The sequence below is a fragment of the Nonomuraea sp. NPDC049646 genome (genome assembly GCF_044465525.1).
In the GTDB taxonomy this organism is placed as follows: Bacteria; Actinomycetota; Actinomycetes; order Streptosporangiales; family Streptosporangiaceae; genus Nonomuraea.
The window spans coordinates 1-107806 of sequence record NZ_JBITLU010000003.1; the positions used below are offsets into that span (position 1 = coordinate 1).

Here is a 107806-nt window from a genome sequence, read left to right on the forward strand (position 1 = left end):
TCCGGCGGATACGACTTCATCGCCACGTGGAACTCCTTGTCTCCGGATCTCCATCATCCGGTACTCAAGGTGTCCACACCTCGGGGGCAGGGCCCTCCATCACGAGGAGCTCGACGAACCGTACGACCACGCCGGCGCAGCCTTACCGGGACTGGAAGCCACAAACCAGAACCCCTTGAACGATCCGATCTTCGCTCGCCGGCGCATCGCCCAGCTGGTCGCCGAACTCGCCACGAAAGACCGCGAACTCCAGACAGAGCGGACACTCACCCGCTGCCTGACATCCATGGTGCGCAACTACGAGAAGGAGCTGGGGCGTCCGCTCGCCCCGCCGCCCCAAGTGCTGCACTCCATGACGGTCCGGTGCGGACGCATGCACGCCGTCGCCATCACCGCAGGCGCCCACGAGCTTGTCGTCGTCGCCCCGCCTGACGGATTCGACGACCCCGACGAGGCGTATCGCAACATCACCGCCCACTACCGGGGGGACGACAACTGATGGGCCGACACGAACTCAACGAGTACGAGGTGCGGGAGGTCAGCCCCGCCTATGCGCTCGCCGTCGCTCGCCGCGACCCGCCAGACGATCCCAACGGCAAGGTGATCGTCGATGTGGACGCGACGCTGCGTGGACAAGAGCGCGAAGACGCCATCGAGGTGGCCCTGGAGCCTTTCCGGCGCGGCTGGCGCGAACTGATCCCGCTGCTGCTGATCAGCATCGCGCACACGCCACGCCGCACAGTGGCCACCGCCGCCAGCATGAGCGCCGTGGCCGTACTCGGCATGGCCACCCTCACCGTCAGCAGCCCCATCCACGACCAGGTCCCGCCGTCGCACGCAATCGCCATCCCCCAGGCCGCGCCCGCCCTGACCGACCCTGCCGCCTCCCACCCGCCCACACCCACCCAGCCGAAGCCGGTAACCGGCTCCCCGGTGCCCGGCCCGTCGCCGGTCCTTGAACCGGCGGCTGAGGGGCCCACGCCGGCGTCAGACTCCGAACGGCAAGCTGCCGACGACTCCGGGGACGTCCCCGCCGTCGAGCATGGCACAGCGGCGCCGCACACCCCCACATCGGAGGGGCGCCCGCCCGCGGCGGACACATCGCCAACCGGCCCACCACGGCCTACCGCCTCCCCTACAGTGGAGGCGCCCCAACCAGCCCCCAAGTCGACGACCCCGCCCGCCGCGGCGAATCCCGACCCGACGCCTGCATCCGCGCCTGAGCCCAAGCCGACGAAGTCGAGTCCGGACGTCGGTGTGAAGGTCAAGGCGGGCGACAAGAACGTCGCCGACGTGGAAGTGGACGTGGACGACCTTGAAGCCAACGTTGGCGTCGGCGACCTGAATATCGACGTGGACCTCGACGACCTGAAGGTTGGCGTCGGCGACCTCAAAGTTGACCTGCTCGGCCGCGACTAAGGAGCACCCCCCATGGCACACCTCCGCCACATGGAAAACGGACGCTGGCAGGCCACCGTCCGCCTCCCCGACGGCCGCCGCCGCTCCGCCACCCACACCACGCGGCACGCGGCCAGCGAATGGGGCGACCACATGGAGATCGCCGCCAGCCACCTCGCCGACGCGGCCCCCGGCGCGACGTTCACATGGACGACCGAGGGGCTCGATATCCACATCCCCGACTCGATGATCACAATGGACATGGCAACGAAGTTGGAGCAGACCCTTCACCGCGTCCTCGGCCAGGACATCTGATGGCGTCCTACCGGCAGCTTCCGTCCGGCAAGTGGCAGGCCACCGTCTACAAGCCGGACGGCAAGCGCGTCACCAACACGAACCGGCTCAAGTCGGTGGTCAAGGCGTGGGCCACCGACCTCGAAGCCAAGTACGCGCGCGGCGAGCAGCGCGACCCGCGCGCCGGCGAAATCACCATCCGCGACTGGTACACCAAATGCCTGGAGATGAGCGGCGGCGAGCTGCCCACCTTGGACAAGCAGGGGTCGCTGTGGCGGACGCACTGCGAGCCGGCGTGGGGTGATTGGCCGCTCAACGCCGTCACCCGCGAGCAGGCGGTCGCCTGGGCCAAGAGCCTGCGGTCGAAACGGCGGGCCAACGTCAGCAGGAAGAGTGCCGGCCCGGCGCCGCTGCTGGCGCCGCGGACGATCCACGACATCGCGTTCGTGATGACCGCCCTGTACAAGATGGCGATGGAGGCGCGGCCACCGCTGATTGATCACAGCCCGTTCGAGAAGCTGCCGCTCCCGAAGATCGAACCGGGCGAGATCAAGTTTTATGAGCGTCGCCAGGCGTACGCGCTGTACGACGCGGTGGAGGCGCACTCTGGGTCGCTGGCCCGGCTGCTGGTCGAGCTCGGTATGGATGTCGGGTTGCGGCAGGGGGAGATTTTCGGGTTGCACGCCGACCAGGTGGATGTGATCCGCCAGCAGATCGCGGTCGTGCATGTGATGACCCGGCATGGGCTGCGGCCGTACCCGAAGTCGCGCATGTCGAATCGGGTGGTGCCGGTGCCGCCGACGGTGATGGAGCATCTGGCGCCGCTGGTGTCGGAGACGGCGTGGGCGGCCGAGTGCACCTGCCGGACCATCCTCCAGGACGGGACGGTCAAGGAGAGCTGTGGCCCGTGCCCGGGGTTGATGTTCCCTGCGCCGGAGGGCGGCCCGATCGACGATGGCAACTTCCGGGAGCGGGTTTGGTATGCGGGGGTGGCTCGGGCGCGGACGTGCGGGCACAGGGCTTCTCAGGACTCTCCGTGGCATGAGGAGCCGGGCTGCCGCCCGCGGTCGTGTGACGTGAAGGCGCACATGATCCCGAGGTGGTCGCCTCATGTGATGCGGCACACTGCTGCGTCATGGTTGGTGCAGGCGGGCGTGTCCCTTTACGAAGTACAGATGCTGCTTGGTCACGAAGACCCGCGCACTACGCAGCGTTACGCCCATCTGATGCCAGGGGCTCATGACGCGGTGCGCCGTGCGTGGGCCGCTCGTAACGATCACGCACGCACAACGCACGCCCTCCCCCAGAACGCAGAAATCCCCGGAAGATGATCTCTTCCGGGGGCTATCCTGTCTGGTGGGCGATACTGGGATCGAACCAGTGACCTCTTCGGTGTGAACGAAGCGCTCTCCCGCTGAGCTAATCGCCCGCCCTGTCGGCGCCTTGCGGTGCTGACGGGGAAAACCATACCGCACTCTCGGGGTGGTGGCGAAACGGAGCGGTCGCGGGGCGATCTTCGGGAGCTCCGGGCGCGAGGGATTCGAGCGAAAGGCGGCGGTTGCCCGTCGGCGTGGTGGGTCGGTGTCATACCATCGTCGTGTCCCGGAAGACACCGATCGCGATCTTTTCGGTAGAAACGTTCTTGGTCGAGCCCGTCGGGGCAGGCTCTACAACAGCAAAACCCTCGCAAATACGACCCGATTGATGCCGTTTAGCCAGGTAGATGCCTAAATGTCCAGCTGTGATGTGCGTTACAGAAGGCCCTTGAGGCGGAATCTTTCCTACAGGTTTCTTCGTTCCGCGTCATAGCTCAGGACGAAGTCCGTCAGAGCAGTGAAAGCCCCGAAGAGGGGACCTACGACGAAAAGGTTTGGCTGACGATGAACAGCACCACCGTCTCCGCCGAGCTTGGCCTTCGGCTAGTGGTCCCCGACCGTACTACCGTCCCCCTGCTCGCCGGACTGAGCTACACAGCCGACGATCCGTATGCCATCCGCATGGCCTTCCACGTAGGGAACGACGAGCCGGTCGAGTGGATCTTTGCTCGTGAACTGCTGACCGTAGGCATCGTGCGGCGGGTCGGCGACGGCGACGTGCAGGTGTGGCCCGCACGCGCCGATGGCGAGCGCACCCTGCACATCAGCCTCACCTCGCCGTTCGGGCAGGCGCTCTTCGAAGTGCCGCTGGCCCCCCTCACGGAGTTCCTCCACCGGACGTACGAGAAGGTGCCGGCGGGGCGCGAGACCGACTTCATGGACCTGGACGCCGAGCTCACCAACATGCTCTGGCCGTCCTGAACCAGCGCACCCGAGGCCCCGGCGTCCACCCCGACGCCGGGGCCTAGGCATGTGCGGCGTCAGGACGGGAGGGACGGGAGCGTGGTCGCGGCCTGGCGCATGCGTTCGATCTCGATGCTCTGGCCGGAGTAGACGTCCCTGGCCAGCAGGCGCATGCGGTAGTCGCGGCCGCCGGCCAGCTCCTCCCCCGCCATCTTCACCGCCCCCTGGTGGTGCCTGGTCATCAGGGTCAGGAAGAGCCGGTCGAACGCGGCCCCCTTGGCCCCGCGCAGGGCGTTCAGCTGCTGTTCGGTGGCCATGCCGTAGCCGGCCGCCGCGCCGTGGTCGTGGCCGTCGGGGGCCTGGCGGCCGAGTTCGGCGAGCCAGACGGTCATGGACCTGATCTCGGGGGTCTGGGCGGCGGTGATCGAGCGGGCGAGCGCACGGATGACCGGGGTGGTCGTACGGGCCTCGACCAGGGAGGTCATCTCCAGCGCCTGCCGGTGGTGCGGGATCATCGCCTCGGCGAAGCGCACGTCGGCGGCGAGGGTGGGGGCCGGGCTCGGGCCGACGCGTTCCCCGGGGGTCGCCGTCCGGGCGGGAGCTCCGGGGCTGGCGGGCACCAGGACGGGGGCGTCCGTCCCGACGGCCGGGATGTCCGGGACGGGCGGCTGAGAACAGGCCGAAAGCGCAAATGTCATCACAACTGTGATGGAGATCGTACGCGGCCACCAACGTGCTGGCATAACTTCCATAGTGAGCCACGAGAGTTAAAGGGGACGCGTGTTGATCTTCGCCAAGTTGCGCGGAGCGGTGCTGTGCGCGGCGTTGTTGCTGGCCTCGGCGTGCGCGGCGGAGCCGCCGTCGGCCGGTGATCCGGGGCCGGCCTCCGCGCAGGAGAGCGGCACGGCGTCGGGCACGGCGTCCGGCACGGCGTCAGGCACGGGCAAGGTGCTGACCAGCGCCAACGTCAAGCACGTGGCGAACGTCCCGCGCTCCGGCCCGTTCGCCGGGGACGACGACTTCAACACCGACCTGGCCTTCCAGGGCGATTACGCGTTCGTCGGGAACTTCGCCGGTTTCACGATCTACGACATCAGCGACCCGGCCAAGCCGAAGACGGTGAGCCAGGTGTCCTGCCCGGCGCAGCAGAACGACGTCAGCGTGCACGGCGACCTGCTGATCCTGTCGATCGACGAGCCGCGCGACGGCGAGGGCTGCGACTCCGGCGAGACCTCCCGCGCCTGGGAGGGCCTGCGCCTGTTCGACGTCAGCGACAAGAAGAGCCCCCGCTACGTCGGCGCGGTGCGCACGGACTGCGGCTCCCACACGCACACCATGGTGCCCGCGGACGACAAGCTCTACGTCTACGTCTCCTCCCCCGGCCCCGAGCCGGACTCGCAGACGTGCCCGGCGCCGCACCAGAACATCCAGATCGTGGAGATCCCGCTCGACGACCCCAGGTCCGCCAAGGTCGTGGCGCAGCCGAACATCTTCCCCCAGCAGCAGAACACCGAGATGTTCGCGGGCTGCCACGACATCACCGCCTACCCGGAGAAGAAGCTCGCCGCGGCGGCCTGCTTCGGCGACGGCGTGCTGCTCGACATCTCCGACCCGGTCAAGCCGCGGGTGATCCAGCAGATCCGCGACACCGAGAACTTCCAGATCTGGCACTCGGCGACGTTCAACAACGACGCGACGAAGGTCGTCTTCGGCGACGAGCTGGGCGGCGGCAGCCAGGCCACCTGCGACCCCGGCACGCCGCGCACCAAGGGCGCCGACGCGGTGTACGACCTGGTGAACGGCAAGCTGGAGCGCCGCGGCTACTTCAAGATCCCGCGGAACCAGGAGAAGGACGAGAACTGCGTGGCCCACAACGGCTCGCTGGTCCCGGTGAAGGGCCGGGACGTCATGGTGCAGTCGTGGTACCAGGGCGGGGTGTCGATCTGGGACTTCACCGACTCGGCCGCGCCGAAGGAGATCGGCTTCTTCGAGCGGCGCCGGTACCCGGAGGGCGGCATCGCCGGCTCGTGGTCGGCCTACTACTACAACGGCTACATCTACTCCAGCGACATGCGCGAGGGCCTGGACGTGCTGCGCATCGACGACCCGATCACGGATCCGGCCAAGCAGGTGAAGATGGCCGACTTCAACGTACAGACGCAGAAGTCGTACTGACGGATGAAGGGACAGGGCCCCGGAGGCGGGGCCCTGTCGAGGGCGGGTCAGGGGTTGAGGTCGGCGGCGGCGCGCTCGGCGAAGATCCGCATGGCCTTGGCGGTGATCGGGCCGGGCGCGGCGGGCAGCTCGGTCCGGTCGACCAGCCTGATCGGCTGGATGTCGCGGGTGGTGGAGGTGAGGAACGCCTCCTCGGCCTCGTACAGGGCCTGCAGCGGGACGTCGGTCTCCTCGCCGCCGCACCATTCGAGCACCAGCGCGCGGGTGACGCCGGCCAGGCAGCCGGAGGCGAGCGTGGGGGTGATCAGGCGGCCGTCGCGCACGATGAAGATGTTGGAGCCGGTGCCCTCGCACAGGTCGCCCGCGAGGTTGCCGAAGATCGCCTCCCCGGCGCCCTGGTTCTTGGCGTGCAGCAGGGCCTTGGCGTTGTCGCCGTAGGAGGTGCTCTTGACGCCGGACAGCGCGCCGCGCTCGTTGCGCGGCCAGGGGACGACGGCCACGTTGGCGGTCTCGGGGAACGGCTTCTGCTCGTCGATGATGACGATCGAGGTGGTGCCCTGGTTGCCCCGGTCGGAGCCGAGCGGGCCCGGACCGCTGGTGTAGGTGATGCGGATGCGGCCGAGCGACCAGGCGGGGGCGGCCGCCAGCAGCTTGCCGACGCCTTCGGCGATGGCCTCGACGTCGGGCTCGGGCAGGTCCATGCGCTGGGCCGAGAGGGTGAGCCGGTCGAGGTGCCGGGTGAGCGCGAACGACTCACCGTCGACGATCTTGATCGTCTCGAAGACGCCGTCGCCGACCATGAGCCCGTGGTCGAACACGGAGACGGTGGCCTGCGCGGGGTCGATCAGTTCCCCGTTGACCCAGACAGGGATGTTCATGCGTTTCCTCCTGAGGATGCCAGTGAGATGAGCCTGGACGCCTTCAGCTCGGTCTCGGACCATTCACGCGCGGGGTCGCTGCCCCACGTGATGCCCGCGCCGGTGCCGAAGCGGATCTCGCCTGCTGAGATCCAGAATGTTCTGATGCCCACGGCCAGCGCCGCCCTGCCCCGGTCGGCGTCGACCCAGCCCACGGCACCACAGTAGGGCCCCCGGGGGACCGGTTCGAGCTCATTGATGATGCGCAGAGCGGACGACTTGGGCGCGCCCGTGACAGACCCGGGCGGGAAAGTGGCGGCGAACAGCTCCGGCCAGCCCGCTCCGGGCGCGAGCCTGGCCCGCACGGTGGAGACGAGGTGGACGAGACCCGGATGCTCCTCGACCGCGCACAGGGAGGGCACCTCGACCGAGCCGACCGCCGCGACCCGGCCCAGGTCGTTGCGGACCAGGTCGACGATCATGACGTTCTCGGCGTAGTCCTTCTCCAGCAGGTCGGCGGCGGTGACGCCGGTGCCCTTGATGGGGCCGGACTCCACGACGTCGCCCTCGCGCGACAGGTAGAGCTCCGGCGAGGCCGACACCACGCTCAGGCCGGGCACGTCGACGACGGCGGCGTACGGGGCCGGGTTGCCCTCGGCCAGCCGCGCGGCCAGCGCCAGCGGGTCGGCGCCGGGCGGGACGGGAGCGGACAGGACGCGGCAGAGGTTGGCCTGGTAGACCTCGCCCCGCTCGATGCGGTCGCGGATCGCGCGCACGCCGCGCTCGTAGGCGGCCCGGTCGAGCGAGGTATGCCACTGGCCCGGATGTGGACCGTGCCAAGGGCTCCTGGGCGAGGGCAGCGCGGACGGGCGCACGCGGTCGAAGCGGGCGCAGGTCGCCTTGCCCTCGTAGTCGACGACGACGGCCCACCAGCCCTCGCCGTCGAGGGCGGCGAGGTCGGTCGTCACGTCGCGGAGTCCGGTGGCGAGCTGACCGTTTAAGTGGGCGAAACCGTCGTACACATCTCCCATTGTCCCAGCATTTCGACCAGTTCCAGCGCCGAGGGCAGGGGAACCTCGGGAAGGGCCGCGTACACCGTGCGGACGGGGGTGGTCTCGCGCAGCGGCTTGAGCACCAGGTTCGGCGGCACCGCCCGCGCGGCCAGCTCCGGCACCAGCGTCACGCCGAACCCGGCGGCGACGAACCCGAACTTGCCCGACCATTCGGCCACCCGCAGCCCGCCGCGCGGCGTGAACCCGGCGGCGGCGCACGCGGCCACCAGCGGCGTCGGCTGCCCGCGCGGCGCGGCCTCGATCCAGCTCTCCTCGGCCAGATCGCGCAGGTCCACGTCGGGCTCGGCGGCCAGCGGGTGTCCGGCGGGCAGCGCGACGAGCAGCCGGTCCTGGCAGAGCCGGACGAGCCGGGCGTCCTCGGCGGGCAGCCCGGCCGGGTAGTCGCTGATCACCGCCACGTCGAGCGCCCCGGCGTGCAGGCGTTCCATGAGCCGCGAGGTCAGCGCCTCGGTCATCCGCAGCTCGACGCCGGGATGGGCGGCCAGGAAGCGCTTCAGCGTGGACGGCATGAGGTCGACGTTGGCGGTGGCGAACGCGCCCACGCGCAGCGTGCCGCCGCGCCCGGCGTGGATGGCGGCCAGTTCCTCGCCGGCGCGGGCCAGCCGGTCGAGCACGGCGACGGCGTGCCGGTGCAGGGCCGTGCCGGCGGGGGTCAGGCGCACGCCGCGCGGCAGGCGTTCGAACAGGGGGCCGCCGCCGGACCGTTCCAGCGCGGCGATGCGCCGGGAGACCGCGGACTGGGTGTAGCCGAGCAGCTCGGCGGCGGCGGTGAAGGAACCGCTCCTGGCCACCTCGTCGAAGAGGCGGAGGGCTTGGAGGTCGAAGGCATTCGTCTCATGCATGGCTGCCATGCAATCTAGTCGGTGGTGGAATACCTCGCATCCCTGTTGACTGTTCCCGTGATTGCATTTCTCGGACAGGGACGCATGGGCGTCCCCATGGCTCGGCGACTCGTGGAGGCCGGGCACAAGGTGACGACGTGGCGGCGTGGGGCCGGTGTGACGGTCGCTGAGGCGGTGGACGGCGCCGAGCTGGTGATCAGCATGCTCAGCGATCCGGCGGCGGTGCGCGAGGTGCTGACGGCCGCGCTGCCCGGTCTGCGGCCCGGCGCGACGGTGGTGGAGATGTCCACGATCGGCCCGGAGGCGGTGCTCGAGCTGCGCGCGCTGCTGCCCGCGTCGGTGGCGCTGGTGGACGCGCCGGTGCTGGGCAGCGTGGGCCCGGCGGCCGACGGCTCGCTGGTGGTGCTGGCCGGTGGTGACGTGTCGGGCTGCCGCGAGGTGTTGTCGGTCTTCGGCGGCGTGCGCGAGACCGGGCCGCTGGGGTCCGGCGCGGCGATGAAGGTCGCCGTCATGAGCGCGATCGTGCCCGCGCAGGTGCTGGTCGCCGAGACGCTGGCGTACGGGGCGGCGCACGGCGTGGACCGGGACGCGCTGCTCGACGTGCTGGCCGGCACGCCGCTCGGCCAGGTCGCCGAACGGCTGCGCACGCCCGCCGCCGAGACCCGCTACTCGCTCGGCCTGGCCGCCAAGGACCTGGAGCTGGCGGCGTGGGAGGGCGCGTCGATGGCCACGGCCGCCCGGCGGCGCCTGCAGGAGGCGCGGGCGGCCGGGCTGGGCGAGCGCGATCTGACGGCGGTGGCCGGGCACGTCGGCGGCGGCCCCTACACCGGCACCGGCACCGGCACCGGCATCGACACCGCGCCCGCTGCCCCCGCCGCGCGGGCGGTGCCGCTGAACCTGTCGACGATCCCGGCCACGAACGGCGCGTACTCGCACGCCGTGCGGGTCGGCGACATGCTCTACGTCTCCGGCCAGGCCGCCTTCGACGAGCAGGGGCGGGTGGTCGCCCCCGGCTCGCTGAAGGACCAGGCCGAGCACATCTTCGCGGTCACCACGCGCATCCTGGCCGACCAGGGCGCGACCTGGCGGGACGTCGCCTTCATCCGCACGTACCTGACGGACATGGACGACATCGTCCAGCTCAGGGACGTGCGCAACCGGTACGTCACCGGCACTCCCCCGGCCAGCACGACCGTCGAGGTGTCGAAGCTGTTCCGGCCGGGGCTGGTGATGGAGATGGACCTGATCGTCGCCCTCCCCCGCTGAGCGGGACGGGCTAGTCGAGCGGCCCGGTGACCGACTCCGCCGCGGCCACGACGCCGCCCTCGGTCACCAGCCGCACGGCGGACTCGATCTCCGGCGCGAGGAAGCGGTCGGGACCCGGCGCGGGCACGTTCTCGCGCAGCGCCCTGACCACGGCCGCGGTCGCCGGCGCGGGCTCCAGGGGGGCGCGCAGGTCGAGCGCGCGGGCCGCGGTGAGCACCTCGACGGCCAGCACCCGCGTCAGCCCGTCGATCGACCTGCGCAGCTTGCGCGCCGCCGACCAGCCCATGGAGACGTGGTCCTCCTGCATGGCCGAGCTGGGGATGGAGTCGACGCTGGCGGGCACGGCCAGCCGCTTCAGCTCCGAGACGATCGCGGCCTGCGTGTACTGGGCGATCATGTGGCCGGAGTCGACGCCGGGGTCGTCGGCCAGGAAGGCGGGCAGGCCGTGGTTGCGGGCCACGTCGAGGAAGCGGTCGGTGCGGCGTTCGGACATCGAGGCCAGGTCGGCGGCCACGACGGCGAGGAAGTCGAGCACGTAGCCCACGGGCGCGCCGTGGAAGTTGCCGTTGGACTCCACCCGGCCGTCGTCGAGCACGGCCGGGTTGTCCACGGCGCTGGCCAGCTCCCAGCCGGCCACGGTGGCGGCGTGCGCGATCGTGTCACGGGCGGCGCCGGCGACCTGCGGGGCGCAGCGCAGCGAGTACGCGTCCTGGACGCGGGTGCACGCCTGCGGGTCGCGGTGGCTGGCCATGACGCCGGAGCCGGCCAGGACCTTGGTCATGTTGGCGGCGGACCTGGCCAGGCCGGGGTGCGGGCGCAGGGCCTGGAGCTCGGGCATGAAGACGCGGTCGGTGCCGAGCAGCGCCTCGACGCTCATCGCCGCGCTGATGTCGGCGGTCCTGACCAACTTGGTGAGGTCGGCGATGGCCAGGATGAGCATGCCGAGCATGCCGTCGGTGCCGTTGATCAGGGCCAGGCCCTCCTTGGCGGCCAGCTCGACCGGCTCGATGCCGGCCTGCTTGAGCGCCTCCCCGGCCGGCTGGAGCTCCCCGGCCGCGTCGCGCACGACGCCCTCGCCCATCAGCGTCAGCGCCACGTGGGCCAGCGGCGCGAGGTCGCCGGAGCAGCCGAGGCTGCCGTACTCGTGCACGACCGGCGTGATGCCGGCGGTGAGCAGCGCGGCCAGGGTCTTGGCGGTGCCCGGCCTGATGCCGGTGTGGCCGGTGGCCAGGGTGTGCAGGCGCAGCAGCATGAGCGCGCGCACCACTTCGGTCTCCACCTCGGGGCCGCTGCCCGCCGCGTGCGAGCGCACCAGCGAGCGCTGGAGCTGGGCGCGCAGCGCGGGGTCGATGTGCCGGGTGGCCAGGGCGCCGAACCCGGTGGAGACGCCGTAGGCGGGCACGGGGCTCTCGGCAAGTTCGTCCACCCGCTGGCGGGCGGCCGCCATGGCGGCCACCGCGTCGTCGGTGAGCTGCACGGCGGCGCCGTGGCGGGCCACCTTGATGACGTCGTCGAAGCTCAAAGGCTCGGGGCCGACGTTCACGACTCCGTTGTCGCGCATGATCGTCTCTCTCGCTTAGGTAACCGGCGTACCCGATGTTAGCTCCTTACTCGGGAAGATCGCCGCCAGCCCCTCCCTGCCCTCGTCGGTGAGGACCACCGCGCGCGGCACCGAGCCGCGCCGGTACCAGCCGCGTTCCAGCAGGACGTCGGTGATCGCGGCGCCCAGAGCTCCGCCGAGGTGCGACCGGCGTTCGGTCCAGTCGAGGCATTCCGGGGCGAAGCGCCGCCTGGTCCTGCGGGCGCCCTCGACGTCCACGCCCATGCTCGTCAGCAGCCGTTCGCCGTCGCGGGTGAGGTCCTGGCCGTCGTAGAAGCCGCCGTCCCTGAGCCGGTCGAGCAGGGCGACGCCGGCGCGTCCGGCCAGATGGTCGTAGCAGGTGCGGGCCTCCTCCAGCAGGCGCGCCTGCCGGGACTGCCGCAGGGAGCGCACCGGCGGGCGGGCGCTCACCCGGGCCAGGGTCTCCAGCACCTCGGCGATCTCGTGCCCGGCCAGCCGGTAGTAGCGGTGGCGGCCCTGCCGGACGACGTCGACCAGGCTTCCGTCGAGCAGCCGGGCCAGATGGGCGCTGGCGGTCGCGGCGCTCACCCCGGCGACCCTGGCCAGCTCGCCGGCGGCCAGGGCCCGGCCGCCGAGCAGCGCCGTCAGCATGGCGGCCCTGGTGGGGTCGGCGATGAGCGCGGCGACGGGCGCGATGTCGGCGTCGCGGGCGATGTGCTCCATGCCCACGACGCTAACGCACGGACATTTCGCCCGGGGACGAAGTGTCAGCCGCTCCCCAGGGCCTTCCTGATGATCTCGCGGGCCCGGTCCATCAGCGCGAGGGGCGTGCCGATCAGCACGTTCTTCGTCGCCGACTCCACCCCGGGACGCGGCCGCAGCGGCCCGACCGCCTCGGCCGCCCGCACCGCCGCCGCCATGGCCCGGCGTTCCACGACGGAGGTGCTGTGGCGGAGCTGGGCGAACTCGTAGCGCTCCTCGCTGCGGGCGTGCATGGTGACCGCCGTGCGCAGCTCGGCCAGCTTCTCCCAGAACGCCGGGTCGTCCACGCCCGCCCGGTCGATCTCGACGAGCAGCCGCTTGGCCCGGTTCTCCTCGGCCAGCCGGTCGGCCACCACGCCGGGGCCGCCGTCCACCTTCCTGCGCGCGTAGGGGTGGACGATCTCCTCCTCGGCGGTCTCGTGCACGGCCAGCAGGCGGATCAGCCGCTCGAACGCCTCCTCCACCCGCTCCGGCGGCGCCTGCTCCACCTCGTCGAACAGGTCCCTGATCTGGCCGTGCTGGGCCATCAGCACGTCGATGACATCGTGTTCAGCCACGTCCAGCGGCCTACCCGGGCACCGGACGGGCACGCGCCTCCTTACCGAACGCGGATCGTTCGGCGACGCAACGCGGAGGTTGCCCCACCAGGCCGCGGGTAGGCGCAGCGACATGGCCTTCGACCCACTTCAGGAGCGGGGCATCCCGCTGGACGAGCAGCTGCGCGACTGGCGGGAGCTCAACACATCGCCCATCGATCCCGACCACGCCGACCCGTACACCCGTTGCCGGATCATCACGATGAACGGCATCGAGACCGAGGCGGTCCTGTTCAGCCACCAGCTCGCCCGCCACTGCACCGACCTGGAGCTGAAGCGGCAGCTCGCCCGGGTGCGCCACATCGAGGCGCAGCAGCAGAAGGCGGTCAACTGGCTGCTGCCCGGCGTCGCGTCCGTGCTGGAGACCACCATCGCCTACGAGCAGGTCGCGGTGGACCTGACGGCGTGGGTGGCGCGCATGGAGCCGGACCCGTACCTGACGCAGGCGTACCAGTTCGGGGTGCTGGAGGACTTCGACCACCTCTACCGGTACGCCAACCTCTACGAGATGATCGAGCACCGCAAGGCCGAGAAGATCGTGGACGGGGTCACCGAGGTCATGCCGGGGCGGCCGACGTACCTGCACCACCGCGACCCGGTCGACAACGTGCGCGAGCCGTACGACCGGCACCGCACCGAGCCGCTGTCGAAACTGCACGCCCTGACCGTCATGGCGGCCGAGCAGCAGACCATGAACTTCTACATGAACGTCGGGCCGCTGGCCATGGAGCCGATCGCCCGGCAGCTCTACCAGGAGATCGCCATGGTGGAGGAGGAGCACGTCACCCACTACGAGTCGCTGGTCGACCCGGGCGAGAGCTGGTGGGAGATGCTGCTCAACCACGAGTACAACGAGTGCTACCTCTACCACTCGTTCATGGAGACCGAGTCCGACCCCAGGGTGAAGGCCGTCTGGGAGCTGCACCTGAACATGGAGATCGAGCACCTGCGGCTGGCCTGCGAGCTGTTCAAGCGGTTCGACGGGCGCGATCCCGACCAGGTGCTGGCTCCCGAGCTGCCGCCGCCGGTGACGTTCGAGCCGAACAAGGCGTACCTGCGGGAGCTGCTGGCCACCCAGATCGACTGCACCACGCTGGGCACCGGGTACGTCCAGGAGGCCCACGAGCGCTTCACGCGCATGCAGGAGGCGGTCATGGGCGGGGAGAAGCCGCCGTCGGAGCGGGTCATCGACGACAACCGGGCGGTGTCGGGCCGGGAGTACCGGCTGGAGACGGAGGGGCCGCATCCGGCGGGCATGCAACTGGGCCGCTGACCGCGGCACCCGCCGCGGTCCCGCCCCTGGCCCGGGGTTCCGCTCCGGGTTCCGCCCCGGATTCCGCTCCGGGTTCCGCTCCGGGTTCCGCTGCGGGTTCCGCTGCGGGGCGGTGGACGCGGCCGGGCCGCACCCGGGACGACCTGCGCGGAAGCGGTCCGGTTTGGGGACTCGGCGAGGATTCGCTAGAGTTCTCTCGTCGCCCGGCACGAGCGGGGCGCACGCGGAAGTGGCTCAGTGGTAGAGCATCACCTTGCCAAGGTGAGGGTCGCGGGTTCGAATCCCGTCTTCCGCTCGGAGCTTCCGGCTCGGTGGCGTGGCCGAGAGGCGAGGCAGCGGCCTGCAAAGCCGTCCACACGGGTTCAAATCCCGTCGCCACCTCTACGAAGGACGATTAGCTCAGCGGGAGAGCGCTTCCCTGACACGGAAGAGGTCACTGGTTCAATCCCAGTATCGTCCACCATCTCTCATCAGCCAGGTCGGCGGGGTCGCCGACCTGGCTGATGCTTTTTCGCGGCCCTTCCGGGCCTGGCGTCTGTAGCAAGCGTTTGGTTCGATCAGGGGCATGGACGTTCAGGAGATCGCCGACCGGCTGGAGATCACCGACCTGCTGGCCCGATACTCGCGGGCCGTCGACTCCGGCGAGTGGGACCTGCTCGACGAGGTGTTCAGCCCGGAGGCGGTCATCGACTACCGGTCCGCGGGCGGGATCAGGGGCGGGCCGGCGGAGGTCAAGAGCTGGCTGGCCGAGGTGCTGACGCACTGGCCCGGACGCCTGCACCTGATCGGGGCCGCGCGGATCGTCCTCACCGGGGACGAGGCGCGGGTCAGCGCCCCGTTCACCGACACCCTCGCCCCCACCCGCGACATGGCCGCGGCCGACACCAAGGGGTTCCTGCACGGCGGCGGCTGGTACCACCACCGCATGCTGCGCACTTCCGACGGCTGGCGCAGCCAGGAACTGGTGGAGGAGCAGTGCTGGCGCACAGCCCAGTAACCCCCCAGCCACCCGGGCCAGGCAGGCTACCCCGGCCGCTCCGACCGACCCGCATCCCGACCGGGCGGCTCCCCGACCGGGCCACCTCCCGACCGGCGGCCTCCTATCCGGGCGGCTCCTTGAACGGGCCGCATCCTGAACGGGCCGCATCCTGGCCGGGCCGCATCCTGGCCGGGCCGCTTCCCGGCCGGGCCGCTTCCCGGCCGGGCCGCTTCCCGGCCGGGCCGCTTCCCGGCCGGGCCGCTTCCCGGCCGGGCCGCTTCCCCGCTCAACGGCCCCCCGTCCGGGTGGCTTCACGCGTCCGGTTGGGTCAGTGGGGCTGGTCGGGGTGGGTTGTGGTGAAGGGGAGGAGGGTGCGGGCGGTCTGGTGGGGGTCCTCCAGGATGGGGGTGTGGCCGAGGCCGGGCAGGAGCGCGATCTCGGCCCCCGGCACGACGCGGTAACCGGACGCGGACGACGACCGCCACCGCCGGTCGTCCGCGCCGAAGATCACCAGCAGCGGCTTGCCCAGGGGCGCCAGCCGGTCAGGGAGCGGCCGCTCGCTCAGGTAGTCCCGGGTGCCCTGCATGGTCGCGGCGAGCGTGTGGAGGGTCATGCACCGGACCTCGTCCAGCAGCTCGTCCGGGGGCCGGTAGCCGGGACGGCTGAAGCCCGGGCTCGCGAACAGGCGGATCTGCTCGTCGGTCGGCGGCCACTGCGTGGGGGCGAAGGCGGCTGACGCCGGGGCGATGAAGGCGTCCAGGTCGGGGCCGGTGTTGATGAGGACGAGCGCCGTCACCAGGCCGGGACGCTGTTCGGCCAGGGCGGTGGCGACCGCGCCGCCGCTGGAGTGGCCCGCGACCACGGCCTGCCGCACGCCGAGCAGGTCCAGCGCCTCGCCCACCCGACGCGCCTGGTCGGGGGTGGTGTAGCCGCGGTCGTCCGGTTTGGCGGAGCGGCCGTGGCCGAGCAGGTCGATCCGGATGACGCGATGGGAGCCCGTGAGCAGGGGGACCATCTCGTCCCAGGAGCGGGCCGAGGACGCCGAGCCGTGGATGAGGAGGAGGGCGGGGGCGTCGCGGGGGCCGTCCTGGCAGACGTGGAGGTCGCCGTCGTCCAGGGTGAGGATCGTGCTCTCGGTGGTGTCGCCGTGGGAACTGGTCATGGGGCCACTGTGGCGGCCGTCCGGCGCCGGAGGATTGGACGAATGTTCCCGCGGGCCGCTAGACGTTCGCCGACATCGAGAACCACAGGTAGCCGACGGCGCCCAGGAGCAGGCACACCGATCCGATCGCCGCGCCCGCCGCGCCCGCGAAGATCCGTACGTCCCTGGGCCGCCGTGCCGTGAACGCGTACCCGAGGGCGAGCCCGGCGCCGGGGAGCACCGCGGCCGCGACGCCGCCTTGGGCCAGGAGCTCGGTGGACAGCCAGTCCAACTGCCAGATGCTCCAGGCCACCAGTCCGTAGCCCGTGAGGGCCGCCGCGCACAGCACGGTCAGGCCGAGGGCGCCATATTTGCGAGTGCCGGGATCGAGTCGGGACGTCACGAGGTGATGATCGCACAGGCTCCGCCGCCCTCCCCCTTCGCGGGAGAGAACGAACGAAGGGCGCTCCCGCGGGCCCACACGCTAGGGGGCGGGCAGGGGGCAGTGGGTGGCGTCCGTGGCGTAGGACAGGAGGAGGTCGCGGGCCGTGTCCGTGTCGAACGGCCGCACCGCGTCCACCAGGTGCAGCCCCAGCCCGTCCTCCAGCGCCACCAGGTTCCTGGCGATCGTCATGGCGTCCCGGGTCAGCGTGAAGACGCCGGTCGCCGAGCCCGCCTCCAGGATCGCGGCATACAGCGCCACCTGCCGCTCGTACAGCCTGATGTGCTGGGCCGCGTACGCCGGGTCGCGCCGGGCGTGCGCCCCCAGCTCGTACAGCAGCACGCACAGCTCGTCGCCCGGACCGGCGGGCAGGCCGCTGCCGATGGTGATGGCCAGGCGCCGGCGCAGGTCGGGCTCGCGGGCGGCGGCGGCCTCGCGGGCCGCGCAGAACCGGTCGACCGCCTCGCGCTGCACCTCCTGCAGCAGCCCGGCCATGCTCGGGAAGTAGTACAGCACCGACCCCGCCGACATGCCGGCGACCTCGGCGACGTCGCGCAGCCGCAGGTCGAGGATGCCGCGTTCGAGCACCGCCCGGCGGGCGGCGGAGACGAGTTCGGCCCGCTTCTCCCGGGCCCGGCTGGGTCGCGCCATGGCCGCGATTCTTCATAGGCGCTTCAAAAAACGCAAGCCATCCTTGACGAGCGCCCCAGATAGTTCTTTGATACTCGCTCAAGGAACCCCCCAAGGAGGCGTCGTGGCAACAACGGCCGCCCATCCACACCTGCACCGGGGACTCAAGCTCCTCGGCACCCTCCTCCTCACCCTGTCCGCCATCACCCCCGCGTCCTCGGTCTTCATCATCGCCCCCGGCGTGATCTCCCAGGCCGGCAGCGGCGCGATCCTCAGCTACCTGGCCGGCGCCGTCGTGGGCGTGTTCATGGCCTTCGTCTACGCCGAGCTGGGCTCGGCGTTCCCGCTCACCGGCGGCGAGTACGCCATCACCGCCCGGACGCTCGGCCGGCTGCCCGGCTTCGTGGTGCTCGGGCTGATCCTCATCACGCAGCTGCTCATCATCGCCGTCATCGCGCTGGGCGTGGGCGCGTACCTGTCGGTGGTGTTCCCGGGGCTGGACGGGCCGCTGGTGGCGGCCGTGACGTGCCTGCTCACCACCGTCGTGGCGGTCTTCGACATCAAGCTGAACGCCTGGGTGACCGGTGTGTTCCTGGCCATCGAGATGATCGCGCTGGTGGTCGTGGCGGCGCTCGGCCTGTTCGATCCGCAGCGCTCGCCGGTCGAGCTGATCACCCATCCGGTGGTCGCCGGGGACGGCGGCGCGCTGGTGCCCGCCTCGTTGGGGCTGATCGGCGCGGCGACCGCGGTGGCGATCTTCTCCTACAACGGGTACGGCTCGGCGGTCTACTTCGGCGAGGAGGTGCACGACGCGCCCAGGAGCATCGCGCGGACCGTGCTGTGGGCGCTGGGCGTCACCGTGGCGGCCGAGCTGGTGCCGGTGACGGCGGTGCTGGTGGGCGCGCCGTCGCTGGAGGGCCTGTTCGGCGCGGAGAACATGATGCAGTACTTCGTCACCGCCCGCGCCGGGTCCGTGGCCAACACGGTGATCTCCCTGGCCGTCGCGCTGGCCATCCTCAACGCCGTGCTGGCCATCATCCTCATCACCTCGCGCATGTTGTTCAGCACCGGACGGGACCGCGCCTGGCCCGCGCCGGTGAGCCGCCTGCTGTCGTCGATCCACGCCCGGTACGGCTCGCCGTGGGTGGCCACGGTGCTGACCGGCGTGGTCAGCGCGGCCTGCTGCTTCATCGACGAGCGCTTCCTGCTGGTGGTGACCGGCACCTCGATCGTGGCCGTGTACGCGGCGCTGTGCCTGGGCGCGATCGCCGGGCGGCGCAACGGCACGACCGGCCACGCGGCGTACCGGATGCCGTGGTTCCCGCTCGCGCCGGTGCTGGCGCTGGCCGCGCTGGCGTACGTGATCTACCTCAACGCGCTGGACCCGGCGATCGGCCGGCCGAGCCTGTACGTCACCGCCGGGATCGCGGTGGTGTCGGCGGCGTACTATCTGGGGGTGCTGCGGCGGCGCGGCGGGTGGGATCTGGCTGAACCATGAGAGTGATCATCTTCGGGGCGACCGGCATGGTCGGGCGCGGCGTGCTCAGGGAGTGCCTGCTCGACGAGCGCGTGACCGCCGTGCTCACGGTCGGCCGGTCGCCCACGGGGACGGTCCATCCCAAGCTGCGCGAGCTGATCCACGCCGACCTGTCGGACCTGTCGGCCGTCGAGGGCGAGCTGTCCGGCTACGACGCGTGCTTCTTCTGCCTCGGCGTGTCCTCGGCGGGCATGAGCGAGCGGGAGTACCGGCACGTCACCTACGACTGCACGCTGGCGGCCGGCACCACGCTGGCCCGGCTCAGCCCGTCCTCGACCTTCGTCTACGTCTCCGGCGCCGGCACCGACGAGCACGGCCGCGCGATGTGGGCCAGGGTGAAGGGCGCGACGGAGAACGCGCTGCTCGCGCTGCCGTTCCACGCCTACATGTTCCGCCCCGGCTACATCCAGCCGATGCACGGCGTAACCTCGCGCACCCGCTGGTACCGGCTGGCCTACGTGGTGGCCGCGCCGCTCTACCCGCTGCTGCGGCGGCTGTTCCCGGCGCAGGTGACGACGACCGAGCGCATCGGCCAGGCGATGATCACCGTGGCCGAGCGCGGCGCGCCCGAGCGGATCCTCGGCCCGGCGGCGATCAACGCCCTGTGACGGCGGCCCGCGGCACCGGCCGCCCGGCCCCCGGCATCAGCGGCACGGCCAGCAGCGAGGCGAGCGCGGCCAGCCCCCACACCGCCTCCCACGAGGCGAGGCCGAGCACCACCGGGACGAGCAGCGGGGTCAGGAAGCCCGAGGCGAAGCAGGCGGTGCCCTCCAGGCCGAGCGCTGTACCCGCCCTGGCCGCGCCCGCCATGGCGGCGATCTCGGTGTAGGCGATGCCGTGCCAGGAGTTGGCCAGCAGGCCGCCGATCGCCAGGGCGGCGACGGTGAGCGGGGTGGGCGCCGAGGTGAACACCGCGGCGGCGGCCATCACGACCCCGGACAGCGTCCCGATGGCGCGGATCCAGGTGCGCCGCCCGCCGCGGCGGTCGGTGCGCCGGCCGGTCCAGATGCGCGCCGCGCCGCCGCCGAGCTGGGCGAGGAGCACGGTGAGGGCGGCCAGGCCGGCGCCGGCCCCCTTGACGTCGTGCAGGAAGATCGCGGTGAAGGACAGCACGGCGAACTGCGGCACGGTGAGCAGCCCGCTGGCCAGCGCCACCCGCCACACGTCCCAGCGGCGCAGCGGGGAGGGGCCGGGCTCCGGGGCGGCGGCCGGAGCGGCGGCCGGAGCGGGCTCGTGCAGCCAGCGCCAGGTGGCCGCCGCCGCCAGCAGGCAGAACACCGCCGGTACGGCGTAGACGGCGCGGAACCCGCACCGCTCGGCGAGCCAGGGCAGCAGGGCGACCCCGACCGCGCCGCCGACGGGGATGGCCGTCTGGCGGACGCTCATGGCCAGCCCGCGCTCGCCGTCGGCGAACCAGGTCATGACGGCCCGCCCGGAGGCGCCGTTCACGCTGCCGCCCAGCGCTCCGGCGGCCAGCAGGCACGCCGCCAGCAGGGCCGCCCCGGCGTGCTCGGCCGGCGTGACGGCGGCGGCCATCACCGCCAGCAGCGCGCCCGTGGCGGTCAGCCCGGCGAGCAGCACGCGGCGGTCGCCCCACCGGTCGGTGAGCATGCCCCACGCGATGTCGGAGGCGGCCACGCCCAGCCCCAGGCAGGACAGGACCAGGCCGAGCGAGCCCAGCGACAGGTGGTAGCCCGAGCGCATGGAGACCGCGGTCAGCGGGATGCCGGAGAACATGGCCGAGAAGCTGGCCTGGGCGCCGACGCCCACGGACAGCACGACCCACCGGTGCCGCGCGCCGAACCGGCGCGTCCCGCCGCGGACGGTGACAAGTGTCGCCATTGATGCCCCCAAGTAACCGGATTCAGTGGTTAGCAACCCTGGCAGCGCCGGAAGTAACTTGTCAACGCGGTTACTATGGGAGCCGTGGACTTCACCTTCGTCAGCGGCAACCTCGGCCTCGACCTCGCCGGCACCATCGGCCACCGCCGGGGCGCGCGCATCGACCTGCTGACCTCCCCCGCCGACCTGGCCCGCTGGACGGTCGCCGCCGGGCTCCTCGACGAGCCGCCCGAGACCGGCGACGACGACCTGGCACGGGCGACGGCGCTTCGCGAGGCGATCTACCGGCTGGCCACGTCCGCCCGCGAGGGCGCCCCGTACGACCGGGCCGACCGCGACCTGCTCAACGAGACCGCCCGGCGCCCGCCCGCCGGCGTCGCGCTCGAAGAGCGCGGCCTGCGGCGCGGCGGCGGCCTGCCCGGCGCGCTGTCCACGACGGCGCGCGCGGCGATCGAGCTGCTCGGCGGCCCGCAGGCGGAGCTGGTCCGCGAGTGCGAGGCCGACCCCTGCACCCGCCTGTACGTCGATCTCTCCCACCGCCGCACCCGCCGCTGGTGCGACATGCGCGGCTGCGGCAACCGCGCCAAGGCGGCGGCCTTCCGCGCCCGCGCGGGCGCCTGACCGGGATGATGGAATAACGGCGGAGACCGGGACGCTACGGTACCTGTCAAAGATTCAACAGTCATGGATGGTGACTAAAGTGCAGTTCGGAATCTTCAGCGTGGGCGACGTGACCACCGACCCCACCACCGGCAGGACCCCGACCGAGCACGAGCGGATCAAGGCGATGGTGGCGATCGCGCTCAAGGCCGAGGAGGTCGGCCTCGACGTGTTCGCGACGGGCGAGCACCACAACCCGCCGTTCGTGCCGTCCTCGCCGACCACCATGCTCGGCTACATCGCGGCCAGGACCGAGCGGCTGATCCTGTCCACCGCCACGACGTTGATCACGACCAACGACCCGGTCAAGATCGCCGAGGACTTCGCCATGCTCCAGCATCTGGCCGACGGCCGGGTGGACCTCATGCTGGGCCGTGGCAACACCGGGCCGGTCTACCCGTGGTTCGGGCAGGACATCCGCCAGGGCATCCCGCTGGCCGTGGAGAACTACGCGCTGCTGCACCAGCTCTGGCGCGAGGACGTCGTCGACTGGGAGGGCCGCTTCCGCACCCCGTTGCAGGGGTTCACCAGCACGCCGCGCCCGCTCGACGGGGTGCCGCCGTTCGTGTGGCACGGCTCGATCCGCAGCCCGGAGATCGCCGAGCAGGCCGCCTACTACGGTGACGGCTTCTTCGCCAACAACATCTTCTGGCCCAAGGAGCACTTCATCCGCCTGATCAACCTCTACCGCCGCCGCTACGCCCACTACGGGCACGGCACGCCCGAGCAGGCGATCGTCGGCCTGGGTGGCCAGGTGTTCATGCGCAAGAACTCCCAGGACGCGGTCCGCGAGTTCCGCCCCTACTTCGACAACGCCCCCGTGTACGGCCACGGGCCGTCGCTGGAGGAGTTCACCGCCGAGACCCCGCTCACCGTGGGCAGCCCGCAGCAGGTCATCGACCGGACGCTGGAGTTCCGCGAGTTCTTCGGCGACTACCAGCGCCAGCTGTTCCTCATGGACCACGCCGGCCTGCCGCTGAAGACCGTGCTGGAGCAGCTCGACCTCCTGGGCGAGGAGGTCGTGCCGGTGCTGCGCAAGGAGATGGCCAAGGACCGCCCGGCCGGCGTCCCGGACGCGCCGTCGCACGCCGCGCTGCTCCAGGCCCGTACGTCCCAGGCCGTCGAGGTCTGACCCCTCCAGGGAAGGAGATCCCCCCATGAAGCTCGTCGTCGTCACGGCCGGCCTGACCCAGCCGTCCTCCACCCGCCTGCTCGCCGACCGGCTGGCCGAGGCCACCCGGCGGCGGCTGGACGGCGCGGCCGAGGTGCGCGTGGTCGAGCTGCGCGACCTGGCCGTGGACATCGCCAACAACCTGGTGACCGGCTTCCCCGGCACCCGGCTGCGCGAGGTGGTCGAGGCCGTGACGGAGGCCGACGGGCTCATCGCGGTCACGCCGACCTTCAGCGGCTCCTACAGCGGGCTGTTCAAGTCGTTCTTCGACGTCCTGGACAACACGGCCCTGGCGGGCACGCCCGTGCTGATCGCCGCCACGGGCGGCACCGCCCGCCACTCGCTCGTGCTGGAGCACGCGCTGCGCCCGCTGTTCGCCTACCTGCGGGCCGTCGTCGTGCCGACCGCCGTCTACGCCGCCTCGGAGGACTGGGGCGGCGGCGGCGACTCCTTCACCGACGGGCTCGGCGAGCGCATCGACCGGGCCGCCGGCGAGCTGGCCGGCCTGCTGGCGGGCCGCGCTCCCCGCCCCGCCGCGGCCGGGAAAGAAGGCGGGGCCGAGGCGGACGAGGAAGTCGTCCCGTTCGCGGAGCAGCTCGCGGCTTTGCGCCCACTGCGCTAGTTTGCAGCGGTGCTGACCGCTATGTGCCTCTCACTGTCCCTTGCCGTGACCTGCGTTTCCCCCGCGGACCTCAACAATCCACACAAGAAGGACATCGCCATGCAGTTGGTGTCCAGCGCGGAGAACTCCTCGCTGGACTGGAAGGCCCAGTACGGCTACATCGAGGACATCAAGGACGAGCGCGGCTACACCGCGGGCATCATCGGCTTCTGCTCCGGCACCGGCGACATGCTGGAGCTGGTCGAGCTCTACACCAGGCGCAAGCCCGCGAACGTGCTGGCCAAGTACCTGCCCGCGCTGCGCAAGGTCAACGGCACCGACAGCCACAAGGGCCTCGGCAGGCCGTTCGTCAAGGACTGGAAGAAGGCCGCGGCCGACCCCGTCTTCCGGCGGGCCCAGGACCACGAGCGCGACCGCGTCTACTTCGACCCGGCCGTCCGCCGGGCCAAGAAGGACGGCCTGCGCGCGCTGGGCCAGTTCGCCTACTACGACGCCATGGTCATGCACGGCCCCGGCTCCGACAAGCTGAGCTTCGGCGGCATCAGGAAGGCCGCGCTGGCCAAGGCCGCCTCCCCCGCCCGCGGCGGCGACGAGGTGGCCTACCTCAACGCGTTCCTCGACGCCAGGAAGGCGGCGATGAAGGCCGAGGACGCCCACGACGACACCACCCGGGTCGACACCATGCAGCGCGTCTTCCTCAGGAAGGGCAACCTCGACCTGAAGCCGCCGCTGACCTGGAAGGTGTACGGCGACAAGTACACGATCAAGCACTGATCCGGCGATCAGGGTAGGTTGGCGCACAAGCCGAACAAACGGGGTTAATCATGTCCAACGGTGCCCGTCATGGTCTGGGAGTGGTCGCGGGGCTGCTCCTTCCTCCGCTGATCGCCGCCTGCCTCATGTACGGCATCGGCGAGCTCGGCCTGACCATGGCCACGCGGTTCACGATCTCCTGGATCGGGCTGGCCGTGATCGCGGCGGCCGGGGCCGGCCTGGCGTTCCTGGCCGGCTCGCGCCTGTCGCCGATCGCCTCGCTGCTCGGCGGCCTGGCCTACACCGCGCTCGGCCTGGTGCCCGCGGTGGAGCTGGGCGCCGGCTTCCGCGTCATCCCCGCTGGGCTGGTCACCGGCAGCCTGGGGGCGGGCCTGCAGACCACCGTCTACACGGGGGTCATGCTGTTCCTCGGCGTCGCGCTGCTGGTCGTGTCGGCCTTCCCGTCGCGGTGGCGGTCCCCGGCGCGGCCGTCGGCCTACACCTCCGACTACGGCGCGTCGGGCTCGCCATACCTGCCGCAGGGCATGCCGCACGACGTCACCAGGCCGATGCACCGCGAGTGAGCCCGGCCGAGCCTGGCAGAATGCGGCCATGCGCGACTCGAAGATCGTCGACTTCCTGGCCGAGCTGGCCGACAAGGTGCCCGCCCCAGGCGGCGGGGCCACCGCCGCCCTGCACGCCGCCCAGTCCGCGGCGCTGCTCGGCATGGTGGCCCGCTACACCACCGGCGAGCGGTACGCCGCACACGCCGGGACCGTCACCGCGGTGATCGAGGAGACCGACGCCCTCCGCACGCGGGCGCTGCGGCTGGCCGAGGAGGACGCGACGGCCTTCACCGCGGTCTCCGACGCCTACCGCCTGCCCAAGGGCGAGGAGCGCAGCGTCTCCATCGCCCGCGCCCTGGCCGGCGCGGCCGAGCCCCCTGCCCTGGTGGTGGCGGCCGCCACGCGCCTGGTCGAGCTGTGCGAGCTGCTGCTGCCGATCGGCAACCGCAACGTCGTCACCGACGTCGCCGCCGCGGCCGAGGCCGCCCGCGCCGCGCTCACCACCGCCCGGGTGAACGTCGAGGTCAACCTGCGGGGCATCAAGGACGAGCAGGCCCGCGAGGAGCTGACGGCCCGCCTGGCGGGCGTCGAGGCGGCCGTCGCCACGGCCGACCGGATCACCGCCGAAGTACGCGAGGAGATCGCCCGATGAGGACGCTGACCGGCCGCGACCTGGCCACCGCGATCAAGGCCCAGACGCAGGCCGAGGCCGCCGCCGGGCCGCAGCCCAGGCTGGCCGTCGTGGTGGCCACGGCCGACGAGGCCAGCCTGTGGTACGTCCGCTCGATCGCCAAGGCCGCCGCGGGCGTCGGCGTCGCCTGCGACATCGTCGACCTCGGCCCCGGCGCCGACCCCGGCCGGATCCACGAGACGCTGGCCGGGCTCAGCGCCGACGACGCCGTCCACGGGGTCATGCTCCAGACGCCGCTGCCCGCCGGGGCCTCGGCGCAGGAGCTGGCCGCCGCCATCGACCCGCGCAAGGACGTCGACGGCGCGAACCCGCTCTCGCTCGGCCGCCTGGCCGCCGGGCTGCCCGCGTTCCCGCCGGCCACCGCGGCGGCCGTCATGGCCCTGCTCGACCACTACGAGGTGCCACTCGAAGGGCGGCGGGCGGTGGTCGTCGGCCGCTCGACCGTGGTCGGCAAGCCGCTGGCCCATCTGCTGCTCGACCGGCACGCCACGGTCACCGTCTGCCATTCGCGCACCCGCGACCTGGCCGCCGTCACCGCCGGGGCCGAGGTGCTCGTGGCCGCCGTCGGCCGGGCCGGGCTGATCGGCGCCGCGCACGTCGCGCCGGGCGCGGTGGTGATCGACGTGGGCACCAACCCGACCGACGACGGCGGGCTCACCGGCGACGTCGACTTCGCGGCGGTCTCGGCGGTGGCCGGCGCGCTGACCCCGGTGCCCGGCGGCGTCGGCCCGGTGACGACCGCGCTGCTGCTGCGCCACACCGCCCGCGCGGCGAACCTGCCCTGAGCCCCGACATCCGAGAGTGGAGACCATCGATGGGTGACGTCCTGATCGTGCAGAACAGCAGGAGCGGCGGCCCGAGCCGGCTCGGCGACTGGCTGGAGGAGGCCGGCCTGCGGCTCGACGTGGTGCTCGCGCACGAGGGCGCCCCGCTGCCCGACCGGCTGGACCGGCACGACGCCATGATCATGCTCGGCGGCGGCTACCTGCCCTCCGAGGACGACCGGGCCCCGTGGCTGGCCGGCGCCCGCCGGCTGGTGGGCCAGGCGCTGGCGGACGGCGTGCCGCTGTTCGGCATCTGCCTGGGCGGCCAGATGCTGGCCGAGGTCGCCGGCGGCGAGGTGACCGGCGACACCGGCGAGCCGGAGAACGGCAGCCTGCCGGTCACGATCCGGCCCGAGGCGGCCGAGGACCCGCTGTTCCAGGGCCTGCCGCCGGTGGTGCCCGCGATCGAGCACCACAAGGACGCCGTCACCCGGCTGCCGGCCGGCGCGGTGTGGCTGGCCGAGACGCGCGCCTGCCCCTACCAGGCGTTCCGGGTGGGCGAGCGGGCGTGGGGGGTGCAGTTCCATCCCGAGGTGCTGCCCGCGCGCGTGCGCGAGTGGACGCCCGACGGCTTCGACCCCGAGGAGGTCTACGCGGGCGCGGTGGCCGACGAGCCGGTCTCCACGCCGATCTGGCGCGAGGTGGCGACCCGCTTCGCCAAAATCGTCAACGCCTGACCGCCCGGCGGCCGGGTGAACCGCGGACAGGCCGATCTCCAGGCCGGGGGCGTACGAGACCAGCGGGCCGGGCGGTGGGCGGCGCGTGGGACGAATGGCTCTAACGTGGATGGAATGCGGGTAGACAGACTTCACCCCTGGCCGGCCGACGCGGCCGAGGCCGAGGCCGTCCAGGACCGGCTGCGCGGCCGCGTCGAGCTGGCCGGGCCCACGGCCTTCCCCCTGGTGGCCGGGCTCGACGTGCACTACCACGGCGACGACGAGGTGACGGCGGCGGTGGTCGTCCTGGACGCGGCGACGCTGGAACCGGTCGAGCGGGCGGTGGCCCACGGCAGGGCGGCCTTCCCCTACGTGCCCGGCCTGTTCGCCTTCCGCGAGCTGCCCACCCTGGTGGACGCGCTCGAACGCCTCGCCGTCACCCCCGACCTGCTGGTCTGCGACGGCCACGGGCTGGCCCACCCGCGCGGATTCGGCCTGGCCTGCCATCTCGGCGTGCTGACCGGCCTGCCCGCGCTCGGCGTGGCCAAGACGCCGTTCGTGGGCGAGCACGAGCCGCCCGGCCGGGAGCGCGGGGACTGGACGCCGATCGTCCACGAGGGCGTCACGGTGGGCAGGGCGCTGCGCACGCGGCGGGACACCAAACCGGTCTACGTCTCCCAGGGCCACCGCATCGGCCTGGACACCGCCACGTCCCAGACCCTGCTGCTCACGCCGCGCTACCGCCTCCCCGAGCCGGTGCGCCAGGCCGACCACCTGGCCCGGCACCCCAGCGGGACCTGACCGCCCCCTGGGCCGATCCCGCCGGGAAGGTCGGCGCGGGTCGGCGCGGGTCGGCGCGGGTCAGCGCCGCCAGGCCCAGACGACGAGCCACACGCTGAGCCCGAAGATCGTCATGCCCAGCGGCACGTGCGCGGCCACCGCCCCCGACCCGCCGAGCATCGACTGCAGGAACCCGAGCAGCAGCACCCCCAGGCTGACCAGCGCGGGCCAGCCCGCGCCGCCCCCCGGCCGCCACAGCAGCACGGCCGCGACGAGCTGGAGCAGCCCGAGCAGGTGGACGGCGCCCGCCCCGGCCCCGTGCAGGCCCGCGCCTGCCCCGCTCATGAGCTGCCCCGCCGTGACGGCCTGCAGCAGCACCGACAGCATGCTGAGCGTGGCGAGGGCCTTGAACGCGGTCAGATACCCGCTCCCCTTGACGACCTGGGTGACCACTGGACTCTCCTTCGACCTCGGGTGGACGCCCCCCAGGATCGCGCCGCCGCCGGAGCCGGGCATCCGCCGCCCGTCGTCATCCTCGCTACGCCCAGCGTCGTACGCCCGCCGCATGCCCGCCGGACGCCCGCGCGGGCTCACGCCGGTTCGTGCGCCCCCGAGGAGGCCAGCGGGGGCAGGATCGCCTGGGCGTCCGCGCCGCCGAACCAGAGCCCGATCACGAACGCGGCCGTCGCCTCAAGCTGGACCGCCCGGTCGAGGCCGCCGCCGTCCAGCGGGACGCAGCCCAGGTCGCGGACCAGGCCCCGGACCAGGTCGAGCGCGCGGGCGTCGTCGCCGCACAGGGGCACCGCCAGCGGCCGTCCGTCGAACACGGGCGGCGTCATCCGCCACACGTCCACGTGGCACAGGTTGAACGCCTTCACCACGTGCCCGCCCGTGAGGTCGGCGATCCGGCGGGCGATCGGACGCGTGACGTCGTACCTGTCGGGGGCGGCGGCGTTCGTCACGTCGATGATCGGCTTGCCGCGCAGGGCCGGGCCGGCGGCGGCCAGCACGTCGCCCAGCCCCGCCTCCCGGACGCCTGCCATCACGACCTCGCCGGACGCGGCCGCCTCCGCCCAGCTCCCCCACCGCGCTCCCGGGCGGCCGGCCTGGGCGTTCATGCTCTCCGCGCGGGCACGGGCGCGCTCGGGGTCGCGTCCGCTGACCGTCACCTCGTGCCCGGCCCTGATCCACTGCGTGCCGAGGGCGTCGGCCATGCCGCCGGCGCCCAGGATCCCGATCTTCATGTCGTCCTCCGTGTCGCGAAAGGGCTTTACTAGGACAAGGACTCTAGAAATCCCGTCACGCACCGATCGGTGCCTATCGGAGGCGTTACGTGTTCCTCGCCGACTGCCAGGCCAGACTGGCCTTCGACCTGATCGCCAACACCTGGAACGCGGTCGTCGTCTGGTCGCTGCGCCACGGCCCGTGCCGTCCCGGGGAGCTGCGCGCGCAGATCGGCGGGATCAGCCCCAAGGTGCTCACGGAGACGCTGCGCCGCCTGGAGTTCAACGGGCTGGTCACCCGCCGGGCCTACGCCGAGGCCCCGCCCCGCGTCGAGTACGAGCTGACCGACCTGGGCCGCTCCCTGCTCGGCCCGATCGAGGCGTTCGGCGTGTGGGCCCACGACCACGCCGAGGACGTCATGGACGCCCAGGACCGGTGGACGGGCTCGCACTCCCCCGCTTCATGAGGATTCTTTAACGCAGCGTTACTGAGTAATTACTCTGGGTAGCAAGTCGGTGGTTGTTTCCACCATCCCCAGGAGGTACTCATGCCTGACGTCCAACGCCGCGCCGCCGTCATCGGGGGCGTGCTGACCGCGACCCTGGCCGCCGCTCTCCTCGCGGCGCCCGCGTACGCCGTCGTCGATCCCGCCACCGCCGTTCCGTGCGCGGCCGAGGCCGCCGCGGGCCTGGCCGCCCTGGTGGACCCGGCGGCCCCCCAGGCGCCGACCGAGATCCCCGCGGCGGGCTGCCTGCATCCCTGACCGGCCGGCCGCCGCGCGGGCGGTGCGGCGAGCCACGCCGCACCCCCGCCGCCGGCCCTCCCCCCTCCGGCAGCTCCGACAGCGCAATCCCCGTGCCCGACCAGCAGCAGTCGAGGAGTCCCCATTGAAGTTCCGAATCCTGACCAGCGCAGCGGTCCTCGCTCTGGCGGCGGCGGCCGCCGTTCCCCCAATCGCCCTCGGGTCAGGGGGCCGAAACGATCCGGGGAACATCAATGTCCAGGCCATCGTCGACCGGGTCAACATCTTCACGTCGTAGTGAGGCCACCACAGTTGACCGTGGCCGAGTCCGACTCCGCTCCCCGGCCGCGGAGCTCGCTGGAGCACATCGGCTACGTCATGTTCCTCAGCCGGTGGATACAGGCGCCGCTCTACCTCGGGCTGATCGTGGCCCAGGTCGTCTACGTGTGGCGGTTCATGGTCGAACTCGCCCACCTGGTCGAACTCGGGTTCGGCGGCAACCCCCCGGAGACCACGATCATGCTGATCGTCCTCGGGCTCGTCGACGTCGTGATGGTCTCGAACCTGCTGATCATGGTCATCATCGGCGGTTACGAGACCTTCGTCTCACGGCTGCGCATCGACGGCCATCCCGATCAGCCGGAGTGGTTGTCCCATGTCAATGCAAACGTCCTCAAAGTCAAGCTGGCCATGGCGATCATCGGGATCTCGGGGGTGCACCTCCTGCAGATCTTCATCAACGCCGCCCGGCCGGCCATCACCGACAGGGAACTCGTATGGAAAACACTGATCCATCTCACCTTCGTGGTCTCGGCGCTGGCGCTGGCCGTGATGGATCGGATCATGGCGGGCGGGCGGCACGTCCAGCAGGCGCACCGGGATCAGCAGCCCGGCGGCGTCGCGCAGGAGCGGGTCGCCGCCGCCTAGCGATCGCACTGGCGGCCGGCGCGGGGCTGCTGGCCGGCATGGGCTGGGCGGCGTCGGCGATTCCGGCGTACGCCTCGGCCCCGGCGCCTTCCCAGGGGCCGCGGCCGCTCATCGGCGACGTGGTCGTCTTCAACGACGAGATCGTCGAGCCGGTGTCGCTCCCGGTGAGCACCTGCGGCGGCCTGCTGCCGGTGCTGAGCGGCGCGCCCACCGGCTGCGAGGGCACGTCCCGGGTGTCGGACGACGACGCCTGAGACCCCCGGCGCCCGCCCGCGGGGGCGGACGGGCGCCGGACCCCGGCCGGGTCAGCCGTAGAGACGTTCGAGCACCCCGGACGGTCAGCCGTAGAGGCGTTCGAGGACCTCGGCCACGCCGTCCTCGTCGTTGGAGGACGTGCGGTGCCCGGCCGTGGCCAGCACCAGCGGGTGCGCGTTGGCCATCGCGTAACCGGCCCCGGCGAAGGCCAGCACGGCCAGGTCGTTGGGCATGTCGCCGAACGCGACCACCTCGGCGGGCGCGACCCCGCGTCGCCGGCACAGCTCGGCCAGCATGGCCGCCTTGGTCACGCCCAGGGCGCTGACCTCCAGGAGCCCCGGCACCCCGGAGTGGGTCACCTCGGCCAGGTCCCCCACGGCCGCCGCCGCCGCGGCCGACATCTCGTCGAGGGTGTGCGCGGGCGAGAGCACCAGCAGCTTGACGATCGGCTCGCCCGCCTCGCACGCCGAGGCCACCTCCCGGTAGTGCGCCACGTCGTGCTCGACCCGCCTGGTGTAGCCGGACTCGGTGAGCACGCCGGTGCCGGTCTCGACGGCGAAGGCCGCCCCGGGCAGGGCCGCGGCCAGGCTGTCGGCGACCTTCCTGGCGGCCTGCGGCTCGATCGTGCGGCTAGTGACGATCCGCGCGGCGGCCAGGTCGTACAGGAGGGCGCCGTTGCTGCAGATCGCCAGGCCGGTCAGGCCCGCCTGCCCGGCGATGGCGTGGATGGAGCGCGGCGGCCGGGCGGTCACGAAGACGATCTCCGCTCCGGCGGAGCGGGCCAGGCCCAGGGCCCGCCGGGTACGCGGGGAGACGAGGCCGGCGGAGGTCAGGAGGGTGCCGTCGAGATCGGTGGCCACGATGCGGGGCGGGGTGGCGGAGGTCACGTCCCCTACCGTAGGTGCCGGCCGGGAGGGGACCGGGAGTAGGGTGCCCTCGTGTCTTCCGTTTCGGGGCGTTTCGCCCGGTCCGGGCCGCGGCCGGACGACCGGGTCGCCTCCGTCTTCCGGTTCGCGTCGGAGCTGGTCGCCTGGGTCGCGGCGCCGTGGGCGCTGCTTCCCGGGTCGGTGTGGCAGGCCGTGGCGTCGGTCGTGGTGCTGATCGGGCTGCCGACGGTGTTCGCCACGCCCGGTGACAAGCGGAGCGTGCCGGTCGCCGTGCCAGGGTTCGTGACCGTCGGGCTGGTCGCCCTCCAGCTCGTGGTGGCGGTGGCGGCGGCGTGGGTGGCCTGGCACGCGGTCGTGGCGGCGGTGGTCACGGTGCTGGCGGTGGTCACCGCGGTGCTGGAACAGCCGCGCTGGCGCTGGCTGCTGACGGGCTGAGCGGCCGAGACGCGTCCCTTCAAAGGCGCATCTCGGCGGGCAGGCGGGTGGCGGCGTTGAGGAGCTCCAGGCCGAGCAGGTCGCCCGAGGCGCCGTAGTCGAGGACGACGTCCTCCGAGACGGTCTGCCGTACCGCCTCACCTGGCACTATTTCGTGCTTCATCGCGATATAGGCGATGTCCTGTTCCTTGTCCCAGCTGACGTACACGGTCCTGGTGAGCTGCCGGTCCGGCGGGGCGTCGTCCGGCCGGAGCAGGCCCTCCTTGGCCTCGTGCGAGCCGGCCAGCGCCGCCCGTACCATGGCCAGCGCCACCTCGACCGCCTCCAGCGAGTCGCGCCCGGTCGCCCGGCGCTCGTGCTCCCACCCGGCCAGCCCGTCGATCCGGTACGGGCACGACCACTCCCCCGCCTCCTCGTACGGCATGCCGACGGTGACGGTCGCCTCGCGCGGCGGGACGGTCTCCAGCACCAGCACCCGCTGGGCGATCTCGTACATGCCGCATCATCTACCCAGACGCCCGCTTCCGGAAGACCCGCGGCCCGAGCCATATCATCCGGGGCCGATGCGTACCGGCTTCCGGCGGCGGCGGGTTAGTGTGCGTTAGGGTCGCAAGGGGGCCTAGATGAACGAGTCGTTCGGCACACGCCTGCGTGCCAGGCTGGACAAATTCGGCCCGCTCTGTGTGGGCATCGATCCGAGCCCGGCGTTGCTCGACGCCTGGGGCCTCGACGACTCACCGGGCGGCCTTGAGCGCTTCAGCCGCACGGTGGCCGACACGATCAGCGACGTGGCCGCCGTGGTCAAGCCGCAGTCGGCCTTCTACGAGCGCTGGGGCAGCCGCGGCGTCGCCGTCCTGGAACGCACCATCGCCGATCTGCGCGAGGCCGGCACGCTGGTGCTGCTCGACGTCAAGCGCGGCGACGTCGACACCACGATGGCCGCCTACGCCGAGGCCTACCTCGACCGGGGCAGCCCGCTGGCCGCCGACGCGGTGACGCTCAGCCCCTACCTGGGGTTCGGCTCGCTGGAGGTGGCGATCACCTCGGCGGTGGCCAACGACGCCGGCGTCTTCGTGCTGGCCCGCACCTCCAACCCGGCGGCGGCCGGGCTGCAGCAGCGGGTGGCCGACCTGGTGATCGCCGGGGCCGCCGCGGCCAACGCGGGCCACGAGCCGTTCGGGCCGGTGGGAGTGGTCATGGGGGCCATGCTGCCCGCGCTCGACCACTCCCTGGCCGACCTCAACGGCCCGATCCTGGCTCCGGGGCTCGGCGCGCAGGGCGCCTCACCCGCCGACGTGGCCCGGCTGTTCGCCCCGGTACGCGACTCCGTCGTGCCGTCGGTCTCCCGGGCCGTGCTGGCCGACCCGAGACACCTGCGGTCGAGGACCCTCCAGTACCGGGACGAATGCGTCACGTACCTGACGTGCTGAGCCGGTTGACGGCGGCCAGCACCGCCCGTACCGACGCGGTGAGCACGGAGGTGTCCTGACCGGCGCCCCAGCCGATCACGCCGCCCACCCGGGCCTCCACGTACGCGACGGCGCTGCTGCCCGTCCCCGGGTCCACGGCGTGCTCGGCGTAGTGCAGGACGTCGACCTCGACGCCGTCCCCGGCCAGCGCGGCGGTCAGCGCGGACAGCGGCCCGTTGCCGGTGCCGCGCAGCACCCGCCCCGAGTCGAGCACGCCCTCGAACTCGTGCGTCCCCGGCGCGGTCTCGGCCGTGCGCCAGGAGGAGAACCCGGAGCGCTCGCCGGGCGCGATGTAGGTGGCGTGGAACAGCGCCCACAGCTCGTCGGCGGTGATCTCCTCGCCGCTGTCGTCCGTGGCCCGCTGCACCGTCGCGGAGAAGTCGATCTGCAGGCGGCGTGGCAGGTCGAGGCCGTGGCGGGCGCCCAGCAGGTAGGCGATGCCGCCCTTGCCCGACTGGCTGTTGACCCGGATGACCGCCTGGTAGCCGCGTCCCACGTCGGCCGGGTCGATGGGCAGGTACGGCACCTCCCACGGCGCCAGCTCCGGCGGCACGCCCAGCTCGGCGGCCCGCGCAGCGTGGTGGGCCAGGCCCTTGCCGATGGCGTCCTGGTGGGTGCCGGAGAAGGCGGTGTAGACCAGGTCGCCGGCGTAGGGGTGGCGGTCGGGCACGGGCAGGCGGTTGCAGTGCTCGACGACCCGCCGGACCTCGTCGATGGCGGAGAAGTCGATCATCGGGTCGACGCCCTGGGAGTGCAGGTTGAGCGCGAGGGTCACCAGGTCGACGTTGCCGGTGCGCTCGCCGTTGCCGAACAGGCAGCCCTCCACCCGCTGCGCCCCGGCGAGCACGGCCAGCTCGGCGCAGGCCACGCCGGTGCCGCGGTCGTTGTGCGGGTGCACCGACAGGATCACCGAGTCGCGGCGGTCGAGGTGGCGGTGCATGTACTCGATCTGGTCGGCGTACACGTTGGGGGTGGAGATCTCGACGGTCGCGGGCAGGTTGTGGATCACCGGGCGGTCCGGGCAGGCGTCCCAGAGGGCGGTCAGGTCGTTGCAGATCTCCAGCACGTAGTCGGGCTCGGTGAGGTTGAACACCTCGGGCGAGAACTCGAAGCGCACCGGGAGCCCGTCGGCCAGGCGGGCGACCTGGCCGGCCGCGTCCAGGATGAGCTTGCGCAGGGCATCGCGGTCGTGGCCGAGCACCACGTTCCGCCAGGTGGGCGCTGTCGCGGTGTAGAGGTGCACGACCACGTCGGGCAGGCCGCGGATCGACTCGAAGGTGCGCTCGATCAGGTCCTGCCGGGCGGCGGTGAAGGCCACCACGGTCACGTCGCCGGGCACCGCGCCGGGCTCGGCCAGCTCCCGGAGGAAGTCGAAGTCGAGCCTGCTGGCCGACGGGTAGCCGACCTCGATCTCCTTGAAGCCCATGCGCACCTGGAGGTCGAACAGGCGGCGCTTGCGCGCCGGGTCCATCGGCTCGGCCAGCGCCTGGTTGCCGTCGCGCAGGTCGACCGGCACCCACAGGGGGGCGGCGGTGATGCGGCGCGAGGGCCAGGCGCGCTCGCCGGTCAGGGGCACCTCGACCCGCTCGTGGGCGGGCCGGTAGCGGTGACTGGGCATCGCGCTGGGGCGCTGCCGGTTCCATTCGTACACTTTTCGGGTCCTTCTTCGGCGGTCGGACGACCGGCAGCACCTCGCACGCCGCGGCGGGGTGCCGGTCCGGTCAGGCCCCGCCGCGGCGGCCGAGAAGAAGGAGACCGTACGACGACATGGCGGCTACACTAACCACAACACAGGTCCTCAGACAACCTGAGAGGTACGCATGCCGCTCGGCGCCCTCCGCCGCAGCCCTCTGGTCGACCAGGCCGTCCAGCACCTGCGCGAGCAGATCACCGAAGGCCACTGGCCGGTCGGCACCCGTCTGCCCGGCGAGAACGCGCTGGCCCAGACGCTCGGGGTGGGCCGGTCCACGGTCCGCGAGGCGCTGCGGGCGCTGGCCGGGGCGGGGCTGGTGCGGGCGCGTCAGGGCTCGGGGGTGTTCGTCATCGCCTCGGAACCGGCCGAGGACTGGCCGGCGCGGCTGCGCCGGGCCGCGATCACCGACGTGTACGAGGTCCGCATGATGGTCGAGACCCAGGCGGCCAGGCTGGCGGCGGCCCGGCGTACCGACGAGGACGTCGCGGCGATGGAGGCCGCGCTCCAGGCCCGCGAGCGGGCGGCGGGCGAGGACGACGCCGCGTTCGTCGACGCCGACATCGCGCTGCACGCGGCGGTCGTGGCGGCGGCGGGCAACCCGGTGCTCACGGACCTGTTCGCCGAGTTCGCGCCGGCGTTGCGGGAGGGGCTGATCGACATGGTGGAGCTGCTGGAGCTGCGCGGGCACGACCGCAACCCGGGGCACGACGCGCACGCCGCGCTGGTGGCGGCGGTCCGCGACGGCGACGCGGCGGCGGCCAGCGACCTGCTGCAGGCCGAGCTGGAGCAGACCCTCGCCCGCCTGCACACGAAACGTGGCGCCTGATGCCCCACAGGGGACAACCGGTCGCGGCGGGCAGCCCGAGCGGGCGCGGGCCGGACGGAACGACCGGTCACGGCGGGTGGGGCAGGCGGTGGGGCCCGGGCGGAACGGCCAGTCATGGCGGGCGAGTCAGGCGGTGGGCCCGGACGGAACGGCCGGGCACGGCGGGTGGGTCAGGCGGTGGGGCCGGCGTCGGGGCGGATGACGTCCTCGCCCTCGTCGTCCTCCTCGGGCGGCTCCTCCGGGGCGGGCTCCTCCTGCTCGTCCGGCGGGTCCGCGGACAGGGGGCGGCGGGTCCTGGGCGATCCGGAGGCGGACCGCTCGGCGACCACGTCGCTCTCCCCGTCCACGCCTCCCACCGTCTCGGGCAGGTCGTCGGGCTTTCGGCTCATGGCCCCCACCTGCCCGTGACGGCGTCCCTTGACGCCCGGCCGGACGTCAAGGGACGGGCTAGGACAGCTCCCGCAACGCGTCCTCGATCTCGGCCCTGACCGGCATCGACGTGCTGGCCCCCGCCCGCTGCACCGAGATCGCCGCCGCCACCGAGGCGAAGCGCAGCGCCTCGGCCGGCGCCAGCCCTTCGGCCCGCGCGACCGCCAGCGCGCCGACGAACGTGTCACCGGCGGCCGTGGTGTCCACCGCCTTCACCTCGATCGCCGGCACCCGCAGCCGCTCGCCCGAGCGCGCGCCGTAGAGCGCGCCCCGCGAGCCCAGCGTGATGACGGCCTCCTCGACGCGTTCGAGGAGCGCGTCGAGGGCGGCGTCGGGGTCGGCCTGGCCGGTGATGTCGGCGGCCTCGTGCTCGTTCGGGACGATCATGGTGACCGCGTCGAGCAGCTCGTCGGGCAGCGGCTGCGCGGGCGCCGGGGTCAGGACGGCGGGCACCCCGGAGACCCGGGCCGCCTCCGCGGCGGCCACGACGGCCGCCATGGGCAGTTCGAGCTGGAGCAGCAGGGCCCGCGACCCGGCGATCGTGGCCAGGTCGCCGCCGGACGGCCCGGTCACGGTGCCGTTCGCGCCGGGCACGACGATGATCGAGTTGCCGCCGGCGTCGTCGACCACGATGTGCGCGATGCCGCTGGGGCCGGGCACCTGGCGCAGGCCGCGGACGTCCACGCCGGCCTCGGCCAGGGTGGAGCGCATCTCGGCCCCGAAGGCGTCGTCGCCGACCGCGCCGAGGAAGGCCACCTGCGCGCCGGCCCGGGCCGCGGCGATGGCCTGGTTGGCGCCCTTGCCGCCGGGCACGGTCCGGAACCGGTGACCGGTGACCGTCTCGCCCCGTTTGGGGGCCTGGGATACGTACGCGACGAGGTCCATGTTGGCGCTGCCGAAAACCGAGATCATGCGGCCATCATCTCCTGAGTACGTCGCGCCAGCTCGCCGAGCCCCACCCCGTCGAAGCCGGTCAGGCTGCTGGCCAGGCTGTCGCGCATGAGCCAGCGGTCGGGGACGCCGCCGTTCAGCGCGCCCGCCACGGACCCCGCCGTGGCCCCTGCCGAGTCGGTGTCCCAGCCGCCGGCGACCGCGCCCGCGATCGTGGCGGTGAAGTCGCCCGCGCCGTGGATCAGCGTGGCGGCCACCAGCGCGGCGTTGTTGATCGTGTGCACCCAGTGCAGCGTGCCATGCCGCTGGTGCAGCAGGTCGATGACACGCTCGAAGTCCGGCTCGCGGGCGGCGTCGGCGACGGCCAGGCTGACCGCCTCGTGCAGGCGGGACTCGCGCGGCACGACCGACAGGCCCGCCTCGACGGCCTCCCGCGCCGAGCCGGCGACCAGCGAGGCGGCGCACATGGCCGCGACGAACATCGCGCCGTAGATCCCGTTGGCGGTGTGGGTCAGCCGGGCGTCGCGCCAGGCCAGCTCGGCGGCCGTGGCGGGGTCGCCGGGGTTGGCCCAGCCGTAGACGTCCGTCCTGATGAAGGCGCCGATCCACTCGCGGAACGGGTTGCGGCGGGTGGCCGTCTCCGGCGGCTCGAAGCCGTCGAGCAGGTTGCGGTAGGCGACCCGCTCGGCGGTGAACGTGCGGCCGGCCGGCAGCTCGTCCAGCCACAGCTTGGCGACGTCCTCGGTGGTGAAGCCGCGGCCGTGGCGCTCCAGGACGGACAGCGCCAGCAGCGGGTAGTTGAGGTCGTCGTCCTCGGGGATGCCGTCGATGTTCTCGGCCAGCGAGTTGACCGCGCTGCGCCGGTTCCACGGCCACCTGCTCGCGATCTCGGCCGGCAGGCCCTCGGCGGTGAACCAGCCGGTGATCGGCCAGTTGCCGGTGGCCTCGGCGATCTGCCTGATGCCCGCGCGCGGGATCTTCTCCACCGGCTTGCCCAGCACGCAGCCGGCCGCCCGTCCCTCCCAGGCGCCCAGCAGCCGCGCCGGGTCCGCCTTCGCCGCGCTCCCGGCCGCGCTCCCGGCCGCGGTCCCGGCCGCGCTCCCGGCCGCGGGCCAGTCGGGGCAGGCGGCGACGATGGCGTCCAGGTCGGAGGGCTCGGCCAGCGGCGAGGGGATCGCGGCCAGCTCGTCCAGCAGGCTCTCGGCCAGCGGGCGCAGGCGGGCCGCGGCGGCCTCGGAGGCGCCGGCGCGCGGCGGCGCGTCGTGGCCGCCCGCCGCGTGCCACCGTCCGGCCAGCTCGCGCACCTGCGGCAGGTCGCCCCTGCCGTCCTCGCCGGCCTGGCGCAGCTCGTGGCCGACCAGGTCCTCCGGCTGGACCCAGGTGAGCCTGATCATCGGGCGTCCAGCTCGGCGAAGGCGGCCTCGCTGGCGCGCCGCCGCGCCACGTCGCCGGCGTGCACCCGGCGCGCCACCTCGGCGATGGCCAGGCCGGGCGCCACCAGGTCGGTACGGCTGGCCGCCCCCACCTGCTCCACCCACTGCGCGGGCACCGCGGACAGCCCCCCGAGGGCGCCCGCGATCGCGCCGCCCATGGAGGCGATCGAGTCGGCGTCGCGGCCGTAGTTCACGCCGCCCAGCACGGTGTCGCGGACGTCGCCCTTGGCCGCGACCAGGAAGCCCAGCGCCAGCGGCAGCTCCTCGATGCTGTGCACCCGGCTCGGCCGGCGCGCGCCGAGCCCCTGGTCGCGGTAGGTGTCGGCGACCGTGTCGAAGGGCCGTACGGCCGCGCGCAGCACCTCGAAGGAGCCGTCCCAGTGGCCGACGCCGGCCGCGGCCTCGCAGACCGCCTCGATGGCGGCGCGGGTGCCGTCCTTGGCCAGGCGCAGGCAGGCGGCGACCACGGAGTCGACCGTGGCGCCCGGCCGCATGGCCTCGGCGACGGCGGCGGCCATCACGCCGGCGGCCTCGCGTCCGTAGCTGGACTGGTGGGCCCCGGTCAGGTCGACGGCCTCGGCGTAGGCGGCGTCGGGGTCGGCGGCGTTGACGATGCCGACGGGCGCGACGTACATGGCCGCGCCGCAGTTGACGATGTTGCCGACGCCGGCCTCGCGCGGGTCGACGTGCCCGTAGTGCAGGCGGGCCACGATCCACTTCTCGGCCAGGAAGATCCGCTGCAGCGGCAGCGCCTCGGCCTCCAGCTCGGGGATCCACCGCCGCTCGCCCATCAGCTCCGGCACCAGGTGGTCGGCCATCGCGTACGCGTCCAGGTGGCCGCCGACCTTCTCGTACACGCGGATCAGGGCGTGCGTCATCAGGGTGTCGTCGGTGATGTGCCCGTCGCCCTTGTGGTACGGCGCGATCGGCCGGGCGTTGCGCCAGTCCTCGTTGTACGGCGGCACGATGCCCTCGACGCGGCCCCCGTACCGCTCCACGATCTGTTCGGGAGTCCAGCCCTCGGTGGCGCCGCCCAGCGCGTCACCGACCGCCGCCCCCGCCACGCAGCCAGTGGCCCTGTCCTCAAGCGGCGTCATGCGATTCCCTTCGTCAGTTCGATCAGATCCTTGCCCGCCAGCTCCGGCAGGCAGCAGCCCGCCAGCGTGCGGGCCGGCGCGAGCCACCCCTCCGGGATCGCGCCGTATCCGCCGGCGGCCCCCGCCAGCGCGCCGGTCAGCGCGGGCGCCGAGTCGGCGAGCGCCGGCAGGCAGGCGGCGGCCGGGACGGCGCGGGCCAGGTCGCCCCCCGCTGCCTCGGCCAGCGCCAAGGCGACGGGCACCGTCTGGGCGGCGCCCACGCCGTAGCTGTAGACGTGGTCGAGCAGCGCGGCGTCCAGCGCGGGCACCGCGCCGAACGGGTCGCCCGCCTTCCGCGCCGCGGCCAGCGCCACCCGGGCGTTGTGCCCGATGGCGGTGTCGCCGGGCAGGACGGCGAGCGCCGCCTCCACGGCCTGTCCCACCGAGCCCGACGCGACCGCCGCGGCCACGGCGGCGGCCATGGCCTGGGCCCCGAGCAGGCCGTCGCCGGCGTTGGTCACCTGGGCGTCCTCGGTCGGGTCCCGGTTCAGGGCGCCGAACGCGACCGCCCGCACGGCGGCGGCGTCGTCGAAGTGGTGGGGGTTGTCGTGCCCGGAGGCCGGCGGCTCGACGCCCCTGGCCAGGTTGTCCAGCGCGGTGGCCACCGAGATGCGCGCCCGGACGCCGGTCAGCTCCCGGAACGCCGCGGCCCGCGGCCGGTCGATCGTCAGCAGCGTCCATGCCAGCCATTCGGCGTCGTCGGACGGCCCGACGGCCAGCGGCGCGATCGGCTGGTTGAGCGCGAACGGCACCGGCAGCGTGGTGACCCGGTGCTCCTCGGCGAAGGCGTCCAGCTCGCGGTGCAGGCGCCGGCTCCAGGGCGCGTGCAGGGCGGCGCGGTGCCTGGCCGCGGGCCAGCCGGCGGCGTCGCCCACGGCGAGCCCGATGAAGGCCCCCCTGATTCTGTCCCCCGACATGATGATCTACAGTCCTTCCGCCAGTTCGTCGGCGACGTCCAGCACGTGTCTTCCGGCCACGACGGGCAGGCATTTTCCGCTCACCGGGCCGATCCGGGCGGCCCATCGTCCGGGCACGCCCTGCTCTCCCTGGATGGCGCCGGCGATCGCGCCGGCGATGGCGCCGATCGTGTCGGCGTCCCGGCCCAGGCTGACCCCGAACGTCACCGTGGCCTCCACCTCGCCGCCGCCCGCCAGGACGGCGCCCAGTGCCAGCGCGACGGCCTCGGGCGCGAGGTCGGTCCAGGGGTAGTGCCGGACCACGACGGCCTCGTGCAGCGCCTCGATCAGGGCCAGTTCGTCGTCCGCGCCCGTGGCGAGCACGTCGCGGGCCCTGACGATCGCGCGGGCCGTCCAGGAGTCGGCGGGGACCACCGACAGCGCGGCCGCCACGGTCTCGGCGGGCGTGCCGCCCGCCATGGCGGCGGCCACGGCCCCGGCGACCGCGCGGCCGCCGAGTATGCCCTCGCCCGACCCGCTGACCAGCCCGTCCTGCTCGATCAGGCGGGCGGCCTCGGCCGGGTCGCCGGGGCAGAAGATCCCGTACGGCGCCGCCCGCATGGCCAGCCCGTCGGACCAGCCGTGCTGGTGGACGCGTCCGGTCAGCGGCGGCTCCAGCCCCCGGCGGAGCGCTTCGATGGTGCCCAGCTCGGAGAAGCCGGCGCCGCGCATCGGCCCGGTCACCGACGGGATGATCTCCTGCCGGTACGCCCGCGCGACGTCGGCCGCGGTCAGGGCGTGCCCGTGCCGGACGAGCAGCGAGGCGGCGAAGATGGCGTACTCGGTGTCGTCGGTGCCGCCGCCCTCGATCTCGGTGAGCCGGCCCCACCGCCGCCGGATCTCCGACGGCGACAGGTTCTCGGCGGGGGCGCCGAGGGCGTCGCCGGCCGCCAGGCCGAGCAGACACCCCCGGGCCCTCAGGCGATGAGTCACTGCTGGTACCGCTCCAAGACCTGGTTGCCGTCCTCGACGAGCCGCTTGGCCGCGTCGTCGATGGTGATCTTATTGGCGAAGTACTCCTGCAGGACGGGCGTGGCGACCTTGCTCTTCCACTCGTCGAAGCCGTTCACCTTCAGGAACGGGGCCACGACCAGGTTCTTGGCGGAGGCGGTGGCGACGTCCCAGCCGTTGTCCCGGGTGGTCATCGCCGGGTCGGCGGCGGCCGTCTGCGAGGTCGGCAGCAGCCAGTCGCCCTTGGCGAGCTTGGCCTGGTTGGCGCCGTTGAGGAAGAACGAGATGAACTTCATGGCCTCGTCCGGGTGCTTGCTGTCCTGGGCGATCGACAGCGTCTGCGAGACCGCGCCCTGCTGGGCGCTGGTGCCCTTCGGCGCGGGCAGCGTCACCCAGTCGAAGTCGTCCGGGGCCTGCTCGGCGACCTGCTGGCGCAGGTAGACGCCGGCCGGCAGCAGCGCGAACTTGCCCTTGTAGAAGGCGGGCAGCGGGTCGGCGGTGCCCTGGCCGAGCGCGGCCGGGTCGGCGGACTTGTCCTTGTAGAGCTGGTCGTGGATGCGCTGGAGCACCTCGCGCTCCTCCGGCCCGACCTTGACCGTGGTCTTGCCGTCGGCGGTCTGGAAGAACGTGCCGCCGAAGTTGAGCGCCAGGTTGAGCGTCTTGTTGACCGGCGACTTCATCGGCCAGGCCACGCCGAACGTGCCGCCCTTGGTCATCTTCTTGGCGGCCTCGGAGAACTCGTCCCAGGTCCACGGGTTGTCCGCGGTGGGGACGCGCACCTTGGAGGCGTCCAGGAGCTTCTTGTTGGCGATGATGACCTGCGACTCCTGCAGGAACGGCACGCCGTAGATGCCCTGCTCGCCCTTGCCGCCGTTGAAGGTGACGGTGTCCCAGGCGGACTGCGGGATGTCGCCCTTGAGGTCGGCGGGCAGCTTGCTCGTCAGGTCGAGCAGGTAGCCGTCGGAGGCGAACCCGGCCAGCGCCGGCGAGTCGTTGTGGATCACGTCGGGCGCGGTGCCGCCGGCGAACTGGGTGACGAGCTGGTCGTTGACGTTGTCCCAGCTGCCCTGCACGTAGGTGACCTGGGTCTTGGGGTTGGCCTTGTTCCACTCGTCGACGATCTGCTTGTTGGCCGCGACGGACTCCTTCTGCCAGGCCAGGCTGAGGAAGTTGAGCTTCACCGGCTCGCCGGACGAGGCGGCCTCTCCACCGCCCCCTCCTCCGCTGCCGCCACACGCGGCGGCGAACGTGAGGACGGCCGCCGCCGCCAGTGCGGACTTGATTCGCATATGAGCCTCCTACTAGCCCTTCACGGCGCCGGCCATCAGGCCGGACTTCAGTCGCCGCTGAATGATTGCGAAGAAGATCAGGCTCGGGATCGTCGCCATGAGCGACGCCGCGGCCAGCGGGCCGAGCCTGGCCACCCCCTCGGGGCCGGTGAACCGCACCAGCGTGAGCGGGAGTGTCATCACGTCGGGGTCCTGGAGGATCACGAGCGCGAACAGGAACTCGTTCCACGACGAGATGAAAGAGAACAGCAGCGTGGCCACCACGCCGGGCGCGAGCAGCGGCGCCACCACGCTGGCGATCGAGCGCAGCCGCGTCGCGCCGTCGACGGCCGCGGCCTCCTCCAGCTCGCGCGGCACGGCCCGCACGTAGCCCTGGAGCATCCACAGCGCGAACGGCAGCGTGAACGTCACGTGCACGACGACGAGCCCCGGCAGGGTGTTCACCAGCTCCAGATCCCGCAGGATCATGAAGAGCGGGATGATGATCAGGATGAACGGGAAGACCTGGCTGACCAGCACCCACCCGATCGCGACCTTGTTGAGCAGGCTGCGGTAGCGGGCCATGGCGTACGAGGCCGGCAGCGAGATCAGCACGGTGATCACGCTGCTGAACAGCGCCACGACCAGGCTGCGGCCGGCCGCGCCGATCAGGTCCTGCTCGCCGAAGGCGTCGGAGAAGTTGGACAGGGTCGGCTCGCGCGGGATCCACGTCGGGTCGGCCAGGGCCATCTCCTGGGGCGTCTTCAGCGCCGTCGACAGCAGCCAGAACAGCGGGAAGGCCAGGAAGACGATGTAGGCGACCAGCGCGAGGTACTGCGGGGCGCGTCTCATCGGGTCTCCCTCATCTGGCGCCACAGGTACAGGCCGAGCACCGCGAGCACGACGATCGCCATGGCCAGGCCGAGCATCGAGGCGTAACCGGCCATCCGGTAGCGGAACGCCTCCTCGTAGGCGAACAGCATCGGCAGCCGGGTCTGGCCGCCGGGCCCGCCCTGGGTGAGCACGTAGACCAGGCCGAACTGGTTGATGTTCCACACGAAGTCGAGCGAGGTGATCGACACGATCACCGGCCGCAGCTGCGGGAGCGTGATGCTCCAGAACCGCCGCCAGCGGCCCGCGCCGTCGACCTCGCCGGCCTCGTACAGCTCCCTCGGGATGCCCTGGAGCCCGGCGAGCAGGACCACGGTGGTCTGCGGCATGCCGGTCCAGACGCCCACCACGATGATCGCGGGCAGCGCGAGCGAGAAGTCGGCCAGCCAGTTGACGTGCGTGCCGAGCAGGCTGTTCAGGATGCCCGCGTCGGGGTGGTAGACGAGCTTCCACATCAGGCCGATGACCACCGGCGGCATCGCCCACGGCACCACCGCGAGCACCCGGGCCAGGGTCCTGAAGCGCAGGTTCTGGTTGAGCAGCACGGCCAGGCCGAGCGCGGCCAGGAACTGCAGCACGGTCACCGAGACCGACCAGATCGCGCCGATCCGGAAGGAGGCCCAGAAGTCGTCGTCGGTGAGCAGCCGGCCGAAGTTCTCCAGGCCGACGAAGCTGGTCTCGTGGACGCGCGTGTTGCGGGCGTCGGTGAAGGCCAGGCCGATGCCGTACAGGAGCGGGCCGACGCTGAACAGCGCGACGGGCACCAGCGCGGGCAGCATGAGCAGCCACATCTCGCGGTTCCCGCGCGACTTGGGACGCCGCCGGGAAGGCGGGCGCCGGGGCGGTGCCGCCGTGGTCACGGTCGCGGTCACGTCCTGCCTCCCTCATGTCCGTAGGTCTCGCCCGCCGTCGAGGCCCGCACCACCAGGCGCGGCGGAACGGTGATCACGCGCGGCGCGGCGTCGTCGCCGTTCAGCCGGTCGAGCAGCAGCTCGGCGGCGGCCTTGCCGCGTTCGGCCGAGCCGAGCGAGACGCTCGACAGCGACGGCCAGGACGCGGCGGCCAGGTCGGTGTCGTCCATGCCGACCACGGCCACGTCCTCGGGCACCCGGCGGCCGGCGGCGCGCAGCACGTCGAGGGCGCCGAGCGCGATCAGGTCGTTGGCGCACATCAGCGCGTCGACGTCGGGCGCCCGGTCCAGCAGCTCGGCCACCGCGCGGCCCCCTTGCGCGCGGTAGAAGTCGCCGATCTGGACCAGGTCCTCGTCGTAGGGCAGGCCGAGCTGCTCCAGCGCCTCGCGGTAGGCCGCGCCGCGCGAGGCGCCGGGCCAGGTGTCGGGCGGGCCGTTGACCAGCGCGATGCGCCGGCGGCCGAGCGCGTGCAGGTGGTCGACGGCGAGCTTGACGCCGGTGCGCGAGTCGGCCCGTACGTTGTCCACCGGCGTGCCCTCCGGCACCGTGCCGATGATCACGACGGGCGCCCTGGCCGAGGCCAGCATCTCCAGGTGGGCGTCGGTGACCCGGAGTGGGCTCATGATCAGCCCGTCCACGTACCGCTCGCCCAGGCTGTGCAGCACGTCGATCTCGTCGGCCACGACGGCGTCGGTCGAGTGCAGGACGAGCCGGTAGCCGGCCGCCTTGAGCACGGGCTGGATCTGGCGCAGCATCGCCAGGTAGGCGGGGTTGCCGACGTCGGCCATGGCGAAGGCGACCTGGTGGGTGCGCCGGGACTTGAGCGACCTGGCCACGGCGTTGCGCACGTAGCCCAGCTCGTCGGCGGCGGCCATCACCTTGCGCACGGTCTCCTGCCTGGTCGGCAGGCCGTTGAGGACCCGCGAGACGGAGGCGATCGAGACACCGGCGCGCTCGGCGATCGTGGTGATCGTGGGTCCGTCGGCCAAGGCTGTCCTTCCAAGAACGTAAACGTTTACGGGAAAGTGTCTGTAAACGTTTACCGTGTTTCGCACATGAAACCGGGCCCTCACTTCAGGGTCAAGTCACGATCCCATAACGCCAGGTCAGCGGGCATACGCGGGAAAAGGGAGCGCCCGCTCCCCCGGACTCGGGGAAGCGGGCGCGTCAGGACACCTCAGGCCGCGGACGGCTCCCGGGGGTCCGCGGGCCGCCTGCGCGCCCCGGCCGCACGGAACGCCCGGCGGCTACGCGGGACGTTCGGCGGGCACGGGGGCGGGCGGCGACTGCCGGGTGAGCAGGCGGATCCCCGGAGCGCCGCTGAGCGCGACGACGGCGGCCAGGACGGCCGGGATGATCAGGGCGACCGGCAGCGACTCCGTGGCCTCGGCCACGTACCCGAGGACCGCCGGGCCGAGCAGCAGCCCGCTGTAGCCGAAGGCCGTCACCATGGCCAGGGCGCGCCCCACCGGGCCGCCCGCCGCGCCGACCGCGCTGAACAGCACCGGCACGACCGTGGCCAGCCCCACGCCCGCCAGCGCCCAGCCGGTCCACGCGCACACCACGCGCAGCGGCCCGCCGAGCGCCGGGGCGGCGAGCACCAGGACGTACCCGAGGGTGGCGAAGCCGCCGGCGAGCTGGATCGTGCGCACCGACCCCAGCCTGGCCCTGATCGGGTCGCCGAGCAGGCGGACGGTCGTCATCGCGACCGAGAAGATCGTGTAGGCCAGCGGCGCGTCGGCCGGGTCGGTGTGCAGCACCCAGCGGGCGTGCAGGGCGGCCCAGTCGATGGCCGCGCCCTCGCTCAGGTGCCCGGCGAAGGCCGCCACCCCGAGCAGCGCGATCAGCGCCCACTTCAGCGTGCCGCCGCCCTCGCCGCCGGCCTCCTCGCCGGCCTGCCGGGCGGCGTCGGGCAGCAGCAGGCGGCAGGCCAGCAGGTACAGGAACGGGACGACGACCGCCCCCGCCACCAGCAAGGCCTGCGGGTCGACCGACGCCCGCAGCGCCAGGGACGTCAGCACGCCACCGGCCGCCCCGCCCAGGCTCCACGTGCCGTGGAAGGCCGAGATGACGGGCCGCCCGTAGACCCGCTCGACCTCGACGGAGTGGGCGTTGATGGCGACCTCGACCACCCCCAGCCCCATCCCGAACGCCAGCGCGAGCGCCATCAGCGGCCCGTAGGAGGGGGCCAGCGCGGGCCCGAGGAGCAGCACGGCCGACAGCGGCCCGCCGATCCAGGACACCCGCCGGCTCGACCACCTGTCCACCAGCCGCCCGGCCACCAGCATCGACACCAGCGCGCCGCCGGAGATCAGCAACAGGACGGTGCCCAGCCTGGCGGCGCCGAGTCCGAGGCGGTCGTTCAACGAGGGCAGGCCGGCCGCCCACAGGCCCATCACGAATCCGCTGAGAGAGAAGAGGCCGAAGACTCCGACACGTGCCCGTCTGGCATCAATGAGGCTTTTGTTCACGCCTAGAGCATAAGCTGTGGGTTGTGAAAAGTGCTACGACGAGCGGCGAACTGCGCGCGCACAACCGGGTCCGCCTGCTGCGCGCGGTGCACGACTGCGCGGCGACCCGTACCAGGTCGCAGCTCACCCGCGATCTCAACCTGGCCAGGGGCACGGCGTCGGTGCTGGTCGCCGGCCTGGCCGAGGACGCCCTGCTGCACGAGGAGCCCGCGGCCGGGCATACCAGGGGACGGCCCACCCAGGTGCCCGGCCCCCACCCGCTCGGCCCGCTGGCCCTGGCCGCCGACGTGCGCGAGGACGTCTGGGAACTGGCGGCGTGCGAGCTGGGCGGACGGGTGAGCGTGCTGGAGGTCCAGCCGCACGACGGCACCCCGGAGGGCGCCCTGGCCTCGCTCGGCCAGGCGGTGGCCGACCACCTGTCGCGCCGGGTGGTCGGCCTCGGCGTGGCCCTGGCCGGCCCGGTCCGGCACGACGGGCTGGTGGACATCGCCCACCTGGGCTGGCGCTCGGTGGACGTGCCCCGGCTGCTGGGCCTGGCGTGGCGGCCGGCCGGCCCCGGCCCGGTCCTGGTGGGCAACGACACGGGCCTGGCCGCCCTGGCCGAGGCCCGGCGCGGACGGCTGCGCGGCGTCCGGGTGGGCCTGCACCTGCACGTGGACTTCGACCTCGGCGGCGTCCTCGTCGTGGACGGGCGGCCGCTGGACGGCGCGAGCGGCCCCGGCGCCGAGTTCGGCCACATGCCACTGGGCGGCGGCGACCGGCCGTGCGCGTGCGGCGCGACCGGCTGCTGGGGCCAGGAGGTGGGCGCGAACGCGCTGCTGCGCCACGCGGGCCTGGCCCACGGCGGCGGACGGGGCCGCGCGCAGGCGGAGGAGGTGCTGGCCGGCAGCCCGGAGGCGGTCGAGGCCGGGGCCCGCGCGCTCGGCCGGGGCATCGCCGCCCTGGTCAACGCGCACGACCCCGAGGTCGTCACGCTCTCCGGGCACGGCGTCGCGCTGCTGGAGCGCGCGGGCGAGGCCCTGACGGACTCCTGCCGGCCCGCGCTGATGGCCATCAGGCGGGAACGCCCGCCCCGGATCGAGGCCGCCGCGCTGGGCTGGCGGGCCGCCCTGCTGGGGGCCATGGAGTCGGTGTTCGACGCCTTCCTGACCCCCGAAGGGCTGGAGAGATGGCGCGAAAGGGGCCCCGACCAGGGCGCCGACACGCCCGGATCACGAAATGTGACGCATTCCACCCTGAAGAGGAAAATCTTGCAATAACTTCCGGCGGCACGAGCCCGACCAGGCGATCTTGCGCCCCCCTCCCCCGGCGCTGTACGGATGGAAGGGCCCGGCGCGCTCAAGATCATCGACGGGGGTGGGAACGCGTGGATCTCGAACTCGCGCTCCGCATGACCGAGGCCGCTCTGAAGCAGGCCGTCCGGGAGGGCGCGCTGGTCTCGGTGGCGGTCGTGGACGCGGGCGGACATCTGGTGTCTTTCCAGCGTATGGCGGGTGCGGAGATCGCCGGGCCGGTGCTCGCGCCGGGCAAGGCGTACACCGCGGTGGCCCTTCGCACGGCCACCGCGGACCTCGCTCGGCTGGTGGCGCCGGGCGGGGAGCTCTTCGGTCTGACGGGTGAGCGATTCGTCTGTCTCGGGGGTGGCATCCCCCTCTGGGCGGACAACGGCGAAGGGGAACGGGTGGCCGGCGGCGTGGGGGTCAGCGGCGGCACGATCAGCCAGGACGTGGCGTGCGCCGAAGCGGCCGCCCTGGTGTGGCGGACTCGTTGAGCGGGCGCTTTCCGCAACACGAACCGCTGGTATCCGCCATGATTAGCCACTGCACCACGGGAAACAGTTTCCCGAACCCAACTCCCCGAGGAGAGAACGAGATGGCACTTCCCACTCTCACCCCCGAGCAGCGTCAGGCGGCTCTGGCGAAGGCGGCCGAGGCCCGCGCGGCCCGCACGGCTCTGCTCGCCAAGGTCAAGGCGGGCGAGCTGACCTTCGCCCAGCTCCTGGAGCGCGACGACGACATCGCCAAGAAGATCAAGGTGTCCCAGGCCCTGCGCGCCGTCAAGGGCGTCGGCCCGGCCAAGGCCACCGCGCTGATGGAGGAGGCCGGCGTCGACGAGAAGCGCCGTCTCGGCGGCCTGGGCGCCCAGCAGCGCAAGAAGCTGGTCGACGCGCTCGGCTAGGACCGGGCGGCCGGGGGCGCGCGCCCCCGCGCGCCGGCCCGCCCGCCCCCCCCCCGGGGGGCCCGGGGGGGCGGGGAGGGGGGCCCGCGCCCCCGGCGGCCCGCCCAACCCCCCGGCGGTGAGGGGGGTGGCGGGCCTCGCCGAGAACCCCCGTCGGGGCGGCGCGGGGCCCCCCCCCCGCCGCGGGGGGGGCCCCCCCCGCGCCCCCCCCCGGCCGGCGACCCCTCGTAGGGCCAGGAGGGGCCGGAGAGCGGCGCACGCTCCACGGCGGGCCCGGCCGAGGGGTCAACCTCAGGCGGTCGATCTCAGGGATGTCGGCCTCAGGGGAGGTCAGGACCGCAGGTAGGCCAGCACGGCGAGCACGCGGCGATGCTGGTCGCTGTCGTCGGCGTAGAGGCCCAGCTTGTTGAAGATGCTCCTGATGTGCTTCTCCACGGCGCCGTCGCTGATGACGAGCTGCCGCCCGATGGCCGGGTTGGACTTGCCCTCGGCCATCAGCCCGAGCACCTCGCGCTCGCGCGGCGTGAGCTGCGCCAGCGGGTCGTCCTTGCGTCTGCGGACCATCAACTGGGACACCACCTGCGGATCGAAGACGGTGCCTCCCGCCGCCACCCGCCGCAGGCCCTCCAGGAACTCGTCGACGTCGACGACCCGGTCCTTCAGCAGGTAGCCCACCGCGCCACGGGCGTCGGCGAGCAGGTCGTCGGCGTAGGAGACCTCGACGTACTGCGACAGGATGAGCACCGGGGCGCCGGACACCCGGCGCCGGGCCTCGACCGCCGCCCGCAGCCCCTCGTCGGTGAACGACGGCGGCATGCGCACGTCGACCACCGACACGTCGGGCCTGTGCTCGACGATCGCCTCCACGAGGGCGTCGCCGTCCCCCACGGTGGCGACCACCTCGCAGCCGAACTCCTCCAGCAGCCTGACCAGGCCCTCCCTGATCAGGACCGCGTCATCGGCCACGACTACGCGCACGGCACCTCCGCCACGATCACCGTCGGCCCGCCGTCCGGCGACCTGACGGTGAGCTCCCCGTCGACGGCCCGGAGCCGGTCGGCCAGACCGGCCAGGCCGTGTCCCTTGGCGACGTGTGCGCCGCCGACACCATCATCCCCGATCGTGAGCATGAGGACGTCACCGATGCGGAGGAGCTGGACCGTGCAGATGGTCGCGCGGCTGTGTTTGGCCACGTTGGTCAGGGTCTCCGCGCAGACGAAGTAGATCGCGTTCTCGGTCGCCGCCTGGAAGCGGCCCACGATCTGCACGTCGAGGTCGACCGGCACGGTGCAGCGGCCGGCGAGGGCGGCCAGCGCGGGCGCGAGGCCGCGGTCGGACAGGATGGGCGGCGCGATGCCGCGCGACAGGGCCCGCAGCTCGTCGAGCGTCTCGCGGGTGGCGCTGATCGCCGAGCTGATGGTGGCCGAGGCGGCCTCGGGGTCCTTGGCGAGCTGCCGCTGCGCCCTGGACAGCTCCATGGCCAGGGAGACCAGGCGCTGCTGCGGGCCGTCGTGGATGTCGCGCTCCAGCTTGCGCAGCGCGTTGGCCTCGGCCGACACGGCCGCCGCCCGGCCCTCGGCCAGGTCGTCGATGCGCTCCTGCAACTCGGCGACGCCGGTCAGCAGCGCCCGGCCGAGCCCGGCCCTGACCAGCGCGGCCCCGCGCACCATGAACGGCATGACGAAGGTGAAGACCAGGCCGAGCGAGACGTAGAAGATCGTGTTCACCAGGTAGCCGGAGCCCAGCCCGAGCAGCTCGGGCAGCTCCGCGTTGCCGGGGATGCGCGAGGTGATCAGGCCGTAGAGCGGGTAGGTCAGCCCGAGGATCGGGATCGCCCAGAACACCACGGTCAGCACGAACGCCAGGACGGCGAACGGGAAGTTCAGGATGCCGTGCAGCAGGTCGAGCCACGACTGGCCGTTGGTCAGCGGGTTGACGACGCGGCGGAAGCGGCCCGCCCCCTCGGGCGCCGGACGGTAGCGCGGCCGCACCGGCGGGCGCTTGAGCACGTCGGAGAGCCAGCCGCGCTCGGCGTCGGCGAAGCCCCTCGCGACCAGGAGCGTGCCGGCCAGCAGCGGCACGCCGATCCACACGACCGCGGTGCCCACGCCCGCGGCGAAACCGGCGACCATGGTGACGAAGCCGATGACGGCCGTCGGGAAACCGACCAGCGTGTAGCGGGTGTCGAGAAGGACACGCCTCATCAGGGAGCGCATGCCATGAAGGCTAAGTCCCCCGGCGCAGCGGTACGAGCCGGTGAGCAGGCGTCCGGGGGTAGGGCTGGCCCTACCCCCCTTGGTGGTGTGATCTTGACCTGAAGACGGAGGTCCGCGGCAATGTGCCCGCGCGTCCGGGACGGAAGCCTTGAGTCATCCGCTCTCCCGCTCGAAACGAGGCTCCCCCATGACCGTCCTGCTCGATCGTCCCGCGCCGGTACGGGCGCCGCGCGCGACGGCCAGGGACCCGTTCATCGACCTGCTGCGCGTGCTCGGCATGGCGCTCATCGTGCTCCAGCACTGGACGATCCCCGTCCTGTCCTACGAGGGCGGCCGGCTGACCACGGGCAACGCGCTGTCCACGCCGGGGGTGTGGGTGGTGACGTGGCTCAGCCAGGTCATGCCGCTGGTGTTCTTCGCCGGCGGGGCGGCCAACGCGATCAGCCGCGGCCGGTCGGCCAAGAGCGACCAGGAGTGGCTGGCCGCGCGCTTGCGCAGGCTGGCCTGGCCGTTGCTGCCGCTGGCGGCGGTGTGGATCCCGCTGCCCCACGTGCTGCTCACGCTGGGGGTGCCGGAGCAGCCGCTGGCGGTGGGCGCCAAGCTGACCGGGCAGTTGCTGTGGTTCCTGGCCGTGTACCTGGTCGCGGTCACGGTCACGCCGTACGCGCTGCGCCTGCACCGCAGGTTCGGCGTGCTGGTCCCCGTCGCGCTGGCGGCCGGGGCGGTCATGACGGACGTCGTGCGCTTCTCGACCGGCCTGGAGGCGGCCGGTTACGTGAACATCGTCTTCGTGTGGCTGGCCGTCCACCAGATCGGCTTCTTCTACGCCGAGGGCCGGGTGCGGCTGCCCGCGTTGCTGGCGGCCGGCGGGTTCGGCGTGGCGGCGCTGCTGGTCGGGTTCGGCCCCTACCCCGGCAGCATGATCGGCCTGCCCGGCGCCGAGGTGTCCAACATGGCCCCGCCCACGCTGGCCATCATGGCCGTCGGCGTCGGCCAGATCGGCCTGGCCGTGCTGCTGCGCCCCTGGCTGGTCCGGCTGCCCCTGCGCGGCGTCCTGGACTGGGCCGGCCCGCGGATCATGACGGTCTACCTGTGGCACATGCCCGCGCTGTTCGCCGTGACCGGCGTGGTCGTGGTCCTGCTGGGCGTGGAGACGCCGGAGCCGGGCAGCCTGTTCTGGTTCGCCGGGTGGCCGGTGTGGTTCGGGATGCTGTGCCTGGTCATGTGGGGGCTGGTGCGGGCGTTCGCGAGGTTCGAGACGCCGCCGTCGCTGCCGTACGGGACCGCCGGCCGCGGGGTCATGCTGGTGGCCGCGGGGCTGGTCGGGGCCGGGATCCTGACGCTGACCGTGGGCGGCTTCGTGCCGGGCGGCGGGCCGTTCCTGGCGGTGCTCGCGGTGCTCGGCGGCCTGCTGCTGACCGCGCCGAAGGCCCGCGCGTAACATCGGCGAAACGCGTCCCGGCCACAATCGGGCGGCATGACGACGATCCGCGAACTGACCGAGGCCGACGTGCCCGCCGTGACCGCCATCTACGCCCACTACGTGACCGGCGGCGTGGCCACGTTCGACGAGACGCCGCCGGGGGCCGGCGAGTGGCGGGCCAAGGCGGCGGCGCTCGCGGCGGCGGGGCTGCCGTTCCTGGTGGCCGAGGACGACGGCGCGGTCACCGGCCACGCCTACCTCAGCCAGTACCGGCCCAAGCCCGCCTACCGGCACAGCCTGGAGGACTCGATCTACCTGGCGCCCGGCGCCACCGGCCGCGGGTTCGGCCGGCTGCTGCTGGGCGAGCTGATCCGGCGGGCGTCGGCGACCGACGCCCGTTCGCTGATCGCGGTGATCGCCGACGGCGGCGACCCCGCCTCGCTGCGGCTGCACGCCGCCTTCGGGTTCCAGGAGGCGGGACGGCTGAGCAACGTGGGGTTCAAGCACGGCCGCTGGATCGACACCGTGCTGCTGCAACTCGACCTCCGGTAGGGGCGGCGGGTTCGACCACCCGGCAAACTTCGGCAGGATAGATACGTGAGCCTTCTCGTTGACCGCCTGCCGGAAGACATCGACGCCGACCCCGACGTCATATTCGACGCGTTCGTCGCCTGGAACGCCGAACGGGGGCTCACGCTCTATCCCGCCCAGGAGGAGGCCCTCATCGAGGTCGTCTCCGGCAGCAACCTGATCCTCGCCACGCCGACGGGCTCGGGCAAGTCGCTGGTCGCCGCCGGGGCCCACTTCGCCGCGCTGACCAGAGACGTCCGCACGTTCTACACCGCGCCGATCAAGGCGCTGGTGTCGGAGAAGTTCTTCGACCTGTGCGCCGTCTTCGGCACCGCCAACGTCGGCATGATGACCGGCGACGCCAGCGTCAACCCGGGCGCGCCCATCATCTGCTGCACGGCCGAGATCCTGGCCAACGTGGCGCTGCGCGACGGCGCGGCGGCCGACATCGGCCAGGTCGTGATGGACGAGTTCCACTTCTACGCCGAGCCCGACCGCGGGTGGGCCTGGCAGGTGCCGCTGCTGGAGCTGCCCAACGTGCAGTTCGTGCTGATGTCGGCCACGCTCGGCGACGTGTCGATGTTCGAGCGCGACCTGACCAGGCGCACCGGGCGGCCCACGGCGGTGGTCAAGCACGCCGAGCGGCCGGTGCCGCTGGTGTACTCCTACCGGATGACGCCGCTGCACGAGACGCTGGAGGAGATGCTCACCACCGGGCAGGCCCCCGTCTACGTCGTGCACTTCACGCAGGCCGCGGCCATGGAGCGGGCCCAGGCGCTGATGTCGATCAACATGGCGACCAAGGCCGAGAAGGAGGCCATCGCCGCGATGATCGGCGGCTTCCGGTTCACCACCCGGTTCGGCCGGGCGCTGTCGCGGCTGGTCAAGCACGGCATCGGCGTCCACCACGCCGGCATGCTGCCCAAATACCGGCGGCTGGTGGAGCGGCTGGCCCAGGCCGGGCTGCTGAAGGTCATCTGCGGCACCGACACGCTCGGCGTCGGCGTCAACGTGCCCATCCGCACGGTCCTGTTCACCGCCCTGTCCAAGTACGACGGCAACAAGGTCCGCCGGTTGCGCGCCCGCGAGTTCCACCAGATCGCCGGGCGGGCCGGCCGCGCCGGGTTCGACACCATCGGCTACGTCGCCTGCCAGGCCCCCGAGCACGACATCGAGAACGCCAAGGCGCTGGCCAAGATCGGCGACGATCCCAAGCGGCGGCGCGGCTACGCGCGCAAGAAGCCGCCGGAGGGGTTCGTCGGCTGGAGCGAGGAGACGTTCGAGAAGTTGCAGCAGGCCGAGCCCGAGCCGCTCAACTCCCGCTTCAAGGTGAGCAACGCGATGCTGCTGGCCGTGATCAACCGGCCGGGCGACTGCTTCCAGGCGATGCGACACCTGCTCACCGACAACCACGAAGACCGCAAATGGCAGCGGCGGCACATCAGCCAGGCCATCGCCATCTACCGGTCGCTGCTGGCCGGCGGCATCGTCGAGCAGTTCGCCGAGCCCGACGAGCAGGGCCGGCGAGCCCGGCTGACGATCGAGCTGCAGGAGGACTTCGCGCTCAACCAGGCGCTGTCCACGTTCGCGCTGGCCGCCTTCGACCTGCTCGACCGCGAGTCGCCCTCGTACGCCCTCGACATGGTCTCGATCGTCGAGTCCATCCTCGACGACCCCCGCCAGATCCTGTCGGCGCAGCTGAAGAAGGCGCGCGGCGAGGCGGTCGCCCAGATGAAGGCCGACGGCATGGAGTACGAGGAGCGCATGGAGGCGCTCGCCGAGGTCATGTACCCGATGCCGCTCGACGACCTGCTGCTCGGGGCGTACGAGACCTACCGGCGCGGCCACCCGTGGGTCGGCGACTACACGGTCAGCCCGAAGTCGGTGGTGCGCGACATGTTCGAGCGCGCGATGACGTTCGGCGAGTACATCCAGTTCTACGAGCTGGCCCGCTCCGAGGGCACGGTGCTGCGCTACCTGGCCGACGCCTACCGCACGCTGTCGCGCACGGTCCCCGAGCACCTGAAGACCGAGGACCTGGTCGATCTCATCGAGTGGCTGGGCGAGCTGGTCCGGCAGGTCGACTCCTCGCTGATCGACGAGTGGGAGAAGCTGACCAACCCCGAGGAGGCGCTGGAGCGCCAGCAGCAGCTGGAGACCAAGGTGCGGCCGGTCACGGCCAACCCGCGGGCCTTCCGGGTGCTGGTGCGCAACGCCATGTTCCGGCTGGTCGAGCTGTGCGCCATCGAGAAGGAGGACGAGCTGGAGGAGCTGGCCCCCGACGTCGACTGGGGCGCGGCGCTCGACGCGTACTACGCCGACCACGAGGAGATCTTCACCGACGCCGACGCGCGCGGGCCCGCGCTGCTGCGGATCGAGGAGGAGAGCGGCCTGTGGCGGGTGCGCCAGACGATCAAGGACCCGGCCGGCGACGGCGACTGGGGCATCGACGCCCAGGTCGACCTGACCGCCTCCGACGAGGAGGGCCGGGCCGTGCTGCACGTCCTCGGCCTCAACCGGCTCTGAGCGGCTGCGGAAAGAGAACAAGCCGTGTGCCGGAACGGACTGGCAAGGGCGTTCCGGCACCGGCTTGTCGCTTCATTGTCGGACGGCGAAGTTCGGCGTCCGGTCATGGCGACGTCTCAAGATCGAGACATTCAGCACTCCGCCAGCGTGCAGATCTTGGCGAGCATCGCGCCCGCGTCCTTGCGCTGCCGGCTGAAGTCGGCCTTGGCGGGCTTGCCCCACTCGCCGCCGGCCGTGTAGACGATCAGGGCGTTGGCGCGGCGGGTCACGACGGCCCGCTCGCCGCCGACGGCCGGCTTGCCGTGGTCGTAGGCCTGGCCGGTGACCAGCAGGCCCTCGTCGCCGAGCGCGATCTTGGCCGCGGCGTACCGGTACGCCTTGGTGCCGCAGGCCCGTACGGCCGCCCTGAGGTCGCCGACCGCCTTGCCGGCCGCCTCCGGCGAGGAGTAGAGGATCACCTGCTCGGACTTGGAGTAGTCGGGCACCGAGGTGTAGACGATCGTCCTGGCCGCCGTGCGGCCGGCCTGGCCCAGCCCGGCCTTCTGGCAGGGGTTCACGACGAGCTGGGCGTTCTTCTTGCCCGACACCGTCCAGCTGTGCTCGGGGTTGGGGTCCTTCTTGGCGGCGGCCTTCTCGTACAGCAGGAAGTTGCCCGGGATGGCCAGGCCGACGGCGACGAACAGTGCTGCGATCATGGGACAAAATGGTAGGGGTGAGCGACGAAGACCTCAGACGCGTGCTCGGGCTGCTCTGCCAGGACGACACCCTGCGCGCACTCGCGTCCCTGGTGCTCGGTGACACCGGCGATCTGCCCCCCAAGGCGCTCGACCGCCTGGCCAGCGGCGGTCTGGCCGAACGCGACGACGACGGCAAGTGGCGGGCGCGGCCGGAGCGCTTCCGCGAGCTGCTGCGGGAGCGGGCCGAGCCCCCCGCCGAGCTGAGCGCCGAGGAGCGGGTGCTGCGCACGTTCCTGGTCGACGGCCGGCTGACCACCATGGGCATGCGCCGCGACAAGCGGCTGGTCGTGCTGCGGTACATCTCCCGGGTGTTCGAGCCGGGCGTGCGCTACCCCGAGACCGACGTCAACGTGGCGCTGCGGGCCTTCCACGACGACTTCGCGGCGCTGCGCCGCTACCTGGTGGACGAGGGGCTGCTGTCCAGGGAGGGCAACGTCTACTGGCGCAGCGGCGGCCCGGTCGAGGTGTGAGCCGGGCCGGGGGGCCGGCGGGGGTCAGGGGCGGCGCAGGCGGGCGCGGTAGTCGCGGGGCGGGAGGCCGTACTCGCGCCTGAAGGCGCGGCTGAAGTGGAACGGGCTGACGAACCCCGAGGCGGCGGCCACCTGGCCGACGTCCAGGTCGGTCACCTCCAGCAGGCTCGCGGCGTGCCGCACCCGCGCCCTGCGCACGGCGCCCATCGGGGTCTGGCCGGTCTCGGCCGCGAACAGGTGCGCGAACCTGGACGGCGACAGCGCCACCGCGCGGGCCAGCGAGGCGACCGAGTGCTGGGCCCCGGGCTCGCCGGCGATGAGGTCGAGCACCCGCCGCACCCGCTCGTCCCCGCGCTCGGCCCCGGAGGCGACGGAGGCGGCGGCCCCCGCCGAGGCCGTGGCCAGCACCAGCACCTCCTCCACCGCCCCGAGCACCAGCTCCCTGGCGGCGCTCGACAGGACGACCGCCGGCGCGGGCGGCGCGGCGGGGGCGGTGTGGCCGGGGATCCAGCGGGCGTCCTGGAGGGCGCGGTCGAAGGCCCGGCCGACGCGGTCGCGCACCCCGGCGGGCACGCCCTCCACCAGGTGGCAGCCGGTGGCCAGGGCGTACGGCGCGAGCCAGGCCGTCCAGGACGGGCGCGGCTGGAAGTGCACCCACCAGAACCGCCATCTCCCCGCCCCCGGCGCGACCCGGTAACGCTGCGCCGAGCCGGGCCCGAGCACCGCCAGGTCCCCCTCCCGCACGGTGAACGCCGCCCCCGCCTGCTCGATGCGCCCCTCCCCCGCCTGGGTCCACAGCAGCAGCCAGCTCGGCGAGCCGTGGGGGCGGCGGGTGCCGTACCCGGCCGGCTTGTCGTAGTGGCCGACGATCATCAGCTCGGCAGCAGGAACAGACAGGTTCTCAGCGGTCACGGTCATACCGTCCCACGGGCCGGGTCCCTACGGTGAAGGGCATGAGGCTGAACGACTTCCACGACCGGGGGTACGTGCTCGTCCCCGCGCTGCTGGCTCCCGAGGAGGTGGCCGAGCTGCGCGAGGAGTTCATGGCCCTGCACGCCGCCGGCCCGATACCCGGGCATTTCTCGCCCGTCCCGCAGGAGCCGGGCGCGCCCTACGACGTCCTGCGCGACTTTCCCCGGATCATGCATCCCCACCAGGTGAACGAGGTCGCGCTGCGCTACCTGCTCGACGCCCGCTTCGCCGCGATCCTGCGCGAGCTGCTGGGCGAGGAGCCGATAGCAGCCCAGAGCATGTTCTACTTCAAGCCGCCGGGCGCCCGCGGGCAGGCGCTGCACCAGGACAACTTCTACCTGCGCGTCGAGCCGGGCACGTGCGTGGCCGCCTGGGTGGCGCTCGACCGCGTCGACCGGGCCAACGGCGGCCTGGAGGTCGTCCCCGGCACCCATCTGATGGACCTGTTCTGCCCGGAGGAGGCCGACCAGGACCTGTCCTTCACCCGCGAGTACGTCCCGCCGCCCCCGGGCCTGGCGCGGGTGCCCGTGGACATGCAGCCCGGCGACGTGCTCTTCTTCAACGGCAGCCTGGTGCACGGGTCGGAGCCGAACAGCACGGCCGACCGGTTCAGGCGCAGCTTCATCTGCCACTACACCGGCCGCTCGGCCGAGCGCATCTCGTCCTGGTACGAGACGCTGACGATGGACGGCGAGCGCGTGCTGCTGGAGCCGTCGGCCGGCGGCGGCCCCTGCGGCACCGAGGCCACCGGCCCCCACTGATCGCGGCCGGTCAGCCGCCGGAGACGTCCGACTCCGCCTCGTCCGGGACCACGCAGTCCCACGGGTCGTCGAGCCAGCCGTCAGGCAGTTGCACCTTCTGACGCTCGCCCGACTTGCCCCGGGGCGTGTCGGTGTTCGGCGGCCACGGCTGGTCGTGGTCGAGCTTGGCCAGCCCCTCCCGGAGCCCGTCGAGCGACTCGGCCGTGGCCAGCTCCCGCCGCAGGGCGCTGCCGACCTCGAACCCCTTGAGGTACCACCCGACGTGCTTGCGGAAGTCCGCGATCGCGTACCGCTCGGTGTCGAAGCACTCGGTGAGGCCGGCCGCGTGGCGCTCCATCGTCCCGGCCACCTCGCCGAGCGTCGGCCTGACCCGCTCGGGGCTGCCGTTGAACGCGTTCTCCAGGTCCTTGAACAGCCACGGACGCCCGAGGCAGCCGCGCCCGACCACGACGCCGTCGCAGCCGGTGGCCGCCACCATGCGCAACGCGTCGTCGGCCGACCAGATGTCGCCGTTGCCCAGCACCGGGATCTCCGGCACGGCCTCCTTCAGGCGCGCGATCGCCGCCCAGTCGGCCACGCCGCCGTAGTGCTGCTTCGCCGTGCGCGCGTGCAGGGCGATCGCCGCGACGCCCTCCTCGGCCGCGATGCGGCCGGCGTCGAGGTAGGTCAGGTGGTCGTCGTCGATGCCCTTGCGCATCTTCATCGTCACCGGCAGCGCCCCCGCGTTCGCCACCGCCGCCCGCAGGATCCGCCGCAGCAAGTTCCTCTTGTACGGCAGCGCCGACCCGCCCCCGCGCCTGGTCACCTTGGGCACCGGGCAGCCGAAGTTGAGATCGACGTGATCGGCGAGGTCCTCCTCGGCGATCATCCTGACCGCCCGCCCGACGATGTCGGGGTCGACGCCGTAGAGCTGCAGGCTCCTGGGCCGCTCCGACTCGGCGAACCTGATCATCCGGAGCGTCTTGGGATTGCGCTCGACCAGCGCCCGCGTGGTGATCATCTCGCACACGAACAGCCCGGCGCCCTGCTCCCGGCACAGCACCCGGAACGGCGCGTTCGTGATGCCCGCCATGGGCGCCAGCACCACGGGCGGCCATGCCCCAATCGGCCCAATCTTCACTCCGTCAGTTGTAGCGCAGCTCAGGCCGGAAGCGGTATTCGCCTATAGGCTGTGGACGGCATCACCAGGGAGGGATCGATGCTTCTTCGCGTGCGCGTGGCGCTGCCCGACCGTCCGGGGTCTCTGGCCCAGGTCACCAAGGCCCTGGGCACGGCGGGGGCCGACATCACCCAGGTCACCGTCCTCGACCGGGGGGCCGGCTCGGCGGTCGACGACATCACCGTCTTCTGCCCCGAGAGCACCCCGCGGGAGGTGCTGGTCAAGAGCCTGGAGAGCGTCGACGACGTCCGGGTGGAGGGCATCTGGACCACCCGCGAGACCGCCGGCACCTACCCCGAGCTGGAGATACTCAAGTACATCACCACGGCCGGCGACCGCGCGCTGACCACGCTCGTCGACTCGCTGCCGGTGCTGTTCAGCGCCGACTGGGCCGCCACCGCCGCCGACCACGGCGTGGTCTACGCGAGCTGGCGCGCCCCGCAGGGCCTGACCGTCCCCAGCCCGGCCCCGCCGCGCCCGGCGGCCCTCACGCTCGACGGCGGCGTGCACGCCATCCACGCCCCGCTCCCGCCGCTCGCCCTGACCCTGCTGCTGGCCCGCTCCGAGGGCCCGGCCTTCCACCGCATCGAGGTCCACCGGCTCACCCGGATCCTGGAGATCTTCCTGAGCCTGCCGGCCACCGAACGCGGCGTCGCCCGCCGGCTCCGCAAGTAGCGGGAAGCATCTGGTCGGAAAAGGCGCTAGAGTTAGGCACGCAACAGCGCGGAAGTGGCTCAGTGGTAGAGCATCACCTTGCCAAGGTGAGGGTCGCGGGTTCGAATCCCGTCTTCCGCTCGGAGTGGTTCGACTCGGTGGAGTGGCCGAGAGGCGAGGCAGCGGCCTGCAAAGCCGTCCACACGGGTTCAAATCCCGTCTCCACCTCCAAGGACGATTAGCTCAGCGGGAGAGCGCTTCCCTGACACGGAAGAGGTCACTGGTTCAATCCCAGTATCGTCCACCACACTCCAAGGCCAGCCCGGAACGACAGGGCTGGCCTTTCTGCTGTCCAGGCCCCGAACACCGGTCCGGCACGCGGACAGGCCCGCCCCCCGAGCGTGCGGTGCCGGCCCACTCAAGATCCAGCCTGCCGCCCTCACGGTGTCGGGCTCCGTCCGGACGGCCGACGCCGGGCCGTCGGCGACGCCACGGGCCGGGTGGCTGACGTGCGCGGAGTGGCGGGCCCGCCTCCCACAGCGGCGGGGGTGTGCGCCGGGCCGGAGGGATGGTCGCCATGGGCGGGAGAAGAATCGTGGTCATGGACATCGAACGTGCGCGTACCGCCCTCGACGCCGCCTATCGGGAGTTCACGGCTGCGGTGCAGGAGACCGATCTGCTGAACCCCACCCGGTGTGCCGGTTGGGCGGGGGTGGATCTGCTGTTTCACGTGCTGTGCGACGCCCAGCGAGCCCTCGTCGCGTTCGCCACCCCCGCCGACGGGCCGCCCGACGTCGACCACGTCACCTACTGGAGCTCCTTCCAGCCCGTCCCGGACGCCTCCGAGGGCGCCGGGGGCGGCGCGGACGCCCACGCCTGGTGGGTGCGCAGGTCCGCCTCCGCCTTCACCCGGCCCTCCGGGGTGCTGCGGGTGTGGGAGGACACCGCCCCGGCCGCCGTGCGGGCGGCGCTCGCGGCCGACCCGGCGGGGCACGTCGCCACGCAGGGCCACGTGATCGCCGTGCCCGACTTCCTGGCCACGCTGGCGACCGAGGCCGCCGTCCACCACCTCGACCTGCGGGCCGCGCGGCCGCCCGCCCGGGAGGCGCTGGAACTGGCGGGCGAGACGCTCGACGGGCTGCTCGGCGTGGACCGCCCGTCCCAGCTGGATCTGACCACGTACGTGCTGGAGGCCACCGGACGGGTCCCGTCGGCCGACGACCGCTTCCCGCTGCTGGGCTGACCGCCGAGGGGCCCAGGAGGTCCGTGCTCTCGTCGTGATCATCCTGCGGCAGGATCTCGGCTCGTGAAGAAGACGATGATCACCGCCCTGGCGGCCTGCGCCTGCGTGCTGACCGCGACCGCGCCCGCCCAGGCGGCCCCCAAGGACCCCGTACGCGCCCTCAAGGCCAAGCTCGCCGCCGGGCACGGCGTGCGGTTCACCGAGACGACCATGCTCTCGGGCCCGAACAAGGGCAAGATCCAGAGCCGCAAGGGCACCTTCCAGTTCAACGCCAAGGGAGTGGCCGCCTCCGACATCACCGCCACCCCCGTGGGCCGGCCCCGCGAGCGCACGATCAGCATCGGCAACGTCAGCTACACCTCCGGCGGCATGTGGGCCGACCGCATGCCGGAGGGCAAGTCGTGGCTCAAGAGCAAGGCCCTGCTCGGCGGCGGCAGCGGCTTCCACGGGCAGGTGATCAACCCCGCCGAGCCGACCACGCTGGCGGCGCTGGTCAGGAAGGGCCGGCTGCGCGGGAGCACGCTCACCGGGAAGATCACCTTCAAGGAGCTGGAGAAGGCGTCGCGCTGGTTCGGGGCCTCGATCCCGCTGCGCATGCACGACGACACGAAGGTCTCGTACACGCTCACGCTGAACTCCGCCGGGCTGGTGAGCCGGGTGCGGTCGTCGTACGCGGCCACGGGGATCTTCGACACCAACCAGTTCGAGGGCGGCACGATCACCATCGACAGCCGCTTCACCGGGTGGGGCGCCAAGGTGTCCATCAAGGCGCCCGACTCCGACGCGGTGACCACCGACACCGGCGAGTGAGCGCCCCTCCCGGGGCGCCCGGCCGCGCCTGAGGGGTCAGGCGTCGTCCGGGTGCATGCGGAAGTCGTAGCGTCCGGGCAGCGGGTCGGCGGTCAGGCGCGACCACGTCTCGTGCAGGACGGCCTCACCCTCCCGCAGGTCCTCGACGTCGAAGCCGGCGTCGAACAGCGCGCGGGCGCCGTCCCGGTCCCCGGCGGCGAGCAGGGCGCGGGCGCGGAGCAGGACGGCCCTGCCGGTCTCGGGCAGCGTGTCCAGGACGGCCAGGCACTCGGCGGCCCGGCCGGCCTCCAGCAGCGCGACGGCGGCCTCCGCCGCCAGGGGCTTCCGGAGCGGGTGTGCCGCCTGGCCGAGGGCTGCGAGATACAGGTCGGCCCGCTCGTCCGGGTCTGTGGTGGTGTGGGCCAGGCAGCGGGTTGCCCAGGGGTTCGGGCGCAGCTCGGCGGAGCGCCGCCACGCGCGTACGGCCCCCTCGCGGTCCCCCGCGTGCCAGGCGGCCACGCCCAGGTGGTAGGCCGTCACCCAGGTCTCCGGCGCCCCCTCCAGCAGCCGCCGCCACGGCCCGGACACCAGGCTGTGCCCGGGATCCGCGCCGGAAGAGGGCTCAGGAGGGGGGAAGGCGCCGGTGGCGAGGAGGGTCAGCCAGGGCGACTGGTCGGGGCCGAGGGTGGAGCCGGGGAACGGGGTGCCGGGCGTGGCGACGCCGGCGCGCGACACCTCAAGGGCCCCCCAGCCGGACCCCTCCGCCAGGATCCGGACGGGCTCCTGGTCGGCGTGCGGCCGCCACTTGCGCCAGGCGGCCGAAACCTCCTCGGCCGGCAGCCGGGCCGCCAGCTCCTCCTCGGCCGCCCGCACCGCCGCCGTCCAGTCCGCGCCGTGCACGGCCGCGGGGCCGGCGCGCAGCGGCCCGTACGCCTCCAGCCAGGAGAACTCGCCCCCGCCGGGCAGCGGCACGTGTTCGAGCTGGGTACGGGCCAGCCCCGCCTGGATCTCCAGGTAGCCGCCGGTGCCGGGCTCGGTGAGCCAGTCCTGCCAGCGGCGCCCGCCCGGCCCGCGTCCCCACAGGAAGAGCTTGCGCCCGCGCAGCGACCGGGTGGAGGTGTGCACGAGGCCCGCGCCGGAGCCGTCGAGCGCGGCGATCCACGGACGGCGGTCGCCGAGCTCGAAGAAGTAGTCGGCGGCGTGGCCGGCGCGGGCCGGGTAGCTGCGGTCCAGGCCGTCCCAGACCGGGATCGGGACCTGTTCGAGCCGCCCGGCGTAGCCGAAGTGCCAGGCCGTGCCGGCCGGGGCGAGCACGCGCGTCCGCCCGGTCTCGGGGACGGCGATGTTCGACCACCAGTACGCCGGCACCTCGTGCGCGTGCGGGTTGCGCATGCGCACGCCCACGTACAGGAAGTCCGACCCGCGCGGCAGCCAGAAGTCGACCTGGTACGGCAGGTCCCGGGTGCGTTCCCACTCCCACACCCGCAGCATCGGCGTGCCGTCGGGCCCCTCGGCCTCCCCGGCGAACACCGGGCGGCAGGTCAGCGTGGTGTGCCCGGTCGAGCCGGAGTTCCATTCCACGCCGCCGGAGAACCAGGCGCCGGTCAGCCCGAAGTTCGCCGGTTGCAGCACCGGGTTCCGGTAGAGCAGCTCGCCGTGGTCGCGGTGGACCAGCGAGTACAGCCGTCCGCCCCAGCCGGGCAGCACGGTCGCGGTCAGCCGGTCGTTGGCGAGCTGGATCGCCTCGACCCGGCGGGGCCGGCGCGCCCGGTCGTAGCCGTCCTGGACGCGGCAGGGCAGCACGGAGGCGAGCCTGCCGTAGGAGAGCTGGAAGGCCATGTCGGGCGGCGCGCCGGCGACCGTGGCCGCGGGCCCGGCGGCCGCGGCGAGGGGCGGCAGCGGGTTGTCCGGGCCGGGCAGGGCGACCGGCAGAGTGATCGTGGTGCGGCGGACGGTCGTCGTCATTTCCCCATCCCCAAGGTGATGCCTTCGGTGACGCGGCGTCCCACCCAGGCGAACAGGACCACCATGGGCAGCACGACCACGCAGACGCCGGCGAACATACCGCCCCAGTTGGTGCCGGTGTACTGCTGCTGCTGGGCGAAGCCGATCAGCGCCACCGGCAGCGTCTCCTTCTCGTCGTCCTGCATCAGCACCAGGGCGAGCATGGTCTCGTTCCAGGAGACGATGAGCTGCAGCACGAACACGGTGACCAGCCCCGGCCGGGCGACCGGCACCACGATGCGCAGGAACGTCCGCCACACCCCGGCGCCGTCCAGCGCGGCGGCCTCCTCCAGCTCGCCGGGCAGCGACCGGAAGAAGCCGGTCAGCAGGAAGACGGTGAACGGCATGGCCGTGCCGACGTAGGCCAGGGTGAGGCCGGTCAGGGTGGAGGTGAGCTCCAGGCTGCTCAGCATGAGGAAGATCGGCAGCAGGACGACCTGCGTGGGCACGCCGGTCCCGAGCGCGAACAGCAGCGTCAGCGGCCGTCCCGCGCGGTTCGCGGTCCGGGTCAGCGCGTACGCGGCCGGCGCGGCGACCGCCACGGCCAGCACCGACGACAGCACGCCCACGACCGCGCTGTTGACCGCTGCCCGGCCGAAGTTCCCGACCTCCAGCGCGGTCAGGTAGTTGTCCAGCGTCGGCGGGATCGGCAGCCGCCAGGGATGGTCGAACACGTCGCGGGTGCTCTTCAGCGACGTGCTCAGCACCCACGCCAGCAGCGCCACGTCGGCGGCGACGACCGCCCAGACGGCTGCCTTCAAGGGCGCCCTCACGGGCGCGAGCCTCGTCGGTCTCATGGTCGGCCCCCTTTCAGAACCGGACGGCTTCACGGTCGAGCGCCCGCCGCAGCAGGAGCACCACGGCCGCCGCGATCAGCAGGCTGAACAGCGCGCTGGCGGCGGTCATCCCCAGCTCGGGCGGCGAGCCGGAGCCGCCGTACGTGGCCGCGTAGCTGTAGAGGGCGACGGTCCAGGTGCTGCTCGGCGGCGTGCCCGCGGTGCCGCCGCCGAACACCAGCACCAGCTCGAACACCTTGATCGAGCTGATGGTCCACAGCAGCGCGCAGACGCTGAGCACGTCCCAGGTCAGCGGGATCGTGACGTGCCGCAGCCGCTGCCAGGACGTGGCCCCGAGCAGCGCGCAGTCCTCGTAGAAGGAGGCGGGGATGCGGTCGACGGCGGCCATGATGATCGTGGTGTAGTACCCGACGGCCGCCCAGATCGCCACGATCATGATGAGCGTGAACGTGTTGTCCACGGCCAGCCACTTGGGCGGGTCGCTCACCCCGAACACGCTCCTCAGCACGGTGTTGACCAGCCCGTCGGGGTTGAACAGGAAACCCGCCACGATGGCCGGCACCAGCGCGCTGACGATGTTGGGGAAGAACAGGACGTTGCGCGCGACCAGCCGCCCGCGCATCTCCCTGAGCACCATCGTGAGCGCGAACCCGGCGGCGAACGTCACGCCGCCGCCGACGACCAGCAGCTTCAGGGTGTTGAGCAGCGCGGTGCGGAAGACCGGGTCGCCCAGCAGGCGGGCGTAGTTGCGCAGGCCGACGAAGCGCGAGTCGCCGTACCCGGCGGTCTGCTGGAGGCTGATCCACACCGCGTAGCAGGCCGGGCCGAGGACGAAGACGGCCAGCAGCGCCAGGGCCGGCCCGACCATGGGGACGAAGGCCCGCTGCCGGGCCCGTACGGCAGGTCCGGGCCGCATCCCGGGTTCGGCCGCCATCAGCTGCCCTGGTTCTTCCAGAAACCGGCCTGGACCGCGCTGATCTTGTCCACGAACCCCTGCGCGGTGAGCCTGCCGTTGAACAGCTCGCCCACCGCCGGGTAGTAGACCTTGTCGGTCCAGCCCGGCACGCTGAGCCCGGCCGCGAACGGGAAGGTCTCGGGCACGCTGTCGAGCTGCCGCTTCACCCCGGCCAGCGCCTCGGGCACGAACGCGTCGGCCCGCGGCGAGAGCACGGAGGCCGTCCTGGCCAGGTCGTCGGCGAACTCCTTGGTCGTCAGGTAGGCGATGAACCGCTCGCCGGCCTCGACGTTCCTGGCCTTGGCGGGCATCGCGAAGCCGAACTGCACGACCTCCTCGCCCTTGGCCGGGCCGCCGACCTCGGGGAAGGGCATGGAGGCGGGCCTGAACCCGGCCCTGGCGTACGAGCCGACCTCGCCGGGCAGCCAGGAACCCATGATCATGAACGCGGCCCGGCCCTGGGCCCAGTTCTTCTGCTGCTCGGGGTATTTGCTGGCGTCGTACCCCTTGAGCAGGTAGCCCTCCTTGGCGAACCGCTCGATCTGCCGGGCGGCGGCCAGCACCTCGGGCTTCTTCCACGACTGCCCGGTGCGGTCCTCGGCGATGGCCTTGAGGCCGTCCGCGCCGATCGTCCGGTAGAGGTAGTAGTTCATCCAGTACGAGTCGGACCAGTACTGTTCGCCGTCGGCGGTGAGCGGGGCCGTCCGGCCGCCGTCCTTGAGCCTGCCGAGCAGCGCCAGGAACGCGGTCCAGTCCTTCGGCGGCGCCTCGGTGAGGGTGGCGGCGTCGTAGAACAGGCCGATGCCGGCCACGCTGTAGGGCACCATGTACGGCTGGCCGTCCGGCAGCCGCAACGCCGGGCTCTGCGAGTATTTGGCCGGGATGACGTCCTTGACCTTCTTGCCCGTCTCGCCGGGCACGTCGGCCTCGTACACCCTGGCCAGTCCCCGGGCCACGCCCGGGGTCACCATGAACGGCCGGATCGTGTCGTCGGACTGGTCGACCACGTCCGGCACCTTCGACGTGGTGAGCGCGGCGGGCAGCTTCTGCTTGACCACGTCGCGGCCGGCCCACTCGACCTTGACCTTGACGCCGGTGGCCCGGGTGAAGCGGGTGATCGCGGCCGCCAGGGCCACCTGCTGGGGTTCGCCCTGCTTCCACATCGACCAGTAGACGAGCTCCTGGCCGGCCGCGTCCTGGGCGCCGCCGCCGCAGGCGGTGACCAGGCCGAGGGCCAGCGCGCCGGCGGCCAGCCCGGCGAACGTCCGGCGGAGGGGGAGGGATCGGGATGAGCTCATCGAGCGGCACCGCCTGTCCTGTGAGATTCGGGGGGTGGCCCGGCGGGGCCCGGACGGGGCCCCGCCGGAGGATGGTCAGCCGACGGTCCAGCGCTGCAGCGCCGAGCCGGTGTCGGCCTGCTGGGTGACGAGCGCGCCGTCGGCGGTGGAGGCCGTGGTGAGCAGCAGCCCGCTCTTCTGCGAGGCGATCCGGTAGCCGCCCGCGGGGGCGGGGGTGACCTGCCAGCGCTGGTTCGCGGCGCCGGTGCACGTCCACTGGATCACCTTGGCGCCGGCGGCGGTCGAGCCGCCGCTGACGTCCGCGCAGAGCTTGGACAGGCCGTTGGCGAGCTGGTAGGAGCCGTCCGGCTGGCGGGTGAGGACCCAGCGCTGGTTGGCGCCGGAGTTGGGGGTCCAGGTGATCAGCGGGGTGCCCGGGGTGGTGGAGTGGTCGGGGTCGTCCAGGGCCTTGCCGGCGGCGGTCAGGGTGTGGGTGCCGCTCAGGTCGCCGCCCGAGGCGCCGGTGTCGGTCAGCGTCAGGGTCTGCTCGGCGGCCGTGCGGCGACCGCCGACCGTCCCGCCGGAGGTGTCGCTCCAGTGGCGTACGGGGGTGGTCTCGGCCGGTCGGGACGCCTCCGCCGTCAGGGCGAGCGCGAGGCCGCTGTAGCGGTTGACCAGCCGGTGGCCGCTCCCCGCCGGCACTGCGAACCACTGCTGGCCCGCGGTGGGCCCGCCCGCGCCGGGCGCGGTGACGACCGGCTTGGCCCCCCAGGCGCGGCCGGCCGTCGTGGCCGCGTCCACGCCGAGCAGCCCGCCGGTCGAGGCGTTGGCGATGCGGTAGGAGCCGTCGCCGTTGGAGGTGAACGTCCAGCTCTCCAGGGGCGAGCCGGTCGGGGCGGCGGCGGAGGTGGTCGCCGGGCCGCCGGAGACCTGGGCCAGGACGCGGCCCGCCCCGGTGCCGATCCGGTAGGTCCTGGCCGGGTCCGCAGGGGCGGGGGCGGGCGCGGTGGAGGTGACGGTGAGGTTGGCGTACTCGCCGCTGGAGGTCGCGCACTCGATCGAGCAGTACGAGCGGAACGTCCTGCCGACGACGGCCGAGCCGGTCCTGCTGACGTCGTCGAGGAACCAGCGGTACCAGGAGCCGGAGACGTAGCTCCCGGTGTCGCCGATCAGGCGCCACCGCTGGGTCGCCAGGTCGTCGGTGACGTAGAGACGCTGCGGCCGGCGGCCGGAGACGACCTCCGGCTCGCCGAGGTAGAGGCCGAGGTGGGCGTCGTAGGCGATGTTCATGATGAACAGGTCGGACTTCGGCGGCAGCTCCCCGGCGGCGATCTGCTGGTCGACCGTGCCGGTGTTGGCGGGGTCGTAGTCGCCGCCCACGGGCGTGTAGCCCCGGGGGTTGGCGGCGGTGACCGGCACCATGTTGCTCTCCTTGCCGCCCACGCCGGGCTGCGACCAGGAGCCGTCGTACCACTTGGTCCACGAGCCGGTCGCCATCTTGGCCGACATCGGCGCCCGCGCCACGTGCGCCAGGCCGCCGTTGCCGCCGCCCACGCCGCCCTTCGGGATGATCCGCGAGCCGTAGTAGACGTAGAAGTAGCCCGAGACCGGGTCGGCGAACAGGCGCGGGTCGCCGTCGCCGTAGTCGTAGGTCTGGTTGGGGAAGGCCGCGGCGTCGTTGCGCTTCGTGCTGTACGGCGAGGTGATCGCGTGGCCGAGGATGGTCCACACCCGGCCCTGGTTGCGGGAGACGGCGTAGTCGAGCGAGTCGTAGTGCAGGCCGTCGCCGAAGGGCTGGGGGGTGAACTCGTTGTGCACCAGGCCGTACCAGTCGCCGGTGTCGGGGTCCACCCAGACGCCGACCAGGTCGCAGTAGTTCTTGTGGGCGTACCCCGAGCCCGCGCCGGCGGGGGTCGCCTCGACGCCGGTCGGGCTGTTGTCGCAGCGCCAGGTCGTGTCGTTGTTGCGGTCGGCGGAGTTGGCCGGGTTGACGGCGTCGCTGATCGCGGCCGAGCGGGTGGCGGTCTCGAAGTTCGCGCCGGTGAAGAAGTCCCAGTAGCGGGGGTCGTTGGCGCCGTAGAGGGCGGCCGACTGCTGGAAGTAGAAGGTGCCGTCCTTGTCGATGTAGGTGGCCGCCGGGGTGTCGGTGGGGTGGGCGTAGCGGCCGGTGGAGCCGACGGTGATCGTGTAGGTGGCGTCGGGCGGTGCGGCCGAGGCGGCCGGGGCGGTCAGGGAGCCGCCCAGGACCAGCGTCAGGGCCGCGGCGGCGGCGGCGAGCACGTTGCGATGGGGGGACACGGGTGCTCCTTTCTGTCGGGCCCGCCACATCTGGCGGGCCCTGGGGGGAACCAGAGCCGGAACCGCGTGGCCGGACCATATGCCAGATTTGACCGCTCAAACAAGCCCGATTTTCCGTTCTTGCTCTCTTGTCCGGTCAAACGGCACGTAATGCGCACGATGGTTGACGAGATCCTCGCCCGGCGGCTACGTTTCGGGGCGACGTCATTGGACCGGTCAAACCCCCCTTGGAGGCCGCGTGGTCACGATGCAGGACGTGGCCGAGCGGGCCGGGGTCACCAAGCAGACGGTCTCCAACGTGGTCACCGGCCGCGTACGCGTCCGCCCCGAGACCGAGGCCAGGGTGCGCGCGGCCATCGCCGAGCTCGGCTACACCCCCAACCTGGTCGCCCGCTCCCTGGCCACCGGCACCACCATGACCGTCGGCCTGTTCGTGCCGACGGTGGCCAGCTCGTTCTACTCGGCCGTGGTCGAGGAGGCGGAGAACGTCCTGGAGGAGCACGGCTACCACCTGCTGCTGTGCACCACCCGCCTCGACGGCGAGCGGGCCCGCCGGCACATCACCGGCCTGACCAGCCGCTCGGTCGACGCCCTGCTGATCGCCGGCGACAACGGCCTCACCGAGCACCTGCCGCTCCTGGCCGACGCGCGCTTCCCCGTGGCGCTGTGCGCGTGGGAGAGCGAGGTGCCCGACACCCTGCCCGTCGTCACGATCGACTACGAGCAGGCCGGATACCTGGCCGGGCGGCATCTGCGCGAGCTGGGCCACGAGCGGGTCGCGGTGCTGAGCAGCGCGCCGCACGCGCTGCGCGTGCGGGGGTTCCGGCGCGCGTTCGCCCGCGACGGCCTCGACGTGCCCGCCGCGGCCGTCTTCACCGCGCCGGAGCCGACGGCGATGGGCGGCTTCACCGCCGCCACCGCGGCCCTGACCGCCGACCCCGGCGTGACCGCGGTGTTCTGCACCCACGACATCCTCGCGCTGGGCGCGCTGGAGGCGGCCCGGCTGGGCGGGCGCTCGGTGCCCGGCGACCTGTCGGTGGTCGGCCACGACGACATCGACGAGGTACGGGTGACGCACCCCGCCCTCACCACGGTCGCCGTCCCGAGCAGGGAGATGACCAGGCAGGCCATCGAGCTGCTGCTGCGCTCCCTGGACGAGGGCCGCCCGCCGGTCAACTCCCTGCAGTTGCTGCGCTCGACGCTGATCGTCCGGGCCAGCAGCGGCCCCGCCTGACCTCCCGCGGCGCGGCGTACGCGGCCAGGGCGCGGCGCAGCCAGCGTCCGCAGCCCGGGGCGCTCCAGCCCGCCGCCGCCCCGACGGCGATCCCGGCCAGCACGTCGCCCGGGTAGTGGGCGCCCACGTACACGCGGGAGGCGGCCACCGCGGCCGCGAGCAGCGTGACCGAGGTGGCCACCGGCAGCGGCGCGTCCCTGGCGACCGCCACCGCGAAGGCGACCGCGGACGCGCTGTGCCCCGACGGCAGCGACGAGGACGCCGGCACCCGGCGGCGCCGGATCACCGGGATGAGGTCCGTGATCGGGCGCGGCCTGCGGATCGCCTGCTTGACGACCATGCTGGTCAGCGGGCTGGCCAGCGAGATCGCCAGCAGCCCGCGCACGCCCGCCCGCTGCAGTCGTGGCCGCCCGGTCATCATCAGCAGCCCCGCCACCAGCCCCCACAGGACCGAGTTGTCGGCCGCCGACGACAGATGCGGCAGCAGGGCGTCGAGCACGGGCAGGTCGGAGCGCGCGACCCGGTCGAAGGCCCGTTTGTCCCAGGCGTCGAAACGTTCGAGCAGCATCATCCAGCCGATCACCTCCGCGACGGCCCTACACCTGCCCGCCGATCACGCCGATCATGCCCGGGACGGCCTGGCTCCCGTGCTCTCCCTGACCACCAGCTCGGGCTCGACCAGCCGCCGCGGCTCGGGCTCGTGCCCGGCCATGAAGTCGAGCAGCAGGTGGAAGGCGTGCCTGCCGACCTCGCCGAAATCCTGGCGCACGGTGGTCAGCGGCGGCCAGAAGTAGGCCGACTCGGGGATGTCGTCGAACCCGGCCACGCTGACGTCCTCGGGCACCCGGCGACCGGCCTCGCGCAGCGCGCGCAGCACGCCGAGCGCCATCTGGTCGTTGGCCACGAACACGGCGGTGACGTCGGGGTTCTCGCAGAGGCGGCGGCCGAGCTGGTAGCCCGAGCGGGCGCTCCAGTCGCCGCGCAGCACCTCGGGCACCTCCCGGCCGGCCGCCTCCAGCACGCCGCGCCAGCCCTCGATGCGGCCGTTGGCGTCGAGCCAGTCGGCCGGGCCGGCGACGTGCCAGACCGTCTCGTGGCCCAGGCTGAGCAGGTGGCGGGTGACCCGCCGGGCGCCCGCCTGCTGGTCGACCTTGGCCACCGGCACCGGGATGTCGTCGCCGGCGTCGACGGCCACCACCGGCATCTCCGGCGGCAGGTGGCGCAGGCCGTCGGCGGCCGATTCGTGCGGCGCCACGATGATCACGCCGTCGACCGCCTGGGCGCGCAGCCGCTGCACGCCCTCCTCCATCGACCTGCGGCTGAGCGAGGGCAGGCTGGCGATGCTGACGTTGTAGCCGGCCCGCCTGGCCGCCTGCTCGATGCAGTAGAGCGTGGAGGCCGGGCCGTAGAGGGTGGTGTCGATGCTGACCACGCCGAGCACCCCGGACCTGCCGGTGACGAGCTGGCGGGCGGCCTGGTTGGGCCGGTAGTCGAGCTCGCGCACCGCGGCCATGACGCGGGCCCTGGTCTCCGCGCGGACCCGGTCGGGCGCGTTGAGCACGCGCGAGACGGTCATGGCCGAGACGCCGGCGAGCACGGCCACGTCCATGAGCACCGCCGGCCTGTCGCCCTTCGCTTTCACCGCCGCTCACCTCCTGTCAGCGGTAACGCTAACAGGCCCGGGGCCGTCCCGCGCGACCGTGCGGCGGCCGCCAACGGCCCCCGCGAACCCGCGGCATGCCTGGTCGACGGCCTGACGCTGCCAGGTAACTGCCAGGAACGGTAGGTAGTCTGCCTCGCCATGAACTGGCAGCGGCACGTCAACAAGGCGCTGGTCAGGTTCACCGGATTCCAGATCGAGCGAGTCGGGAACGCGCCCTCTCCCCCGCCCGCTCCCGAGATCAGACCGCCCGCGGATCCGCTAACCGACCGGCTGCTCGAATCCCCCGTCTTCCTCCTGTCCCCCGTACGGTCCGGCTCCACGCTCCTGCGCGCGATCCTCAACGCCCACCCGGACCTGCACGCCCCCCACGAGCTGCACGTACGCCGGCTGCGGGTGCAGTTCGGCACTCCGCTGGCGGCCAAGGCGATGGCCGCGCTCGGGCACAACCAGGCCGACCTGGAACATCTGCTGTGGGACCGGGTGCTGCACCGCGAGCTGGTCCGCAGCGGCAAGCGGTACGTCGTGGACAAGACCCCCGCCAACGCCTTCGCCCACCAGCGCATCGCCGCCTGCTGGCCGGACGCCCGCTTCGTCTTCCTGCTGCGCCACCCCGCCTCCATCGCCACGTCCTGGCACGAGGCCAGCCCGGACCGGCGCACCCCCGAGGAGGCCGCCCTCGACGCCCTGCGGTACATGAAGGCCGTGCAGAAGGCCAGGGCCGCGCTGCCGGGGCTGACCGTCAGGTACGAGGAGCTGAGCGCCGAGCCCGAGCGCGTCACCCGCGAGATCTGCGCGTTCCTGGGCCTGGAGTGGGAGCCGCGGATGCTCTCCTACGGCCGGCAGCAGGTGCTGGAGAAGGGGCTCGGCGACTGGCGGGACAAGATCAGGACGGGGACCGTCCAGCCCGCCCGCGAGCTGCCCGCCCCCGACCAGATCCCCGAACCCCTCAAGCCCATCGCCCGGACCTGGGGGTACCTCGCGTGAAGATCCGCTACCTGATGCTGCACGCCTACGGCATGGGCGGCACGATCCGCACGGTGGTCAACCAGGCGAACGCGATGACCGCGGCCGGGCACGACGTCGAGCTGGTCAGCCTGGTGCGGCGGCGCGATACCCCGCAGTTCGCGATCGACCCCCGCGTCACCGTCACCACGCTGGTGGACCAGCGCGGGGGCAGGCAGCCCGACTCCGTCGGCCGCAAGGCGTGGCGGCGGATCCGCGGCAAGATCGTGCCGCGCGGCGAGTTCGCCGCCGACTACTTCACCGAGCGGGTGGAACGCGCCGCGATGGACTACGTCTCCGGCCTGTCCGGCGGCGTCCTGGTGACGACCAGGCCCGCGCTGAACCTGATCTCCGCCCGCCGCACGCCCGCCGACGTCGTCAGGATCGCGCAGGAGCACATGAACCTGTCGGCCTACCCCGACACGATCCGCAGGGAGATCGCCCGCCACTACGGCAGGTTCGCCGCGGTCACCGTGCTGACCCGGACCAACAAGCTCGAATACCAGCGCCTGCTGCCGGACACGCCGGTGGTGGTGATCCCGAACGCCGTCCACCGGGTGGAGCAGGAACGCTCCCGGCAGGTGAATCCGGTGGTGGTGGCGGCCGGGCGGCTGGTGCCACAGAAGGGGTTCGACCTGCTCATCGAGGCGTTCGCGCAGGTCGTGCGGGTGCATCCGGAGTGGCGGCTGCGCGTCTTCGGCACCGGGCCGCGCCGCAGCCAGCTCGCCGGGCTGATCGCCCGGCACGGGCTGGCCGAGCACGTGACGCTGCCCGGCCGTACCGAGCGGCTGGAGAAGGAGCTGGCCGAGGCGTCGGTGTACGCGCTCAGCTCCCGCTTCGAGGGCCTGCCCATGGTGATGATCGAGGCCATGACGCACGCGCTGCCCGTGGTCGCCTTCGACTGCCCGACCGGGCCGCGGGACGTGCTGACCGACGGCGTGGACGGCGTCCTGGTGCCGCCCAGGGACGTGGACGCGCTGGCCGCGGCGCTGATCCGGGTGATCGGCGACCGGGAGCTGCGGGTGCGGATGGGCGAGGCGGCGGCGGCGACGTCGCGGGCGTACGGGCCGGAGGTCGTGATGCCGATGTGGGAGGAGCTGTTCTCCGGGCTGACGCGGGGGCAACGGGTGGCGGACAACCTCTGGACGGGCCGCTGAGGGGCGCGGCACGGAAAGATCTACCTGGTGGATCCTCCGGCCCCGGCGGGGTTTCTAACGATTCGGTCACAGATTTTGCCTCAAATCGTCAAACGCACGCCAAACCGGGCGGCAGCCTGGGATGCATGCGTAACCGGAAAGCTCGACTCACCGCGTTCGCAGGCGCCTTCGCCCTGGTCACGGGGCTGGGCGTGCCCGCGTACGCGCAGACCGCGCCCCCGTCCGCCGCTACCCCGTCCGCCGCGGCCCCCTCCCTCCTCGCCGCCTCCGCCGCCGACGCCGGGGCCCCCGCCGTGTACGGCCGGGCCGCCTACCTGATGGACGCCCGGTCCGGCGCCGCCCTGTTCGGCAAGGCCGCCGACACCCGCATGCCGATCGCCAGCCTCACCAAGACCATGACGGCGTACGTCGTCCTGCAGTCGGCCAAGCCCACGGACATGGTGGAGATCGCCCCCCAGGACGCGCGGTACGCCGAGGACGGCGGCGGCACCACCGCCGACCTGCGGCCCGGCGACCGGCTGCCGGTGGGTGAGCTGCTCTACGCGCTCATGCTGCCCTCGGGCGCCGACGCCGCTCACGCGCTGGCCCGTACGTACGGGCCCGGCGTTCCGGGGTTCGTCGACAAGATGAACGCCACCGCCCGCTCGCTCGGCATGAACGACACCCGGTACGTCAACGCCGACGGGCTGCCCACGCCGGCGGGCGACGGCTGGTCCACCGCCCGCGACCAGGCGGTGCTGGCCGCCAAGGCCCTCCAGGTGCCGCTGATCGAAGGCGTGGCCGGGACCCGGTACCACGAGGTCGCCGCGACCGGGGAGCACGGCGCGTACGGCTGGCGCAACACCAACCGCCTGCTCGCCGAGCCCGGGGTGATCGGGTTGAAGACGGGGTTCACCCGCGCGGCGGGATACAGCCTGGCCTTCGCCGGTGAGCGGGACGGGCAGCGGCTGGTGGGCGTGATTCTGGGCGAGTCGGTCTCCAGCCGCCGCTTCGACACCGCCCAGGCCCTCCTCTCCTGGGCCCCCGCCCGCACCGCCGCCTGACGCCGTCCCACCGCACCACCGCGCGGCCCCTCCCCCACCCGCACTGCCTTCAGATCCCTCCCCGTCCCCCCGCCACATGACAGGCGGCGTCTCCTGGGTCGCCTGGCATGTCCGCATGATGGACGCTCGTGATCTCTTGGGTTAGTTTGCCCGGCATGAACGTTCGCATCGCGATGAGCGTGCTGTCCGCGGCGCTCGTGCTCGCCGCCCCGCTCCCCGCCCACGCCGCCACCCCCGGCGGCCCCGGCGGCCCCGGCGCGGGCCTCGGCTGGGAGCTGAAGGAGACCGGCGTGACCGCCCGCTTCCGCGGCCTCGCGCCCGTGAGCAGGGACGTCGTGTGGGCCGCCGGCACCGGCGGAACCGTCCTGCGCACCGTGGACGGCGGCCGCACCTGGCAGAACGTCTCCCCGCCCGGCGCCGAGTCCCTCCAGTTCCGCGACGTGGAGGCGTTCGACGCCCGCCACGCCCTCGTCCTGTCGATCGGCACGGGCACGGACGGCCGCGTCTACCGCACCGAGGACGGCGGCCGCACCTGGACCGAGTCCTTCAGGAACGACGAGCCGACCGCCTTCTACGACTGCATGGCCTTCTTCGACCGCCGCCACGGCCTGGCCATGAGCGACCCGGTGGGCGGCAGGTTCCGCCTCCTGGCCACCGAGGACGGCGGCCGTAGCTGGCAGGTGCTCCCGTCCACCGGCATGCCGGACGCGCTGCCCGGCGAGGCCGGTTTCGCGGCGAGCGGCCAGTGCCTGGTGACCGCGGGCGGACGCGACGCCTGGATCGCCACCGGCGGCGGCGAGCGGTCACGCGTGTTCCGTTCGGCCGACCGCGGGCGTACGTGGACCGTCTCCGACACCCCGATCCCGGCCGCCGACCCGGCGAAGGGCGTCTTCGCGCTGGCCTTCCGCGACCGGCACCGCGGGATCGCGGTCGGCGGCGACTACCAGCCCGGCCTCCCCTCCCCGAACGCCGCCGCGGTCACCAGGGACGGCGGCGCCACCTGGCGCACCGCCACGACCCCGCCGCCCGCGTACCGGTCGGGGGTGACGTGGCTGCCGCACCTGCCGTTCGCGGCCATCGCCGTCGGGCCCACGGGCAGCGACGTGACGTACTCCGGCGGGGCCCGCTGGGAGACCTTCGACGGCGGCTCGTTCGACACGGTCTCGTGCACCCCGGACCTGTCCTGCTGGGCCTCCGGCGAGCAGGGCCGCATAGCCCGTCTCCGCCTCCGCTAGCTCGCGCCGCACAGGGGACGCAAGGGGCACGGCGGGCCTGCGGGGCCTGCCGTGCATGGCGGGCATGGCGGGAACGCGGGCGCGGCGGGCGCGGCGGGTCAGCGGACGCCGCGCGGCCTGAACTGGATGCTGATGCGCGGCCCCGCGGGCCGGGCGGTCTTGGGGATGGCGTGCTCCCACGTCCGCTGGCAGCTTCCGCCCATGACGATGAGGTCGCCGTGCCCGAGGTCGCGGCGGATCGAGGGGCCGCCGCCGCGCGGGCGCAGCAGGAGCGGACGCGGGCTGCCCACCGAGACGATCGCGACCATGGTGTCCTCGCTGCTGCCCCGCCCGACGGTGTCGCCGTGCCAGGCCACGCTGTCGCGGCCGTCGCGGTAGAAGCACAGGCCCGCGGTGCGGAAGGGCTCGCCCAGCTCGTCGCCGTAGTGGGCGTCGAGCGCCGCTCTGGCCTGGTCGAGGACGGGGTCGGGCAGCGTCTCGCCCTCGTCGTAGAACTTGAGCAGGCGCGGGACGTCGAGGACCCGGTCGTACATCCGGCGGCGCTCGGCACGCCACGGCACCGTCTCGGCCAGCCGCGCGAACAGCGTGTCGGCCCCCGTCAGCCAGCCGGGCCGCAGGTCGATCCAGGCTCCGTGATCGAGGTACGTCCGGCGGACCGTGGCGCCCAGCCGCCCGACGCCGAGCTCCTCGTCGAGACCCAGCAGAGATGCTTGGAACGCGGCTTTCATGAGATCGAGTCTACGCCATTGTTCAAACACACATTCGACTCGGGCGGCTGACCGACTTGGGATGCGGGCTGGCGCGGCTCGGGGTGCGGGTTGGCGCGGCTCGGGGTGCGGGTTGGCGCGGCTCGGGGTGCGGGAAGGTGCCCGGCTCCGGACGCCGGCTGGCCAGCTTGGCGGGCGGGAAAGTGCCCGGCCTGTGCGGTACGCAGTCCGTACAGGCCGGGCGGGTCGCCGTCGGCGGGCGCGGGACCCGCGCGGGACGATCACCCGACCCCTTCCCCGCCCTGGCCGGCTCTTAACACGGATCCTGTAACGTCTTGCTGATGTTGAGGCGTTACATGATCGGTGTGGTCGCGGCCCGGACCGGCGACGAGATGTCCGGACCCGCCCTCCTGGTAGCCGGGCTCGCTGCCACCGGCTCTCCACTGCTCGGGGCATCGCTGCTGGCCGGGCTGACCGTCTCGGCGGCCGTCGGCGGGCCGCTGCTCGGCGTCCTGCTGGACCGCGCCCGCCGTCCGGGCCGGTTGCTGGCGTGCTGCCTGCTCGGGTACGCGTCCGGCCTGCTGCTGGTTGCGGCAGGCGTCGGACGGGTGCCCGGACCGGCGCTGGTGGCACTGGCCGTGGTGACCGGCCTAGCGGGGCCCGCCCTGACCGGCGGCTGGACGGGGCAACTCCCCCTGGTCTCCGGCCCCGATCAGGGACGGTTGGCACGGGCCACCGCGCTCGACGCCATGACGTACAACATCGCGGGGCTGGCCGGTCCGGCAGCGGTCGGCGTGATCGCGGCAGCGGCAGGCGGGACGGCGGCGGTCCTCATCTCCGTAGCCCTCCTCCTCATCGCCCTCCCTACAGCCTGGACCCTCCCCACCCGCCACCCCCACAACAAACCCACCCACAACCAGCCCCACCCCCTGCCCACCCCGACCCACCCCACGAGCGACCGGCCCGCACGCAACCGGCCGATCGGCCACGACCTGCCCACAGGAGACGAGCAGATCGGCGAGCCGGGGCGCTTCGGCCGCTTCGCCTCGCCGGTACGGGCTGCGGGAGCGGTTGCGCGGGAGATGGCGGCCGGGGTTCGGGCGGTGCTCGGGAACCGGGTGCTGGGACGGGCCACCGTCGGGTCGATGGTCTCGTGCGCCGGGGCGGGCATGTTCGTGGTGTCGGCGCCGGTGCTGGGGCTGGAGCTCACGGGCGACAGCAGCCGCGGCACGCTGCTGCTGGCCGTCACGGCGGCGGCCGGCCTGGCCGCGAACGGACTCCTGGCCTGGCGCGGCGGCCCCCGTCGCCGGAACCGGACGCCTGCGTGGGACACAACCCTGGCCTGGTCCACCGCGCTGGTCGGCGCGGGCATGGCGTTGGCCGCCATGGCAGCAACAGCCACGACCGGAACGGCCGTAGCAGGGACGGCCCTTGCAGAGACGGCCGTGACGGCAAATGCCCCGGCGGAAACACCCCCTGCGGAAACAGCCCCCGCGGGGACAGCTCTGGCACGGGACCCGGCGGGAACGACGCCGACGCAAACAACGTCGGCAGGGACGGGTCTGGCGGGAACGGCCCTGGTGGGGACGGCGGCGGCGTACTGGATCGCGGTGGTCGCGGCGGGGCTGGTGGGCGTGGGCGAGGGGCCGCAGCTGACGGCGCTGTTCGCGGTGCGGCAACGCGAGGCCCCCGCCAAGCTGCGCAGTCAGGTGTTCACGACCGGCGCCAGCCTCAAGATCACCTCGTTCGCCGTCGGATCGGCGCTGGCGGGCCCACTGAGCGCCCACTCGGCCGCCGCCGCCCTGCTGACCGGCGCGGCCTTACAGGCCGTGGCCGTCTGCATCCTCCGCCGCCGCCGCAGTCAGCAGGCGTGAGCAGGAGGCGCAGGCCCCAGCACGCGATGGCGGCCCCACCCGGGCAGCCATGAGGCGAGCGCGCGGAGCCCGTGCAGGGTCGGCCCGATGGGCGTGCGCGATGGCCGTACCAAGTGGGCGTAACCAGCGGGCGTGCGCGATGGCCGTACCAAGTGGGCGTACCCGGCGGGCGTGCGCGAGGGTCAGGGGGTTGTGTGGGGGCGGGCGCGGTGGGCGGCGACGCGGGCGCGGGTGGCGCAGCGGGTGCCGCAGTAGCGGCGGGGGCTGCCGCCGCCCAGGTCGAGGTACGGCCGTCCGCACCCCGCGGCCGCGCACAACCCGCCCGGAACGCGCTGATGGTCGGCGACCAGCACGGCCAGGGCCATCGCCGACGAGGCCAGGAACCACTCGGCCCACGGCGCGTCGTCGCCGCTGTCGACGTGCAGGTGCCAGGACGTCGTGCCCCGGTGGCTGGTCAGCCGGGGTGGCCGGGCGGTGTCGGCGAGCAGGCGGTTGAGCAGGCCGGCCGCCTCCCCGGCGTCGCGCGCGCCCAGCACGTCGCGCAGCCGGGCCGCCGCCGCGCGCATCGCGGTCACGTCGGAGTCGTCGAGGCTCAGGTCGCCATGTTCGCCGTGGCGGCGCAGGACGTCCGTCACCGAGGCGGGCGTCGGCTCTTCGTGCAGCAGCGCCACGCAGAGCTCGACGGCTCTGGCAGCCATCGCCCTGGTCGAGTGAACCTCCACGCGGCAAGCGTATCCACGGCGAGGCCCCCCTGCCCCGCCGCGGACCATCCCGCACCGCGGACCGCGCCCCCGCCGCAGAGCGCGCCCCGCCGTGCCGGGGCTCAGCCGCCGCAGGCGGCGAAGATGAAGCTGTCCTTGAGGACGGTGTACCGGTCCCTGACCCGTACGGCGCCCGTCCCGGTGTCCACCTGGACGATGGTCATCCTGGACGAGCCGGACACCAGGTGCAGCGTGACCTGCGTGTCGCCGGTCCAGTCGATCATGCTGAGCTCGCCGTCCGGCAGTTTGATCTTCCTGCGGCCGGTGACCTCGTCGGTGGCGAGGTCGTAGGTGAGCAGTTCGGTCTTCCGGCCGCGGATCACGACCGCCGCCGTGTGCCCGTCGCCGGCCAGCGCCTGCGGGCCGTTGGCGGCCACGACCTGCGGCGGCGTGACGCGTACGAGGTGCTCGCCCGTCTGGTCGCGCACGACCAGGTCGGTGACGGAGTCGTCGGACTCGATCGAGGACAGCACCTCGTCGCCGTCGCCGCTGAACCCGAGGAGGGTCTCGTCGGCGGGCACGGTGCCGAGCAGCGCGCCGGTCGCGGTGTCGAAGATCTTCGTGGCGGCGGGCCGCTCGCTCTGGACGACGACGGCCAGCCGCGCGCCGTCGCCGGAGAGCTGCAGCGTCACCTCGTTCTGGGCGACCCGCGGCAGCGCGTCCTCGGGCAGCAGCGTGACACGGCCGCCGAGCGCGCGCACGGCCAGCCTCCCGGCCTTGGTGAGGTAGGCCACGCGCTGCCCGTCGCCGCTGACCGCGATGGGCGCCGGCGAGGTGACGGTGGACCGGCGCCTGGCGTCGAGCGCGACGACCTGGGCGTCGGGCAGCGTCCTGCGCCCGCCGTCGTGCATGACCAGCCGCCACTGCCCGCAGGGCCTGGACGTGCCGTCCTTGCCCGGGCAGCCCTTGACGGAGGCGTACCGGATGCTGTCGCGACTGTGGTGATGGCTGTGGTCGCGGTGCGGCGCGGCCTGGGCGGCGGCCGGCACGGCGGTGAGGGTGAGCAGGGCTGCGGTCAGCAAAGGGACGATTCTCACGATGGTCACTCCCCCGGGAACACGATGGTGTGCGGGTCGGGGCCCACCTTGTAGGTGTCGCTACGGCGGGCCTGGCCGGAAGCGGGGTCGACGGTGAGCACCCGTACCACCGTCGACTTCGTGGTGCTGCTGTCGTAGGAGTAGGCGGCGAGCCTTCCGTCAGGGGTCCAGCGGGCGTGGTCGGGCGGGGTGTCGCCGGTGAGGGGCAGGTTCACGCCGTCGGAGAGCCGGGCGGTCTCCAGGTCGTACGTGCGCATCCTGGGCGGGCCGCCCCGGCCGGAGCCGCCGGAGCTGAACGCGGCGACGGTGTGCCCGTCGGGGGACAGCGCGAGGGTGACGGCGTTGGCGACGAACTGGGGGGCCGGGCTCCGCAGCGCGCGGCCGTCGAGCCCGTAGGAGTAGAGCCATTCGGTGCCGTCGCTCAGGTCGCGGGTGGTGAGCACCTCGTCCCCGTCGCCGCTGAAGCCGGCCGGTTCGCCCTTGACGGTCAGGCCGGTGATCCTGCCGGTGGCCAGGGTGAGCACCTCGACGCGGCCCGGACGGCCGACGAGGACCCGGTCGCCGGCCGGTGACAGGTGGAGGGCGTCGTCCGGGCCGGGCCGCAGGGACCTGGGCAGCTCCCTGACCGGGCCGCCGGCCGCCGCCCGTACGACCAGGCGGTGGTCGCGGGCCCGCCGGTAGACGATGGTCCGGCCGTCGCCGCTGAGGGCGAACAGGGAGGTCGCGCGGTCCCTGGCGCGGACGGCGGAGTCGCCGACGGTGACGGTGCGGCCGTCACGGAGGAGCAGGTGCCAGGGGCCGCAGGGGGACGTGCCCTCGACGGGCAGCTCGCAGGCGGTGACCCAGGCCGCGCGGGCCTGCGGCGGCGGCCCGGTGCGCGCGGGTGCGGCGGCGGCCGGAAGCCCCAGCCCGCCGGCGACCGCCGGCGCGAGGAGCGCGGCGGCCGCTGATGACAGCCTCATGAGTGGTGATCCTTTCGCTCACCTGGTTAGACCCATGGGCACGGTGGCGAGTTGGTCACATGTAGGCCACGCTTCAGGGCAGCGGGCGCCGCCCGGCGAAGCCCAGATCCGTACGGTGGTACCAGGCGAGCTCGGGCTCCCCCTCGATCCAGCACAGCCGCACGGACGCCCCGCCGAGCACCGAGGGGAAGTCGATCAGCAGCGGCGCGACGCCCTTGACCTCGATCCCCTGCTCGCTCCACCGGGTCAGCGTCTCCTCGATGCGCGCCTCGATCGCCTTGATCTCGGGCAGCCCGCCGAGCCTCGACCCGCCGGCGGCCTCCCGGTCGAAGGCGATCTCGGCCAGGTCGGCGCGGCCCGCGACGATCTCCCGCGCCTCGGCGATGATGCCGGGCAGCAGGGCGCGCGCCTCGTCCAGGGTGAAGATCCGGTCCATGTGGAAACGCTACCCGTTCGGCTGGTAGGCGTGGATGAGAAGGCGTTCGGCCTCGTCGAAGTAGTCGTCGAGGTAGGCCGCCGCCTCCTCGGCGCGGCCGGCCGCCAGCAGGGCCAGCAGCGCGCGGTTGCGGTCGATGAACGGCTCGTGGAAGGCGCGCGGGTTGTCCATCACGTGGAAGACCAGGCGCAGCTCGGCCAGGAGCTGCCGCATGGCCTCGTCGAGCCGGGGGCTGCCGTGCAGGCCGACCAGGGCCTGGTGGTAGCGGATGTTGGCGGTGCCGACGCCCTGCCAGTCGCCCTGGGCGGCGGCCCGCTCGGCGTCGCGCACGGCCTCCTCGATGAGCGCCAGCGCCTGCCGCGACGCCTTGCGCCGGACGGCCGCCCCTTCCAGCACCCGCCGCATCGTGTAGAGGTCGGAGACGTCCTCCACGGACGGGAGCCGGACGAAGACGCCGCGGTTGAGCCGGTGGTCGAGCAGGCGTTCGTGGCCGAGCAGGCGGAACGCCTCGCGCAGCGTGTTGCGCGAGACGCCGAGCCCCTCGGAGATGGCCTCCTCCGACAGCCGCTGACCCGGCGGGAAGGCGCCCTCGATGATGCTGTCGCGGAGGATGTCGGCCACGCGCTCGGCCGTGCTGCTGCGGCTCAGTCTCGACCGGTGCCGGGCGAGGTCCGCGACCACGTCTTCCACGTTCGCCAGGGAATCATGGAGCAAACCTCTTGTCGAATTGTTCAACAATCCTTACGTTGAAACTATCCCCTCGACCATCTGGGAGCCTTCGATGTCAAGCTCCGCGAACCAGACCCGCCGGGTGATCCTGGCCGCTCTCGTCGGCACGTCCCTGGAGTGGTACGACTTCTTCCTCTACACCACGGCCGCGACGCTGATCTTCGGCAAGCTGTTCTTCCCCTCGCTCGACCCGCTCAACGCGACGCTGGCGGCCCTGACCACCAACGCCGTCGCGTTCGTCGCCAGGCCGCTCGGCGGCGTGGTGTTCGGGCACTTCGGCGACCGGGCCGGCCGCAAGACCGTGCTGGTCGTGACGCTGCTGCTGATGGGCCTGTCGACGTTCCTCATCGGCGTGCTGCCCGGTTACGCGAGCGTGGGGGTGGCCGCGCCCGTCCTGCTGGCCGTGCTCCGCTTCGTCCAGGGCTTCGGGCTCGGCGGCGAGTGGGGCGGCGCGGTGATCATGTCGCTGGAGCACGGCGACAGCAGGCGGCGCGGCTTCAACGCGAGCTGGCCGCAGGTCGGCGTGCCCGCCGGGTACGTGCTGGCCACCGGCCTGCTCGCGATCCTGTCCTTCGCCCTGCCGGACGCGGCCTTCCAGTCGTGGGGATGGCGGGTGCCGTTCCTGCTGTCGGGCGCGCTGGTGCTCGTCGGGCTGTGGGTGCGGACGCGGGTCGCCGAGTCGCCGCTGTTCTCCCGCGTCGAGAGGCACGGCGCCACGGCCCGGATGCCGCTGGTCGAGGTGCTGCGCACGCACCCGCGGGCGCTGCTGTCGGCCTTCACCGCGCGCATCGGGGTGGACGTGGCCTTCTACACCTTCACCGCGTACATCATCGTCTACCTCACCGGGCCGCTGAAGCTGGAGCGGTCGGTGGCGCTGTACGCGGTGCTGATCGGCTCGGTGCTGCAGCTCGGCCTGATCCCGCTGTTCGGCGCGCTGTCGGACCGGCTGGGCCGGCGGCCGGTCTACTTCGCCGGCGTGCTGGCGGCGGCCGTGTGGGTGTTCGCGTTCTTCCCGCTGCTGGACACGAAGTCGTTCCCGCTGATCGTGCTGGCGGCGGTGGTCGCGCTGGCCGCCCACGCCGCCATGTACGGCCCGCAGGCCGCCTTCATCGCCGAGCTGTTCAGCACCCGCCTGCGCTACAGCGGCGCGTCCATGGGCTACCAGGTGGCCGGGATCGTCGGCGGCGCGCCGGCCCCGATCATCGCGCTGAAGCTCTTCGACGCGTACGGCACCACCCTCGCCGTGTCCCTGTACGTGGTTGTCGCGCTGGCCGTCACCGCCGTAGGTTTGGCCATCGCCCCGGAAACCCGCGACCTGGACCTCGCCGCCGGCGAGCGCGGCACCGCCAGGCGGCTGCCCGGCCAGGTGGGTCCCTTCGCCTGAGCGCGGGGGAGGACGGGAACGCCGCGAAGGCGTGGGCGGCGGCTGCCACCGCCGCCCACGCGCGCCGCTCGAAGTCCTTCCCGGACGTCTCTCTCAACCGTCTCAGACGGCGGTCCCGGGCTCGGCGACCCGCGGGCGCCTGCGCCAGTCGCCCTTGAACGCCGCCATCGAGGCCAGGAACACGACCTGCCCGGCCAGCGCCACGGCGAGCCAGGTGCCCCAGCCGCCCGCGGAGACCACCATGGGCGAGACGACCAGCAGCACCACGATCATGACCCGGACGACCATGCCCCAGATGCCCAGCGCCGAGCCCTGCAGGCGCGACTCGACGTCCTCGGCGTTCTCGGAGAAGTTGGCCATCCACGGCACGTACGCGACGCCCATGAACAGGAAGAGCAGCGCGTAGACGGCGGTGACGTGCCCCGGGGAGACGCCGGGGCCGACCATGCTGATGAAGTAGGCCAGGGTGAGGACGGTCAGCGCGGTGCCGGCGGCCGTGAACGGCTTGCGCAGCCGCAGCCGGTCCGACACCCGGCCGACGACGACCACGGCCACCGCGTTGAGCACGATGCCGAGCGCCACCACCCGGTTGGCCCCCGCGGGCTCCAGGCCGAACGCCTCCACGAGGATCGTCTGCCCGAAGATCGCGAACGTCCAGTAGAGCACCTGCCAGCCGGTGTTGCCCAGGACGTGGGCCCACAGGTGGGGATGGCGGAACAGCTCGCGCACCCGTCCGGCGTCGATCTTCTCCTCCGCCGCGACGGCCTCCTCGGCGTCGAGCACCTGGGCCCGCAGCGCCGCCGACGGCTCGGCGATCTTCCAGACGATGACCGCGCACATGGCCAGCGACACGACGCCCATGATGATCGCCTGCGACTGCCAGGCGTTGTCGAACATTGGCAGCGTGAACCCGGCGATGAACGAGGCCAGGAAGGACGCCCCGACCGGCCCCCACGTCCAGAACGCGAACGCCTGGGCGCGGCCGAGGCGCGGCGAGAAGTCGCGGACGAGCGAGGCGGTGATGGTGATCCCGGCGCCCTCGATGAACAGCATCAGGCAGCGCACCCAGAACAGGCCGGCCACGGTGTCCACGGTGGCGAGCAGGAAGTTGCAGGCCGCCGTGACGGTGAGGGTGGGGACCAGGAGCGTGACGCGTCCCCAGCGGTCGGACAGGATGCCGCCGACGCCCGCCGACAGGCCGCCGATCAGCACCGATCCCGCGGCGAGCAGGCCGTAGACCGTGAGCGACATGCCCAGGTCCTTCATCAGCAGCGGCAGGATCGTGGCGAGGGTCGTCTCGAAGTTGGCCACCAGGCTCGCCAGCACGGCTATCGCCAGCAGGAAGATCCGCCGGCGACCGACCGGGTACACGCTCAGCTCGCGGACATAGAACGGCTTCATTCCCATCCTCCGGGGACGGTGTGTGACGGTCGCTCTAGAACGCGTTTCTAGTGGCCTCAGAGTTGCCTCTGAAGGGGGTGTCCGTCAACGGCGGCGGCGGTCACGATGTGATCTCGATCACAGCCTTCCCGTTGTGACGGAATCGCTCCCGATTCACAGAACAACCACCCGCGAATAGGCATAAACTGCGCGCCTGTGAGCCTGCCTGTACGTGAACGTTCCCCCCGGCCCGGCGGCGGCCGGCACCGTCGCCCCGTGCCCACGTCCCTGCCGCCGGACGCGCCCATGCTCGTGCTGGCCACCCCCGGCGGCACCGGCGGCGTGGCCGAAGAGATCGCGGCCGTGGTGCGGGTCGACAACCCGCAGATCGAGGTGCGGCTGACCGCCGTCGCCGACCTGGCAGACTCGCTGCCCGCCGGCCGCGACGCCGTCGTGGTGCCCCTGCTCACCTGGGACGACCCGGTCGTCATGGCCGAGATCGGCAAGGCCATCGCGGCGGCCGGCTCCGGCGCGGTCGCCACCGAGGCGCTCGGCCCCCACCCGCTGCTCGCCGAGGCCCTGCACATCAGGCTGGCCGAGCGCGGCCTGGCCAGGGCCGACCGGGTCCGCCTGCTCAACGTCTCCAGCCCCGTCGACGCCGTCATCCTCGGCACGGTGGGCGGCGAGCGCGCGGTGCACGCCGTCCAGGCCACCGCCGTGCTGCTGGCCTCCAGGCTCACGCTGCCGGTCGTCGCCGCCTCGCTGGACAGCGAGCCCGGCGTGGACGTCGCCGCCCGGCGCCTGCGCGCCGCCGGGGCCGAGCGGCTGGCCATCGCGCCCTGCCTGATCGGTCACGAGGCCCCCGCCGAGATCGTCGAGCGCGCCGCCGCGTCCGTCGAGGCCGGTCACGCCGAGCCGCTCGGCGCGCACAGCGCCGTCGCCGAACTTGTCGCGCGGGCTTACGGCAGTCAGCTGGCGACTTGACACCCTTGTAAAGATCGCTACAGGCGCGTTACCTTCTGCGCATGCGGCGCGTGATGGTCATCGGCGAGCGAATCGGACTTCGTGACCTCACCGACGCCGACGTCGTCCCGCTGCACTCCGTCTACGGCGATCCGGCGGCCACGCAGCACATGCCGTTCGCGCCGCGCAGCGTGCAGGAGGTCGCCGCCCTGGTCGGCCAGGCCATGGAGGCGGCCGCCGCCGAGCCGCGCCGCCTCTACGTGCTGGCCGTCGTGGACGCCGACCGGCGGCACGTGATCGGCGTGGCCCGCCTGAAGATCGACGCCGACCTGCCCCACAGCGCCGAGATCGGCTTCGGCCTCCATCCCGACCAGTGGGGCCGCGGCATCGGCACCGACCTGGTACGGCTGCTGCTGTCGTTCGGCTTCAAGCAGCTCGGGCTGCACCGCGTCTGGGGCGCGAGGTCGCCGGCCAACCTGCCCGCCCAGCTCGCCATGCTGACGGCCGGCATGGTCGAGGAGGGACGGATCCGGCACCACGTGCACACCCCGCACGGCTGGCGCGACTCCATCGTGCACGCGGCGATCCAGGACGAATGGACCGAACGCTAGCGGCCGCGAGCGGCGACGAGCGGGCCCGGACGGTGGACGACGAGCGGCCGCGAGCGGCGCCGGCGGTGGGCGGCGAGTGGCGCGCCGCGGAATTGTCGGTGGCACGTCCTACGATGAGCCTCCTCACGGAGGGATAGCCGCATGCCTGACTCGCTGATCGTGCCCCTGTTCGTCACCACCGACCTCCCGCCGCACGCGGACCTGGCCGAGTTCGGTGAGCTGCTGGCCCGCACGGCGCGGGTGCTCGGCCCGGGCGGCTCCGGGGCGGTCCTGTCCGGCAAGGTGTTCTGGCTCGACCGGCCGGTGCCGCCGGCGCAGCGGCCCGCCGCCGACGACGAGCTGCGCTTCGCCGGGATGCTCGGCCATCTCGTCACGTCCGGGGCCGGCGTCCGCGAGGTGGTGGCCGGCGTGCGGCGGGCGATCGGCGCGGCGGTGACCGAGCGCTACGGCGACGTGGGCGCGGCGCCGGCCGTGTTCGCGATCCGCGACCGCGACGTGCGCGAGCGCACCCCCGACTCGGCCCTCCCGCTCGACAGCCGGCGGGCCGCCGACCTGGTCGGCGCGGCACGGTGAGGACACCCCCGCGCGGGGTAGTCCAGAGGCATGCTCTATGGCAAGGAACACGTGCAGCGCTATCAGGCCACCGACGGCGCGGAGGGGCACGACTGGAACAACACCACCGTCCTGCTCCTGACCACCAAGGGGCGTAACTCCGGCAGGCCGTACACCACGCCGCTGATCTACCAGCGGTTCGGCGACGACTTCCTCGTGGTCGCGTCCAAGGGCGGCGACCCCGACGACCCCCAGTGGTACAAGAACCTGCTGGCCCATCCCGACGTCGAGGTGCAGGTCAAGGGCGACAGGTTCAAGGCCCGCGCCCGCACCGCCTCGGAGGAGGAGAAGCCCGAGATGTGGCGGACGATGACCCGCACCTGGCCCCAGTACGACGAGTACCAGGAGAAGACCGACCGCCGCATCCCGGTGGTCGTGCTCGAACGCACCACCTAGTTCTCAGGCCACCAGGGCCTCGTCGGCCTCGGGGAGCCAGGAGCCGGGCGGGCGGCGCAGCCAGTGGCGGGCCCGTCCCAGCTCGGCGACGGCGGCCAGGAGCGCGGCGAGGCCCGGGTGCCGCAGGCCCTTGGGGTGCACCAGGTTCTGCAGGCCAAGCGGCACGGGCTCGGCCAGCGGCCTGTTCACCGCGCCCGGGATCCCGCCGATCCCCACGCCGGCCAGCACGGGTTCGCGATGCCGGCGCAGGTAGTGCCCCATCTCCGCGGCCCCCTCGGGCGCGGCGTGCGGCCGGGCCAGCCGCAGCCCGAACGCCTCGGCCAGCCGCTCCCCCAGGTCGCTCCACTCCCGCGTGCCGGCATTCCCGGCCATGACGTCCAGCGGGAAGGCGGCCAGCGCGGCGAGCGGCACGGCGTCCAGATCCGCCAGCGGGTGGTCCTCCGGCAGGAGCACGGACAGGGGTTGCAGGCGCACCGGGACCTGGGCCAGCCGGGCGCGGACGTCCGCGGGCAGCCCGGCGAAGCGCCCGAACGACACGTCGAGCCGTCCGTCCAGCATCGCCGCCGCGCCCGCGGCCAGGCCGCCGTGGAAACGGGCCAGCATCTCGGCACCCGGGGCCAGTTCCCTGGCTCTGACCAGCGGCTCAGGCAGGTCGGGGCCGTGCATGGTGACGTCCACGAGCAGCGGGCGATCGGCGCCGAGCACGCCGGCGACGACCTCGTCGTGCAGCGCCAGCAGCCGCCGCGCCCCGGGCAGCAGCCGGGCTCCGGCGGAGGTCAGCTCCACCCGGCGGGTGGACCGGACGAACAGCGGCGTCCCGAGCCGGGTCTCCAGCGTGCGCACGTCCCGGCTGAGCGCCTGCTGGGCCAGGAAGAGCCGGGCGGCGGCGCGCCCGAAGTGCAGCTCCTCGGCGACGGCGACGAAGACGCGCAGCAGCCGGGGGTGCAGATCCACGACGCCACATTAACCACAAAAGCGCGTCAATCGCGATTTTTCGGTGTTGGACCGGGCGCAGGCGTCACCGCGACGCTGGAGAGCATGATCCGCCGTCTCCTGACAAGCCTGCCGCGTCCCGCTCCACCCGCTCCGGCCCAGGTCCGCGCGCTGTTCGGGCTGCCGCGGCCGCCCGGCACGTGCGGCTGCCTGCTGGACCTCCCGCACGACCCGTCCGCCCATCCGGCGGGGCCCTGAACCCGGCGCGGAACGCGGGAACCCGTCCCGTTCGTTGACCGGGCATGGCTGACATCCCCTACGACCGTAAAGAGCAGTTCAAGCAGATCGAGAGCGGCCTGCTCCCCGGCGAGCAGATCATCGCCGTCTACGACGCGATCGGGGCGGGCACCGGGTTCCTGGGGCTCACGGACCGGCGGGTGATCGTGCAGGACAAGTCGTTCGTGGGCAAGCGGATCGCGATCACCAGCATCCCCTACGCCAAGATCTCGGCGGTGAGCGTCGTGAGCAACAAGTCGCTGGCCGGCGGGTTCTTCTCCTCCGGCGCCATCGCCATCCACGTCGGCACGCACACCTACGAGGTGGACTTCCGCGGCGACAACAAGGCCCACCACGTGCACAACGTCATTCTCCACTACATTTCGCAGACCTGATCGGCGTCACGCGCGGCCTCCTGGGCAGGATGAGCGTAATCTGCGGGTGATCACGAAGGGGGCGAGGTGCGGCGTTCCGTACGTGCCCGCGTGGCCGGTCTCGGCGTGCTGCTGGCGCTCCCGGCCTGCGCCGGGCCTCCCGGGCGGGACGTCCCGTCCGCTCCGGCGGTGAGCCTCACGGTCCAGGCCCGCTGCCCCCGGCCGGGCGGCGACGACCTGCGCGCCGAGCTCGTCCGGTCGCCGTGGCGGACGGTCCCGGCGGGCGACGGGCACGGCACGCTCGACCGGCTCGCGGTGGCCCCCGACGGGGCGGTGTGGGCGGTGCGTTCCGTCCAGCGCGAGACGTCCGCCGGGATGGAGACGACGTCCGGCGGGCTGGAACGGTGGGACGGCGCGCGCTGGCGCACGTACGCGCTGCCGTCCCGGATGACGGTCGCCGCGGTCGGCGCGGTCTCGGCCGAGCGGGCGTGGGCCTTCGGGACCGGCGACGGCGAACGTCCCGGCCTGGTCGCCGGCGTCGCGGACGGCGCCGTGAGCGCCTCCACACCGCTCAAGGAGGGCGCCTCGGCCATCGGCCTGCACGGCACCGCCGCGAGCGGCCCGTGGGCCGTGTCCGGGCGCGACGCGCTGCGCTGGGACGGCTCGGCCTGGCGCGCGTACCGGCTGCCCGCCCCGGCGCGGGCCCTCGGCGGCGAGGGCGCGGACGTGTGGACGGTCGGCGCGACCGCGCACGACCCCGCCGCCCGCTGGAACGGCGTCGCCTGGCAGGCGGTGCACCTGCCCGAGCCGGGCGCGCCCGAGGGCGCGCGGCCGGCCCGGACGGAGCTCGGCGACGTGGCCGTGCTCGGCCCGGACGACGTGTGGGTGGTCGGCGGCGTGTCCTGGTTCCCGCCCGACGAGTACGACGAGCAGGGCGAGCCCCTGGAACGCCGCCGCCCGCTGGCGCTGCACTGGGACGGCTCGGCCTGGCGGTGCCGCTGGGGCCCGGAGGGCGCGGCCTTCACCGAGGCCGAGCCCGACGGCCGTGGGGGCCTGTGGGTGCTCGACTCGACCCGCTCCCGGCTGCACCACCACGCGGCCGGCCGCTGGACGACGACGACCGTGCGCGGCACGGTGACCGCCCTGGCCCGCCGCCCCGGCACGACCGAGGTGTACGCGGCGGGCTGGACCGGCCCCGAGGGCGACCTGACCAGGCCCGCCCTCTGGCTGACCCGCTGACCCGCCGCCCCCCTCCAGGCCCGCCCGCTGCGCCCGCTGACCCGCCGCCCTCTCCCCGGACCGCCCCCCTAGGTGCAGGTGAAGCCGTCCGGGGCCGCCCGGCAGAAGTCGCGCAGGGCGCGCAGCCAGGAGGCCGTGGCCGAGTAGTTGAGCGCCGGGTCGTCGCGGTGGAGGCGGTGGTCGTCGGGCTCCTCGGTCACCTCGCCGTCGAGAAGGACCCGCCCGTGCTCGGGCAGGCCGCCCAGGTAGTCGTCGAGGAAGGCCGCGATGCGGCTCGCGTCGGCGCCGGTGAGCTCGACGCAGCCGTTGAAGCCGAGCAGGCACGCGGTCTCGGGGTCGAGCACCCGCGCCTCCTCCAGCAGGGCCAGGGTCGGACGCCAGTTCCACGCGTTGACGCCCAGGCGCCCGCCCTCGGGGGTCTCCAGGTCCCAGCTCATGCGTTCAGTCGCGGCGCAGCGAGGCGTAGAGGTCGAGGGTGCGCCGGGCGATGCGCTCCCAGGAGAAGTGCTCGACGGCCCTGGCCCGCCCGGCACGGCCCATCTCGGCCGCCCGCGCCGGGTCGGCCAGCAGCGCGTTGACCCGCTCGGCCAGGTCGGCGGCGAACGCCTCGGGGTCGTGCGGGGTGCCGTCGGGGCCCTGGTCGATCGGCACCAGCAGGCCCGTCTCGCCGTCGGCGACGACCTCGGGGATGCCGCCGGTCGCGGTGGCCACCACCGGCGTCTCGCAGGCCATCGCCTCCAGGTTGACGATGCCCATCGGCTCGTAGACCGACGGGCAGACGAAGACCGAGGCGTGCGTGAGGAGCTGGATGACCTCCGGCTTGGGCAGCATCTCCGAGATCCACAGCACGCCGTCGCGGTCGAGGCCCCGCACCAGCCCGGTCACCTCCTCGGCGATCTCCGGGGTGTCCGGCGCGCCCGCGCACAGGACGAGCTGGGCCGCCGGGTCGAACGCGCGGGCGGCGTGCAGGAGGTGCACCAGGCCCTTCTGCCGGGTGATGCGGCCGACGAAGATCACGTAGGGCCGGTCGGGGTCGACGCCGTGCTTCTTCAGCACGTCGAGGCCGGGGTCGGGGGCGTACTGGGCGGTGTCGATGCCGTTGTGGATGACGGTGACCCGGCCGGGCAGGATCTCGGGATAGGCGGCCAGCACGTCGCGGCGCATCCCCTCGCTGACCGCGATCACCGCGTCGGCGGCGGCCAGCGCGGTGCGCTCGGCCCACGACGAGACCGTGTAGCCGCCGCCGAGCTGCTCGGCCTTCCACGGGCGCAGCGGCTCCAGGCTGTGGGTGGTGACGACGTGCGGCACGCCGTGGAGCATCTTGGCGACATGCCCGGCGAAGTTGGCGTACCAGGTATGGGAGTGGACGACGTCCGCGCCCTCGCAGGCGGCGGCCATCTCCAGGTCGACGCCGAGCACCTGGAGGGCGGCGTTGGCCCGCTCCAGGCCGCCGGGCACCCGGTAGGCCGACACGCCGGGCTCCTCGCGATCGGCTCCGAAGCAGCGCACCCGGACGTCGGCCAGCTTGCGCAGCTCCCTGGCCAGGTACTCCATGTGCACCCCGGCGCCGCCGTAGACGTCCGGCGGGTACTCCCTGCTGAGCAGATCAACACGCATGCCCACGACCTTACGACGCGCCGGGCCCGGCGCCCTCCAGGGAGCGGCATGTTTTGCGCCGACCATCAACTCCGGCACCGCACTTGTGAACCGTCGCAAGCATAGGGAACACATCGATACAGCCCAATGTCGGTAAGTCCGGCCCCTGCTCAACGCGGATAAGTCAGGACACGGCGGCACAGCACAGTGCGCGGTTTCGTCGATAGATCGGCCATTTACGGGTAGCGTCCTGGACATGAGGTCCCGGAGGGTGCTTGCGGTTGTGCTGGCAGGTGGAGAGGGCAAGAGGCTCATGCCGCTCACGGCGGATCGGGCCAAACCGGCGGTGCCGTTCGGGGGGATGTATCGGCTGATCGACTTCGTGCTGTCGAACCTCGCGAACGGCGGCTTCCTGAAGATCGTGGTGTTGACCCAGTACAAGAACCACAGCCTCGACAGGCACGTCTCCCGTACCTGGCGGCTGTCGGCGATGCTGGGCAACTACGTGACGCCCGTGCCCGCCCAGCAGCGGCTCGGGCCGCGCTGGTTCTCCGGTTCTGCGGACGCGCTGTTCCAGAACCTGAACCTGATCTACGACGAGATGCCCGAGCACGTGATCGTGTTCGGCGCCGACCACATCTACCGCATGGATCCGCGGCAGATGGTCGAGCAGCACGAGGACTCGGGCGCGGACGTGACGGTGGCGGCGATCCGCCAGCCGCTGTCGCTGGCCGACCAGTTCGGCGTGATCGAGACCGATCCCGAGGGCCGCCGCATCGTGGCCTTCAGGGAGAAGCCGAAGGACGCCGTGGGCCTGGCCGACTCCCCCGACGAGGTCTACGCCTCGATGGGCAACTACGTCTTCAAGACCCAGGCCATGATCGACGCGCTGCGCGAGGACGCGCTCGACCCGACCAGCAAGCACGACCTGGGCGGCAACATCATCCCGATGCTGGTCAAGTCCGGCGGCGCGGACGTCTACGACTTCAAGAACAACATCGTGCCCGGCTCCAGCGAGCGCGACCGCGGCTACTGGCGCGACGTGGGCACGCTCGACGCCTACTACGAGGCCCACATGGACCTCATCTCCGCCCACCCGATCTTCAACCTGTACAACGACAAGTGGCCGATCTTCACCGGGCACGACCCGCTGCCCCCGGCCAAGTTCGTGCACAACGACGGCGACCGGGTGGGCCGGGCGATCGACTCGCTGGTCTCCCCCGGCGTGATCGTCTCGGGCGGCATGGCGATGCGCTCGATCCTGTCGCCGAAGGTCGTGCTCCACTCGCACTCGCTGGTGGAGGACTCCGTGCTGATGGAGAACGTCAAGGTGGGCCGGGGCGCGATCGTGCGCAAGGCGATCATCGACAAGAACGTGGTGATCCCCGACGGCGCGCGCATCGGCTTCGACCTCGACTACGACCGCACCCGCTTCGCGCTGACCCGCGGCGGGGTCGTGGTCATCGGCAAGAACGAGATCGTCGACCGTTAGGGGCCGGGCGGGCCGGTCCCCCGCCCGGGGCCGGCCGCGGGCCGGGCGGCGGCGGGCCGGATCGGCTCCGGCGGCACGCGAGTGTGCTCATCGCGTGGGCGGGCGGTCCGGGGCTCGGCCGGACGGCAGCGGGGGCGGGAACGGCCGGGCGCCGCGGGCGCCCGGCAACGCAGGATCCCGGGCCACGCACGGCGCGGCCCGGGCTCAGGTATGCGACCTCAGATGCCGACGCCGGCGCCCATGCCGCCGTACGCCCAGGCGCCGGGCCAGTAGCCGCGACCGCCCCAGTAACCCCAGTTGTAGCCGTCGTAGGGACGCCCGTAGTCCCTGTGGTGCTCACAGGCTTCGGCGTCACGGTGTCCGGCGGACACGCCCCACGGCGTGATGCGGAGCGCGGTCGAGTCGTCGGACGTGCTCAGGTCGCACTTCTCGTGGTGGACGTTGGCGCTGGCCGTGCCCGCCATGCCGAACAGCGCGGCGACGGCGAAGCCGCCGGCCACGATGAGGTTGGCTTTCATGGTTCCCCCTGGATCACGAAGTGACATCGCTGATCACTGTACGTAATCACCTCCGTACCGCCGTGTAACGCCACGCCAGGAAAGGACTGGGCGCTTTCCGGTGCCACCCCGGCGAAGTCCGGCCTTCTCCGGCCACTCAGGAAGCCCCGCCACGCCCCGGGAACGCCGGCCTGCGGGCCGGGACGCGTAGTCTGCTCCGCACGCCCGTCCGTTCACGGCGGGGTCGCCGTGAACCGTCCGGAGAGGACCTCATGCCGCCCACACCGCCCGGCCCCTTCACCGGCCGCTCCGTCACCGACCTGGCCCGTGACCTGCGCGCCGGCCGGACCACCGCCGCCGAGCTGGCCCGGCTGGCGCTCGACGCGGCCGTCACCCTGGATCCCGCGCTCGGCGCCTTCGTCACCGTGGACCCGGTGGGCGCGGCGGCCGCCGCCCGGCGGGCGGACCAGGAGCTGGCCGCGGGCGCCGACCGCGGCCCGCTGCACGGCGTGCCGGTCGCCGTGAAGGACCTCATCGACGTCGCGGGCCTGCCCTGCACGATGGGGTCGCGGCACTTCGCCGGCCACGTCGCCGGGTCCGACGCCGCCTGCGTGAGGCTGCTGCGCGAGGCCGGAGCGGTGATCGTCGGCAAGACCACGACCCACGAGTTCGCGTACGGCCCCACCGGCGACCGCTCGGCCAACGGCCCCTCGCGCAACCCGCGCGACCCCGGGCGCATGTCCGGCGGGTCGAGCGGCGGCAGCGCGGCGGCCGTGGCGGCGGGCATGGTGCCGCTGGCGATCGGCACCGACACGGGCGGGTCGGTGCGCATCCCGGCCGCTCTGTGCGGGATCGCCGGGTTCAAGCCCGCCTACGACGCGATCCCGACCGCCGGGGTGTTCCCGCTGTCCCGGACGTTCGACCACGTCGGCGTGCTGGCCGCCGCCCCGCTGGACTGCCTGATCGCCTACCGGCAGCTCGCGACCGGCGGGCCGCCGCCCGCCCGTGGCGGTGCCGGTGAGGCGGCGCCGGTGCGGGTGGGGTGGCTCGACCCCGCCGTCCTGTCGCCCTGCGATCCGCGCGTCGTGGCGGCGGCGCACGCGGCGGCACGGGCGGCGGCGGGCGCGGGGCCGGGAGAGGTCAGGCTGCCCGGGGAGCTGGCCGAGGAGCTGCGGGAGACGTACGCGACGGTGCAGGGCGCGGAGGCGTCCGCCGTGCACGCCGACCGGATGGCCAGGGCGCCCGAGCTGTTCGACCCCGAGGTGCTCGACCGGCTGCGCGCGGCCATGGACCTGCCCGCCTGGGCCTACGTCAAGGCCCTGGACGAGCGGCCCGCGCTGGCCGCCGCGGCCGATTCGCTGTTCGACGACCACGACGTGCTGGCGCTGCCGGCCGTGCCGCTCGTCGCGCCGCCGCTGGAGCAGCGCCAGACCGAGCTGGACGGGCGGGCCGTCGCCGTCCGGGCCGCGCTGCTGGCCCTGACCAGCCCGTGGAACGTGCTCGGCCTGCCCGCGCTGACCGTGCCGGCCGGCTCGGTGGACGGCCTGCCGGTCGGGCTGCAGCTCGTCTGCCGGCCGGGCCGGGAGGAGCTGCTGTTCCGGGTGGCCGGCTCGCCGGGCGGCTGAGGAAGGTGGGCCCCGGGCCGGCCCGGCGCAGGCCGGACCCGGGGACGGCGGCTCGTGTCCGGCCGGGGGGCGCCATTCCCGTCGGCCAGGCCGAAGCCCACGGCCCTTTTCTTTCAGGGCCGTACGTCCGAGTGGCAGGATTCGAACCTGCGGTGCTCCTGCTCCCAAGGCAGGCGGGCTGACCAAACTGCCCCACACTCGGTCATGAAATCAACGAAGCCGCCCCGGCGGAGGCCCGGGACGGCTTTCCTGGTCGATTCTCCGCGGAATCACCGGGGAAGCCTTGGCCGCAGCTCAGGCCGGTTGCCGGACGGCCTGGAGGGTCGGGGTCCGCACATGGCCGCCGCCTTTCTCGTCGTTTCCGTGAATGTCGTTCAGCAACGAGATCAACGGTAGACCGGGGGCCGCCGGAAATGCCACGTATTTATCGCCGGTCGCGATCCTGGTCGTTGGTCCAGGCCACCCCGGCGCGCGTTTCCGGGGCCTCGACGCGGAACCGGGGAAGGGCGTCCGGGTAGTTGTCGCGGACGAAATTGACGAGGAATTCGCGGACGTCGCACTTCAGGTCCCAGGAGGAGGGCGAGTCGGCGGCGCTCATCAGGGCGCGCAGCTCGACCAGGCCGTTGGGCAGCACGTCGGTGACCTGGAGCGTCCAGTCCTTCTGGTCCCACAGCGGGTTGCCCTGGAGGAACTCGTACAGGGCGTCGCGCAGTTTGGGCACCGGCACCGCCCAGTCGACCCGCAGGAACACCACGGCGAGCACCCGGCTGCCGTGCCTGGTCCAGTTCTCGAACGGGTTCTGGGTGAAGTAGGAGACGGGCAGCACCAGCCGCCGCTCGTCCCACAGGCGCAGCACCACGTACGTGAGCGTGAGCTCCTCGATCCTGCCCCACTCCTCCTCCACCACGACCACGTCGTCCAGCCGCAGCGCGTCGCTGAAGGCCAGTTGCAGCCCGGCCAGCATGTTGCCGATGGTCGGCTGGGCCGCGATGCCGACGATGGCGCCGGCGATGCCGGCCGAGGCCAGCAGCCCGGCGCCGAGCGCCCGCACCTGCGGGAAGGAGAACAGCATGGCGCCGAGCGCGATCACGATGATGACGGCGGCGGCGATGCGGCGCACCAGCGCGATCTGCGTCCTGATCCGCCGCGCCCGGCGGTTGCGCTCGCCCTCGACGAGCACCAGCCGGTCGAGCACGACGTCCGTCAGCGCGTACGTCGCCTGGATGATCAGCCAGGTCACCGTGCCGATGGTGACCAGGCCGATGACGCGGTCGACCGACTGGGCCAGGCCGCGCTCGTCGGGCGTGTCGCCGAAGATGCCGGGGGCGAAGACCAGGTTGCAGGCCACCGTGGCGGCCACGCAGAACGCCGGCCACGTGCAGTGCTCGACCAGGTGGCGGGCCAGAGCCCATTTTCGTCCGACCCGGATCAGCACCCGGCGGACCACCTCCACCAGGAGCACCGCTCCGACCACCGAGATGACGAGGATCGGCCATGCTGCCGGCGACTGCACGCTTCGCGCCCCCTATGTTGTAGAACGTCGCTTCAAGGTCACATTGCCCTCAAGCGCCGCTCCATACGCACGGACACACCGTTTCGCTAGTGGCCGTTGCCGCAACTCCCCCAGCACGTCGTGGCCCTCGTGCTGGCCAGCAGCCCGAGATCGCGCAGCACGGCCTGGGTGCGCTCGACCTCGGAGGTCAGCCAGAGCCGGAAGTCGTCCCCGCTGAGCGGGATCGAGATCCAGCCCGCCTTCCGGCACGCCCGCCGCCACGAGGCCGAGGAGGTCACCTCGTCGCACATGCGCACGGCCGACTCCCTGCCGGCCTCCGGCATGTCCTCGGGCCCGACGGCCGCGGCCCAGTCCGCGAAGTCCACCCGTACGCCCGACTCCAGCAGGGTCGGCACGTCGAGCCCCGGCACCCGGCGGGCGCAGGAGACGGCCAGGGCCCTGACCCGGCCGCCGTCGATGGCCGCGCGCCAGTCGCCGAGCAGGCCCGCCGCGGCCGCCGCCTTGCCGCCGAGCAGCGCCGGGACGGCCTCGTGGCTGCTGGGGTAGCCGGTGTAGTCCATCTGCCTGGTGTCGGCGCCGAGCCCCTTGGCGATGAGGCCGAACAGCAGGTGGTCGGGCTCGCCCTGCGGCCCGCCGGCCAGCACCGTCCCGCTCGGGTCGGCCCGCAGGTGGGCGCCGAAGTCGTCGAAGTCGGCGAACTTGGAGTTGGCGGGCACGACGACGACCTCGACGTCGCCGGTGAGCCTGGACAGCGGGGTGGTGGTGTCGAGCAGCGTCTGCCCGTTGTTCAGCTCGGAGGCCGCCAGGGCGGGCAGGCCGGTCACGGTGATCCGGGTGCCGGTGGGCGACGCGCCGACGCCCGAGGCGCGCGCGGCGGCGGCGAACGCCTCACCGACCCGGGCCCAGCGGTCCCCGCCCGCGACGATCGAGAACCGGCCCCGCGCGCCGGCGGGGCCGCCGGCGACGTGCTCCGTCCCGCATCCGGCCGCGCACGCCGCCGCGCCCAGCGTCCATGCCAAGAACCGCCGACGGCGCATCCGCCCTCCCCCGACCTTCGCGAGTACCGTCATTACCTGAAGTTATTGACAGTTCACTCGCTGTTACACATCGGGATACGGTTGACCGAAATTTCGGCCTTTACCGGCGTCAGTCCTGCTTCGTGGCCACCCCGGCCATCAGGGACGACGGCAGCGACCAGTCGCCCACCAGCTTGGGCCGGTCCGGCCGCCAGTCCACGGCCTGCACCAGGCCGGGCGGGTCGAGCGCGAAGCCGCCGAAGAACGCGCGGATCTCGGCCGGGCTGCGGTCGGCCCCGCCCGAGCCGGACGAGCCACGGCGGCCCCTGCGCGGGCTCTCCTCCTCCGACAGGCGTCCCATCGAGGTGGCGTGCGAGATCACCAGACGGCTGCCGGGCGCGACCGCCTCGCGCAGCGCCGCCACCGCGCCCTGCGGGTCGGCCGCGTCGGGCAGGAAGTGCAGGATCGACACCAGCACGATCGCGACCGGCCGCGACAGGTCCAGGAACCGGCCCGCGCGGGCCAGCACCTCCTCGTGGTCGAGCAGGTCGGCCTCGAGGAAGGCGGCCCGGTCCGCCCCGGCGAGCAGGGCCCTGGCGTGCGCGGCGACGACCGGGTCGTCGTCGACGTAGACGACCCTGGCCGCCGGTGCGACCTCGTGCACGCTGCCCTGCGTCGGCAGCCCGCTGCCCAGGTCGATGAACTGGGTGATCCCCGCGGCGGCGACGTAGCGCACGGCACGCTGGAGGAAGGCCCGGTTCGCGCGGGCCAGCGGGACCGCCTCCGGGACCAGCTCGGCGAGCTGGTCGATCGCCAGGCGGTCGACCGCGAAGTTGTCCGTCCCGCCGAGCATGTAGTCGTACATGCGTGCGAGATTCGGAGTGTGGGGGTCGAACTGCCGCACAGTAATGAATTTATGTGGTGCGCAGCCGGATAACACTACCCTGCGAGGATTGTGGCTGAATTTATTCCACAGTCACGCTCTTGGCGAGATTGCGAGGCTTGTCCACGTCCCTGCCGAGGGCGACCGCCGCGTGGTAGGCCAGCAGCTGGAGCGGGATCGTCAGCAGCATCGGGTCGAGCTCGATCTCGTTCTTCGGGATCACGATCACGTCGTCGGCCAGCTTGGCGTCGGGCTCGCGGTGGCCGACCATGAGCACCTGGCCGCCGCGGGCGCGGATCTCGCCGAGCGTGGTGAGGTTCTTGTCCAGCAGCTCGTCGTCGGGGACGATCGCGACCGTCGGCATGTCCGGGCCGATCAGCGCGAGCGGGCCGTGCTTGAGCTCGCTGGCCGGGTACGCCTCGGCGTGCACGTACGAGATCTCCTTGAGCTTCTGCGCGCCCTCGCGGGCCACCGGGTAGCCCCTGACCCGGCCGACGAACATCATGCTCGGGTGCTTGGCGTACTTCTGCGCCAGCTCGGCGATCTTGTCGCCCTGGGCGAGGATCTCCTCGATCTGGCCGGGCAGCCGGCGCAGTCCCTCCACGATGCGCCGCCCGTCGGCCGGCGACAGGTCGCGCACCCGGCCCAGGTGCAGCGCGAGCAGCGCGAAGGCGACCGAGGTCGAGGTGAACGCCTTGGTCGAGGCGACCGACACCTCGGGCCCGGCGTGCAGGTAGATGCCGCCGTCGACCTCGCGGGCGATGGCGCTGCCCACGGCGTTGACGATGCCGATCACCCGGCCGCCCTTGCGCTTGAGCTCCTGGACGGCGGCCAGCGTGTCGTAGGTCTCGCCCGACTGGCTGATCGCGACGTAGAGGGTGTCGGGGTCCACGACGGGGTTGCGGTAGCGGAACTCGCTGGCCGGCTCGGCGTCGGCCGGGATGCGCGCCAGCTCCTCGATGAGCTGCGCGCCGATCTGCCCGGAGTAGTACGCCGACCCGCAGCCGATGATCTTCACCCGGCGGAACGAGCGCGTCTCGCGGGCGTCCATGTTCAGGCCGCCGAGGTGGGCGACGTGGAAGCGCTCGTCGAGACGGCCGCTCATCGTGCGGGTCATCGTCTCGGGCTGCTCGGAGATCTCCTTGAGCAGGTAGTGCTCGTAACCGCCGGTGTCGTAGTGGCCGGCGTCCCAGTCGACGGTCAGCGGCTCCTTGGCGGTCTCGCGGGCGTCGCTGGCGAAGGTGTGGAAGCCGTCGGCCTTGAGCACGGCCAGCTCGCCGTCCTCCAGGTGCACGACCTGGCGGGTGTAGCGGACCAGGGCGGCGACGTCGGAGGCGGCGAACATCTCCTTCTCGCCGATGCCGAGCACGATCGGGCTGCCGTTGCGCGCCACGACCACCTCGCCCGGCCGCTCGGCGTCGATCACCGCGATGCCGTACGTGCCGACGATGTTCTTGAGCGTCTTCCTGACCGCCTCCTCCAGGGAGTCGTTCTCGTCGGCGGCGCGGGCGATCAGGTGGGCCAGGACCTCGGTGTCGGTCTCGGACAGGAACGTGACGCCGTCGGCCTCCAGCTTGGCGCGCAGCTCGCCGGCGTTCTCGATGATGCCGTTGTGCACGACGGCGATGCGCTGGTCGGCCGACAGGTGCGGGTGGGCGTTCTCGTCGCTGGGCACGCCGTGGGTGGCCCAGCGGGTGTGGCCGATGCCGTGGTTGCCCTTGAACCGCACCGGCACGACCTTGGCCAGGTCGGCGACCCGGCCCTTGACCTTGCGTACCTTGAGTCCCTTGTTCGACACCACGACCCCGGCGGAGTCGTAGCCCCGGTACTCAAGCCGCTGCAGCCCTTCCAGCAGGATGGGCGCCGCGTCCTTGGGGCCCACGTAGGCCACGATTCCGCACATCGAGGTCTCCTCTTTATCCGTAGACGATCCTGCGGAGCTGCCGCAGCGACAGCTCTGGTGCCGCTACCCGGCGTGCGGGTAACTCGGCGGCGATCCGGGGGAAGATCTCGTCGTTGGTCAGGCCGCGGGCCTTGAGCTCGCCGTGACGGCGGCGTACGAACTCCTCGACCGGCTCGGAGAAGTACGACAGCACGTCGGCGACCACGCGGGCCGCCTCTCCTGGGCCGAGCGCGCTCGTCCGGGTGAGATGGGCGATGAGGTCTTCGTAGGGATGCCGCGCCGTGGACACAGACGAGGACATTACGCATCTGGAGCGAGACACGCCAACATCCTGCCCGGAATCGGGCAGGATTTAACTCCATAGCGCTACCACTTCTCCCCTGCGGCCGGTCGAGGGGGTCGCGGGACGGATCCCGCGATTCTCATCCGTATCATCCGACCCGTCTGACACATCCCTTTCTGGGAATGGTTACGGACGGTGATCGTGGAGTGCCGTTCCGTGGGGAGATGTCATGCAGCTTCGGCTTGCCGCCGTCCTGGCCAGCAGCTTGTCCGCCGGTGTGTGCGCCGTCGTCGGCGGCCCCGCCGTCCCGGGCGGCATGGGCGTCACGGGCGGCGCGGTCGGCGCGGTCGGCGCGGGCGTCCGGGAGCAGGGGCGGCAGGCCGACTTCGCGGCCGCCGCGGCGGAGTTCGGGGTGCCGGTGAGCGTGCTGCTCGGGGTGTCGTACCTGGAGTCGCGGTGGGACGCCAACGGCGGCCGTCCCAGCACGGCGGGCGGGTACGGCCCGATGCACCTGGTGGACGTCGTGCCCGCCGGGCAGGCGGGCCCGGTCGCGGAGGGCTTCGCGCCGGGCGACGCCAGAGGCGACGACAGCCGCCCACTGCCCCGATCGGCGATGCGGCCGGCCCCCCGATCGCCGCAGTCGGCAGCCCGGTCGGCGGCGCGGTTGATGGCGGGGGGCGGCACGTCGGCGGCCGCGGTGCCGGATGCTGTGCCGGATGCGACGCTCGCCGTGGCCGGGCGGCTGGCCGGGGTCGCGCCGCGGGCGCTGCGCGCGGACCCGCGCGCCAACATCAGGGGCGGCGCCGCCCTGCTCGCCTCCTACCAGCGCCGTCCCAGCCCCGACCCGGCCGACTGGTACGCGGCCGTCGCCCGCTACTCGGGCACCCGCGACCCGCTCGCCGCGCGCTCGTTCGCCGACGAGGTGTTCGCGGTGATACGCGAGGGCGTCGCGCGGCGCACGGACGACGGCTTCGACGTGCGCCTGGACGCCGTGCCCGGCCTGCGACCGCCCGCGGCCCCGGCGAAGAGCGCGGCCGGCGACGACTCCGACGAGGACGACGACCCGTTCTTCTTCTCCGACATGGAGCCCGAGGGCGACGACGACTCGGAGTCGGCCGACGAGTCCGACTGGGACGTGCCCGCGGACGAGCAGCCGCTGACCGCCGCCGACTCCTCCGCCGACTCCTCCGCCGAGTGCCCGAGCAGCCTCAGGTGCGAGTGGATGCCGGCCGCGTACAAGAGGTACGGAAGGAAGAAGGACCGCGGCTACGGCAACCACGACCGGGTCGAGGGCCGCCGCCAGGTCGACTACATCGTCATCCACGACACCGAGGGCGGCTACCAGGGCATCCCGTCGATGATCGGCAACCCGAGGTACGTGAGCTGGCACTACACGATCCGCTCCCGGGACGGGCACGTCGCCCAGCACGTCCCGACGAAGGACATCGCCTGGCACGCCGGCAACTGGGACTTCAACGCCCGCTCGATCGGCATCGAGCACGAGGGCTACCTGGCCAGGGGCTCCTGGTACACCGAGGCGATGTACCGGTCGTCGGCCCGGCTGGTGCGCTACCTCGCCGGCCGGTACGGCATCCCGCTCGACCGCGCCCACATCCTCGGCCACGACAACGTGCCGGGCGCCACGGCGCAGGCGGTCGCCGGCATGCACGAGGACCCCGGCCCCTACTGGGACTGGGCCCACTACTTCGAGCTGATGAACCACCCGATCAAGGGCGACGGGACGGGCTCGTCGGTGATCATCCGGCCGTCCTACGACGACAACCGGCCGTACTACACCGGCTGCGCCAGCACCAAGCCCGGCCGCCGGTGCCCGGAGCACGGCGCGGCCAGCGTGTGGCTGCACACCCGGCCGAGCGAGAGCGCCCCGCTGGTCACCGACGCGGGCAAGCACCCCGGCAAGCCGAGCACGTACAGCGTCTACGACCACAGCGCCCGCGCCTCCACCGGGCAGCGGTTCGCGGTGGCCGGACGGCAGGGCGACTGGACGGCGATCTGGTACCTGGGGCAGCGGGCCTGGTTCTTCAACCCGTCCGCCGCCCCCACGGCCGTCCCGGCGAAGGGCCCGCTGGTCACGCCGCTGGCCGCGGGCACCAAGGTGTACGGCCGCGCCTACCCGGAGCGGTCGGCGTACCACGGCGGCGGGGTCCAGCCGCTGACGCCGCTGCAGTACCGGATCGGGCCGGGACAGTCGTACTCGCTGGGCGGCACGGTCACCGGCTCCTTCTACTCGGCCGGCGCCTTCAACCCGGCCAGGCACGTGCGGGTCACGGGGTCCGTCCGGTACCACCAGATCCAGCTCGGGCATCGTGTCATGTTCGTCCAGGCCAAGGATGTGCGCGTCATCCGCTGAATTTCGCCCCACTGGGCTCGGGCTGCGCACGGGCACTCCGCGAAGACGATATGGTTTTCCCGTGGCCCCGCGAGTTCGCGGGGGATTCACGCGGAAGTGGCTCAGTGGTAGAGCATCACCTTGCCAAGGTGAGGGTCGCGGGTTCGAATCCCGTCTTCCGCTCGGAGTCAAACTCCTGGTGGAGTGGCCGAGAGGCGAGGCAGCGGCCTGCAAAGCCGTCTACACGGGTTCAAATCCCGTCTCCACCTCGGTGGTACAACGGACTCTCCTGGGTCCGGTAAAGTTAAGTGCGCCATGCGGAAGTGGCTCAGTGGTAGAGCATCACCTTGCCAAGGTGAGGGTCGCGGGTTCGAATCCCGTCTTCCGCTCTGAGTGACAACTCAACAAGGACGATTAGCTCAGCGGGAGAGCGCTTCCCTGACACGGAAGAGGTCACTGGTTCAATCCCAGTATCGTCCACCCACGCTTTTCGGGAGTCAGACCGGGTTTCGGCCCGGTCCGGACAGCGGTCAAGCCCCAGCAACCGGCCAACGCCGAACGTCTGGGGCTTCTCTGTTTCCGAGACCGAGCCCGGTCCCGCCGCGGCGAAACGCGCCCGCAACTCCACACGCTTGCCCCCAGACGGCCGCCCGTCGAACCACTGAGGTTTCTCTGTGTCCGAGGCCGAGCCCCGCCTTGTGGGCACAGCCCGCCCGCGGCTCCACATTCTCACCCCCAGCGGACACACGCCGAACCACTGGTGCCACTTCGTGCCGAAAGCGAGCCCCGCCCTTCCGGGCAAGGCCTGTCCGCCGCTTCAGACGCGCCACCCTGATAGGCCGCCCATCGGACGACTGGGACCTCCCTGCGTCCGAGGCGGGCCCGCCCTCGCCGGCACAGCCCGCCCTTTGCCGGTGCCTTGACGCCGGGGGAATCGGTATATCGCGGGCGTTTCGAAATGCGCATACGCCGCCGCAACAGTCCCCCGTCTTCAGTAGGAGGCACCGGCCACCTGGTGGGTGATCGGCTGCCGACGGCGGTCGCGTCCAGCCTTGCGGCGGTCGGTTCCGTCGTCAGGAAAGGACTGTGATCTTGGACTCGGATTCTCTGGGTGGCATCGGCCGGCGGCGGCTGCTCGGGTGGAGCGGGTTGGCCGCTGCCGGCGCGGTGGCGGCCGGCGCGCCGCTGGTGGGCGGCAGGTCCGGCGAGCGACCCGGCGACCGGCCCGGCGACCGGCCCGAAGATCGACCCGAAGATCGGCCCGAAGATCGGCCCGAAGATCGGCTCGGTGACCGACAGCACCGTCCGGCCGCGACCGGCACCGGTGTCCCGCCGGACGCCCGTCCCGGCGGAGCCTACGACCGGTACGTGGCGAAGCTGGCCGCGGAGGGCAGATTCTCCGGCGTGGTGCTGTTGTCGCACCGGGGCCGGACGGTGCTGTCCCGCAGCTACGGCATGGCGGACAGGGAGAAGGGGATCCGCAACCACGAGGGCATCGCGTTCAGCCTCAGTTCGGCGGGCAAGCCGTTCGGCGCGGTGGCCATCCTGCAACTGGTGCAGCAGGGCAAGGTCAAGCTGTCCGACACGGTGGGCACCCACCTGAAGGGCTACGCCAGGGACGTCGCCGACCAGGTGACCATCCACCACCTGCTCTCGGGCGCCTCCGGGCTGAACACCCCCGAGGAGGACCCGCAGCGCATCTTCCGGAGCCGGGAGGAGGTGCACGCGTTCTACGAGCAGTGGGCCCGCAAGGCCAAGCTGGTGGCCGCCCCCGGCACTCCCACCGAACACGCCGGGGCCGACGTCGTCATCCCGGCGCTGATCGTGGAGGCGGTGACCGGCAGGACGTACTGGGACTACGTCGAGGAGAACATCTTCAGGCGCTGCGGCATGACCGGCTCGGCGTTCCGCACCAGGCCGCAGTGGCTCACCGACGCGCACCTCGCGCACCCTTACATGCGGCTGGCGGACGGCAGCGTGGTGGACGCCGTCCGCAATCTGGGCAAGAGCAGCTCGAACCGGTCCACGCCGGGCAAGAACCCGGGCCGCGGCTTCATCGACGTCCCAGGGGACGGCGGCTTCGCCACCGCGCCGGATCTCGTCCGGTTCGCGCACGCCCTGAGCGACGGCACGGTGCTGGAACGGC

At 72.9% G+C, this 107806-nt stretch carries 111 protein-coding genes and 12 tRNA genes (1 of these 123 cut by a window edge); 66 read left to right on the forward strand and 57 right to left on the reverse strand.

Translation table 11 applies throughout. From position 1 onward, the window contains the following. The first annotated feature begins 175 nt into the window (after positions 1-175). The 4 genes from ACIBQ8_RS08955 to ACIBQ8_RS08970 are packed head-to-tail and all read left to right on the forward strand — an operon-like array spanning position 176 to position 3023. Entirely contained in the window at positions 176-499 is a 324-nt protein-coding gene (locus ACIBQ8_RS08955; protein ID WP_397191639.1) for a hypothetical protein, read from the forward strand. After that, the gene (locus ACIBQ8_RS08960) at positions 499-1419 is read left to right on the forward strand and encodes a hypothetical protein (RefSeq protein WP_397191640.1); all 921 of its coding nucleotides are present in this window, start codon (positions 499-501) and stop codon (positions 1417-1419) included. Before ACIBQ8_RS08955 ends, ACIBQ8_RS08960 begins: the two co-directional genes overlap by 1 nt. Before the next feature lie 12 nt (positions 1420-1431). Then, on the forward strand, positions 1432-1713 hold the full coding sequence (locus ACIBQ8_RS08965; RefSeq protein ID WP_397191641.1) for a hypothetical protein: 282 nt from the start codon (positions 1432-1434) through the stop codon (positions 1711-1713). After that, positions 1713-3023, forward strand: a complete 1311-nt coding sequence (locus ACIBQ8_RS08970; RefSeq protein WP_397191642.1) for a tyrosine-type recombinase/integrase — start codon at positions 1713-1715, stop codon at positions 3021-3023. Before ACIBQ8_RS08965 ends, ACIBQ8_RS08970 begins: the two co-directional genes overlap by 1 nt. A 23-nt stretch (positions 3024-3046) precedes the next feature. Here ACIBQ8_RS08970 and ACIBQ8_RS08975 read toward each other — a convergent pair. After that, a tRNA-Val gene (locus tag ACIBQ8_RS08975) sits at positions 3047-3121 on the reverse strand. A 451-nt stretch (positions 3122-3572) separates the two neighbouring features. Between ACIBQ8_RS08975 and ACIBQ8_RS08980 the strand changes: the two genes are divergently transcribed. Next, entirely contained in the window at positions 3573-3989 is a 417-nt protein-coding gene (locus tag ACIBQ8_RS08980; RefSeq protein WP_020547189.1) for an SsgA family sporulation/cell division regulator, read from the forward strand. A 59-nt stretch (positions 3990-4048) separates the two neighbouring features. On the opposite strand, the gene ACIBQ8_RS08985 is transcribed toward ACIBQ8_RS08980, so the two are convergent. Beyond that, positions 4049-4669, reverse strand: a complete 621-nt coding sequence (locus tag ACIBQ8_RS08985; protein ID WP_397191643.1) for a DUF305 domain-containing protein — start codon at positions 4667-4669, stop codon at positions 4049-4051. 82 nt (positions 4670-4751) lie between these two features. Between ACIBQ8_RS08985 and ACIBQ8_RS08990 the strand changes: the two genes are divergently transcribed. Further along, complete coding sequence (locus ACIBQ8_RS08990; RefSeq protein ID WP_397191644.1) at positions 4752-6146, forward strand: LVIVD repeat-containing protein; 1395 nt, start codon at positions 4752-4754, stop codon at positions 6144-6146. 47 nt (positions 6147-6193) lie between these two features. On the opposite strand, the gene ACIBQ8_RS08995 is transcribed toward ACIBQ8_RS08990, so the two are convergent. From ACIBQ8_RS08995 to ACIBQ8_RS09005, 3 genes are read right to left on the reverse strand one after another with little or no spacing between them, the layout of a single operon-like run. Beyond that, positions 6194-7024: an aminotransferase class IV gene (locus ACIBQ8_RS08995; RefSeq protein WP_397175237.1), complete on the reverse strand. Its 831-nt coding sequence runs from the start codon at positions 7022-7024 to the stop codon at positions 6194-6196. Continuing rightward, on the reverse strand, positions 7021-7971 hold the full coding sequence (locus tag ACIBQ8_RS09000; protein ID WP_397191645.1) for a chorismate-binding protein: 951 nt from the start codon (positions 7969-7971) through the stop codon (positions 7021-7023). Before ACIBQ8_RS09000 ends, ACIBQ8_RS08995 begins: the two co-directional genes overlap by 4 nt. Positions 7972-8000: 29 nt before the next feature. After that, a complete protein-coding gene (locus tag ACIBQ8_RS09005; RefSeq protein ID WP_397175233.1) occupies positions 8001-8918 on the reverse strand; it encodes a LysR family transcriptional regulator in 918 nt (305 codons plus the stop codon). 57 nt (positions 8919-8975) lie between these two features. Here ACIBQ8_RS09005 and ACIBQ8_RS09010 point away from each other — a divergent pair, with 57 nt between their 5' ends. Further along, positions 8976-10184 (forward strand): Rid family hydrolase, encoded by a 1209-nt coding sequence (locus ACIBQ8_RS09010; RefSeq protein ID WP_397191646.1) that lies wholly within the window; start codon positions 8976-8978, stop codon positions 10182-10184. Positions 10185-10194: 10 nt separating this feature from the next. Here ACIBQ8_RS09010 and hutH read toward each other — a convergent pair whose 3' ends face one another. From hutH to ACIBQ8_RS09025, 3 genes are read right to left on the reverse strand one after another with little or no spacing between them, the layout of a single operon-like run. After that, positions 10195-11745 (reverse strand): histidine ammonia-lyase, encoded by a 1551-nt coding sequence (gene hutH / locus ACIBQ8_RS09015; protein ID WP_397175229.1) that lies wholly within the window; start codon positions 11743-11745, stop codon positions 10195-10197. A 15-nt stretch (positions 11746-11760) separates the two neighbouring features. Next, positions 11761-12468 (reverse strand): ArsR/SmtB family transcription factor, encoded by a 708-nt coding sequence (locus tag ACIBQ8_RS09020; RefSeq protein ID WP_397175227.1) that lies wholly within the window; start codon positions 12466-12468, stop codon positions 11761-11763. A 44-nt stretch (positions 12469-12512) separates the two neighbouring features. Further along, the gene (locus ACIBQ8_RS09025) at positions 12513-13064 is read right to left on the reverse strand and encodes a hemerythrin domain-containing protein (protein ID WP_387664948.1); all 552 of its coding nucleotides are present in this window, start codon (positions 13062-13064) and stop codon (positions 12513-12515) included. Positions 13065-13176: 112 nt separating this feature from the next. On the opposite strand from ACIBQ8_RS09025, the gene ACIBQ8_RS09030 reads away from it, so the two are divergent. The 5 genes from ACIBQ8_RS09030 to ACIBQ8_RS09050 all read left to right on the forward strand — a co-directional run bounded on the left by ACIBQ8_RS09030 (position 13177) and on the right by ACIBQ8_RS09050 (position 15373). Then, positions 13177-14376: a hypothetical protein gene (locus ACIBQ8_RS09030; protein ID WP_397175225.1), complete on the forward strand. Its 1200-nt coding sequence runs from the start codon at positions 13177-13179 to the stop codon at positions 14374-14376. Between the two features lie 223 nt (positions 14377-14599). Further along, positions 14600-14671 (forward strand) — tRNA-Gly (locus tag ACIBQ8_RS09035). Between the two features lie 15 nt (positions 14672-14686). Continuing rightward, a tRNA-Cys gene (locus tag ACIBQ8_RS09040) sits at positions 14687-14757 on the forward strand. A gap of 7 nt (positions 14758-14764) precedes the next feature. Continuing rightward, positions 14765-14839, forward strand: a tRNA-Val gene (locus tag ACIBQ8_RS09045). 102 nt (positions 14840-14941) lie between these two features. Further along, positions 14942-15373, forward strand: a complete 432-nt coding sequence (locus ACIBQ8_RS09050; protein ID WP_397191647.1) for a nuclear transport factor 2 family protein — start codon at positions 14942-14944, stop codon at positions 15371-15373. Between the two features lie 310 nt (positions 15374-15683). Here the strand turns inward: ACIBQ8_RS09050 and ACIBQ8_RS09055 are convergent, their stop codons facing one another. From ACIBQ8_RS09055 to ACIBQ8_RS09065, 3 genes are all read right to left on the reverse strand, one after another. Further along, positions 15684-16517, reverse strand: a complete 834-nt coding sequence (locus ACIBQ8_RS09055) for an alpha/beta fold hydrolase (RefSeq protein ID WP_397191648.1) — start codon at positions 16515-16517, stop codon at positions 15684-15686. 58 nt (positions 16518-16575) lie between these two features. Further along, on the reverse strand, positions 16576-16899 hold the full coding sequence (locus tag ACIBQ8_RS09060) for a hypothetical protein (RefSeq protein WP_397191649.1): 324 nt from the start codon (positions 16897-16899) through the stop codon (positions 16576-16578). An 81-nt stretch (positions 16900-16980) separates the two neighbouring features. Then, positions 16981-17589: a TetR/AcrR family transcriptional regulator gene (locus ACIBQ8_RS09065; protein ID WP_397175220.1), complete on the reverse strand. Its 609-nt coding sequence runs from the start codon at positions 17587-17589 to the stop codon at positions 16981-16983. A gap of 103 nt (positions 17590-17692) precedes the next feature. On the opposite strand from ACIBQ8_RS09065, the gene ACIBQ8_RS09070 reads away from it, so the two are divergent. Together ACIBQ8_RS09070 and ACIBQ8_RS09075 are read left to right on the forward strand one after the other, a co-directional pair. Next, positions 17693-19066: an APC family permease gene (locus ACIBQ8_RS09070; protein ID WP_397175218.1), complete on the forward strand. Its 1374-nt coding sequence runs from the start codon at positions 17693-17695 to the stop codon at positions 19064-19066. Continuing rightward, on the forward strand, positions 19063-19713 hold the full coding sequence (locus tag ACIBQ8_RS09075; protein WP_397175216.1) for an NAD(P)H-binding protein: 651 nt from the start codon (positions 19063-19065) through the stop codon (positions 19711-19713). The genes ACIBQ8_RS09070 and ACIBQ8_RS09075 overlap by 4 nt, the downstream gene beginning before the upstream one ends. Here the strand turns inward: ACIBQ8_RS09075 and ACIBQ8_RS09080 are convergent. Next, positions 19700-20947: an MFS transporter gene (locus ACIBQ8_RS09080; protein ID WP_397191650.1), complete on the reverse strand. Its 1248-nt coding sequence runs from the start codon at positions 20945-20947 to the stop codon at positions 19700-19702. The two genes, ACIBQ8_RS09075 and ACIBQ8_RS09080, sit on opposite strands and share 14 nt — an antisense overlap. An 84-nt stretch (positions 20948-21031) precedes the next feature. Between ACIBQ8_RS09080 and ACIBQ8_RS09085 the strand changes: the two genes are divergently transcribed. The 9 genes from ACIBQ8_RS09085 (at position 21032) to ACIBQ8_RS09125 (ending at position 27691) form a co-directional block, all read left to right on the forward strand. After that, the gene (locus tag ACIBQ8_RS09085) at positions 21032-21568 is read left to right on the forward strand and encodes a CGNR zinc finger domain-containing protein (RefSeq protein ID WP_397191651.1); all 537 of its coding nucleotides are present in this window, start codon (positions 21032-21034) and stop codon (positions 21566-21568) included. Positions 21569-21647: 79 nt separating this feature from the next. After that, positions 21648-22739 (forward strand): LLM class flavin-dependent oxidoreductase, encoded by a 1092-nt coding sequence (locus ACIBQ8_RS09090; protein WP_397175211.1) that lies wholly within the window; start codon positions 21648-21650, stop codon positions 22737-22739. Between the two features lie 25 nt (positions 22740-22764). Further along, positions 22765-23400: an FMN reductase gene (locus ACIBQ8_RS09095; protein ID WP_397191652.1), complete on the forward strand. Its 636-nt coding sequence runs from the start codon at positions 22765-22767 to the stop codon at positions 23398-23400. Between the two features lie 99 nt (positions 23401-23499). Continuing rightward, on the forward strand, positions 23500-24174 hold the full coding sequence (locus ACIBQ8_RS09100) for a chitosanase (RefSeq protein ID WP_397175208.1): 675 nt from the start codon (positions 23500-23502) through the stop codon (positions 24172-24174). A gap of 50 nt (positions 24175-24224) precedes the next feature. Then, entirely contained in the window at positions 24225-24737 is a 513-nt protein-coding gene (locus ACIBQ8_RS09105; protein ID WP_397175206.1) for a hypothetical protein, read from the forward strand. A gap of 28 nt (positions 24738-24765) precedes the next feature. Then, positions 24766-25371, forward strand: a complete 606-nt coding sequence (locus ACIBQ8_RS09110) for a cyclodeaminase/cyclohydrolase family protein (protein WP_397175204.1) — start codon at positions 24766-24768, stop codon at positions 25369-25371. Then, a complete protein-coding gene (locus ACIBQ8_RS09115; protein WP_397175202.1) occupies positions 25368-26195 on the forward strand; it encodes a bifunctional 5,10-methylenetetrahydrofolate dehydrogenase/5,10-methenyltetrahydrofolate cyclohydrolase in 828 nt (275 codons plus the stop codon). Before ACIBQ8_RS09110 ends, ACIBQ8_RS09115 begins: the two co-directional genes overlap by 4 nt. Before the next feature lie 29 nt (positions 26196-26224). Next, positions 26225-26911 carry a type 1 glutamine amidotransferase gene (locus ACIBQ8_RS09120; protein ID WP_397175201.1) on the forward strand — a complete coding sequence of 229 codons (687 nt, stop codon included), beginning with the start codon at positions 26225-26227 and terminating at the stop codon, positions 26909-26911. Between the two features lie 114 nt (positions 26912-27025). Continuing rightward, the gene (locus ACIBQ8_RS09125; RefSeq protein ID WP_397175199.1) at positions 27026-27691 is read left to right on the forward strand and encodes an endonuclease V; all 666 of its coding nucleotides are present in this window, start codon (positions 27026-27028) and stop codon (positions 27689-27691) included. A 60-nt stretch (positions 27692-27751) separates the two neighbouring features. Here ACIBQ8_RS09125 and ACIBQ8_RS09130 read toward each other — a convergent pair whose 3' ends face one another. Together ACIBQ8_RS09130 and ACIBQ8_RS09135 are read right to left on the reverse strand one after the other, a co-directional pair. Beyond that, positions 27752-28123, reverse strand: a complete 372-nt coding sequence (locus ACIBQ8_RS09130; RefSeq protein WP_397175197.1) for a hypothetical protein — start codon at positions 28121-28123, stop codon at positions 27752-27754. A 137-nt stretch (positions 28124-28260) separates the two neighbouring features. Next, positions 28261-28914, reverse strand: coding sequence for an NADPH-dependent F420 reductase (locus ACIBQ8_RS09135; protein ID WP_397175196.1), 654 nt, complete (start codon positions 28912-28914; stop codon positions 28261-28263). 89 nt (positions 28915-29003) lie between these two features. On the opposite strand from ACIBQ8_RS09135, the gene ACIBQ8_RS09140 reads away from it, so the two are divergent. The 4 genes from ACIBQ8_RS09140 to ACIBQ8_RS09155 all read left to right on the forward strand — a co-directional run bounded on the left by ACIBQ8_RS09140 (position 29004) and on the right by ACIBQ8_RS09155 (position 30817). Continuing rightward, positions 29004-29360, forward strand: coding sequence for a winged helix-turn-helix transcriptional regulator (locus tag ACIBQ8_RS09140; RefSeq protein ID WP_397175194.1), 357 nt, complete (start codon positions 29004-29006; stop codon positions 29358-29360). Between the two features lie 81 nt (positions 29361-29441). Continuing rightward, complete coding sequence (locus ACIBQ8_RS09145) at positions 29442-29657, forward strand: hypothetical protein (RefSeq protein WP_397175192.1); 216 nt, start codon at positions 29442-29444, stop codon at positions 29655-29657. A gap of 297 nt (positions 29658-29954) precedes the next feature. Beyond that, positions 29955-30563, forward strand: coding sequence for a TIGR00645 family protein (locus ACIBQ8_RS09150; protein ID WP_397191653.1), 609 nt, complete (start codon positions 29955-29957; stop codon positions 30561-30563). 38 nt (positions 30564-30601) lie between these two features. Then, the gene (locus tag ACIBQ8_RS09155) at positions 30602-30817 is read left to right on the forward strand and encodes a hypothetical protein (RefSeq protein WP_397175189.1); all 216 of its coding nucleotides are present in this window, start codon (positions 30602-30604) and stop codon (positions 30815-30817) included. Positions 30818-30901: 84 nt separating this feature from the next. Here the strand turns inward: ACIBQ8_RS09155 and ACIBQ8_RS09160 are convergent, their stop codons facing one another. Next, positions 30902-31705, reverse strand: a complete 804-nt coding sequence (locus tag ACIBQ8_RS09160; RefSeq protein WP_397191654.1) for an HAD family hydrolase — start codon at positions 31703-31705, stop codon at positions 30902-30904. Positions 31706-31756: 51 nt separating this feature from the next. On the opposite strand from ACIBQ8_RS09160, the gene ACIBQ8_RS09165 reads away from it, so the two are divergent. Further along, complete coding sequence (locus tag ACIBQ8_RS09165) at positions 31757-32140, forward strand: hypothetical protein (protein ID WP_397175185.1); 384 nt, start codon at positions 31757-31759, stop codon at positions 32138-32140. Between the two features lie 19 nt (positions 32141-32159). Here ACIBQ8_RS09165 and ACIBQ8_RS09170 read toward each other — a convergent pair whose 3' ends face one another. Then, complete coding sequence (locus ACIBQ8_RS09170) at positions 32160-32636, reverse strand: DUF2283 domain-containing protein (protein WP_397191655.1); 477 nt, start codon at positions 32634-32636, stop codon at positions 32160-32162. Between the two features lie 127 nt (positions 32637-32763). On the opposite strand from ACIBQ8_RS09170, the gene pyrF reads away from it, so the two are divergent. Next, positions 32764-33570, forward strand: a complete 807-nt coding sequence (gene pyrF / locus ACIBQ8_RS09175) for an orotidine-5'-phosphate decarboxylase (protein ID WP_397191656.1) — start codon at positions 32764-32766, stop codon at positions 33568-33570. Here pyrF and ACIBQ8_RS09180 read toward each other — a convergent pair. Then, positions 33551-35227 (reverse strand): 2-isopropylmalate synthase, encoded by a 1677-nt coding sequence (locus tag ACIBQ8_RS09180; RefSeq protein WP_397191956.1) that lies wholly within the window; start codon positions 35225-35227, stop codon positions 33551-33553. The two genes, pyrF and ACIBQ8_RS09180, sit on opposite strands and share 20 nt — an antisense overlap. Before the next feature lie 202 nt (positions 35228-35429). On the opposite strand from ACIBQ8_RS09180, the gene ACIBQ8_RS09185 reads away from it, so the two are divergent. Continuing rightward, positions 35430-36128, forward strand: coding sequence for a FadR/GntR family transcriptional regulator (locus tag ACIBQ8_RS09185; RefSeq protein WP_397191657.1), 699 nt, complete (start codon positions 35430-35432; stop codon positions 36126-36128). A gap of 170 nt (positions 36129-36298) precedes the next feature. Here the strand turns inward: ACIBQ8_RS09185 and ACIBQ8_RS09190 are convergent, their stop codons facing one another. From ACIBQ8_RS09190 to ACIBQ8_RS09240, 11 genes are all read right to left on the reverse strand, one after another. Beyond that, positions 36299-36517 carry a hypothetical protein gene (locus tag ACIBQ8_RS09190; RefSeq protein ID WP_397175177.1) on the reverse strand — a complete coding sequence of 73 codons (219 nt, stop codon included), beginning with the start codon at positions 36515-36517 and terminating at the stop codon, positions 36299-36301. A 58-nt stretch (positions 36518-36575) separates the two neighbouring features. After that, positions 36576-37469 carry a ribokinase gene (gene rbsK / locus ACIBQ8_RS09195; RefSeq protein WP_397175176.1) on the reverse strand — a complete coding sequence of 298 codons (894 nt, stop codon included), beginning with the start codon at positions 37467-37469 and terminating at the stop codon, positions 36576-36578. Then, positions 37466-38842: an ADP-ribosylglycohydrolase family protein gene (locus ACIBQ8_RS09200; RefSeq protein WP_397191658.1), complete on the reverse strand. Its 1377-nt coding sequence runs from the start codon at positions 38840-38842 to the stop codon at positions 37466-37468. Before ACIBQ8_RS09200 ends, rbsK begins: the two co-directional genes overlap by 4 nt. Beyond that, the gene (locus ACIBQ8_RS09205) at positions 38839-39978 is read right to left on the reverse strand and encodes an ADP-ribosylglycohydrolase family protein (protein WP_397175172.1); all 1140 of its coding nucleotides are present in this window, start codon (positions 39976-39978) and stop codon (positions 38839-38841) included. The genes ACIBQ8_RS09200 and ACIBQ8_RS09205 overlap by 4 nt, the downstream gene beginning before the upstream one ends. After that, a complete protein-coding gene (locus ACIBQ8_RS09210) occupies positions 39975-40934 on the reverse strand; it encodes an ADP-ribosylglycohydrolase family protein (protein WP_397191659.1) in 960 nt (319 codons plus the stop codon). The genes ACIBQ8_RS09205 and ACIBQ8_RS09210 overlap by 4 nt, the downstream gene beginning before the upstream one ends. A 6-nt stretch (positions 40935-40940) precedes the next feature. After that, entirely contained in the window at positions 40941-41906 is a 966-nt protein-coding gene (locus tag ACIBQ8_RS09215; protein ID WP_397191660.1) for an ADP-ribosylglycohydrolase family protein, read from the reverse strand. Continuing rightward, on the reverse strand, positions 41903-43213 hold the full coding sequence (locus ACIBQ8_RS09220) for an ABC transporter substrate-binding protein (RefSeq protein WP_397175167.1): 1311 nt from the start codon (positions 43211-43213) through the stop codon (positions 41903-41905). The genes ACIBQ8_RS09215 and ACIBQ8_RS09220 overlap by 4 nt, the downstream gene beginning before the upstream one ends. 12 nt (positions 43214-43225) lie before the next feature. Then, positions 43226-44044, reverse strand: a complete 819-nt coding sequence (locus ACIBQ8_RS09225; protein WP_352328137.1) for a carbohydrate ABC transporter permease — start codon at positions 44042-44044, stop codon at positions 43226-43228. Beyond that, positions 44041-44955, reverse strand: coding sequence for a carbohydrate ABC transporter permease (locus ACIBQ8_RS09230; RefSeq protein WP_397175165.1), 915 nt, complete (start codon positions 44953-44955; stop codon positions 44041-44043). Before ACIBQ8_RS09230 ends, ACIBQ8_RS09225 begins: the two co-directional genes overlap by 4 nt. Next, positions 44952-45983 carry a LacI family DNA-binding transcriptional regulator gene (locus ACIBQ8_RS09235; protein WP_397175163.1) on the reverse strand — a complete coding sequence of 344 codons (1032 nt, stop codon included), beginning with the start codon at positions 45981-45983 and terminating at the stop codon, positions 44952-44954. Before ACIBQ8_RS09235 ends, ACIBQ8_RS09230 begins: the two co-directional genes overlap by 4 nt. A 258-nt stretch (positions 45984-46241) precedes the next feature. Further along, positions 46242-47465, reverse strand: a complete 1224-nt coding sequence (locus ACIBQ8_RS09240) for an MFS transporter (RefSeq protein ID WP_397191661.1) — start codon at positions 47463-47465, stop codon at positions 46242-46244. A gap of 23 nt (positions 47466-47488) precedes the next feature. Between ACIBQ8_RS09240 and ACIBQ8_RS09245 the strand changes: the two genes are divergently transcribed. From ACIBQ8_RS09245 to mihF, 3 genes are all read left to right on the forward strand, one after another. Next, positions 47489-48724: an ROK family protein gene (locus ACIBQ8_RS09245; protein WP_397191662.1), complete on the forward strand. Its 1236-nt coding sequence runs from the start codon at positions 47489-47491 to the stop codon at positions 48722-48724. Positions 48725-48831: 107 nt separating this feature from the next. Next, entirely contained in the window at positions 48832-49236 is a 405-nt protein-coding gene (locus ACIBQ8_RS09250) for a heme-binding protein (protein ID WP_397175157.1), read from the forward strand. 101 nt (positions 49237-49337) lie between these two features. Then, on the forward strand, positions 49338-49643 hold the full coding sequence (mihF, locus tag ACIBQ8_RS09255) for an integration host factor, actinobacterial type (RefSeq protein WP_043641121.1): 306 nt from the start codon (positions 49338-49340) through the stop codon (positions 49641-49643). Positions 49644-49973: 330 nt separating this feature from the next. Here the strand turns inward: mihF and ACIBQ8_RS09260 are convergent, their stop codons facing one another. Together ACIBQ8_RS09260 and ACIBQ8_RS09265 are read right to left on the reverse strand one after the other, a co-directional pair. Further along, positions 49974-50621, reverse strand: a complete 648-nt coding sequence (locus ACIBQ8_RS09260) for a response regulator transcription factor (protein ID WP_358285518.1) — start codon at positions 50619-50621, stop codon at positions 49974-49976. After that, positions 50612-51847: a sensor histidine kinase gene (locus tag ACIBQ8_RS09265; protein WP_397191663.1), complete on the reverse strand. Its 1236-nt coding sequence runs from the start codon at positions 51845-51847 to the stop codon at positions 50612-50614. The genes ACIBQ8_RS09260 and ACIBQ8_RS09265 overlap by 10 nt, the downstream gene beginning before the upstream one ends. Positions 51848-52046: 199 nt before the next feature. Between ACIBQ8_RS09265 and ACIBQ8_RS09270 the strand changes: the two genes are divergently transcribed. Genes ACIBQ8_RS09270 through ACIBQ8_RS09280 form a run of 3 tightly spaced genes read left to right on the forward strand, consistent with a single transcriptional unit; the run spans position 52047 to position 56378 of the window. Next, on the forward strand, positions 52047-53300 hold the full coding sequence (locus tag ACIBQ8_RS09270; RefSeq protein WP_397175154.1) for an acyltransferase: 1254 nt from the start codon (positions 52047-52049) through the stop codon (positions 53298-53300). A 36-nt stretch (positions 53301-53336) separates the two neighbouring features. Continuing rightward, positions 53337-53834, forward strand: coding sequence for a GNAT family N-acetyltransferase (locus ACIBQ8_RS09275; protein WP_397191664.1), 498 nt, complete (start codon positions 53337-53339; stop codon positions 53832-53834). 45 nt (positions 53835-53879) lie between these two features. Then, positions 53880-56378, forward strand: coding sequence for a DEAD/DEAH box helicase (locus ACIBQ8_RS09280; RefSeq protein WP_397175150.1), 2499 nt, complete (start codon positions 53880-53882; stop codon positions 56376-56378). Between the two features lie 131 nt (positions 56379-56509). On the opposite strand, the gene ACIBQ8_RS09285 is transcribed toward ACIBQ8_RS09280, so the two are convergent. Then, positions 56510-57073 (reverse strand): hypothetical protein, encoded by a 564-nt coding sequence (locus tag ACIBQ8_RS09285; RefSeq protein ID WP_397175148.1) that lies wholly within the window; start codon positions 57071-57073, stop codon positions 56510-56512. An 8-nt stretch (positions 57074-57081) separates the two neighbouring features. Between ACIBQ8_RS09285 and ACIBQ8_RS09290 the strand changes: the two genes are divergently transcribed. Then, the gene (locus tag ACIBQ8_RS09290) at positions 57082-57585 is read left to right on the forward strand and encodes a DUF2087 domain-containing protein (RefSeq protein ID WP_397175147.1); all 504 of its coding nucleotides are present in this window, start codon (positions 57082-57084) and stop codon (positions 57583-57585) included. A 24-nt stretch (positions 57586-57609) separates the two neighbouring features. Here ACIBQ8_RS09290 and ACIBQ8_RS09295 read toward each other — a convergent pair whose 3' ends face one another. Beyond that, entirely contained in the window at positions 57610-58497 is an 888-nt protein-coding gene (locus ACIBQ8_RS09295) for a helix-turn-helix domain-containing protein (RefSeq protein ID WP_397191665.1), read from the reverse strand. A gap of 41 nt (positions 58498-58538) precedes the next feature. On the opposite strand from ACIBQ8_RS09295, the gene ACIBQ8_RS09300 reads away from it, so the two are divergent. Then, a complete protein-coding gene (locus ACIBQ8_RS09300; RefSeq protein WP_397175143.1) occupies positions 58539-59318 on the forward strand; it encodes a phytanoyl-CoA dioxygenase family protein in 780 nt (259 codons plus the stop codon). A 10-nt stretch (positions 59319-59328) separates the two neighbouring features. Here ACIBQ8_RS09300 and dusB read toward each other — a convergent pair whose 3' ends face one another. Then, positions 59329-60438 carry a tRNA dihydrouridine synthase DusB gene (dusB, locus tag ACIBQ8_RS09305; RefSeq protein ID WP_397175141.1) on the reverse strand — a complete coding sequence of 370 codons (1110 nt, stop codon included), beginning with the start codon at positions 60436-60438 and terminating at the stop codon, positions 59329-59331. A 78-nt stretch (positions 60439-60516) separates the two neighbouring features. On the opposite strand from dusB, the gene ACIBQ8_RS09310 reads away from it, so the two are divergent. The 6 genes from ACIBQ8_RS09310 (at position 60517) to ACIBQ8_RS09335 (ending at position 63184) form a co-directional block, all read left to right on the forward strand. Then, a complete protein-coding gene (locus ACIBQ8_RS09310; protein WP_358285500.1) occupies positions 60517-61152 on the forward strand; it encodes an ACT domain-containing protein in 636 nt (211 codons plus the stop codon). Positions 61153-61200: 48 nt separating this feature from the next. Then, a tRNA-Gly gene (locus tag ACIBQ8_RS09315) sits at positions 61201-61272 on the forward strand. Positions 61273-61288: 16 nt separating this feature from the next. Then, positions 61289-61362: transfer RNA gene (locus ACIBQ8_RS09320), tRNA-Cys, on the forward strand. Between the two features lies 1 nt (position 61363). Next, positions 61364-61438 (forward strand) — tRNA-Val (locus ACIBQ8_RS09325). A gap of 294 nt (positions 61439-61732) precedes the next feature. Continuing rightward, a complete protein-coding gene (locus ACIBQ8_RS09330; RefSeq protein WP_397191666.1) occupies positions 61733-62374 on the forward strand; it encodes a maleylpyruvate isomerase N-terminal domain-containing protein in 642 nt (213 codons plus the stop codon). 63 nt (positions 62375-62437) lie between these two features. After that, on the forward strand, positions 62438-63184 hold the full coding sequence (locus tag ACIBQ8_RS09335) for a hypothetical protein (protein ID WP_397175136.1): 747 nt from the start codon (positions 62438-62440) through the stop codon (positions 63182-63184). A gap of 36 nt (positions 63185-63220) precedes the next feature. On the opposite strand, the gene ACIBQ8_RS09340 is transcribed toward ACIBQ8_RS09335, so the two are convergent. The 5 genes from ACIBQ8_RS09340 to ACIBQ8_RS09360 all read right to left on the reverse strand — a co-directional run bounded on the left by ACIBQ8_RS09340 (position 63221) and on the right by ACIBQ8_RS09360 (position 70494). Beyond that, a complete protein-coding gene (locus ACIBQ8_RS09340; protein ID WP_397191667.1) occupies positions 63221-65128 on the reverse strand; it encodes a DUF5107 domain-containing protein in 1908 nt (635 codons plus the stop codon). Further along, entirely contained in the window at positions 65125-65940 is an 816-nt protein-coding gene (locus ACIBQ8_RS09345; protein ID WP_397175133.1) for a carbohydrate ABC transporter permease, read from the reverse strand. Before ACIBQ8_RS09345 ends, ACIBQ8_RS09340 begins: the two co-directional genes overlap by 4 nt. Before the next feature lie 37 nt (positions 65941-65977). Beyond that, complete coding sequence (locus tag ACIBQ8_RS09350; protein WP_397191668.1) at positions 65978-66898, reverse strand: carbohydrate ABC transporter permease; 921 nt, start codon at positions 66896-66898, stop codon at positions 65978-65980. Further along, positions 66898-68217 (reverse strand): ABC transporter substrate-binding protein, encoded by a 1320-nt coding sequence (locus ACIBQ8_RS09355; RefSeq protein WP_397191669.1) that lies wholly within the window; start codon positions 68215-68217, stop codon positions 66898-66900. Before ACIBQ8_RS09355 ends, ACIBQ8_RS09350 begins: the two co-directional genes overlap by 1 nt. A 75-nt stretch (positions 68218-68292) precedes the next feature. Beyond that, positions 68293-70494: an RICIN domain-containing protein gene (locus tag ACIBQ8_RS09360; protein WP_397191670.1), complete on the reverse strand. Its 2202-nt coding sequence runs from the start codon at positions 70492-70494 to the stop codon at positions 68293-68295. Positions 70495-70741: 247 nt separating this feature from the next. On the opposite strand from ACIBQ8_RS09360, the gene ACIBQ8_RS09365 reads away from it, so the two are divergent. Next, positions 70742-71728: a LacI family DNA-binding transcriptional regulator gene (locus tag ACIBQ8_RS09365; RefSeq protein ID WP_397191957.1), complete on the forward strand. Its 987-nt coding sequence runs from the start codon at positions 70742-70744 to the stop codon at positions 71726-71728. Here the strand turns inward: ACIBQ8_RS09365 and ACIBQ8_RS09370 are convergent. Together ACIBQ8_RS09370 and ACIBQ8_RS09375 are read right to left on the reverse strand one after the other, a co-directional pair. Next, complete coding sequence (locus tag ACIBQ8_RS09370; protein ID WP_397191671.1) at positions 71667-72311, reverse strand: phosphatase PAP2 family protein; 645 nt, start codon at positions 72309-72311, stop codon at positions 71667-71669. The genes ACIBQ8_RS09365 and ACIBQ8_RS09370 overlap by 62 nt on opposite strands. 39 nt (positions 72312-72350) lie before the next feature. After that, positions 72351-73337, reverse strand: coding sequence for a LacI family DNA-binding transcriptional regulator (locus ACIBQ8_RS09375; protein WP_397175455.1), 987 nt, complete (start codon positions 73335-73337; stop codon positions 72351-72353). Between the two features lie 192 nt (positions 73338-73529). On the opposite strand from ACIBQ8_RS09375, the gene ACIBQ8_RS09380 reads away from it, so the two are divergent. The 4 genes from ACIBQ8_RS09380 to ACIBQ8_RS09395 all read left to right on the forward strand — a co-directional run bounded on the left by ACIBQ8_RS09380 (position 73530) and on the right by ACIBQ8_RS09395 (position 77828). After that, positions 73530-74375, forward strand: a complete 846-nt coding sequence (locus ACIBQ8_RS09380) for a sulfotransferase family protein (protein WP_397175126.1) — start codon at positions 73530-73532, stop codon at positions 74373-74375. Beyond that, the gene (locus tag ACIBQ8_RS09385; RefSeq protein ID WP_397175124.1) at positions 74372-75550 is read left to right on the forward strand and encodes a glycosyltransferase family 4 protein; all 1179 of its coding nucleotides are present in this window, start codon (positions 74372-74374) and stop codon (positions 75548-75550) included. Before ACIBQ8_RS09380 ends, ACIBQ8_RS09385 begins: the two co-directional genes overlap by 4 nt. 125 nt (positions 75551-75675) lie before the next feature. Then, on the forward strand, positions 75676-76593 hold the full coding sequence (locus tag ACIBQ8_RS09390; RefSeq protein WP_397191672.1) for a D-alanyl-D-alanine carboxypeptidase family protein: 918 nt from the start codon (positions 75676-75678) through the stop codon (positions 76591-76593). A gap of 155 nt (positions 76594-76748) precedes the next feature. Next, a complete protein-coding gene (locus ACIBQ8_RS09395; RefSeq protein ID WP_397191673.1) occupies positions 76749-77828 on the forward strand; it encodes an oxidoreductase in 1080 nt (359 codons plus the stop codon). Between the two features lie 98 nt (positions 77829-77926). On the opposite strand, the gene ACIBQ8_RS09400 is transcribed toward ACIBQ8_RS09395, so the two are convergent. Beyond that, positions 77927-78556 (reverse strand): alpha-ketoglutarate-dependent dioxygenase AlkB, encoded by a 630-nt coding sequence (locus tag ACIBQ8_RS09400; protein WP_397191674.1) that lies wholly within the window; start codon positions 78554-78556, stop codon positions 77927-77929. Between the two features lie 320 nt (positions 78557-78876). Between ACIBQ8_RS09400 and ACIBQ8_RS09405 the strand changes: the two genes are divergently transcribed. Continuing rightward, on the forward strand, positions 78877-80409 hold the full coding sequence (locus tag ACIBQ8_RS09405; RefSeq protein WP_397191675.1) for an MFS transporter: 1533 nt from the start codon (positions 78877-78879) through the stop codon (positions 80407-80409). A gap of 182 nt (positions 80410-80591) precedes the next feature. Here the strand turns inward: ACIBQ8_RS09405 and ACIBQ8_RS09410 are convergent, their stop codons facing one another. From ACIBQ8_RS09410 to ACIBQ8_RS09430, 5 genes are all read right to left on the reverse strand, one after another. Then, on the reverse strand, positions 80592-81131 hold the full coding sequence (locus ACIBQ8_RS09410; protein ID WP_397175116.1) for a CGNR zinc finger domain-containing protein: 540 nt from the start codon (positions 81129-81131) through the stop codon (positions 80592-80594). Between the two features lie 101 nt (positions 81132-81232). Then, positions 81233-82207, reverse strand: coding sequence for a hypothetical protein (locus tag ACIBQ8_RS09415; protein WP_397191676.1), 975 nt, complete (start codon positions 82205-82207; stop codon positions 81233-81235). A 5-nt stretch (positions 82208-82212) separates the two neighbouring features. Beyond that, positions 82213-83169 (reverse strand): hypothetical protein, encoded by a 957-nt coding sequence (locus ACIBQ8_RS09420; protein ID WP_397191677.1) that lies wholly within the window; start codon positions 83167-83169, stop codon positions 82213-82215. A 73-nt stretch (positions 83170-83242) separates the two neighbouring features. Continuing rightward, a complete protein-coding gene (locus tag ACIBQ8_RS09425; protein WP_352361155.1) occupies positions 83243-83605 on the reverse strand; it encodes a DUF2203 domain-containing protein in 363 nt (120 codons plus the stop codon). 9 nt (positions 83606-83614) lie between these two features. Then, a complete protein-coding gene (locus tag ACIBQ8_RS09430) occupies positions 83615-84304 on the reverse strand; it encodes a GntR family transcriptional regulator (protein ID WP_397175453.1) in 690 nt (229 codons plus the stop codon). An 82-nt stretch (positions 84305-84386) separates the two neighbouring features. Between ACIBQ8_RS09430 and ACIBQ8_RS09435 the strand changes: the two genes are divergently transcribed. Continuing rightward, positions 84387-85718 carry an MFS transporter gene (locus ACIBQ8_RS09435; RefSeq protein ID WP_397175111.1) on the forward strand — a complete coding sequence of 444 codons (1332 nt, stop codon included), beginning with the start codon at positions 84387-84389 and terminating at the stop codon, positions 85716-85718. Positions 85719-85820: 102 nt separating this feature from the next. Here the strand turns inward: ACIBQ8_RS09435 and ACIBQ8_RS09440 are convergent, their stop codons facing one another. Further along, on the reverse strand, positions 85821-87119 hold the full coding sequence (locus tag ACIBQ8_RS09440) for an MFS transporter (RefSeq protein ID WP_397191678.1): 1299 nt from the start codon (positions 87117-87119) through the stop codon (positions 85821-85823). A gap of 255 nt (positions 87120-87374) precedes the next feature. Between ACIBQ8_RS09440 and ACIBQ8_RS09445 the strand changes: the two genes are divergently transcribed. From ACIBQ8_RS09445 to ACIBQ8_RS09460, 4 genes are all read left to right on the forward strand, one after another. Beyond that, on the forward strand, positions 87375-88082 hold the full coding sequence (locus ACIBQ8_RS09445; RefSeq protein ID WP_397175108.1) for a sirohydrochlorin chelatase: 708 nt from the start codon (positions 87375-87377) through the stop codon (positions 88080-88082). 41 nt (positions 88083-88123) lie between these two features. After that, positions 88124-88672: a GNAT family N-acetyltransferase gene (locus ACIBQ8_RS09450; protein ID WP_397175106.1), complete on the forward strand. Its 549-nt coding sequence runs from the start codon at positions 88124-88126 to the stop codon at positions 88670-88672. Between the two features lie 141 nt (positions 88673-88813). Beyond that, complete coding sequence (locus ACIBQ8_RS09455) at positions 88814-89245, forward strand: hypothetical protein (protein WP_397191679.1); 432 nt, start codon at positions 88814-88816, stop codon at positions 89243-89245. A 30-nt stretch (positions 89246-89275) separates the two neighbouring features. Further along, complete coding sequence (locus tag ACIBQ8_RS09460; protein WP_397175104.1) at positions 89276-89680, forward strand: nitroreductase family deazaflavin-dependent oxidoreductase; 405 nt, start codon at positions 89276-89278, stop codon at positions 89678-89680. A 3-nt stretch (positions 89681-89683) separates the two neighbouring features. Here ACIBQ8_RS09460 and ACIBQ8_RS09465 read toward each other — a convergent pair whose 3' ends face one another. Further along, positions 89684-90634: a LysR family transcriptional regulator gene (locus ACIBQ8_RS09465; protein ID WP_397175102.1), complete on the reverse strand. Its 951-nt coding sequence runs from the start codon at positions 90632-90634 to the stop codon at positions 89684-89686. 84 nt (positions 90635-90718) lie between these two features. On the opposite strand from ACIBQ8_RS09465, the gene ACIBQ8_RS09470 reads away from it, so the two are divergent. The 3 genes from ACIBQ8_RS09470 (at position 90719) to ACIBQ8_RS09480 (ending at position 92502) form a co-directional block, all read left to right on the forward strand. Beyond that, positions 90719-90871 carry a hypothetical protein gene (locus tag ACIBQ8_RS09470; RefSeq protein WP_397191680.1) on the forward strand — a complete coding sequence of 51 codons (153 nt, stop codon included), beginning with the start codon at positions 90719-90721 and terminating at the stop codon, positions 90869-90871. A gap of 44 nt (positions 90872-90915) precedes the next feature. After that, positions 90916-91284, forward strand: coding sequence for a PH domain-containing protein (locus tag ACIBQ8_RS09475; RefSeq protein WP_357964379.1), 369 nt, complete (start codon positions 90916-90918; stop codon positions 91282-91284). Between the two features lie 66 nt (positions 91285-91350). Continuing rightward, positions 91351-92502, forward strand: a complete 1152-nt coding sequence (locus ACIBQ8_RS09480) for a hypothetical protein (protein ID WP_397191681.1) — start codon at positions 91351-91353, stop codon at positions 92500-92502. 68 nt (positions 92503-92570) lie between these two features. Here ACIBQ8_RS09480 and ACIBQ8_RS09485 read toward each other — a convergent pair whose 3' ends face one another. Next, a complete protein-coding gene (locus ACIBQ8_RS09485) occupies positions 92571-92939 on the reverse strand; it encodes a hypothetical protein (protein ID WP_397191682.1) in 369 nt (122 codons plus the stop codon). A 4-nt stretch (positions 92940-92943) separates the two neighbouring features. Next, positions 92944-94119: a glycogen synthase gene (gene glgA, locus ACIBQ8_RS09490; protein ID WP_397191683.1), complete on the reverse strand. Its 1176-nt coding sequence runs from the start codon at positions 94117-94119 to the stop codon at positions 92944-92946. A gap of 235 nt (positions 94120-94354) precedes the next feature. On the opposite strand from glgA, the gene glgC reads away from it, so the two are divergent. Then, complete coding sequence (gene glgC, locus ACIBQ8_RS09495; RefSeq protein ID WP_352329862.1) at positions 94355-95590, forward strand: glucose-1-phosphate adenylyltransferase; 1236 nt, start codon at positions 94355-94357, stop codon at positions 95588-95590. 218 nt (positions 95591-95808) lie between these two features. Here glgC and ACIBQ8_RS09500 read toward each other — a convergent pair whose 3' ends face one another. Continuing rightward, complete coding sequence (locus tag ACIBQ8_RS09500) at positions 95809-96108, reverse strand: hypothetical protein (protein WP_397175094.1); 300 nt, start codon at positions 96106-96108, stop codon at positions 95809-95811. A gap of 251 nt (positions 96109-96359) precedes the next feature. On the opposite strand from ACIBQ8_RS09500, the gene ACIBQ8_RS09505 reads away from it, so the two are divergent. Continuing rightward, the gene (locus ACIBQ8_RS09505; protein ID WP_397191684.1) at positions 96360-97712 is read left to right on the forward strand and encodes an amidase; all 1353 of its coding nucleotides are present in this window, start codon (positions 96360-96362) and stop codon (positions 97710-97712) included. Positions 97713-97838: 126 nt separating this feature from the next. Here ACIBQ8_RS09505 and ACIBQ8_RS09510 read toward each other — a convergent pair. The 6 genes from ACIBQ8_RS09510 to ACIBQ8_RS09535 all read right to left on the reverse strand — a co-directional run bounded on the left by ACIBQ8_RS09510 (position 97839) and on the right by ACIBQ8_RS09535 (position 103328). Then, positions 97839-97914 (reverse strand) — tRNA-Pro (locus tag ACIBQ8_RS09510). A gap of 222 nt (positions 97915-98136) precedes the next feature. After that, entirely contained in the window at positions 98137-99225 is a 1089-nt protein-coding gene (locus tag ACIBQ8_RS09515) for a mechanosensitive ion channel family protein (protein ID WP_397175091.1), read from the reverse strand. Between the two features lie 86 nt (positions 99226-99311). After that, positions 99312-100262: a Bug family tripartite tricarboxylate transporter substrate binding protein gene (locus tag ACIBQ8_RS09520; protein ID WP_397175090.1), complete on the reverse strand. Its 951-nt coding sequence runs from the start codon at positions 100260-100262 to the stop codon at positions 99312-99314. 109 nt (positions 100263-100371) lie between these two features. Beyond that, on the reverse strand, positions 100372-101181 hold the full coding sequence (locus ACIBQ8_RS09525) for an SAM-dependent methyltransferase (protein WP_397191685.1): 810 nt from the start codon (positions 101179-101181) through the stop codon (positions 100372-100374). A 25-nt stretch (positions 101182-101206) separates the two neighbouring features. Beyond that, positions 101207-103027 (reverse strand): glutamine--fructose-6-phosphate transaminase (isomerizing), encoded by a 1821-nt coding sequence (glmS, locus tag ACIBQ8_RS09530; RefSeq protein ID WP_387664761.1) that lies wholly within the window; start codon positions 103025-103027, stop codon positions 101207-101209. A gap of 13 nt (positions 103028-103040) precedes the next feature. Beyond that, a complete protein-coding gene (locus tag ACIBQ8_RS09535; RefSeq protein ID WP_358285425.1) occupies positions 103041-103328 on the reverse strand; it encodes a hypothetical protein in 288 nt (95 codons plus the stop codon). Between the two features lie 211 nt (positions 103329-103539). On the opposite strand from ACIBQ8_RS09535, the gene ACIBQ8_RS09540 reads away from it, so the two are divergent. The 6 genes from ACIBQ8_RS09540 to ACIBQ8_RS09565 form a co-directional block, all read left to right on the forward strand. Next, entirely contained in the window at positions 103540-105681 is a 2142-nt protein-coding gene (locus ACIBQ8_RS09540; RefSeq protein WP_397191686.1) for an N-acetylmuramoyl-L-alanine amidase, read from the forward strand. Positions 105682-105771: 90 nt separating this feature from the next. Continuing rightward, positions 105772-105843: transfer RNA gene (locus ACIBQ8_RS09545), tRNA-Gly, on the forward strand. A gap of 15 nt (positions 105844-105858) precedes the next feature. Continuing rightward, positions 105859-105929 (forward strand) — tRNA-Cys (locus ACIBQ8_RS09550). A 48-nt stretch (positions 105930-105977) separates the two neighbouring features. Beyond that, a tRNA-Gly gene (locus ACIBQ8_RS09555) sits at positions 105978-106049 on the forward strand. A gap of 19 nt (positions 106050-106068) precedes the next feature. Next, a tRNA-Val gene (locus ACIBQ8_RS09560) sits at positions 106069-106140 on the forward strand. Between the two features lie 612 nt (positions 106141-106752). Next, positions 106753-107806: the 5' portion of a serine hydrolase domain-containing protein gene (locus ACIBQ8_RS09565; protein ID WP_397191687.1), read on the forward strand. It continues 275 nt past the right edge of the window; the window shows 1054 of its 1329 coding nt (coding positions 1-1054); the start codon lies at positions 106753-106755; its stop codon lies off the right edge, out of view.

Excerpts from the sequence above, each read along its gene's own strand:
- ACIBQ8_RS09375 (WP_397175455.1), bottom strand. The coding sequence starts at position 73,337 with ATGGACGTGGCCGTGCTCGCCGGCGTCTCGGCCATGACCGTCTCGCGC.
- ACIBQ8_RS09540 (WP_397191686.1), top strand. The coding sequence starts at position 103,540 with ATGCAGCTTCGGCTTGCCGCCGTCCTGGCCAGCAGCTTGTCCGCCGGT.
- ACIBQ8_RS09065 (WP_397175220.1), bottom strand. The coding sequence starts at position 17,589 with ATGGCGCGACCCAGCCGGGCCCGGGAGAAGCGGGCCGAACTCGTCTCC.
- ACIBQ8_RS09030 (WP_397175225.1), top strand. The coding sequence starts at position 13,177 with ATGGCCTTCGACCCACTTCAGGAGCGGGGCATCCCGCTGGACGAGCAG.
- ACIBQ8_RS09435 (WP_397175111.1), top strand. The coding sequence starts at position 84,387 with ATGTCAAGCTCCGCGAACCAGACCCGCCGGGTGATCCTGGCCGCTCTC.
- ACIBQ8_RS09080 (WP_397191650.1), bottom strand. The coding sequence starts at position 20,947 with ATGGCGACACTTGTCACCGTCCGCGGCGGGACGCGCCGGTTCGGCGCG.
- ACIBQ8_RS09500 (WP_397175094.1), bottom strand. The coding sequence starts at position 96,108 with ATGAAAGCCAACCTCATCGTGGCCGGCGGCTTCGCCGTCGCCGCGCTG.
- ACIBQ8_RS09155 (WP_397175189.1), top strand. The coding sequence starts at position 30,602 with ATGGGCTGGGCGGCGTCGGCGATTCCGGCGTACGCCTCGGCCCCGGCG.
- ACIBQ8_RS09210 (WP_397191659.1), bottom strand. The coding sequence starts at position 40,934 with ATGTCGGGGGACAGAATCAGGGGGGCCTTCATCGGGCTCGCCGTGGGC.
- ACIBQ8_RS09220 (WP_397175167.1), bottom strand. The coding sequence starts at position 43,213 with ATGCGAATCAAGTCCGCACTGGCGGCGGCGGCCGTCCTCACGTTCGCC.
- ACIBQ8_RS09050 (WP_397191647.1), top strand. The coding sequence starts at position 14,942 with ATGGACGTTCAGGAGATCGCCGACCGGCTGGAGATCACCGACCTGCTG.
- ACIBQ8_RS09390 (WP_397191672.1), top strand. The coding sequence starts at position 75,676 with ATGCGTAACCGGAAAGCTCGACTCACCGCGTTCGCAGGCGCCTTCGCC.
- ACIBQ8_RS09405 (WP_397191675.1), top strand. The coding sequence starts at position 78,877 with ATGTTGAGGCGTTACATGATCGGTGTGGTCGCGGCCCGGACCGGCGAC.
- glgC (WP_352329862.1), top strand. The coding sequence starts at position 94,355 with ATGAGGTCCCGGAGGGTGCTTGCGGTTGTGCTGGCAGGTGGAGAGGGC.
- ACIBQ8_RS09200 (WP_397191658.1), bottom strand. The coding sequence starts at position 38,842 with ATGATCAGGCTCACCTGGGTCCAGCCGGAGGACCTGGTCGGCCACGAG.
- ACIBQ8_RS09310 (WP_358285500.1), top strand. The coding sequence starts at position 60,517 with ATGCTTCTTCGCGTGCGCGTGGCGCTGCCCGACCGTCCGGGGTCTCTG.
- glmS (WP_387664761.1), bottom strand. The coding sequence starts at position 103,027 with ATGTGCGGAATCGTGGCCTACGTGGGCCCCAAGGACGCGGCGCCCATC.
- ACIBQ8_RS09505 (WP_397191684.1), top strand. The coding sequence starts at position 96,360 with ATGCCGCCCACACCGCCCGGCCCCTTCACCGGCCGCTCCGTCACCGAC.
- ACIBQ8_RS09180 (WP_397191956.1), bottom strand. The coding sequence starts at position 35,227 with ATGCCCAGTCACCGCTACCGGCCCGCCCACGAGCGGGTCGAGGTGCCC.
- ACIBQ8_RS09475 (WP_357964379.1), top strand. The coding sequence starts at position 90,916 with ATGGCTGACATCCCCTACGACCGTAAAGAGCAGTTCAAGCAGATCGAG.
- ACIBQ8_RS09145 (WP_397175192.1), top strand. The coding sequence starts at position 29,442 with ATGCCTGACGTCCAACGCCGCGCCGCCGTCATCGGGGGCGTGCTGACC.
- ACIBQ8_RS09350 (WP_397191668.1), bottom strand. The coding sequence starts at position 66,898 with ATGGCGGCCGAACCCGGGATGCGGCCCGGACCTGCCGTACGGGCCCGG.
- ACIBQ8_RS08960 (WP_397191640.1), top strand. The coding sequence starts at position 499 with ATGGGCCGACACGAACTCAACGAGTACGAGGTGCGGGAGGTCAGCCCC.
- ACIBQ8_RS09205 (WP_397175172.1), bottom strand. The coding sequence starts at position 39,978 with ATGACGCCGCTTGAGGACAGGGCCACTGGCTGCGTGGCGGGGGCGGCG.
- ACIBQ8_RS09365 (WP_397191957.1), top strand. The coding sequence starts at position 70,742 with ATGCAGGACGTGGCCGAGCGGGCCGGGGTCACCAAGCAGACGGTCTCC.
- ACIBQ8_RS09285 (WP_397175148.1), bottom strand. The coding sequence starts at position 57,073 with ATGATCGCAGCACTGTTCGTCGCCGTCGGCCTGGCCATCCCGGGCAAC.
- ACIBQ8_RS09460 (WP_397175104.1), top strand. The coding sequence starts at position 89,276 with ATGCTCTATGGCAAGGAACACGTGCAGCGCTATCAGGCCACCGACGGC.
- ACIBQ8_RS09100 (WP_397175208.1), top strand. The coding sequence starts at position 23,500 with ATGCAGTTGGTGTCCAGCGCGGAGAACTCCTCGCTGGACTGGAAGGCC.
- ACIBQ8_RS08965 (WP_397191641.1), top strand. The coding sequence starts at position 1,432 with ATGGCACACCTCCGCCACATGGAAAACGGACGCTGGCAGGCCACCGTC.
- ACIBQ8_RS09420 (WP_397191677.1), bottom strand. The coding sequence starts at position 83,169 with ATGAGGCTGTCATCAGCGGCCGCCGCGCTCCTCGCGCCGGCGGTCGCC.
- ACIBQ8_RS09340 (WP_397191667.1), bottom strand. The coding sequence starts at position 65,128 with ATGACGACGACCGTCCGCCGCACCACGATCACTCTGCCGGTCGCCCTG.
- ACIBQ8_RS08970 (WP_397191642.1), top strand. The coding sequence starts at position 1,713 with ATGGCGTCCTACCGGCAGCTTCCGTCCGGCAAGTGGCAGGCCACCGTC.
- ACIBQ8_RS09300 (WP_397175143.1), top strand. The coding sequence starts at position 58,539 with ATGAGGCTGAACGACTTCCACGACCGGGGGTACGTGCTCGTCCCCGCG.
- ACIBQ8_RS09330 (WP_397191666.1), top strand. The coding sequence starts at position 61,733 with ATGGACATCGAACGTGCGCGTACCGCCCTCGACGCCGCCTATCGGGAG.
- pyrF (WP_397191656.1), top strand. The coding sequence starts at position 32,764 with ATGAACGAGTCGTTCGGCACACGCCTGCGTGCCAGGCTGGACAAATTC.
- ACIBQ8_RS08985 (WP_397191643.1), bottom strand. The coding sequence starts at position 4,669 with ATGACATTTGCGCTTTCGGCCTGTTCTCAGCCGCCCGTCCCGGACATC.
- ACIBQ8_RS09470 (WP_397191680.1), top strand. The coding sequence starts at position 90,719 with ATGATCCGCCGTCTCCTGACAAGCCTGCCGCGTCCCGCTCCACCCGCT.
- ACIBQ8_RS09290 (WP_397175147.1), top strand. The coding sequence starts at position 57,082 with ATGGTAGGGGTGAGCGACGAAGACCTCAGACGCGTGCTCGGGCTGCTC.
- ACIBQ8_RS09425 (WP_352361155.1), bottom strand. The coding sequence starts at position 83,605 with ATGGACCGGATCTTCACCCTGGACGAGGCGCGCGCCCTGCTGCCCGGC.
- ACIBQ8_RS09395 (WP_397191673.1), top strand. The coding sequence starts at position 76,749 with ATGAACGTTCGCATCGCGATGAGCGTGCTGTCCGCGGCGCTCGTGCTC.
- ACIBQ8_RS09355 (WP_397191669.1), bottom strand. The coding sequence starts at position 68,217 with ATGAGCTCATCCCGATCCCTCCCCCTCCGCCGGACGTTCGCCGGGCTG.
- ACIBQ8_RS09380 (WP_397175126.1), top strand. The coding sequence starts at position 73,530 with ATGAACTGGCAGCGGCACGTCAACAAGGCGCTGGTCAGGTTCACCGGA.
- ACIBQ8_RS09020 (WP_397175227.1), bottom strand. The coding sequence starts at position 12,468 with ATGGAGCACATCGCCCGCGACGCCGACATCGCGCCCGTCGCCGCGCTC.
- ACIBQ8_RS09170 (WP_397191655.1), bottom strand. The coding sequence starts at position 32,636 with ATGTACGAGATCGCCCAGCGGGTGCTGGTGCTGGAGACCGTCCCGCCG.
- ACIBQ8_RS09265 (WP_397191663.1), bottom strand. The coding sequence starts at position 51,847 with ATGAGGCGTGTCCTTCTCGACACCCGCTACACGCTGGTCGGTTTCCCG.
- ACIBQ8_RS09485 (WP_397191682.1), bottom strand. The coding sequence starts at position 92,939 with ATGAGCTGGGACCTGGAGACCCCCGAGGGCGGGCGCCTGGGCGTCAAC.
- ACIBQ8_RS09110 (WP_397175204.1), top strand. The coding sequence starts at position 24,766 with ATGCGCGACTCGAAGATCGTCGACTTCCTGGCCGAGCTGGCCGACAAG.
- ACIBQ8_RS09455 (WP_397191679.1), top strand. The coding sequence starts at position 88,814 with ATGCCTGACTCGCTGATCGTGCCCCTGTTCGTCACCACCGACCTCCCG.
- ACIBQ8_RS09185 (WP_397191657.1), top strand. The coding sequence starts at position 35,430 with ATGCCGCTCGGCGCCCTCCGCCGCAGCCCTCTGGTCGACCAGGCCGTC.
- ACIBQ8_RS09115 (WP_397175202.1), top strand. The coding sequence starts at position 25,368 with ATGAGGACGCTGACCGGCCGCGACCTGGCCACCGCGATCAAGGCCCAG.
- rbsK (WP_397175176.1), bottom strand. The coding sequence starts at position 37,469 with ATGATCTCGGTTTTCGGCAGCGCCAACATGGACCTCGTCGCGTACGTA.
- glgA (WP_397191683.1), bottom strand. The coding sequence starts at position 94,119 with ATGCGTGTTGATCTGCTCAGCAGGGAGTACCCGCCGGACGTCTACGGC.
- ACIBQ8_RS09055 (WP_397191648.1), bottom strand. The coding sequence starts at position 16,517 with ATGACCAGTTCCCACGGCGACACCACCGAGAGCACGATCCTCACCCTG.
- ACIBQ8_RS09105 (WP_397175206.1), top strand. The coding sequence starts at position 24,225 with ATGTCCAACGGTGCCCGTCATGGTCTGGGAGTGGTCGCGGGGCTGCTC.
- ACIBQ8_RS08980 (WP_020547189.1), top strand. The coding sequence starts at position 3,573 with ATGAACAGCACCACCGTCTCCGCCGAGCTTGGCCTTCGGCTAGTGGTC.
- ACIBQ8_RS09135 (WP_397175196.1), bottom strand. The coding sequence starts at position 28,914 with ATGAAGATCGGGATCCTGGGCGCCGGCGGCATGGCCGACGCCCTCGGC.
- ACIBQ8_RS09400 (WP_397191674.1), bottom strand. The coding sequence starts at position 78,556 with ATGAAAGCCGCGTTCCAAGCATCTCTGCTGGGTCTCGACGAGGAGCTC.
- ACIBQ8_RS09520 (WP_397175090.1), bottom strand. The coding sequence starts at position 100,262 with ATGCGCCGTCGGCGGTTCTTGGCATGGACGCTGGGCGCGGCGGCGTGC.
- ACIBQ8_RS09005 (WP_397175233.1), bottom strand. The coding sequence starts at position 8,918 with ATGCATGAGACGAATGCCTTCGACCTCCAAGCCCTCCGCCTCTTCGAC.
- ACIBQ8_RS09450 (WP_397175106.1), top strand. The coding sequence starts at position 88,124 with ATGCGGCGCGTGATGGTCATCGGCGAGCGAATCGGACTTCGTGACCTC.
- ACIBQ8_RS09125 (WP_397175199.1), top strand. The coding sequence starts at position 27,026 with ATGCGGGTAGACAGACTTCACCCCTGGCCGGCCGACGCGGCCGAGGCC.
- ACIBQ8_RS09225 (WP_352328137.1), bottom strand. The coding sequence starts at position 44,044 with ATGAGACGCGCCCCGCAGTACCTCGCGCTGGTCGCCTACATCGTCTTC.
- ACIBQ8_RS09440 (WP_397191678.1), bottom strand. The coding sequence starts at position 87,119 with ATGAAGCCGTTCTATGTCCGCGAGCTGAGCGTGTACCCGGTCGGTCGC.
- hutH (WP_397175229.1), bottom strand. The coding sequence starts at position 11,745 with ATGCGCGACAACGGAGTCGTGAACGTCGGCCCCGAGCCTTTGAGCTTC.
- mihF (WP_043641121.1), top strand. The coding sequence starts at position 49,338 with ATGGCACTTCCCACTCTCACCCCCGAGCAGCGTCAGGCGGCTCTGGCG.
- ACIBQ8_RS09075 (WP_397175216.1), top strand. The coding sequence starts at position 19,063 with ATGAGAGTGATCATCTTCGGGGCGACCGGCATGGTCGGGCGCGGCGTG.
- ACIBQ8_RS08995 (WP_397175237.1), bottom strand. The coding sequence starts at position 7,024 with ATGAACATCCCTGTCTGGGTCAACGGGGAACTGATCGACCCCGCGCAG.
- ACIBQ8_RS09120 (WP_397175201.1), top strand. The coding sequence starts at position 26,225 with ATGGGTGACGTCCTGATCGTGCAGAACAGCAGGAGCGGCGGCCCGAGC.
- ACIBQ8_RS09275 (WP_397191664.1), top strand. The coding sequence starts at position 53,337 with ATGACGACGATCCGCGAACTGACCGAGGCCGACGTGCCCGCCGTGACC.
- ACIBQ8_RS09270 (WP_397175154.1), top strand. The coding sequence starts at position 52,047 with ATGACCGTCCTGCTCGATCGTCCCGCGCCGGTACGGGCGCCGCGCGCG.
- ACIBQ8_RS09095 (WP_397191652.1), top strand. The coding sequence starts at position 22,765 with ATGAAGCTCGTCGTCGTCACGGCCGGCCTGACCCAGCCGTCCTCCACC.
- ACIBQ8_RS09190 (WP_397175177.1), bottom strand. The coding sequence starts at position 36,517 with ATGAGCCGAAAGCCCGACGACCTGCCCGAGACGGTGGGAGGCGTGGAC.
- ACIBQ8_RS09535 (WP_358285425.1), bottom strand. The coding sequence starts at position 103,328 with ATGTCCTCGTCTGTGTCCACGGCGCGGCATCCCTACGAAGACCTCATC.